This is a genomic window from Streptomyces sp. NPDC059832 (genome assembly GCF_042731715.1).
GTDB lineage: Bacteria > Actinomycetota > Actinomycetes > Streptomycetales > Streptomycetaceae > Streptomyces.
Genome location: NZ_JBHWIY010000018.1, coordinates 38,590 through 153,932, shown reverse-complemented (window position 1 = coordinate 153,932; position 115,343 = coordinate 38,590). Strand labels below are relative to the sequence as shown.

The following is a 115,343-nucleotide window of genomic DNA, read 5'->3' as shown; positions in this document are numbered from 1 at the left end:
GCGCGTGAGCTGGTGCGGCGTGGGGTGGGTCCGGAGTCGTTGGTGGGTCTGGCGCTGCCGCGTTCGGCGGAGCTGGTGGTGGGGATGTTGGGTATTTTGAAGTCCGGTGCGGGATATCTGCCGATTGATCCCCGGTATCCCAGCAGGCGGTTGGACTTCGTGCTTTCGGAGGCTCGTCCGCAGTGGCTGCTCACCGACGCGGTGACCGCTGATGTCCTGCCCGAGGGGGAGACGCCGCGGCTGTTCGTCGACGACCTCGATCTGGTGGCCGGCGACGGCTGCGATCTGACGGACGCGGAGCGCTCGGGCGCGCTGCGGCCCGACAACGTCGCGTACGTGATGTACACCTCGGGCTCCACCGGCGTCCCCAAGGGCGTGACCATCACCCACGCCAACCTCGTCAACGGTGTCTCCCGGCTGGCGGAGGTCGTCGAGGTCGCGCCCGGCTCACGGATGCTCTGCGCCACCTCGATCAACTTCGACGTCTCCGTCTTCGAGGTGTTCAGCGCGCTGACCGTCGGCGCGAGTGTCGACGTGGTGGAGGACGTGCTGGAACTGGCCAAGCGCGACGGCTGGACCGGTGGTTCGCTCCAGGCCGTGCCCTCGGTGTTCGCCGAGATCCTCGACCAGGTGACCGGCCGGATGAGCGTGGACACCGTCGTCCTCGGCGGTGACGCACTGCCCGCAGCGCTGCTGGAGAAGGTCCGCGCAGCCATCCCTGACGTGCGCCTCATGCAGGCCTACGGCCAGACGGAGGACTTCTACGCCACGACGTACCACATCCCCGACGACTGGAACGGCACCGGCAACGTCCCGATCGGCCGGCCGCTGGGCAATATGCGCACCTACGTCCTGGGTCCTGGTTTGGCTCCGGTTCCGGTGGGTGTGGTGGGCGAGTTGTACGTGGGGGGCGCGGTGGGCCGTGGGTATCACGGCCGTCCGGGGCTGACGGCCGAGCGGTTCGTGGCCGATCCGTTCGGGCCCGCGGGCGAGCGCATGTACCGCACCGGCGACCTGGTCCGATGGACCGCCGACGGCCAGCTCGAATACCTCGGCCGCGGGGACTCACAGATGAAGATCCGCGGATTCCGTGTCGAGCCCGCCGAGATCGAGGCGGCGCTCGTCGCTCACCCGGGCGTCGATCAGGCCGTGATCGTGGTCCGCGACGGCCGGGGTGCGGGCAGTAAGCAGCTCGTGGGTTACGTCGTGCCGACGTATCGCGTCGATTCCGGCGATCCGGACCTGCGTGCGGGTGTGGATGTGGCCGAGGTGCGGAGGTTCGTGGGCGCGCGGTTGCCCGAGTACATGGTGCCGTCGGTGTTGGTCGTGCTGGACCGGATGCCGCTGGATCTGAACGGCAAGGTGGACCGTTCGGCGTTGCCTGCTCCGGAGTTCTCCGCGGGGGAGTACCGGGTGCCGCGTACGCCGCAGGAGGAGATCCTCGCCTCGGTGTACGCGGAGGTGCTGGGCCTGGACCGGGTGGGCGTCGACGACGACTTCTTCGCGGTCGGCGGCGACAGCATCCGTTCGATCCAGGTGGTCGCGCGGGCTCGGGCGCGTGGTGTCGAGATCAGCCCCCGGCAGGTCTTCGAGTCCCGCACCGTGGCCGAACTCGCCGTCAAGGCCCGGCAGGACACGGCTGCCGTACTGGAGGAGCTGGCGGGCGGCGGCGTCGGCCGGCTGCCGCTGCCTCCGGCCGCCGCCTACCTCCTGGAGGCGGGCGGTGACATCGACAGGTTCTCGATGTCGACGCTGCTCGACCTGCCCGATGAGATCGACGCGGACGGGCTGACCGCGACCCTGCGCGCGATACTGGACCGGCACGACGTGCTGCGCTCGCGCCTGGTCGCCGAGAACGGCGTGCACGGCCTGGTGGTCACTTTGCCGGGTGCGGTGCCGGTCGAGGGGTTGATACGCCGGGTCGGCTGCGCAGGCCACTGGGAATCGAGGGAGTGGCGTGAGTCGGCCGCCGCCGAACTGAGCGCCGCAATGGGAAGGCTGGACCCGGTCGCCGGTGTCATGGCGCAGTTCGTCTGGTTCGACGCAGGCTCCTCGGTGTCCGGGCGGCTGTTGCTGGTTCTGCATCATCTCGTGGTCGACGGGGTTTCCTGGCGGATCCTGCTGCCGGACCTGGCGGCGGCGTGGGCACGGGTCCGCGAGGGCGAGCCTGCGGAGCTGCCGCAGGTGGCGACCTCGGTGCGCCGCTGGACCCACGCCTTGGTGGAGGAGGCCGCGACGGACCGCCGAACTGCCGAACTGTCGCTGTGGCAAAGGGTGCTGGAAGGACCGGACCCGGTGCTCGGCACCCGGCGGCCGGACCCGGCAGTGGACACGATGGCGACCGTCGACACGGTGCGCGTCGAGCTTCCCGCCGAGGTGACGGAAGGGCTGCTGATCCGGATTCCGGCGGTCTTCCGGGGCGGGGTCAACGACGGCCTGCTCGCCGCGCTCGCGCTCGCCGTGACCAAGTGGCGGTCGAGCAGGGGGAGTTCGCTGCTGGTGAGGCTGGAAGGGCACGGTCGTGAGGAGCCGGTGGTGCCTGGTGCGGATCTGTCGCGCACGGTGGGCTGGTTCACCAGCATGTTCCCGGTCCGGCTCGACATCGCCGGGTTCGACCTGGACGACGCCCTCGCGGGCGGGGACGCGGCGGGCGGGCTGGTCAAGGCCGTCAAGGAGCAGCTCCTGGCGATCCCCGACAAGGGCCTGGGATACGGGCTGCTGCGGTACCTCAACGACCGCACGGCCCCCGCGCTCGCCGCGTACCCCGAGCCACAGATCGGCTTCAACTACCTGGGCCGCTTCTCCGTCACGGACATGCCGGACGAGCTGCGCGGCCTGGGCTTCACCCAGGCCCTGGACGTCGACGACGCGGACGCCGTGCTCGACGCGGACATGCCCGTCCTGTCGGCGCTGGAGGTCAACTCCTACGTCACCGACACCGCGCGCGGCCCCCGCCTGGACGCCACGTTCGCGTTCCCGACCGGGATCCTTGCCAAGGACGACGTACGGGAGCTGGCGGAGCTGTGGCGGGCCGCGCTCACCGCGCTGGCCGACCACGCGGCCAAGCCCGACGCGGGCGGCCTCACCCCCTCCGACCTTCCACTGCTCTCCGCCGACCAGGGGCAGATCCAGGAATGGGAGCGGGCCTGTCCAGGCCTGACGGGAGCCTGGCCGCTGACGCCCCTCCAGGCCGGTCTGCTCTTCCACAGCAGGTTCACCGACGCGCCGGTCGACGCCTACCAGGTGCAGATGGTGTTCCACCTCTCCGGGCAGGTCGACCCGGAACGGATGCGCACCGCCGGCCAGGCGCTGCTGGACCGGCACACCAACCTGCGCTCCGCGTTCCTCCCCGACGCGGGCGGATGGGTCCAGCTGGTGCTGGACGGGGTCGAGCTGCCGTGGCGCGACATCGACCTGCGCACGCTGCCCGAGGGCGAACGCGCCGACGCCCTCGAACGGCTGCTGGCCGAGGACCATCACGCGCGCTTCGACCCGGCGTCCCCGCCGCTGCTGCGCCTCGCGCTCGTCCACCTCGACGACGACACCTCGGAGCTGGTCCTCACCGCTCACCACGTGCTGTTCGACGGCTGGTCCATTCCGCTGCTGCTCCAGGACCTGCTGCGGCTGTACGGCTCCGGTGGCGACCCCGCGGCGCTGCCGACGGTCCGCGGCTACCAGGAGTTCCTGGCGTGGCTGGCCGAGCAGGACCAGGAGGCCGCCGCCCGCGCCTGGGCCGACGAACTCGACGGCGTCGACGAACCCACCCTGCTCGCCCCCGGCGCGGCCGAATGGGACGGCGCGGGCACCGAGCGCGTCGAGGTCGAGCTGAGCGTGGAAGAGACCCGCGAACTGACCCGCCGGGCAGGTGAGTTGGGCGTGACGCTCAATACCGTGGTTCAGGGTGCCTGGTCGCTCCTGCTCGGCCAGATGACGGGACGTCAGGATGTGGTGTTCGGTGCGACGGTCTCCGGCCGCCCCGCCGCCCTCCGCGACGTGGACGCCATGGTCGGCATGTTCATCAACACCCTGCCCGTCCGGGCACGACTCGCCCCCGCCGACACCCTGGCCGGCCTGCTGACGACCCTTCAGGGCCACCAGGCGGCGCTGCTGGACCACCACCACTACGGGCTGGCCGAGATCCAGCACTCCACCGGGCTCCAGACGCTCTTCGACACCCTCGTCGTCTACGAGTCCTATCCGATGGACCAGTCCGGGCTGACGGAGGCGAACGCCTGGGCCGGGATCACCTGCACCGGCATCCGACCGTACGCGGGCAGCACGCACTATCCGCTGGCCGTGATCGCGGTGGCAACCGCGCAGCTCCAGCTGTCCCTCGAATACCGGCAGGACCTGTTCGCGCGCGACGCAATGGAAGGCCTGGGCGCCCGGCTGCTGAGGATCCTGCGGGAGCTCTTGACCGACCCCGGCCGCAGGATCGCGGCGATCGACACGCTGGAGCCGGACGACCGTGCGCGGCTGGAGGCGTTCAACGACACCGCGGCCGAGATCCCCGACAAGACGGTCCACCGGCTCGTCGAGCGGCAGGCTGCCGCGACTCCCGAGGCCGTCGCCGTGCGGTGCGGCGAAGTCGCGCTGACATACCGAGAGTTGGGCGAGAGGGCCGGTCGGCTGGCGGTCGAGCTGAGGCGCCACGGAGCCGGACCCGAGACCCTCGTCGGGCTCGCGCTGCCACGCTCGGCCGACCTGGTGGTGGCGATGCTCGGCATCCTCAAGGCCGGTGCGGCCTATCTGCCGATCGACCCCAAGTACTCCAGCGACCGCCTGGTGTTCATGCTGGAGGATGCCCGCCCCGTCCTCCTGCTCACCGACCGGGCGACCGGCCCCGTGTTGCCCGCCACCGACGTGCCCCGGCTCCACCTGGAGGATGTCGACCTGGGCACGCAGGCGGACCGCGGCGTGCTGCCGACGGATCTGCGGCCGGACAACCTGGCGTACGTGATGTACACCTCGGGCTCCACCGGCACCCCGAAGGGCGCGGCGCTCACGCACGCCAACATCGTCAACCCGGTGACCCGGCTGGCCGAGATCCTCGGTTCGGGGCCCACGTCACGGATGCTGGGCGCGGCGTCCATCAACTTCGACATCTCGGTTTTCGAGTACTTCCTCACCTTGATCACCGGCGGCTGTGTCGAGGTGGTCCGCGACGTCCTCGTCCTCGGCGAGGGGGGCGACTGGGAGGGGCGCGTGGTGCACACGGTCCCCTCGGCGCTGGGCGAGGTCCTCGGCCGGTGCACCGGCGAACTGCGTCTCGACACCGTGGTGCTGGCCGGAGAGGCGTTCCCGCCCGAGCTGCTGCACAGGATCCGTGCCGTGATGCCCGGCACCCGCGTCATCAACGGCTACGGGCAGGCCGAGGACTTCTACGCCATGACATTCGCCGTCCCCGACACCTGGGACGGCGAGGGCGGCATGCCCATCGGGGCGCCGCTGAGCAATATGCGGGTGTACGTCCTGGACGGGGCGCTGAACCCGGTGCCGCCGGGCGCGGTCGGTGAACTGTACGTCGCCGGCCGGGTGGGCCGGGGCTACTACGGGCGGCCCGGCCTGACCGCCGAGCGGTTCGTGGCCGACCCGTTCGGTCCCGCGGGTGAGCGGATGTACCGCACCGGCGACCTCGCCCGGCGCACTGCGGAAGGCCACCTGGAGTTCGCCGGGCGCAACGACTCCCAGGTCAAGGTGCGGGGCTTCCGCGTCGAACCGCAGGAGATCGAGGCCGCGATCACGGAGTATCCGGAGGTGGAGCGGGCGGTGGTGATCGCCCGGGACGGCCGGGGCTCCAGCAAGCAGCTCGTCGCGTACGCGGTCCGGGCCGAGGGTGCCGAAGGGCCGGACGTACGGGAGGTGCGCAAGTTCCTGGCGGAGCGGCTGCCGGACTACATGGTCCCGGCCGCGATCGTGCCCATGGACCGGCTGCCGCTGACGCCCAACGGCAAGCTCGACCGGGCCGCCCTGCCCGAACCCGAGTTCACCGGCGAGGCGTACCGGGCCCCGCGCACCGCGCACGAGGCGCGCCTGGCGGAGATCTTCGCCGAGGTGCTCGGTCTGGACCGGGTGGGCGTCGACGACAGCTTCTTCGCGCTCGGCGGGCACTCGCTGCTGGCGACGCAGCTGATCGGCCGCATCGAGGCGGCCTTCGGCGTCGGCTTCCCGATCCGGGTGGTGTTCGAGCACCCCACGGTCGCCGCGCTGGCCGACCAGCTGCGCACCGGCGCGGGAGCAAGTGTCGAGGACCCGTTCGCGCCGCTGCTGACGATCCGTTCCGGGGGCGAGGGGGAGCCACTCTGGTTCGTCCAGCCCGGGTTCGGACTCGGCTGGTCGTACCTCAATTTCGCCCCGCACGTGAGGGACCGGCCGGTGTACGCCTTCCAGGCGCCGGCCTTCAGCGGGGCTCCGTCGCCCCGGTCCGTGGAGGAGTTCGTGCACGACTGCGTGCGGCGCATCCAGGAGGTCCAGCCCGAAGGCCCGTACCACCTCTTCGGCTGGTCGTTCGGCGGGACCGCCGCGCACGCGATGGCCGCTGAACTGGAGCGGCGCGGTCACGATATAGGGCTGCTGGGGCTGCTGGACTGCGCGCCGAGCACTTATTTCCACGAGGCCGAGGTGCCCCCGCCGCACGACGTCGAGAGCGTACTGGGCGAGTACGTCGGCAGCATGGTCGCCCCGGACGAAGTTCGCGACGTCGTGCGCAAGGCCGCGGTCGCGTGGATCAACCACATGGAGATTCTCCAGGGCTTCACCTCGCCCGTCTACTCGGGGGACGCCCTGTTCTTCAAGGCGACGCGCAGCCAGGACGGCCGGTACGCCGGGGACGACGGGAACTGGAAGCAGTACGTCACCGGGACCGTCGAGGCGTACGACATCGAGGCCGACCACGAGGGCATGTGCGACGCGGCCCCGGCCGCCGAGATCAGCAGGATCGTCAACCGGAAGCTCGGCGCCGCATGACGAACGCGCTGCCGGAGGGGATTGCCCTCCGGCAGCGCGTTCGCGTCCGGCTACCAGGTGACGGGAAGCTCGACGAGGCCGAAGACGCCCTCGTCGTCACTCCTGTACTTCAGTTCGCCGAACGGCACGGCCAGTTCCATGCCGGGGACGCGGGCACACAGCGAGTCGAAGATCACCTGGAACTCCAGCCTCGCGAGGCTCTGCCCCAGGCACTGGTGCGCGCCGAAGCCGAAGGCCAGATGGCTGCGGGCCGGGCGGTCGATGTCGAACACGTCCGGGTCCGGGAATGCCGCCGGATCGTGGTCGGCCGCGTTGGTCAGCGCCACCAGGCCCTCGCCCGCGTGGATCACCTTCCCACCGACCTCGACGTCCTCGGTCGCGACCCGGGTCATCGTCAGCTCGGCGATGGTGAAGCAGCGCAGCATCTCCTCCACCGCCTGCGGGGTCAGCGAGGGGTCGGCGGCGACCCGCGCGCGCTGCTCGGGATGGCGCAGCAGTGCCATCGTGCCGAGCGAGATCATGCCGGTCATGTTCTCCGACCCGCCGATGAACAGCAGCAGCGCCAGTCCCGTCAGCCAGGTGCGGTCGTAGGTGCCGCTCTCCTTGTTCTTGGCGATCTGCCTGCTGAGCAGGTCGTCGCCCGGCTCGGTCTCCTTCTTCTCGATCAGGTCCATCAGGTACCCGCTGAGCGCCCCGAACGCCTCGTCCCGGTCGGACTCCGAGGTGAGACCGCTGATCAGCAGGGAGTTGGTGGACAGGAACCACGCGTGGTCCGCGCGGGGAATGCCGAGCTGCTCGAACATCACCAGCGCGGGCACCGGCACGGCGAACTCCGCCACCAGGTCGACGGGGCGCGGGCCCCTGAGGATCGCGTCCAGCCGCTCGTCGACGATGCGCTGGACCCGGGGCCGCAGGTCCCGGGTCCGTTTCGCGGTGTACTCGCTGATCACCTTGCGGCGGGCCTCGCCGTGCGTCGGCGGATCCATATGGATCAGCAGTTGGATGGGCTGCTCGCTGGGCCTCTCGGAGGTGAAGAACGGGTATCCCGGGAGCCGGACGTCCGAGCTGAACCGGGGGTCGGTGAGCACGGCGCGGATGTCCTCGTAGCGGGTGAGAACCCACGCCTCGTCCTTGTTCGGCAGGCGGAGCCTGGAGACCGGCTCCTTCTCCCGCAACTCGGCGTACTCGGGGGGTGGGGAGAAAGGACAGGTACGGGGGATGGGCAGCGTCCTGTCGGCCGGTGCGGCCCGGTCGGGCGCGGATTGTTCGGTCACGGTTGGGTGCTCCATTCGTCGGACGTGCGCGGGCGACGCGGCCAGGTTGCCGCGCCGCCCGTGACTCGCCGTGCGTCATCGCGTTCCGTCGTCGTCCGCGACGAGGGTGATGGCGCCCATCGGGCACAGGCCGGCCGCCCGCCGGGTTGCCGCCGTGGGGGCGACCCGGGGCGGCGCGGGATCGAGCAGCGTCACCTTTCCGTCGTCGTCCTGGTCGAACACCTCGGGAGCGGTCAGCGCGCACACTCCGGTGCCCATGCAGCGCTCCCGGTCCACCCGCAGCTCCATCGGGTCAGGCCCGGTCCCACGTCACGGGAAGGCGGTCGACGCCGAAGACATCGGAGTTGAACCGCAGCGGGATGTCGTCGGGGTCGATGTCCAGGCGCAGTGTCGGGAACCGTGCGAACAGCGAGGGCAGCGTGACGCGCATCTCGACGCGCGCCAGATCCTTGCCCATGCACAGGTGGACGCCGCGGCCGAAGGCGACGTGCCCCGCGGCCTGCCGGTGCAGGTCGAAGGCGTTGGGGTCGGGGAACTTCTTCGGGTCGCGGTTGGCCGCCTGGTTCGACAGGGCGATGCTGTCACCGGCCTTGATCAGCTGTCCGCCGAGTTCGACGTCCTCCAGGGCCGCCCGCGCCCCGGTGTGGGTGATGGTCAGATAGCGCAGCAGTTCCTCGACGGTCCGGTCGGTGAGGGCCGGATCGGAGCGGAAGGCGGCGAGCTGCTCAGGGTTGCGCAGCAGCACCCATGTGCCCAGCGCGATCATGTTGGCGGTGGTCTCGAAACCCGCGCCCAGCATCAGGGCCGCGATGTTGGCGATCTCCTCGTCCGTCAGGTCGGTCTCGGTGAGTTCGCTCATCAGGTCGTCGCAGGGGTTGGTGCGTTTGGCCACGACCAGTCCGGTCAGGTACTCCTGGATGGCAACGAGGCAGGCCCACTGTTCCTCGGTGGGCAGGTCGTTGTCGTTCACGCCGATCGCGTTGCTCTGGAACGCCTCGCGGTCCGCATAGGGAACGCCCAGCAGTTCGCAGATCACCAGCGCCGGGATGGGCAGGGCGTACGCCTCCACCAGGTCGACCGACGGGCCGTGCTCCTCCATGGCGTCCAGGTATCCGTCGGTGATCTCCTGGATGCGGCCCTGCAGTTTGTCCATCTGGCGGCTGCTGAACCGGGGCTTGAGCAGGGTGCGGTAGCGGCCGGACTCCGGCAGGTCCATCCCGCCGAACATCCCCGGCGGGGCGGGCGGCAGCATCCCCTTGGTGCCCGCCCCGTGCAGCGGGGAGTGGATGAGTTCGAACCGCGCGCTGAAGCGGTTGTCCTCCAGCACCGCGCGGACCAGCTCGTGACTGGTCACCAGCCAGCCCCTGTGCCCGTCGGGGAAGAACATCGGGACCACGGGCTGCTCCTCGCGCAGCTGCGCCAGCTCCTCGGGCGGATCGAAGGGGCAGCCCGAGGGCCGCTTGACCGGCAGTTCCGGCAGTTCAGTGGCAGGGCGGGACATGAGCTTCCTTTCCTCGGATGATCGCGGGGAGACCGGGCGTCCCCGCCGCCGTGGCCGCTCCACCCGGCCTGCTCCCGGTCGTCGCGGGCCGGGTCGCGGTGGAGGCATCCCGCGCCACGCCGACCCTGCGCTTCGGCCGGCCCGCCTCGGGCGCTGCGGGAGCAGTTCGGAGACCGCCGCCGGCGGCCGACGGGTTCCGGTCCGCGAACGTCCGGATCGGCGAAAAACGCGTGCTTACCGCCGAACGCTACAACGTGGTCCGGTGAATTGCTATCGTCTTCCCGGCGCCTCGGTCCTATGGGAAAGTCTGCTGTCCCGTCGACAGGACGAGCGCGGCGCGCGCTGATTTCCACCGTCCAGCCACAAACTGGAGCGCAAAGGAGTCAAGCAATTGAAAGGAAAAACTGAGCGACGCCCGACTCACCCCAGGACGGCGTCGCGGCGGCGTTACCTGATGTGTCGTCCCACGTATTTCGACGTCACTTATTCGATCAACGTGTGGATGGATCCGGCCCGGCCCACCTCGGCGCAGACCGCCCAGGAGCAGTGGAAGCGGCTGCACGACACGTTCAGCACCCTCGGCCACGACGTGGAGCTGATCGAACCGGTGCCGGGCCTGCCCGACATGGTCTTCTCCGCGAACGGCGCCATAGTTGTGGACGGCAGCGTGCTCGTCGCGCGGTTCCGCAACCGGCAGCGGGCCGACGAGGCGGAGGCCTACCTCGACTGGTTCCGCGCCGCGGGCTGGTCCCAGGTGCGACAGGCCGAGTACATCAACGAGGGGGAGGGTGATTTCCTCTTCACCGGTACGGAGATTCTGGCCGGCAGCGGATTTCGCAGCGACCAGCGGGCGCACCACGAAGTGCGTGATTTCTTCGACCGCCCCGTAATGTCCCTCACGCTTATCGACCCGCGATTCTACCATCTCGACACGGCGCTCTCCGTGCTCGGCCACGGTGAAATCATGTACTACCCCGATGCTTTTTCGGAGGAGAGCAGGTCTGTTCTTTCCGAGCGATTCCCGGACGCCATTCTGGCCGACGAGGCGGACGCCCTCGTCTTCGGTCTGAACGCGGTGTCGGACGGAAAGAACGTGATTCTCCCGCAGCGGGCCACCGGGCTCGCCGACCAGTTGCGCGACCGCGGCTACACGCCGGTCGGCGCCGACCTCACGGAGCTCCTCAAGGCCGGTGGCAGCGTCAAGTGCTGCACCCTCGAACTGCGCGAGTGATCAAGCCCGCGCGGTCCGGGGGCGGGCCGGAAGCGGGTACGCGCTATGGCGTCCCGTCGCCGGGACAACCGGTCCGGTCCGGCTCCGTGCGGTTCCGGCAAGGCCGTCGACGCAAGACGCGAGAAGGAGTAGCCACGCATGATCCCGCTGCCGACCGCGCACTCCCGCAGCATCGCGGCGGGTTTCACCCTGGACCCCGGACTGGTGGGCGCGGTGCGGGCACTGGCCGAGGAACGGGACGTGACGGCGGCCGCGGTGCTGGGTTCGGCCCTGGAGGTGCTCCGGCTCCACCTGGGCGGTGACGCCAGGGCGGAGCTGCGGGCCAACCCGCCCTTCGGGGAACTCCTCGCGGCGGTACGGGACGGGGGCCCCGAAGCTGGAGGCCTGATCGGGCCAGGCGGGGCAGCCCGGGGCGGTCTGTCGCTCACCGTCGCCCCGGACGCGTCCGGCCGGGAACTGGCCGGCGAGATCGAGTGCGCCGCGGGCCTGTTCGCACCGACGGCGGAGGAGGGGCTGGCGGACCGGTTCGTGCGGCTGTTGCGGCAGTTGGTGGCGGACCCCGCCCTGCCGGTGGCCGCGGTCGACGTGCTGCATCCGGCCGAGCACTACCGGTTGCTGGAGGAACTGGTGGGTACAGTAGTCAAGTTGCCCCCGCTGACACTTCCCGACCTGGTGTGGCGCCAGGTACGCGCGACCCCGGACGCGGTGGCCGTCCTGGACGCGCACCATAGTGTGACGTACCGTCAACTTCACTGCGAGTCCGACCGGTTGGCTGCCCGGCTGAACGGGTACGGCCTCGGACCGGAGTCGCTCGTGGGGCTGGCGCTGCCGCGCTCGGCGGACCTGGTGGTGGCCCTGCTGGGTATCCTGAAGTCCGGCGCCGGATACCTGCCGATCGATCCCCGCTACCCCAGCTGTCGGCTGGAGTTCCTGCTCTCCGACGCCGCCCCCGACCTGCTGCTCACCGACACCGGGACGGCGCGGAGGCTGCCCGACCACCAAATCCCCTGCCACTACGTGGACGCCTCCGGCCCCGACGGCGGCGATCCGGATCGGGAGCCGGGTTGCGAACGGGTGCGGTCGCCCCTGCTCCCCGACCACCTGGCGTATCTGATGTACACCTCGGGCTCGACGGGTACCCCGAAAGGCGTGGCGATCACCCACGCCAACGTGGTCAACGGCGTCTCCCGGCTGGCCGCCGCCGTCGGCCTGGGCCCCGGGGCGCGCGTCCTGGCGGGCACGTCCGTCAACTTCGACGTGTCGGTCTTCGAGGTGTTCGCCGCGCTGAGCACCGGCGCCGTGGTCGACGTCGTGCGCGACGTCCTGGCGCTCGGCGAACTGGGCGGCTGGACCGGCAGCGTCGTGCACACCGTGCCCTCGGTGTTCGCCGAGATGCTCGACCGGCTCGCGGGCCGCGTCGACGTGAACGTACTGATGTTCGCGGGCGAGGCGCTGACCGGTGCGCTGGTGAGCCAGGTCCACCGGGCGCTGCCCGGCACGTCGGTGGTCAACGCCTACGGGCAGACGGAGAGCTTCTACGCCACCGCCTACACCGTTCCCCGCGGCGACGCGGGCCCAGGGGCCGTCCCGATCGGCCGCCCCCTGGGCAACATGCGCGCCTACGTGCTCGGCCCCGGACTCACCCCCGTACTGCCCGGCGTGGCCGGGGAGTTGTACGTCGGCGGGGCGATCGGCCGCGGCTACCACGCCCGGCCGGGGCTGACCGCCGAACGGTTCGTCGCCGACCCGTTCGATCTGCCAGGACGGCGCATGTACCGCACGGGCGACCTGGCCCGCTGGAACGCCGAAGGACAACTGGAGCACCTGGGGCGCGCGGACACCCAGATGAAGGTGCGCGGGATCCGCATCGAGCCCGCGGAGATCGAAGCGGTCCTGGCCGGCCACCCCGGCATCGCCCACGCCGCGATAGCCGTGCACCCCGGGCCGGGATCCGGCGGCGGCCGTATCGTCGCCTACGTCGTTCCGGCCGCAGCGGGCGCCACCGGGGAAGGCCCCTACTTGGCGGCCACGTCCCAACTGGTCTCCGGAGACCCCGACTTCGCCCTCGCGCCGAGGAAACTGCGGCGGTTCGTCGCCGACCGGCTCCCCGACTTCATGATTCCCTCCACGTTCGTCGTACTGGACAGGCTTCCGCTGGGGCCCAACGGGAAGCTGGACCGGCGGCAACTCCCCGAGCCCCGGCGCGGCGGTTGAGCACGGCCGCGCGTCGTCGGCGACCCGGACACGGATGCGCCCCGGTATCCGGGGCAGTGCCCTCATCAGGCGATCTTCGGTGCGACTCTCATGCCGAAGTACACATAGGGCGTACGGTCGGGAAGCGTCCCGAACACCAGCGGCAGCCAGGGCGCGCTCACCGGGCCGATCCCCGGCATGGCGAGCACCGCGTCGTCCACCGCCACCAGGTCGGACTCGATCGGCGGCGAGTACTGGGCCACCCCGCCGGTCAGTTCGAGACGCACCTGCGGCACCCCGTCGCGCTCGCCGACCGTGATGCGCACGCCCTCACGCTCGTACGTGCCCGTGAGCGCGCCCAGGTCGACCGTCGGCGACTGTGCCGGAGGCGCGAACACGTCCGGCAGGCGCACTCCGGCCAGCTCGCCCAGCAACTCCTGGAACAAGTCGACAAAGAAGCTGGTGGCGCTGCCGCCGTTGGTCAGCAGCGCGGCGACGACACCGCTCCCGGGCACGACCCGCAGGTACGAGAACTGCCCGACCACCGCGCCGTCGTGGCCGTATCCGGCGACACCGTCCCAGTCGTACAGCGCCCATCCGTGGCCCCAGCCGTCCGCCATGAACGACCACGGATCCCGGCAGTCCGCCACGCGCCGGCGCATCGTCGCCGCTGACCGTTCCGACAGCACCCGCGTACCGTCCGCGGCCAGGCCGCCGTCGAGGTGCATCCGCGCGAAGCGCACCACATCGGCGGCGGTCACCAGGACCCGACCGTACGGTCCGGCCGATCGAGGCAGTATGTCCCACATGGGTGCTGGCTCGGGCTCGTCCTCCAGCTCGCCGACGTGGCTCATCGCCACCCGGAACCGCAGCGCCTCCTCGGGCAGCGTCATCGAGTGCTCCAGGCCCAGCGGTGTCAGCAGCCGGTCGCGCAGCGCGTCGTCCCAGGTCTGACCGGTCACCACCTCCACGATCCGGCCCAGAATCGCGTACCCGGTGCTGCAGTAGGACACGATGGTCCCCGGCGGGCAGTCCTGGCCCACGCCGGAACACGCCTCCACATACAGGGCCAGGCAGTCGTCACCGCGACCGGTGTCGTGGGTGAACTCCCCGCCGATCCCGCTGGTGTGGCTCAGCAGCTGCCCGACCGTCACCGTCCTGGTGACCTCGTCGTCGGCGACCGAGAAGTCCGGCAGCACGTCCACGACCCGGGTGTCGAGCCGCAGTTGTCCGGAGTCGACGAGCTGCATCACCAGCGTCGCCGTATACACCTTCGCGATCGAGCCGGACTGGAACACCGAGTCCGTGGTCACCTGCACCCCGGTGCTCCGGTGCAGTACCCCGCTCACCAACTCGTGGATCTCCCCGTCCACCAGCACCGCCAGGGCCGCGCCAGGTACGTGGTACTGGTCGCGCAGCCGGTCGAGGCGGCACTGCCAGCGGGCACGGTCGAAGCCACGGCGCACTCCCTCTTCAGTATTGATCTTCGCGGTGGACACGGCGTAGGTCTCCCTTCGTGGGCGGAACTCTGGAATCCCGTTGGAACGCGAGCCGTGCGAGGCGGCCGAAGACGCCGGAGGGACGGAGGGCGCTGCGCGACCGCGGGGTGCCCCGGGGCGGAGAACTCCGCCCCGGGGCGGTCCGGGCTGCGGGGGATTCAGTCCGGGCTCGGGTTACCGCGTCTCGCGGTTGAAGAGCGACTTCGACCAGTAGTAGCCGAGTACGGCCAGGCCCACGCACCAGACCACGGTGAGCCACCCGTTGTGGCCGATCTCGCTGCCCAGCAGCAGGCCGCGCAGGGTCTCGATGGCGGGCGTGAACGGCTGGTACTCGGCGACCGGCTGGAACCAGCCCGGCATCGCGTCGACCGGTACGAAGGCGCTGGAGATGAAGGGCAGGATGACCAGCGGCACCGCGTTGTTCCCGGCCGCCTCACCGTTGGGGCTGGCCATGCCGACGGCGATCGCCATCCAGGTGAACGCCAGCGCGACCAGCGCGAGCAGCAGGAACGCCGCCAGCCACTCCAGGACCGTCGCGTCCACCGAGCGGAAGCCGATGGCCACCGCGACGGCGCCTACCAGGGTCACGCTGATGACCGATCGCAGCACGCTGCCCGCGACGTGCCCGATCAGCACCGACCCGCGGTGGATCGCCATCGTGCGGAAGCGGGCCATGATGCCCTCGGTCATGTCGTCGGCCACGGACACCGAGGTCCCGACGAGGGTGGTGCCGATGGTCATCATCAAGATGCCGGGGGCGATGTAGGCGATGTACTCGGAGCGGTCCGCGCCGCCGCCGCCGATGCCGGCGCTCATCACGTCGCCGAAGACATAGACGAACAGCAGCAGCATGATGAGCGGTGTCAGCACCACGTTCAGGGTCAGTGCCGGATAGCGTCGCGCGTGCAGCAGGTTGCGGCGCACCATCGTGGTCGAGTCGCGCAGGGCGAGGGACAGGGAGCTCATCGGACGGCCTCCTTCTTGGGCTGGTTGAGACCACCGGTCAGCGCGAAGAACACATCGTCGAGATCCGGGGTGTGCACGGTCAGCTCGTCCGCCTCGATGCCCGCGGCGTCCAGCCAGTCGAGGATCGAGCGCAGCTCCCGCTGGCCGCCGTTGCTGGGGATCCTCAACGTGAGCGCCTCGTCGTCCCTGCTGACCTCGCGCAGCGCGAAGCCGGAGGAGTCCAGCCAGTCGAGGATCGAGCGCAGCTCGCGCCGGGTGCCGTCGCTGGAGGCCTGGCGCGCCAGCGCCTCGTCGTCGGTGGTGGCTTCGTTGAGGGCGGAGACCGCTGACCGGTAGGCGACGGGATCGGCGAACCGCAGCCGCACGTGACCGCCTGGAATGAGCCGCTTCAGCTCCTCGGCGGTTCCTTCGGCGGCGATCTTGCCGTCGCTCAGCACGGCGATGCGGTCGGCGAGCTCGTCGGCCTCCTCCAGGTACTGGGTGGTGAGGAACACGGTGACACCGCCGGAGACCAACTCGCGGATGATCTGCCAGGTGTTGTGGCGGCTGCGCGGATCGAGGCCGGTCGTCGGCTCGTCGAGGAAGATGATGCGCGGGCTGCCGACGAGTGTCATCGCGATGTCCAGGCGGCGCTTCATGCCGCCGGAGTAGGTGGAGGCGGGCTTCTTCGCCGCGTCCGTCAGATGAAACCGCTCCAGCAGCTCCGCCACGGTGCGCCGTCCCTCGCTGCGCGGGAGGTGGTGCAGGTCCGCCATGAGGAGCATGTTCTCCTCGCCGGTGATCAGGCCGTCGACGGCGGAGAACTGCCCGGTGACGCCGATCGAGGCGCGTACGCCCTGCGGGTCGGTTGCCAGGTCGTGCCCACCGACGTACAACTCGTCGGCCTGGCACGTGATGAGCGTCGAGAGGATCTTGACCGTGGTGGTCTTGCCCGCACCGTTCGGCCCGAGCAGCGAGAAGATGGTGCCGGACGGCACCGTCAGGTCGATGCCGTCGAGGACCGCCTTCTCCCCGTAGGACTTTCGCAGCCCCTTGGCCGCGATGGCGAGTGATTGCGATGCCGTGATCGTCATGGAGCAGAGGTTGCGGTACGCCGCATTCAGCGGGGTTTCACGGTGGCTTCACCCCCTTGAAACCCTCGCTGAAACGGTCACCGAAGCCCCTCCGAGCAGGCTTTCCGCCCCTGCGGGACGTTCCCGCCCCGCTGCCTCAGCCGCTTCCCGAAACCAGTGCGCGCGCGGCCTCGCGCAGCTCGTCGCGCCCCAGCGCGGCGTACTGGGACACCGCGTCCGCGTAGGCCGCCGCGTCCGCGGCCTCGGCCGCCCGCCGCGCCCGTACCGCCGACATCGTCGGCTGGAACTCGCGCAGCACCCGCAGCCGCTCGGCCAGCGCGACCAGCCGTACCGCCGACGCGTCCCCGGACGCGAGCCCCGCAATCCCCAGCGCGTGCAGTACCGTCCCGAACAGCGGCAGCTCCCTGGGCGTGCGCGGCGGCCCGGACAGCAGCGTCAGCAGCCGCTGGTGCAGCCGGTCGACAGCCTCCGCCACCAGGTCGAGCCGGTCGGCGTGCGCGTGCGCCGTCACCGCCGCTGACTGGATCTCCAGCGCCCAGGGGTCCAGCCACGGGTCGCCGCTGTGTGCGGAGTCCGTGTCGGGCATCCGCTCCACGGCGCTGCGCCACAGGTCGAGGCCCTTCTCCGTGCGTCCTCGGGCGAGCGCGATCTCGGCGCGCCCGCCCAGGTCGGAAATGTGGGAGGCGTCACCGGGCCGCGTGCTGTCGCCCTCCGCCTGCCGCAGCCAGTACTCCGCCTCGTCCAGGTCGCCCCGCTGCAGGCAGGCCAGCACCAGGCCCCGGCGGATGCCGATCGAGTCGTGCTCGTCGTCGAGCCGCGGCAGCGCCTCGAGCGCCGCCTTCAGATGCCCGTACGCGGCGTCGCCCTGCTCCGTCTGCAAGCACATGTCGCTCACCCGGGCGTGCACCATGACCTGCATCGACGGGTTGGTGACCGCCGCCAGCGCGGCGATCATCCGACGGGCCGAGGCGAGCGCGCGGTCGATGTCGTGCTCGTACTCCCAGACGTAGGTGGCGACGCACTCGGCGATCCCGGCGACCAGCGGAAACCGGCTGTCGCACAACCGCTGCAGCACCTCGTATCCGGGCGGAACCATCTCGGGGATCGCGCTCAGCACGAGCGCGGTGGCCCGCAGCAGTGTGTCCGGCGGCGCGGGAGGCAGCCGCCGCAGCGTCACCAGCTGCCGCACCACGGTCACGTGCGGGCGGTAGCCCATGAACAGGCTCGCCGTGCACAACACGGCGGCGACGCGGGTGACTTCGACGTAACTGGGCTCGGGGTCGTAGTGCGAGAGCGGCGGCCCGGTGTCGGCGGCGAGCACGGCCAGCCTCGGGTAGTTGGAGTCGGTCGACCACAGCGCGGCGAGCACCGCGGTCAGCGCGGCGATGGAAGGACCGTCCGCGCGGGCCAGCGCGTGCCGCAGCGCCAGGACGAGGTTGTCCTGCTCGGCGCGGATCAACTCCCAGGCCGCCAGGAGGTCCGACCCGAACAGCACGTCGTGGTAAGCGACCCCGAAGCCCCGCGCCCAGTCCAGGAACCGGTCGACGGCCGACTCCTCCTCGCCCGCCTCCGCACGCCGGGCGGCGCTGAACTCCCGTACGGTCTCCAGCATGCGGCACCGGACGCCCACCGGCGCGTCCACCACCGTGACCAGCGACTGGCCGGCCAGCTGCTCCAGCATGAACAGGGCGTCCTCGCCCAGCACGTGCTCCGCCGCCTCCCCGGAGAAGCCGCCGGGGAACACCGACAGCGTGCGCAGCGCCGCCCGTGCGTCCTCGGTGAGCAGGTTCCAGCTCCACTCCACGACCGCGTGCAGCGTGCGATGGCGCTCCGGCACGTCCCGCGCACCGCCGCGCAGCAGCGCGAACCGGTCGCCGATGCGCCGGGCGATCTCCGGCACCGACATCACCCGCACCCGTGCCGCGGCCAGCTCCACGGCCAGCGGCAGCCCGTCCAGGTGTCCGCACAGCTCCGCCACCGCGTCCGGCGGCAGCTTCACCCCGGGCCGGGCGGCCCGCGCCCGCTGCGTGAACAGCTCGACGGATGTCGCCGGGCCCAGCTCCGGCAGCGCGTACACGGCCTCCGACGTCAGGCCCAGCGGTGCCCGGCTGGTGGCCAGCACCCGCAGGTCCTTCGATGACGACACCAGGGCCTGTACGAGGTCGGCGGCGCCGCGGATGACGTGCTCGCAATTGTCCAGCACCAGCAGCGCCGGTCCCGAGCCCAGCACCCCCAGGATCCCGGACACCAAGTCGGCCGAGACGTGGCTGCTCACCCCGGTGTGCCTGTTCTCGCCCGCTCCGAGCGCGGACGCGACCTGCGCGGCCACGTCCCCGTCGGCCGTGACGCCGACGAGTGGCACGAAGTGCACGACGCGCTGTTCGGTGCGGCGGCTGACGCTGTACGCGAGCCGGGTCTTGCCGAGCCCTCCGGGGCCGACGACGGTCACCGCCCGCGACGCGCGCAGCAGCCCTTCGACCGCGGCGATGTCCTCGTCGCGCCCGAGCAGCGGGTTCGGTTCGTGCGGCACCCCGTGTCTGACCACGGGCGCCCCGCCGTGCAGCAGCTCCTGCTGCACGGCCCTGAGCGCGGCGCCGGGGTCCGTACCGAGCTCCTCGCGCAGCTCGCGCCGGTAGGCCTCGTACCGTGTCAGCGCGGCGGACGGGCCCGCCCCGGCCGCCTCGCCGCGCAGCAGTTCGGCGAGGACCTCCTCGTCACGGGGGTGCTCCGAAGCGGCCACGGCCAGCGGCCCGGCCGCTTCCGCGTGGCGGCCCAGGCGCGCGAGCGCGAGGCCCTGCGCCCGGACGAGTGCGCCGCGTACGGGGGCCCGTTCGGCGCGCAACGCGGCGAGGGGGCCGCCCCCCACGTCGGGGGAGCCGTCCCACAGGGCGAGCCCGGCCTCGGCGGAGGCCAGCGACCCCGTGTGGTCCCCGACCCTGGCTCGCTCGGCGCCGGCGGCGGCGTGCAGCAGGAGCGCGGAGGCGTCGACCTGTTTCTCGTCGAGGGCGAGCCGGTAGCCGCTCGGGATGCTGGCCACGACGTCGGCGCCGAGCTGCGTGCGGGCCCGGGACACCAGGACCTGAACCGCCTTGCCGGGCCGCTCGGGAAGTTCGTCGGGCCACAGCCCGGCCACGAGCCGGTCGGTGCTGCACCCCCTGCGCAGGTCCTCCGCGAGCAGGGCGAGGAGGTCGCGGATCCGCGGGGCCGTGACTTCCTGCCCGCAGTAGGCGACACGCGACAACAAGGTCAGATCGGTGCTCACCCGAGCAGATTATCCAAGAGGTCAACCGCGCCCGCACGCGTGCAATTGATCGAGCCACTCGGCCCGAAACCCGCACCGACACGGCCCCGGATGCCCCGAGTCACACCATGCCTACGTCACTTTCACGGTCGAGTCGGAGGACGGGGCCGGCCCCGACGTCGCGGTCGCTCGGCGCCCGAAGTGGTCGATCCATTTCTGGAGGATCTCCGGGGAGCGGGGCGAGTGGGGGGGCGTGCCAGGGGACGGGCACGGTGAGGGTGGCGAGTTGCTGCTCCAGGTGGTCGGCCAGGTGGGCGCGGCCGGTGTCCCTGAGGTGCTGGGCGTACGGGCCGGGCTGGTTGTAGTAGATGGGCCCGGTCTGGAGGTTGGCCTGCATGGGGTCGGGCAGGCAGCCTGGCCGGCCGGCGTACTCGTGCCACCACTCGGTGAGATGGGAACGCATCCGCGTGGCGAGTTCCGGCTCCTCATCGATGAGGTTGCGGGTGAGGTAGGGGTCCTCGGCGAGGTGGAAGAGCTGTTCCCACTCGGTGCGGAAGGTGCCCGGGTGGTAGGTGCGGATGTACAGATGGTCGCGCGTACGGACCGCCCGCTGGTAGGTCATGGCACCGTGTCCGAGGACCAGGTACTCGCGGGACTCGATCTGTTCGCCGCGCAGGGCGGCGGCGAAGGAGGTGCCCTGCCAGCCGGCGGGTTTGTCCAGGCCGACGAGTTCCGCGAGGGTCGGAGCCAGGTCGATGTTGTAGAGAAGCGCGTCGTTGTGGCGGGCCTCGGCGGGCAGTTCGTCGGTGAGGCCGGGCCAGTAGACGACGAGGGGGAGCCGGTGCACGGGTTCGCCGGCCATGCCGTGCTCGGCGTACATGCCCAGCTCGCCGAAGGACTCTCCGTGGTCGGCGCTGACGATCACGGCGGTGTCGTCGGCGATGCCCAGCTCCTCCAGGGTGTCCATGAGCAGCCCGAAGTAGTGGTCCCAGTAGCTGATGGCCCCGTCGAAGCCGTTGATCAGGTGCTCGAAGTCGGCCCGTGAGGCCACCGCGTCGGGCATGTTGTGGGGCACGGGGGAACCGCCGCCGGGGTTCTTCAGCGAGTGGTGGAGGTCCAGGGCGCTGCGCGGTCCGTAGATCTCGGCGTGTGCGGCGATGGTCTCCTCGTCGGGCCACGCCTGCACGGGCCCGGAGGCGGCCATCATCTCGGTCCACTCGGCAGGCTGGGTGTAGTTGGTGTGCGGCTCCCAGGAGGTGAGGTGGAGGTACCAGTTCTCCTCGTCCTTGTGCCGCTGCAGCCAGTCGACGGCAGCACGGTTGATGTCGGGGGCCTCCTCGTCGCCCCAGTTGGCGCTCGCGCGGATCGACTCGCGGAAGTTCCCGTGGAAGAAGTACGCGCGGTGCCGTTCGGCGAAGACGGAGATCGAGGCGGTGTAGTGGTCGCCCCAGCCGAGCCACTGGCCGAGCAGCGGCCGGTCCGGCTCGGGGCCGTGCCCCGCTTCGAGGCGGAACTGGGCGTCGGCGCCGTAGTGGCCGATCACTCCGTTGGTGATGTCGAACTGACCGCTCGTCAGCGCTGCCCGGGAGGGCAGGCAGGGTGAGTCGGAGCAGTAGTAGCGGTCGAAGACGACCGACTTGTCGGCGAGCCGCTGGAGGTTCGGAGTGGTCGGACGGTGATAGCCGTAGGGGGTGGTGTGGTCGGCGCGGAGGGTGTCCACGTCCACGTAGATGATGCGCAAGGCGAACTCCGATGGGACAGGGCCTCCCGGGCGGCGGCCCGGGATGGCGAAGGGGTGGAGGATCGGCGGGCCGGCCGCCGCCGGACGGCATCGGCACGGGAGAGGGGCCGTCCTTGCAGGCAGCGGTGGTCGATGCCGGCGTCAGGGGCTCCGCACACAGCGGAACCCCATGTTTCCGCCCGAGGACGCGACGTCGTTGGCCGTCCGGGCGGCGACGCGATAGCGGTTGCAGTACGACACGTGGCACATGTGGGAGCCGCCCCGCATGGCCTTCGAGGCACCCGTCGCGGGCCCCTGCGGGTCCATGGCCGGCACAGAGGTGTCGTGGCTGGTGGACCACCAGTCGGAGCACCACTCCCACACGTTCCCGGCCATGTTGTACAGGCGGTAGCCGTTGGGCTCGAAGGCGTCCACCGGGCAGGTGCCGCGGTAGCCGTCGGCCGCGGTGTTCCTGGACGGGAACTGCCCGCGCCAGATGTTGCAGCGGAACGTGCCGTTCGGGTCCAGTTCGTCTCCCCAGGGGTAACGGCGCTGCTCCAGCCCGCCGCGCGCGGCGTACTCCCATTCCGCTTCGGTGGGCAGCCCGTCCCGCGTGCTCCCCGGCCGCCGCCCCGTACCGGACGACCGCACACAGGAGATCCTCGACGCTGCGTCAACAGCCTTCGCGCGGCACGGTTACCGGGCCGCCAGTCTGCGCTCAATCGCCTCCGACATCGGCCTGAACCACAGCACCCTGCTGTACTGCTTCGGCTCCAAGGAAACCCTCCTCGAAGCGATCCTCAACCGCCGTGACCGTGACGCCGACACGGCCTACATGACTCCCGTCACCGCCTACGACAAGGTCGCCAACGTCTACCGCAGAGCCGTGTACAACGAAGCGGTCCCCGACCGCGTACGGCTCTACTCCGCCCTGCTGTGTGAGGCCATCGACCCCGGGCATCCCGCACATGCCCACTTCGCTCGCCGCTACGCCCGCGTCCTCGACACGCTCACCGACGAACTCCGCTCACTGCAGACCCAGAGGCTGATCCGGCCGGACCTGGATCCCCGGGCCGAGGCCGCCTGGTTCACCGCCCTGTGGGACGGACTGCAACTCCATGCCCCCTACGAAGGCGAACTCCATATCCCCGAGAGGCTGTTGCACGCGATCGACGGGCTCTTCGCCGACAGCGTCCCCCTTGAACGCCGCGCACAGTTGCTGACCACCGTCGCCTGAGTGGGATCGAGGACGGGAATCGGAGCGTCAGCCGCCGCACAATTCCCGGCCGTACTGTTCTGGTCCGTGGCTCACGCCGTGATCACAACGGTGGGTCCATGCGGCGGGTGGCGGCCGTACACACCGACACCACGCCGATGCCTCGCTGAAGCCGAGGGGGCCGTGATCGCATCCGGACGCGGAACGTACGATCGCCGGACAGGCGGGCCTGGGAGGGCGCAGTGGGACATTTCGAGGGCTTCGACATGGCCGGGTTCTGGGACGATTCGGCGTACGCGCTGGCGGAGTACGTGGAGGAGGCCCCACCCACCCGCGAGTCGATCGCGTCGGTGGAGCAGGAGCTCGGCGGATACCGTCTGCCCGACTCCTACATCGCGCTGATGACAGCGCACAACGGCGGCATCCCGAACCTGGACCACTTTCCCATGACCGAGCCGACCTCCTGGGCCGACGACCACATCGTGATCACCGGCATCAGGGGCGTCGGACGGACAAGGCCGCAATCGCTCGGCGGCGAGTACGGCAGTCGGTTCTGGATCGACATGTGGGAGTACCCCGAGATCGGTGTCTACTTCGCCGACACGCCATCGGCGGGCCACGACATGCTCGCCCTCGACTACCGCGCGTGCGGCAAGGGCGGCGAACCGACCGTGGTGCACGTCGACCAGGAGGACGACTTCGCGATCACCCTGGTCGCGGAGAACTTCGAGGCCTTCGTCACGGGTCTGGTCGACGAGTCCGTCTACGACACCTCGGAGCAGGACCGGATCGACGCCCTGGCCACGGTGCGCGAGGGGAGCTTCTCCCCGGTGCTGCTGCGTGCATTCCGCGAGGTCGCCGACGTTCTGCCGGACGCGGAGCGGCGCATGCGGATACTCGGGGAGGCCGTCGTGCAGGACAAGGGGTTCTTCTCTCTGCACGCCGATGCGCGCTCCACGCTGATGTACGACTACCTGTTCTGGTTGTTCACCAGCTTCAACCAGGTCGGATCCTTCGAGCGATACGTCAGGACCCCTCCGCAGTGCGAGCGCTCCTACGCGCTGCCGGACTACGAACTCATGATCGTCTTCGGTCTCGTGGCCGAACCCTACGACTTCTGCACCGGCGGATACGCCCCCGGCTTCCTCGAAGACTGGTGGAACTCCCGTGTCGCCTCGGGTCTCATCTCCGAGACCGCCGACGGCTATCGGATGACGGATGCCGCTGTTGGCGCGCTGCTCGACGAACTCGCCGGCGTGGTCCGCGACCGGTAGCCGCGCTCGCCGGGCGACGGCGTGCCCGGACGATGGGACCGCACCGGCTCGGGATTCGCAGCTGCGGCGGTCAGTTCCCTTCGAAGACGGATCGGGTGCTGGTGACGACGGCGCATTTGCCGGCCGCCCAGCGCAGTGCCATCGCGTGGTCCTGGGCGGAGAAGTCGGCCACCGCGTCGGCCACCACGAACGCCTGGATGTCCTGCATCCAGGCGTCGCACGCGGTCATCAGGACGCCGATGTGGGCGTAGACGCCGGTGATGACGATCTGGTCGCGGCCCTGCTCGCGCAGCCTCTCCAGGAGATCGGTGCGGACGAAGCCGCTGTACTTCCACTTGGTGAGCACCGTGTCACCCTCGTCGGGTGCGACGGCATCCGCGATGGCGGCGGCGTTCGGGTCGGCCGGGAGGCCCGGACCCCAGAAGTCCTGTTGCAGACCGCGTTCGTCCGCACTCTGGCCGCCGGGCTGCGCGGTATAGAGCACCGGTACGCCGATACGCGTCGCCTCCTTCTTCAACTCTGCAACATGCGACAGAAGTTCGGGAATCGGCGAAGCCCGGCGGTCGTAGGCCGACAGGAAGTAGTTCTGCAGATCGTGGACGAGGAGCACCGCGCGCGCGGGGTCGACGGTCCACTCGACCCGGTTGGCGGGCAGCTCATCGGCGGTCGGCATGGGGTACGGGGCAATGGCGGGCAGGGCCATGGTGCTGGGATTCCGTTCGGAGTCGAGGGGAGGCCGGGCAGGGGCGGCGGGCCCGGCAGGGTTCAGGCGTTCGGGGCGGCGGATGCGCTGCGGGCCGCGGCGGTCCGCAGGTCCTGCTTGGAGATCTTCCCGACACCGGTCTGCGGGAACGCGTCCACGAACTCGACCCGGTCCGGCACCTTGTACGCCGCCAGGCCCCGCTCCCGTACGAACCGTTTGATGGCCACCGGCTTCAGCGGACCCGCGGCCGGGCGCAGGATCACGTACGCGCGGATGCGTTCGCCCAGGTACGGGTCGGGCTCGGCCACCACATTGGCGTCGTGCACGGACGGGTGGGCGAGGATGTGGTTCTCCACCTCCTCCGCGGCGATCTTCTCGCCGCCCCGGTTGATCTGGTCCTTGGCGCGTCCCTCGACGACGATGTGCCCGCTCCCGGTGACCCGCACGACGTCGCCCGTGCGGTAGAAGCCGTCCTCGGTGAATGAGCGGGCGTTGTGTTCCGGTGCCCGCCAGTAGCCGCGGATCGTGTAGGGCCCCCGGGTCAGCAGATGGCCCGTTTCGCCCGGTGCGACCTCGCGGTCCTCGTCGTCGACGACCAGAATCTCGTCGTCCGGCGAGATGGGCCGCCCCTGGGTGGTGACGATCACCTCGTCCGGGTCGTCCAGCCGGGTGTAGTTGACCAGTCCCTCGGCCATCCCGAAGACCTGTTGCAGGGTGCAGCCGAGCGCCGGCCCGACCCGCCGCGCCGCCTCCTCGCTGAACTTGGCGCCACCCACCAGCAGGACGTCGAGGCTGCCGAGGTCGTGCGTAGCGGCGGTCGCCGCCTGGGTCCACAACAGGGCCAGCGGCGGGACCAGCCCGGTGAGGGTGACCCCCTCCCGCTCGATCAGCGGGAAGGCCACCTCGGGCGAGGGCTGCGGGCACAGCACCACGCGTCCGCCGGCGTGGAGTGTGCCGAGCGAGCCGGGGGAGGAGAGCGGGAAGTTGTGGGCGGCGGGCAGCACGCAGAGATACACGCTGTTCTCGTCGACCCCGCAGATGTCGTTGGATCCGCGCAGCGAGTAGATGTAGTCGTCGTGGGTGCGCGGAATGAGTTTCGGTATGCCGGTGCTGCCGCCGGAGAGCTGGAGGAAGGCCAGGTCGTCCGGGCGCGGAGCGGCGTGGCTCACCGGATCCTCCGCCACGTCGGACAGCGCCTCGAATTCGCCCGGGTCCCCGGCGGCGACGAACACATGCCGCAGGGTGCGCGCTCCGGCGCGGGTCCTCGCCGCCAGCTCACGGTAGTCGTAGCCGCCGTGTTCCGCCGCGATGACGTACGCGACCGCCTCGGTGAACTCGCAGAAGTACGCGATCTCCGTCTCGCGGTGGGCCGGCAGCGCGAAGACGGGCAGCGCGCCGATCCGGAACAGTGCGAAGACGACCTCGAAGAACTCCGCGATATTGGGCAGTTGCACCACCACACGGTCGCCCCTGGTGATGTTCCGGGCGAGGAAGCCCGCGGCCAGCCGGTCGGCGCGCCGGTCCAGTTCCGCGTAGCTCCACCGGCTTTCCGCGACGGGATCGACCACGGCGATCCGGTCCGGGTGCGCCTCGGCGCGCTCCCGGAGCATGGAGCCGAACGTCTCTCCGCGCCACCAGCCCGCAGCCCGGTACCGTTCGGCGAAATCGGACGGCCAGGTGGGCGCGTCGTCGAGGCTCACAGCTCGGCTCCCAGGGCGCCGAGGAACGTGCGGAACTTGGCTGCCGTCTCGGCGGTCTCCGCCTCGGGCTCGGACGCCGCCACGATGCCGGCTCCCGCATAGAGGCGCAGCGTGCGCTGCTCGGCCTCGGCGCAGCGGATCGTGACGACCCACTCACCGTCACCGAAGGCGTCGCCCCAGCCCACCACCCCGGTGAAGAACCCGCGGTCGAACGGCTCGGTCTCCGCGATGACCTGACGTGCTGTCGCGGTGGGGGTGCCGCACACGGCGGGAGTCGGATGCAGGGCATGGGCGAGAGCCAGGGCCGAGGTGTCGGGGGAGGCGAGCGTGCCGGTCACCGTGGTGGACAGGTGCCACATGGTGGCGGTGCGGATCAGTGTCGGCCGGGCCGGGACGGTCAGCTCCGTGCAGTGCGGGGCCAGGGCCTGGTGGACGGCATCCACGACGACGGCGTGCTCGTGCAGGTCCTTCACGGACTCCAGCAGCGCGGCGGCACGGCGGACGTCCTCGGCGAGGTCGGTGCTGCGCGGGGTGGACCCGGCGAGCGGATTGGCGACCACCTGCTGCCCCTGCCGGGAGACCAGCAGTTCCGGGCTGGCGCCGATGAGGGTACGGCCGACCCCGGTCGGCAGCGCGAAGGTATGGCCGACGGGGTCGCGGCGGGCCAGGCGCTGGAGCATTGTGGGCAGGTCGAGAGGGACGGGGGAGGTGAGTTCGAGGGTGCGGGCGAGCACCACCTTGCTGAACTCGCCGCGCCACATGCGCTCCACGGCCGAGGCCACGCCCGCTCCGTAGACCTCGGGGTCGGGAACCGGGCGCATTCCCCAGTCCGCCGAGCCGGACACACCGACGGGCAGGGCGATCAGTGGGTCGGAGGCGAGCGGCGGCGCGACGCGCAGTGCTGCCGGCACGCTCAGGGCGGCCGGTGCCTCGTGGTCGAACGGGATGGCGCCGATGACCACGGGCGATGGCTGTCCGGCTGCGCCGGCTTCGGCCAGGGTGGCTCTCACCCGTTCGTCCAAGGGCCGCTCGTCGTGCGGCACAGGGCGTGCCGTACCGTGTGCCAGCAGGGTGCGGCCAGGGGTGGCGAGGAAGCGGTCCCCCGGTGTGTAGGCGTCCAGCAGCGAGGTGGCCGCGCCTACGGCCGGGTGGGTCGGATCAGCCGGGGGTACGTGCGTGGCGACCTGGGGTGCCGTCGACACGGGGGCTCCATTCTCGATGGTTCCGTCAGCGGGTGCGGTGGATGAGGTGGGATGGATGAGGCGTAGGGAAGAAGCGAGGACCGTTCAGCGCAGGGTGGCGCCGCCGTCGACGTACAGCTCCTGCAGAGTGATGTGGCGGGCGCGGTCGGAGGCGAGGAAGGCGACAGCCTCGGCGATGTCCTCGGGGGCGGCGATGCGGCCCAGCGGTATGCCGGTGCGGTAGGTCGCCGGGTCCCCGTCGATGACACGCTGCCCGGCGCCGGAGCCGGTCCACAGCGCGCGTTGCATCGCCGTGTCGGTGGAGCCGGGTGCGACGACGTTGCAACGCACGCCGCTGCGGGCGAGTTCGAGGCCCAGACACTTGGTGAACATGGCGGCCGCCGCTTTCGACGCGGCGTAGGCGGCCATGCCGGTGCGAGGAACACCGGCGGCGTTGGAACCTACGGTGATGACGCAGCCGTTGCCCCGGCCGGCCATCAGTGGTGCGAGGGTCTGCGAGACGTGGAAGACACCGCTGGTGTTCACCGCGAAGGTGTCCGACCAGTCCTGCGCGGAGAGTTCGGTGGCGGGGCCGGTGCGAAGGATGCCCGCGACGTTCACGAGGACGTCGACGGGGCCGAGTTCGCGCTCGGCACGTGCCACGGTGCGCTCCACCGAGGGCCGGTCGGTGACGTCCATGACGTACGGCTCCAGGCGACCCACCGAGCAGTCGCTGCCCGGGGTCTTCCCCTGTCGCCGATTCCACTGTGCGGCCAGGGCGTCGATGCCGTCCCGCGCGCGGTCGGTGGCGGCGACCCGGGCGCCGAGGGTGGCGAACAGCTCGGCGACAGCCGCCCCGATGCCTTGTGCGGCACCGGTCACCAGGACAGTGCGGCCGTCGAACTCGCCGCTTCTGCCCGGTATGTGCTCAGGCATGAGCAACCTCCTGTGGGAAAGTTAGGTAAGGGTAACCTAACTTATATTCGCCGGAGAGGTGCCTCGATGGAGCCGCGCGGCGGTGGACGGGCGGTCGTGCGGGCGGAGTTGGGGCGGGAGCGTCGCGCGGTGCCGGGTCCGCGTTCATGTACTCAGCGTCAATAAATTAGGTTAGCCTTGCCTTAGTTCGAGTTGTCCCGGCGCTGCCGCCGGTTCCTCCCGTTCTTCCCCGCACGCCATGACCGGGCGTACGTCACCCCTTGTCGTGACGTCGTGACCACCACCGCCGACGCGTCGACCGCGCCGTCGGCGTCCATCCCCGCAGGAGCAATCCGATGCATCAGACCTTGTCGCCCGAACGCGTCCGAGCGGACGTCGCGGAACTGCTCGACTGCGACCCCGCCGAGATCGCGCCCGATGAAAACCTGGTCGACCTGGGACTGGACTCGGTGCGGATCATGGCCCTGGTCGGGCGCTGGCGTGCCGCCGGGGCGGTCACACTGGAGTTCCCCGACCTGGCCGAGCAGCCCGAACTGGCCCACTGGACAACGCTGCTGACGGGAAACGCCGCATGAGCCGCATCGACCACCGGCACCGGCACCTGGACCGGATCGCGGAAGTCCGGGCGGGTCGCCACGCCGAGAAGGTGGGCTACCCGATCGGTATCCGGGCGACCGAAGTCGTACGCGTGGTCGCGGTCGGCGCCGGCCTGCTGCGGGTGACCCTGGGCGGGGCGGGTACCGAGGGGTTCGAGGCCCACTCGCCGGATGAACACGTGAAACTGATCTTCCCGGATCCGGACGGCACACGGCGGCTGCCCGAGCCGAACGGGGCGATGCTGCGCTGGCCGCGGCCGGCGCTCATCTCGCGGGAGTACACCGTGCGCCGTTACGACCCGGTCGCGGGCGAGATCGACATCGACATCGCCGAGCACGAGGGTGGCCTCGCGTCGGACTGGGCGCGTGCGGCCCGGCCCGGCGACATCATGCATGTCGCGGGGCCGCCCGGTGGACTGATCGTCCCGCACACCTACGACCGGTACCTGCTCGCGGGCGACATCACGGCCCTGCCCGCGATCGCGCGTTGGCTGGAGGAACTGCCCAGGAGCGCGAAGGGCTGGGCGTTCGTCGAAGTCGTCGACGCCGCACAGGAGATCGAGCTGTCCGCGCCCGACGGCGTCGAAGTGCGCTGGCTGCACCGCGGCGATCTGCCGGCGGGAACCGGCGACGCGCTGGCACGGGCCGTGACCGCCGTGACCGTGCCCGAGGGGGAACGCGTGTACGTGTGGATCGCGGGTGAGGCGGGCCAGATCAAGCCGCTGCGCCGCTGGGCCCGCGACGAGCTGCGGCTGGACAGCGCCGATCACGACATCACCGGCTACTGGAAGCGCGGCGTCGCCGACTTCGACGAGGACGACCACTGACCGGCCGGCCGGACCGGGGCAGGCGTGACGCCGCTTCCTGGTCGTTGCGCCCAAAGGCCATCGAGCAAGACAAGTCCCACGCAACCAGCAAGGAGCACTACATGTCCATACGCAGATCGTCCGGCCTGGTCGGCGCCGTGTCACTGGCCCTCGTCCTGGTCGGGTGCGGGTCGTCGTCGGAGGGCGGGTCGGACGCCTCGGACCAGGGGAAGACCCGGGTGTTCGCCGCGGACAACGGCAAGATCACCATCCCCGCCGACCCGAAGCGGGTGGTGGCCACCGGCTATGCCGTGCCCGTCATGATCGAGGCCGACGCGCCACTGGTCGGAATCTCGTCGTGGAAGCGCGGCGAGCCGATGATGACCGAGGAAGACCTGGCCACGTACAAGAAGCTCACCAAGGTGGCGGGCGAGCAGGCCGCCGAGACCAACTACGAGGCCGTCGCCGAGGCCGATCCCGACCTGATCGTCATCGGTGTACCCGCCCCGGTGCTCGGCGACATCGACATCAAGCGGCTGGAGTCCATCGCCCCGGTCGTGGCGATCGGCCCGACCGTGCCCTCCGCATGGCGCGAGCTGTCCCACAAGCAGGCCGACGCCGCGGGCGCACTCAAGCAGTTCGACGCCGCGAAGAACACGTACGAGGCCAGGGCCGCAGAGCTGTCCAAGAAGTACAAGGACGTACTGCCCCGGCTCAAGCTGGGTCATGTCGGCGCGTACGGTGAGGTCGCCAAGGGCACCTTCCAGCGCGAGTTCAACGGTTCGTGGGGCACCAACATCGCCGAGGACCTCGGCGCGACGTACTACGGCAAGGTCAAGGAGCCCGGCCCCGGCTCGCGCGCGGTCAGCGAGTACCCGTCCGTCGAGGAGCTCCCGGCCGCGTTCGGTGAGGCCGACGTCATGACCTACTCGGTCAACGCCGACGGCAGCATCCCCAAGTCCGTCCAGTACGTCCTGGACTCGAAGCTCTGGAAGAACCTGCCCGCCGTCAAGGCAGGGAAGGCCTTCCCGTTCCGCTACACCGAGGCCGCGACCTACGGCGAGGCCGTTCAGACCCTGGACGCGATCGACAAGTCGCTCGCTCCGCTGCTGAACCGGTGACCGTTGCGGGCCGCGCCTACCGGACGGCGGGAACCGGGCGGGCCGGGCCACAGATCTGCCTGCTCGTCGGCGGACTGCTGCTGCTGGCAGTGATCGCCGTGCTCAGCATGGGCGTCGGGGCCCGCCACGTTCCGCCCGCCGAGGTCGTACGGGCATGGTTCGACCACCAGGGCACCGACGACCGGGTGATCGTGCGCGACATCCGGGCGCCGCGCGCGCTGCTGGCCATCGCGGTGGGCGCCGCGCTCGCGGTGGCCGGCGCACTGATCCAGACGCTGGCCCGCAACCCGCTGGCCGAGCCCGGCATCCTCGGGGTCACCGCGGGCGCCGGGTTCGCCGTCACCGTCGGCTCGGCGCTCGGGCCGGCCGCCGGGCAGGCGGGCGAACTCGGCTTCGCGATCGGCGGATCCGTACTCGCGGCGCTGCTGGTCGCCGCGGTCGGGCAGCGCTCACCGCTGCGTCTGGTGCTCACCGGCGTGGCCCTGACCGCGGTGCTGGGCGGCGTCGCGCTGGGGATGCGGCTGATGCTCCCGGACGTCTTCGACGCCTACCGGTTCTGGTCGGTCGGGTCGCTCGCGGCCCGCGAACAGGCACCGCTGGCGCTGCCGTTGACCGCGATCGCCGTGTCCTTGCTCGGCGCGCTGCTGCTGAGCCGGGCGCTCAACGCCCTGACGCTGGGCGAGAGCGTGGCGCAGACACTGGGTGCGGGCGTGGGCCGGGTACGGGCCGCCGCCCTGGTGCTGATCACCGTGCTCAGCGGGGCGGCGACGGCGGTGGCCGGGCCGATCCTGTTCGTCGGGCTGATCGTGCCGCACCTGGTACGCAAGCCGGCGGCGGGCTCGGTGCCATGGCTGATCCTCTACACGATGGTGCTGGGACCGATCCTGCTGCTGGTCGCCGACATCGGGTCGCGGGTACTGCTGCCCACCGGCGAGGTGCCGGTGGCCATCGTGACCGCGTTCCTCGGCGGCCCCACGCTGATCTGGGCCGTTCGCCGCTACGGGGCGGGATCGCTGTGACCGCACTCGGATGGAGAGTCGAACGCCGCACGATGCTGCTCGTGGCGGTGCTGGTGACCCTGATGCTGGGCCTGGCCCTGCTCGGGCTGTGCTACGGCACGTCATGGTCCTCCCCCGGCAGGGTGTTCGCCGTACTGACCGGGGCGGAGCACTCCGTGGTGATCCGGGACTGGCGGTTGCCGCGGGTACTGGCCGGGCTGGTCTTCGGCGCCGCGCTCGGCGTGGCGGGGGCGATCTTCCAGAACCTCACCCGCAACCCGATGGGCAGCCCGGACGTCATCGGCCTCGACGCGGGCGCCTACACCGGCGCCCTGATCGCCATCACCGTGCTGTCGGGCACGTCCGCCCAACTCGCCGTCGGTTCGGTGCTCGGCGGGCTGGTCGTCGCGGCAGCGATCTACCTGCTGTCCTTCGAACGGGGCTTCTCCGGGATGCGGTTGGTGGTCATCGGAATCGCGTTCAACGCGATGGTGACCGCGATCAACTCGTGGATCGTGCTGCGCGCCGAGCTGGAGGTGGCGATCACCGCCGTCGGCTGGAGCGCGGGCTCGCTCAACGGCGTGGGCTGGGCCGACCTGGGGATTCCGTTCTCGGTGATCGCCGTGCTGCTGATCCTGATGACCACCCGGGCGCACGCCATGCACCAGGCCTCGCTCGGCGACGCGATCTCGGTGACCACCGGGGTCGGGCTCGACCGGCTGCGGCTGCTGATGGTGCTGGTCGGCGTCGGTTGTACGGCCACCGTGACCGCCGTGGCCGGCCCGATCGCCTTCATCGCCCTGGCCGCCCCGCAGATCGGCCGCAGGCTCGCGGGCGCGGCCGGAGTACCACTGCTCCCGGCCGCGCTGACCGGAGCGGTGCTGCTCCAGGGCGCCGACCTGATCGCCCAGATGCTGCTGGCGCCCGTCGCGCTGCCCGTCGGCGTGGTGAGTACCGCGATCGGCGGTTGCTATCTGATCTGGCTGCTGACCAAGGAGGTGAGGCGCGCGTGACCGCACGCCTGAGGGCGCGGGAGATCACCCTGCGCTACGGAGACCGGATCGTGGCCACACGTCTGAGCCTCGACGTCCCCGACGGTGCTTTCACCGCCGTCGTGGGTCCCAACGGCTGTGGCAAGTCGACCCTGTTGAGCGCGCTGGTCCGGCTGCTGCGCCCGGACTCCGGGCACGTGGAACTCGACGGCCGCGAGGTCGGCGGCTACGCGACCAAGGCACTGGCCAAGAAACTCGGCTTCCTGCCGCAGGACCCGCTGGCACCCGACGACATCAAGGTCCGGCAGCTGGTGGGCCGGGGGCGGTTCCCGCACCAGTCGATGCTGGCGCTGTGGTCGAGAGACGACGGGACGGCCGTCGACGCGGCGATGGCCGCCGCAGGCGTCGAGGACCTGGCCGACCGGCCGGTGCAGGAGCTGTCCGGCGGACAGCGGCAGCGGGTGTGGATGGCCATGGTGCTCGCCCAGCAGACGCCCTACCTGCTGCTCGACGAACCGACGTCGTTCCTCGACATCACTCACCAGTACCAGCTGCTCGGCCTGCTGGCCAGGCTGCGCAACGAGGGCCGCACGGTGGTCGCGGTCCTGCACGACATCAATCAGGCATGCCGGTTCGCCGACCACCTGGTCGCCATGAAGGACGGCCGGGTGGTCGCCGAGGGCGACCCCGGGGACATCGTGGACGCCGCGCTGATCAAGGACGTGTTCGACCTGCCGAGCGTCATCGTCCCCGACCCGGTGACCGGCACACCGATGGTCGTTCCCACACTTCAAGGAGAGTAAGTTGAGCCCCGCAAGCGTGCCCTCGGACGGCCTCCTCGCACTGACCGGCGCCCAGTTGGGCATCTGGAACGCGCAGCGCCTCGAACCCGACTCGCCGTACTACGTGGTCGGCGACGTGGTGGAGATATCCGGCGGCGAACCGATCGACACGCACGCGCTGGCCGAGGCGGTCCGGGCGACCACCGAGGAGGCCGAGACCCTCCGGCTACGGGTGTACGACACCCCGGACGGGCCGCGCCAGGCGGTGAGCGGGGAGCCGGTCGGGCTGCCCGAGGTGGTCGACCTCAGCGGCGCGGCCGATCCCGTGGCCGCGGCCCAGGCGTTCGTCGACGCCGAGCGGGAGCGGACCGCCGAGGCATGCCGGGGAATGGTGGACCGGCCGTTGTACGCACGCACCGTCATCAAGCTGTCCGACCGCGAGGTCTGGTACACCCAGCTCGGCCACCACCTGGTCTTCGACGGCTACACCGCCGCGATGCTCGCCCGCCGCACCGCCGCCCGCTACACCGCCCTGGTCCGCGGGACCGAGGTGCCGCGCTCGACCTTCGGCGGCTTCGCCGACCTCGTCGCCGCCGACCGGGCCTACCGGGACGGCGACCGGTTCGCCGAGGACCGCGCGTACTGGGTCGAGCGGTTCACCCCGCTGCCCGACCTCGGAGACCTCGGCGATCCCGGCACCGCCGCCGGTTCGCCCGGCCACACCCTGACCGCCCGTGCCGTCGTCACGCCCGACGAGACGGCCCGGCTCCGCGCGTTCGCCGACCGGGAGGGCGTCACCTGGGGCGAGGCGCTGATCGCCGGCTACGCCGCCTTCCTGCACCGCATGCTGGGCCGCACCGACGTGGTGTTCGCGCTGCCGCTGATGTGCCGGGCGGGCTCGACCGAGCTGCGCACCCCCTCCATGGCGGTCAATGTGCTGCCGCTGCGGGTGACCGTGCGCGGCGGGGACGGGCTCGGGGAGCTGAGCCGGCGGGTCGCCTCCGCCATGCGGGAGATGCGTGAACACCAGCGGTACCGGGGCGAGGACCTGCCGCGGGACCTCGCGGTGCCCGGCGCGGGCGCGCTGCTCCACGGGCGCGGCATCAACCTCAAGGCGTTCGACCTGACGATCGACTTCGCCGGGGCCGGCGGGGTGATGCGCAACGTCGCGGGCGGTCCGCCGGAGGACATGGGCCTGAGCGTCCTGCCGACCCGTGACGACGGGCTGCTGCTCGGCTTCGAGGTCGACGCCCGGTCCAAGGACCAGGCCGCGGTCGACAGCCTGCTCTCGGGGCTGCGCACACTGCTGTCCGGGCTGACCGACGGCCTGCCCGTCGGGCGCATCGCGCTGACCGGCGACGCGGACGGGCTGCCGGCCGACTGGTGCCCGCCCGCGCTGCCCGGTACGCCGGTGGACGTGCCGACCGCGTTCGACACGATGGTCGCCGCCGGTCCCCGGCGTACGGCCCTGGTGAGCGGTGACGACCGGCTGTCCGCGGCGGACCTGGCGGGCCGGGTGCACCGGCTGGCCCGCGCACTGCGGGCCCGCGGGATCGGGGCCGACGACGTCGTGGCGCTCGCGCTGCCGCGCTCGGCCGACTCGGTGGTCGCCCTGCTGGCGGTGCTGGACGCCGGCGCCGCGTTCCTGCCCCTGGACGCCGCGTATCCGCCCGAGCGGCTGCGCGTGCTGATCGACGACACCCGGCCCGCGCTGGTACTCACCGCCGGCGCGGTCGACGGGCTGCCGTGGAGCACCCTGCTCGGCGAGGCCGCCGGGCTGTCCGACGCACCCCTGACGGCCCATGAGCTCTCCGCGCCCCGGCACCCCGAGCACCTCGCCTACGTCATCCACACCTCCGGGTCGACCGGACGCCCCAAGGGCGTGCTCGGCCGGGTCGGCGGCCTGGCCGCGCTGCTGCACCACCAGCGGTCGACGGTCGTCGCCGAGGCCGAGCGGGCCGCGGGCGGACGGCTGCGCGCCGCCCACACCTACTCGTTCGCCTTCGACTCCGCCTTCGACCACCTGGTGTGGCTGCTGTGCGGGCACGAACTGCACGTCTACGACACCGACACCGCCCGCGACGCCGACGCCCTGCTCGCCGCGTACGCCCGCGACGGCATCGACATCGTGGACACCACCCCGTCGATGGCCTCGCCACTGGTCGACGCCGGCCTGCTGGACCTGCGGCCGACGCTGCTGGTCCTCGGCGGAGAGGCCACCCCGCCCGCGCTGTGGCGGCGGGTCGCCGGGTCCGGGACCACCGCGCGCAACATGTACGGGCCGACCGAGGCGACCGTGGACAGCACCACCGCGCGCATCGACGGCGACGAGCCGACGATCGGCCACCCGCTCGCGGGCACCCGGATCCGTGTGCTGGACAGCGCGCTTCACCCGGTGCCGCACGGCACGGTGGGCGAGCTGCACCTGGCCGGGCCGCACCTGGCCCGCGGCTACCTCGGCAGGCCCGGGGCGACCGCCGAGCGCTTCGTCGCCGACCCGTTCGGCGCGCCGGGTGAGCGGATGTACCGCACCGGCGACCTGGCCCGCTGGGTGCCCGGCCGGGGCCTGGAGTACCGGGGCCGGGGCGACGGACAGATCAAGATCCGCGGCCACCGGGTGGAGACCGGCGAGGTCGAGGCGGCGCTCGCCGCGGTGCCCGGGGTCACCGCGGCGGCCGCCGCGGTGCGGTCGTCCCGGCTGGTCGGCTACGTCGTGTCCGCCTCGGTCACCGGGGACGGGGCGCGTGCCCACCTGGCCGAGCGGCTGCCCGAGCACATGGTGCCCTCGACGGTGGTGGTGCTGCCCCGGCTGCCGGTCACACCCAACGGCAAGCTCGATCACGCCGCCCTGCCCGCGCCCGCGCTGCCCGGCGGCGGGGGCCGGGAGCCGAGCACCGAGCGGGAGCGGCTGCTGTGCGCGGTCCTTGCCGAGGCGCTCGATGCCGAACGGGTCGGCGTGGACGACGACTTCTACGCCCTCGGCGGGGACAGCATCACCGCGATCACCGTCAGCAGCAGACTGCGGGCGGCGGGCCTCGGACTGCGGCCACGGGACCTGCTGGCACGCCGCAGCTTCGCCGCTCTGGCAGCCTCCGCCGACCTGTTGGAGGAGGCTCCCGGCCCGGTGGACGACCCGATCGGGCCCGTGCCCGCTCCGCCGATCGCGCGCGGTCTGCTCGACCCGCACCCGAACGTGGACGTCGTCGCCGGATACGCGCAGTGGACCGCCCTGCGGGTCGACGAACTCGACCACGACGACCTGGTCACGGGCGTGCAGGCCGTGCTCGATCACCACGACGCACTGCGGCTGCGGGCAGGCGACGGCCTGGAGATCCTGCCCCGCGGCATGGTGCGGGCCGTCGTGGACGAGGTCCACGGCGAGGACGTGACCACCCTGGCCCGGCGGCTGGCCGAAGAACTCGACCCGCGGTCGGGCGACCTGCTGCGGGCAGCCCTGCTCCGTACCGGCGGCGACACGCCGGACCGGCTGGTCGTCGTCGTGCACCACCTCGCCATGGACGGCGTGTCCTGGCGCATCCTGCTGCCCGACCTGCACACGGCCTGCACGGGCGGCACCCTCGATCCGGTCGGGGCGTCCTGGCGGCGGCACGCCCTGCTCCTCGCCGGCCAGGGGGAATCCGGCGCGCGGCGCGGCGAACTCGATCACTGGCGGACCGCGCTCGGCTCCGCGTCCCGGCTGGGCGCCCGGCCGCTGGACCGGACGCGGGACACGGTGTCGACCGCGCACCGTTCGGTCACCGTGGCCTCGGCCGAGGCCACCGAGGCGCTGCTGACCACTCTGCCCGCGGCGTACCGCGCCGGTGTCGACGAGGTGCTGCTGGCCGCGCTCGTGCTCGCCCTGCGGGGCTGGGGCCTGCGCGGCGACGCGCTGACCGTTTCGATGGAGGGCCACGGCCGCGAACACCTCGACCTGTCCCGCACCATCGGCTGGTTCACCAGCGAGTACCCGGTGCGTGTGCCCGCTTCCGACGACGTGGGGCAGGCGCTCCGCGCCGCCAAGGAGGCCCGGCGCGGAGTCCCCGACGGCGGTGTCGGCCATGGCGTCCTGCGCTACCTCGACCCGGAGGCCGGCAGCGAGCTCGCGGCCACCCCGCCACCGGACGTGCTGCTCAACTACCTGGGCAGGTTCACCCCGTTGACCGGAACCGGATGGCACCTGCCGGAGCACGACGCCTTCTCGGTGACCGAGCCCGAAGCCAAGGCCCTGGAACAGGTGCTGGCCCTCAACTGCTTCGTCCACGAGGGGGACGAGCCACGGCTCGCCGTCGAGTGGACCGCCGCGACCGGGGTGCTCGGCACCGACGCCGTGGGGGCCCTCCAGCAGACCTGGGCCGCGGCTCTGGACGCGTTGGCCGCGCACGCGCTCCACACCCCGGGCGGGCTCACCCCGTCGGACCTGCCGCTGGTCGACCTCGACCAGGCCGCCATCGACGCCCTCGAACGCACCGGCCGTGTCGCCGACGTACTGCCCGCCACACCCCTGCAGGTCGGGCTGTCCTTCCACACCCTGGTCCGCGACGACCACGACACCGACGTCTACGTCGTCCAGGCCGTGACGACCCTGGCCGGCGAGCTGGAACCGGACCGGATGGCCGAGGCCGCACGCGAACTGCTGCGCCGCCACCCCGCTCTGCGCGTGTACCTCGGCACGGCCGGGGACGACGTGGTGCAGGTGATCCCCACCGACGTCGCCCTGGACTGGCGCGAGGACGACCGGTTCCCCGAAGCGGCCCGCGCCGATCTGGAGCGCCCCTTCGACCCGGCCCGGCCGCCGCTGATCCGCTTCCTGCTGTCCCGTGTCGGGCCCGCCGAGCACAAGCTGGTGATCACCAACCATCACGCCCTGCTCGACGGCTGGTCGATGCCGCTGGTCGGCCGCACCCTGCTCGCCATCTACGCCGAGCTGAGCGGCGGCCCCGCCGCACCAGCCGCCCCGCCGCTGTCGGAGTACTTCCGGTGGCTGGCGGGCCGGGACCGGCAGGCGTCGCTCGCCGTGTGGCGGGACGCGCTGGCCGGCGTCGACGACGCGACGCGGCTGGCACCCGCGAGCACCGGGGCCGACGTCGAACGCCCCGGCCGCGAGACCGTCGCGCTGGGCCGCGAGTTCAGTGACCGGCTGCGCGCGTTCGCCCGCGAGCGGGGCGTCACCCTGACGACCGTGTTCCAGACGGCGTGGGGGCTGCTGCTGGGCCGGCTCACCGGGCGTCGCGACGTCGTGTTCGGCTGCCCGGTGTCCGGGCGGCCCGCCGAGGTGGACGGCGTCGAGTCGATGATCGGCCAACTCGGCACCACGGTCCCGGTACGCGTCAGGCACACCCAGGACCGGACCGCGCTGGACCTCATGGCACAGGTGCACGCCGAGAGCGTCGTACTGGCCGAGCACCATCACGTCGGCCTGCCCGAGATCCAGCGGGCGGTGGGCATCGGCGAGCTGTTCGACACGATGCTGGTCATGGAGAACTTCCCGCTCTCCAGCCGCAGGCGCACTCCGCTCGCCCCCGGGCTCGACCTGGCCGGGGTGGACATCACCGACGCCACGCACTACGCGCTGACCGTCATCGTGATCCCGGACGAGGAGATCACGATCGGCCTCGGCTACCAGCCACGCGCCTTCGCCGGGGCGACCGTGCGCGACTACGGCCGCTGGCTCCACAACCTCCTGCGAGAGATCGTCGACGACCCGTCACGGCCCGCGATCCGGCTGCCCGCGCTGGATGCCGACGAGCGGGCGCGGATGCTGCGTACCGGCACCGAAGCCGTCCCCACCAGGGCCCGCGGCCACTGGCTGGAGGAGTTCGACGCCTGGGTGAGCCGCAAGCCCGACGCCGAGGCCCTGGTCTGCCGTGACCGCAGCCTCAGCTACGCCGACCTGGACCGGCAGGCCAACCGGCTCGCCCACGCGCTGATCGAGCGCGGGGTACGACCGCAGGACCCGGTCGCGGTCCTGCTCGGCCGCGACGTCGAGATGACCGTGGCACTGTTCGGCGTGGCCAAGGCGGGCGCCGTGTACGTACCGATGGACGTGAGCTACCCGCGCGAGCGGCTGGCCTACATGTTCGACGACATCGCCCCGGCCGCCGCCGTGACGACCGGCGCCGAACCGCCCGTCGACCGCGGCATCCCGATCCTGCGGCTGGACGACCCGGCCACACTCGCGTCCGCACCGGACACCGACCCGGCCGAGGCACGCGCCCGGCTCACCGAGGACGCGCTCGCCTACGTCATCTACACCTCCGGAACCACCGGGCGGCCCAAGGGCGTAGGCGTGACCCACCGGGGTGTGCCCGACCTGATCGCGCTTCAGGAGGAGGTCGTCGGGGTCACCGAGCACGACCGGTACCTGCACTTCGCGTCGACCGGCTTCGACGTCGCGTTCTGGCAGACCATGGTGCCGCTGCTCTCCGGAGGCACGTCCGTGATCGCGCCCGAGGAAGTGCGCGTCCCCGGCGACGAACTGCTCGACTACATCGTCGAGCACCGGGTGACCGGCGTGAACCTGCTTCCCTCGTTCCTGGCCGCGATGCCCGACGACCGCACCGTCGACCCCGACGTGTTCTTCGTCGTCGGCGCCGAGCGCCTCGACCCCGAGCTGGCGCGACGCTGGGGCCGGGGCCGCCGGGCGCTGTTCAACGCCTATGGGCCGACCGAGGTCACGATCAACTCCACTACCTGGCACTACGACCCGGACGACACCGGGCCGCTGCCGATCGGCCGCCCCGACCCCAATGTCCGCGCCTACGTCCTCGACGGCGGACTCCAGCCGGTCGGCGTCGGCGTGACGGGCGAGCTGTACCTCGGCGGGCCGAGCCTGGCCCGCGGCTACCTCGGCCGACCCGCCCTGACCGCCGCCGCCTTCGTGGCCGACCCGTTCGGCCCGCCGGGCGAACGGATGTACCGCACGGGCGACCTGGTGCGATGGCGGCCGGACGGACAGCTGGTGTTCCTCGGCCGCGCCGACCACCAGGTCAAGGTCCGCGGCTTCCGCGTCGAGCCGGGCGAGATCGAGTCCGCTCTGACCGGCCACCCCGACGTGCGCGCCTGCGCCGTGATCATGCGGGAGGGCAGGCTCGTCGGCTACGTCATCCCGACCGACGACGCCGACCTGGACACGGCACTGGTACGTGCGTACCTGGCCGAGGAACTGCCCGACCACATGGTGCCGACGGCGCTCGTCCCGATCGACCGGCTGCCGCTGAGCCCCAGCGGCAAGCTCGACTCCGCCGCGCTGCCGGCCCCCGGGACCACGGCCGCCGCACGGCGCGAACCCGCCACCGAGGCGGAGGCGGTGCTGCTCGGCGTGTTCAGGGACGTCCTGGGCACCGACGACATCGGCCCCGACGACAACTTCTTCGACATCGGCGGCGACAGCATCGTGTCGCTGCAACTGGTCTCGCGGGTCCGGCGCCAGGGACTCGGCCTGACCCCGAAGGACGTGTTCGAGGGGGAGACGGTCGCAGGCATCGCGGCGCGGGCCCGCGCCCTCGACGGCGGTGCGGCCCCCGCGGTCGGGGACGCGCCGCTGACCCCGGTCATGCGGGACCTGCTGCGCCGCTCCGGGGCGGCCGCCGACGGATTCTGCCAGTGGGTGGAGATCTGCGTCCCGCCCGGCGGCGACGAGACGACCTGGCAGGCCGTGCTCGACGATCTGCTGGCCCGACACGACGTGCTGCGGGCCCACCTGGCCGGCGACATGCTGCACATCCCGCCGGTCGGCGCGGTGACCGGCGCCGAGGTGCTGACCTGCGTACGGACGGCGGACGGCCTGCGGGCCACGGTCGACTCCGGGATCGCGGCCGCCCGGGAGTCGATGGACCCGCGCACCGGTCCTGTGCTGCGCGTGCTGTGGGTCGACGCGGGACCGGACCGGCCGGGCCGACTCGCCCTCGTCGCTCACCACCTGGTCGTCGACGGTGTGTCCTGGCGCGTCCTGCTGGACGACCTGGAACACGCGCACTCCGGCGGATCGCTGACCCGGCACGGCCAGTCGTTCCTCGGCTGGGCGCGTTCGCTGCGCGAGGCCGACCGGCGGGCCGAACTGCCGCACTGGCAGCGGATGAGCGCCACGCCGGCCCTCACCCGCCCGCTCGACCCCGCCCGGGACACCGTGGCCACCGCGACGCACCACGAGATCGCGCTCGACGCCGAGTCGACCCGCGCCCTGATCACGACCCTGCCGGCCGTCTACCGCACCACCCCGGACGCCGTGCTTCTGACGGCGCTCGCTCAGGCCGTACGGGCCTGGCGCGGGACGCCGGAGGTGCTGGTCGCGCTGGAGAGCCACGGCCGTCCGCGGGAGGTCGACCTGTCCCAGACCGTCGGCTGGTTCACCGCCGTCCATCCCGTACGGCTCGACGCGGGCGACGACGTAAGGGCGGTCAGGGAGCGGCTGCGCGCCCGGGGCGACGGCCTCGGCTACGGCATTCTCACCACGGCGGGCCTCCTGGACCCCGTGGAACCGGAGATCGCCTGGAACTACCTCGGCCAGTACCCCGGAGCCCCGGACCGGGAGACGCCGTGGCAGGCGCCCCCGGACGCCGACCCGCTCGGTTCGGGCGGCTCCGACGCGATGCCCCTGCAGTACGGCCTGATGGTCAACGCCCTCGTGCGCGACGACGCGCTCGGGGTCCGGATCACCTGGCCGTCCGCGCTGTTCACCGCCGCCGAGGTCGAGGAGCTGGCCGAGAACCTGCGGACCGCGCTCCTGCGGATCGCCGCCGCACCGGAGATCGGGGCACTCGACCGGGACCGCCCGGTCGCCGACGTACAGCCGCTCACCCCGTTGCAGGAGGTGATGCTGCGGCACTCGCGTACCGAGCGCCCCGACCCGTACACCGTGCAGTCGGCGTTCTCCCTCGCCGGCCGGCTCGACACCGACGCCCTGCGGGCCGCGGGCGACGACCTGGTGGCCCGTCACCCGAACCTGGGCGCCGTGTTCCCCGCCTCCCTGGCGGTGATCCCCACGTCGCCCCGGCCGGACTTCCGCGTCTGCGACGGACCGGCCGAGGAGGTGCTGGCGGCCGACCTCGCCGAGCCGTTCGATCTCGCCCGGGGCCCGCTCCTCCGCCTCACCGTGATCCGGCGCGGCCCCGAGCGCGCCGACCTGGTCCTGACCAGCCACCACGTGCTCTCCGACGGCTGGTCGGCCCCGCGCATCCTCACCGAGCTGCTGGCCCTCTACACGGCGAGGGTGCGCGGCAAGGCTCCGGACCTGCCGGTCCCCGTGCCGTTCGCCGACTACCTGAGCTGGTGCGCCGAGCACGAGCCCGACCTCGGCGCCTGGGCGGCCGAGCTCGACGGCCTGCCCGAGGGCGACTACCTGGGCGGCGGCGAACCCGGTCCCGCGTGGCAGGAACCCGAGGTCATCGAGTTCGACGCGGCGCTGGTGGCCGGCCTCACGCGCCTCGCCGCCCGGCGCGGTCTGACCCGGAACACGCTGGTGCAGGGCGCGTGGGCGGTGCTGCTCGCGCGGCGTTCCGGTCATGCCGACGTCTGCTTCGGCGCGATGGTCTCCTGCCGGCCCCCGGAGCTGGAGGGCGTCGAGGAGATCATCGGGCTGCTGGCCAACACCGTGCCGGTCCGGGCACGGCTCGACGGCACGCTCGCCGACACCCTCGGCGAACTGCAGTCCCGGCAGCGGGCGCTGGTCGAGCACCATCACGTGGCCCTGTCCGACCTGGAGCGGCTGACCGGGCGGCGCAGGCTGTTCGACAGCCTGGTGGTGTTCGAGAACTACCCGGTCGACCCGGACCGCCTCCGCGAACCCGCCCCCGGGCTCACGGTCGTCGGAACCCGCTTCCGGGAGGCCACGCACCACCCCGCGACCCTGACCGTCATGCCGGACGGCGACGGGTGGACCGGCGTGCTCGCCCACCGGGCCGGCACGGACGTCGACGGGCTCGCCGGGGAACTGCTCGACCTGCTCCGCACCCTGGACAAGCACCTCGACAACGACGTGCGCGACCTCCTGGAGGGCCGATGAGCCGGAACACCGCGCCGCCGGCCGAACGCGTGGACAAGCAGTTGCTGAGGACCGCGTTCATTCTGGTGCTCGGCACCTTCATGGCCACCCTGGACGCCACGATCGTCAGTGTCGGCATCGACAGCCTGACCCACGAGTTCGGCGCCTCCGTCGCCGAGATCCAGTGGGTCACCACGGCCTACCTGCTGGCCGTCGTCGCCGCCGTGCCCGCGTCCGGTTGGCTGGCCGACCGGTTCGGCGGCCGGCGGACGTGGCTCGTCGCCGTGGGCGTGTTCCTGCTCGGCTCGGTGCTGTGCGCGTCCGCCCGGTCGGTGACCGGCCTGATCGTGTTCCGGGTGATCCAGGGCCTCGGCGGCGGGCTGCTGCCCGCGACCGGGCAGGCGCTGCTGGCCCGAATCGCGGGCCCCGGCCGCACCGGGCGGGTGATCAGCGTCGTCGCGGTGGTCCCACTGCTGTCACCGGTGCTCGGCCCGCTGGCCGGCGGCTCCATCCTCGCGGTCGCGCCATGGCCGTGGCTGTTCCTGGTCAACCTGCCGATCGGCGCGGTCGCGGTCCTGCTCGCCCGCCGCCACGTGCCCGCGGTGCCGCCGTCGACCCGGCGGACGGCATTCGATCTGCGAGGAGCCCTGCTGCTGTCGCCCGGCCTGGCCGCGCTGGTGTACGGACTGACCGAGGTGGCCCACGGCCGCACCCTCCCGGCCGCGGTCGGCGTGTCCGCGGGACTGGCGATGCTGGCCGGCTTCACCGTGCACGGGCTGCGGACCCGCCGCACACCGCTGGTCGATCCCCGGCTGTTCGCCCGGCCGCCCTTCGGGGCCGCCGCCGTCGCGCTGCTCGTCCTGGGCGCCTCGGTGTTCGGCACGATGTTCCTGCTGCCGCTGTACTTCCAGACCGGCCGCGGAATGTCGGCGTGGGGGGCCGGACTCCTCCTGGCCCCCCAGGGGCTCGGTGCGGCGGCCGGGTCGGCACTGGTCAGCCGCACCATCGACGGAGTCGCACCGCGGACCCTCGTGGTCACCGGCATCGTGCTGATCCTCGCGGGTACGGTTCCGTTCACCCAGCTCGGCCACGGGGTACCGGACGCGGTGATCGCCCTGGCCCTCGCGGTCCGCGGCGTCGGGATGGCCATGGTCGGCGCGCCCGTGATGAACATCGTCTACAGCCGCATCGAACCCGAACACCTCCCGCGCGCGTCCGGAGCGCTCAACCTGCTCAACACCGTGGGCGGTTCGGTCGGCACCGCTGCCCTCGCCGTGGTCCTGCAGAACCGGCTGTCCACCCGCGGCCCGGACATCTCCGGGGCGTTCGGCGACACCTTCTGGTGGGTGCTCGGCTTCTGTCTGATCGCCGCCGCCGGAGCCACGAGGCTGCCCCGGACCGAGGTCGCGAAGTCATGACGTGACCGTCGACCGCTGACCGGTGGTCATGGGAACGCGCGGCTCTGATAGGTTCCGGGCCTTGATCCGCCGGATCAGTCGATCCTGTCAGTGGTACTGGGGAGGGGGCTCCGTGGGCCGGGTGCCGTCATGGTTGCGCAAGCCGCTGTTCATAGGGGTGCCGCTCGTGCTGGTGGCCACCGGGGCGGTGTTCCTCCTCGGTGCCGACCGGTCGGACAGCAGTGGTCATGCGGCGGCGAACCGGGCGCAGTTGAAGCGAGCCTGTGCGGGACTGCTGCCGTACGAGGAGCTGCGGGGTCTCGTGCCCGACGACGTGGCCGGCGCGGTCGGTCAGTACGGCACCATGCTCCGGCCCGATGAGGACAGCCGCTCCCTGGTGAACTGCTCTGTCACCTGGCCGGGGTATGGCTCGGTGCGGGTGCGGGCCGTCGCGCTCATCTCCCGGATGCCGATGACGGTGCGGGCCGAGGACATCCTGCCCGGCGGTGACGACGAGGGGTACGAGGCGCCCGGAGTCACCGGCAGGGCGGGCAAGGACGGGCGCGCATGGGTCGTCGCCGAGTGCCCCGGCGGGCTGGAGGGGCGGGTCCGTGAGGTCTCCGGGATGTATGTGACGGCCGATGTCGATCTGCCCGTTCCCGGCAAGGGGGAGTCGGTCGAGCACCTCGCCGACTTCCGTACCGCCGTCCAGGTCGCCAACGGGATCACTGCCGCTCAGAAGTGCGGTGGCCCGCCGCTGAGGACGCCCACCCGGGTCGTCGACACGTACGAGGCCCATGTCACCACGGACGCGGACGGCGGCAACATGGAGGTCGTGGGGATCGACGAGCCGGGCCTGGGCGTGAAGAAGTGCCGGGGGCTCGGCGAGCGCGCGGGCTTTCCCGGCAAGTGGACCGCCAGTGGCGATCTGCAGGACTCACGGCTGCTGAGCGTCTGCGACGCCACCATCCTGGACCGCAAGGACCCGGCGGACACCGATCCCACACCGCCCGACGGCGAGGTCGTCGATGTCTCGGCGGCGAGTTGGGCCGGGCCGCTCGGTGAGTCCGCCAACGGCCAGTACTACCGTACCGGCGACAGCTTCGGCTTCCGCGAAGGAGAGCGGACGAAGGTCATCCCCGACTCGGAGCCGCACGAACTCGCCCTGTGGGCACGGTCGGAGTGCGCCGCGGGCACCACGTACCACCGGGTCACCGTCCGCACGGAGACCTCCAGCCTCGATTCGCGCACGCTCAGTGAGGCGGAGCGGACGACGTTCTCCGAGGACGTCCGCAAGCTGATGGACAGCTATCTCGCCGACCCCGGCGGCTGGCCCGAGCAGCAGCGGTGCCATGACGCCGAGATCCTCGGAGAGGTGGAGGGATGGCGGTGAGGCGGATCGTCCTCCGGGCGGTCGCGGCCCTGTTCGCCGCGGCCCTCGCCGTCGCCGGGTACCTCCTGGTGCACGGCGACTTCCAGCGCTGGAGCGACGAGTCGGCACTCGACGGAGCCTGCGACGGCCTGCTCGACCGGAACGCGGTGCGCGGCGTCCTCGGGCCGGGGGCCGTCGAGGTCGAGCACGAAACAGGCGGTACGGGCCTGGTGGGCTGCGAGGTGCACGTCCAGGACGGCGGCACCGCCGAGATCCGTGTCCTCGACACCGCACACGTCGGACGGCGCTCGGACTCCCTCTACACGGGTTCGCCGAGTGCGCTCGCCGTACCGGTCGGCCACGGTTGGACGGGACTCTTCGGGGCAGCCCCGGACCCCTTCGGGGCGAGGGACCCCTTCAGGGCCGAGGAGGACGAGAAGGTGACCACGAGCCTGGTCCTCGAATGCGCCGGGGAAGCCGGTGCCAAGGGCCTGTCCGTCACCGTCGAGACCACCCTCGACACGTCCCTGGACGACCCGGCTGCGCGACCGGAGTTCGCCAGGATCGCCACCTCCACCGCGGCCAGGGCCTCGAAGGCCAGGCACTGCGGAGCCAGGCTCGGAAAGCCCGTCAGCAGCCTGGACCTGCCGGTGCACGAGGACGAGTACGAGCCGCTCGGCACAGCCGACGGAACCTGCTCCGGCATCCCCGCCGCACGCGGCGTGACGATCGCCACCGAGACCGCCCGCGGGGGAGCACCGCACGAGACGTGCCGGCTCGGTGACGCCGAGCGCAGGACACGCTACGTGATCGAGGCGGACTACGGCCCCTACGCGCAGGAGCGGTTGCGCCGCTACGAGGACGAGCCCTACGAGGACGCGCCGAACAGCGACACACCCGCGCACCACCGCGACCGTGACGGCCGGATGAGCTGGACGACGGCCAAGTGCGCGGGCGGCCGGGCCCTGTTCACCCTGCAGCCCTCGAACGAGAAGGGGGAGAGGCGCAAGTATCCGGGAGACAAAGCGGACCTTGCCTACGAACGTGCCGCACTTGAGGCATTCGCTCAGCGCTCGGCGAAAGCCCACGGATGCTCCGTCCCGGCCACTCCTTGACGCCGCCCCGAGCCTGAAGCCGTCGCCGGGACGGTGCGGGACGGGGACGAGCGGACTGCGGCGATGCCGTACAGCAGGTCCGCCCTGTCCCGGATCCCGTACCGCCTGGGTCGTCGCCTGTTCGGGTGGCGTGGCTGCCGTCCGTGACATCGCCGGGGAGACGGCGACCAGGGCGTGCACGGCGGCGCGGACCTGGTCGTCGACCACCTCGGGAGTGGAGGTGTCGAGCTTGCCGTCGAGGTGCAGGAATGCCAGGCCGTGGACGAGGGCCCACACCGTGGTCGACAGCGCGTCCGGATCGGCGCCGGGGAAGGCGCCGCGGACGATGCCGTGGACGTATGCGGAGATGGCGGCGGTCGCGACGCTCCTTGTTCATGAGCGCGAACACCGCCGACATGCAGCCGCCGACCGACTCGCCGGTCACGGCCACGCGGGAGGTGTCCAGGCCGTGCTCCGCGCCGTGTTCCAGGACCCATTGGCCGACGGCGTAGTTCTGCTCGACCTGGGTGGGGTACTTCGCCTCCGGCGCGCGGTCGTAGACGGGAAAGACCCCGGCCGCGCCGGCGCCGACGGTCAGTTCGCGGAAGAGGCGGTCGTGCGTCCTGTCGTCGCCGAAGACCCACCCGGCGCCGTGGATGAAGAACACGACGGGCAGCGGTCCGGTGGCTCCCCGGGGCCGGATGAGGCGGGTGCGGACCGTGCCCCACCGGCCCGCGTCCACGTTGACCCACTCCTCGTCGACATCGGGCCGGGGCACGCTCGGGTCGCTCTGCAGGCCGAGAAGGATCTCACGGCCCTTCTCGGGCGGGACCTCGTAGATCCGCGGGTGCGGATCGGTCGCCTCGGCCAACTCCTTCGCGGCGGGTTCGAGACAAGGGGTGATCGGCGGAGGAAGCTCGGTCATGTTCACTCCCTGTCACGAGCACACGCGTGCTCTGTTCTCGCGGCTTCACCAGACGCCGTACAGCAGAGAGGACCCGCGTACGACGCCACACCACGAGAGCCGCCTCGACGCCACGGCCTCCACGGCGGGGGCGGAGCGTATCCGTCAGCCGCCGAGCGCATGCACCTCACTCAGGATGGCGCGCATCTGCGGTCCCGACTTCTGGGCGTAGTCGCTGCCCGTGTATCCCCACCAGTCCCAGCAGCCCTGGGGATTGCCGCGCAGGAGGCTGATGTCGGTCTGCGGATAGAGGATCACCAGGTTGTTGGTGTCGGCGTACTCGTTGAGATGGGACTCGCGGGCGAACCGGTCACCCACGAACTTGTTGTCGCTCATACAGCCGTGCAGGGCGACGACCAGCTTGCACGCCGCCCCCGCCGCGCAGGAGTCCGGCGTGTAGAGGAAGCTGCTGCTTCCCATGCTGTACCACTGGGCCAGACCCCCTGGCACATACCGGTTCTGGTCGTGCCGGCTGACGGTGCCCGACTGGGCGGCGGCCGGTGCGTTCACCTGCCCCAGCCAGTGACCGAGCATCTCCCCCTGCGGATCGTTTCCGCAGTTGATCAGGAACGGGTAGAACGTGGTGCCACAGCTCAGCGGGGCGTTCGGAGTGGGCCAGCCGTGCCCTGCCGGATCGGTGTCGTGGTACGCGGTCCGGGCCCCGAAGTCCCGGTAGAGCTGCACTCCTTCGTCGCTCACCGATGTCCGGACGAGGGGATCCTTGGTGCCGTGGTACGTGTAGACGGGCTTGCCTGCCAGGTTCGACACGGGGTCGATCCGTCCCTCGGCCGACCAGCGGCGGGCGATCTGTTCGATGCCTTCCGGATCGGTCGAGATCAGCCCCGTACCGCAGGCGATCAGGCCGACGACGATGCCGCCCTTGCCGCAGTAGTACGGACCCGCGGCGACGATGCCCGCGCCCTTGAAGGTGCCCGAGTAGGCGACCTGGAGCTGCGAGGCCATGAAACCGCCGGAAGAGATGCCGGTGACGTAGGTGTCGGTGATGTTGAGCCGGGGGAGGCCCGGTTCGCCCGCGTGGGCGGGGGCGGTGAGCCCCAGGGCCGCGGCCAGGGCGGCCGCCAGGGTGACAGCGGCGGACCGCAGGGAACTGAGCTTCATCGTGCGCTCTCCTTCACTGGTGTCCGTCCGGGGAAAGGGGGGCGGGAGCCGGGTCCACGGAGGAAGACGGACGGGGCCATGGTTGGCCGTGCACCGCCCCGCGGGAAATGGAGGTGAGCCACGTCGTCCACGGCGATGAGTGGAGATTCTCTCCGTCGCCCGGTGTGCACGGCGGCAGCGGTGCGGTATCACTGGCCGGGTGATGACAAAGCCGGAGACCACCGGTGCTCTGCTGCGCCTGCTGCGCGAGGAGGCCGACGAGACGGAGTTCCGCGCCGTGGCAGCGGCACCGCAACTCGTCGACGACGCCCTGGAGATACGTTCCAGGCTCGCGGCCCACCGCCGCCGGGAGGCCGCGCTCGCCGCGCTCTACGAGACCGCCGGTGACCTCGCCTCGCTGCGCGATCTGGAGGACGTCCTGCAGGCCATCGTCAGCCGAGCCCGCACCCTCGTCGGCACCGACGTCGCGTATCTGCTGCTCTCCGACCCGGAGGAGGGCGACACGTATGTACGCGTCACCGACGGCATCACGACGGACGGGTTCAAGACCGGCCGGCTCGCCGCCGGCACCGGTCTCGGTGGACTGGTCGCCGCGACCGCCGTGCCGTACCACACCGCCGACTACCCCAACGACGCCCGCTTCGCGCACACCCCGTACGTGGACGGAGTCATCGGCGCGGAGGGGCTGGTGGCCATCCAGGGCGTACCGCTGAAGTTCGGCGATCAGGTGTACGGGGTGCTGTTCGCCGCCAACCGCCGGGTGCGGCCCTTCTCACCGGACGAGGTCGACCTGCTCATCTCGCTCGCCAATCACGCCGCCCTCGCCATCGAGAACGCCACCCTCTTCGAAGAGGTCCGCAAGACCGCCGCCGTCCACGAGCGGCTCACCGCCGTCGCGCTCGACGGCGGCGGTCCGACGGGGCTGGCCTCGGAGCTCGCCGATGTACTGCGCGGCAGCGTCCTCGTGCTCGACGCGCAGGACCGGCCGCTCGCCTCGGCGGGCGACGCGCCGCCCGAACCCGCCGACCTCGTACGGGAGATGGCGCAGGCTCGGGCCCGCCGCTGCTCCGCGACGCGCGGAACCGTCTGTGTCACCCCGATCGTCGCCGCCGACGAACACCTCGGCACGCTGCTGCTCGTACGCGGCGGACTGGACGCCTCCGACCTCCACGCCCTGGAACGGGCCGCCCAGGCGGCCGCCCTCATGCTTCTCGGTGAACGTACGGTCGCGGAGGCCGAGCGCCGGCTGCGCGGCGAGATCCTCGAAGACCTGCTGGGCGCTCCGCACCGTGACCCCGAAGGGCTGCGGCGCCGGGCCGCGTTGGTCGGCCTGGACCTGGAGCGCGACCACGTGGTGCTGGTGGCCCGGGGCGGTGACAACGCCAGACGGCGCCGCATCACGGAACTGGCGGGCGGCCATGCCGCCCGGCTCGGCGGCATCGCGGGGGAGTACGGCGGCAACACGGTCGTCGTCCTGCCCGCCGCCGACGACCCCGGCGGTGCTGCCCGCACCTTCGCCGAACTGCTGACCGACGGGACCGGACACCCTGTCACGGTCGGCGCGGAGCCCGCGGCACCCGGCGCGGCGGCCGTAGTCGAGGCGCACCGCGACGCCGCCCGCTGCCTGGACGCGCTGGTCGCGCTGGACCGTGTCGGCGAGGGCGCCTGCCGAGACGATCTCGGCATCCACGGCATCCTGCTGGGTGCGGCGGGCCGCGACGAACTGGACCGCTTCGTCCGCCGCACGATCGGTCCGCTGCTGGCGCACGACGAGACCCGCGGCAGCGAACTGGTGCGCACTGCGCTCACCTACTTCGCCTGCGACGGCAACCTGAGCCGTACCGCCGCCGCCCTCTACGTCCATGTCAACACGCTCTACCAGCGCATCGACCGGATCTCGGCGCTACTGGGCCCGCTGTGGCGGCACGGCGACCACGCGCTCCAGGTCCACCTGGCCCTCACCATGCGGCGAACGGCGGGATAGGGCTCCGCCGGCTCGTGCGACGCCGTGCGGATTCAAGGCCGGCTCGGCTGGACGGCGCCCCTGCCGGGCGCGGCCGGCGCTCGGCTCGGGACGCCGCACGTCGTGCGGGGACGAGCCGTCCACCTGCTGATGTCGGCCCGTCCGTTGCCGGGCGCCGGCCCGCCGACGAAGCCGAACCGAGGCACAGGCCGGGTAAGTCGCCGGGCAGGCCCTAAGCCTTGCGGGCGACGGCGCACCACATGGGCAGGGTGTCGTCCGAGGTGTCGGACGGTCCGGGACGCCAGCGGGTCAGGGTGACAACGCCCGGTTCCAGGATCTCCAGGCCGTCGCAGAATCGTTGCACCTCGTCGCGGGTGCGCGGGGTGGCGGAGGCGTGGCTGGCGGCGCGCTCGTTGTAGATCCGCATGGATTCGGCGACCTCGGGGGCGGTGACGTCGACGGCCGGATGGGACAGGACGAGGTGACTGCCCGGGGCGAGGCGGTCCAGCAGCCGGCGGGTGACGTCCCACGGATCCTCGGTGTCCTTGATGTACTGCAGGATCGCCACCAGCATGAGGCCGACCGGCTGGTCCAGATCCAGGGTGTGGGAGGCCGCGTCGAGAATCGCGTCCACGTCCCGCGCATCGGCCTGCACATAGTCGGTCTGTCCCTCGGGGCCGCTGACCAGCAGCGCACGCGCGTGGGAGAGGACGATCGGATCGTTGTCGACGTAGACGACACGCGATTCGGGAGCGGCCCGCTGGGCCACCTCGTGGGTGTTCTCCGCGGCGGGAATGCCCGTACCGATGTCGAGGAACTGACGGACCCCGGTCGCCGCGAGGTGACGTACGGCGCGGCCGAGGAAGGCCCGGTTGGCCCGGACCGACGGCACGATCGTCGGGTTCGCCCGAGCAGCGAGCTCGGCCGCCTCCTGATCCACCGGATAGTGGTCCTTGCCGCCCAGCCAGACGTTGTAGACGCGGGCGGGGTGCGCGTTCGTGGGATGTGTCGTGGACAGCGCGTAGTCGTTCATCGTGTGTCACCTCGTGCGGCATGAAAGGCCAGGTCGGGCCAAGGTTTCGGCAACGGTACCCCGGTGATCCGCACCGCACCCCCGATCGGCGGAAGTTGCTCGGCGGGCGTTCGGTCCACCGGGCTCAGAGCCCGGTGACCTTGGCACTTGCCGACAGTTCGTAGACCAGGGTGACCGTACGGCGGCCGCCGGGCGGGAGGGCGACGTCCCAGCGGGCGATCCCCTCGGCGTCGACCGCGTCGGGTGCCGGGAAACACGCATCCTTGCGCAGGCGGGTCTCCACCGCAGAGACCTCGGAGACCGGGATCCGCTCCCGAAGGACGACCACCCGCTCGCCGAGTTCCCCGGGGGCGGAGAACCGGGACAGGTGCAGCCGGACCGTGCGGGTGACCACGGTCCGCTGGGTGAGGGCGGCGGAGTCGCGGGACTCCTCGGCCTGCCGGATCACCCTGTAGTCGTCGCAGCTGCCGAAAGCCAGCTCGACGGGGGCACCGGGGGCGGTGAAGTCCAGGGTGCCGCGGCCACTGAAACCGCTGCCGCGGACCAGGTCCACGGGCCCGGCGAGCAGCGCGTGGCCGGAGAGATTGCCGAACCGCACCACCTGGGTGACCAGCGGGGACAACTCCGGTGAGCAGGCGTACTCACTGGGCGCGGCCGTGGTGAATGCGGAGAGCGGCACCCGGTGGGCGCGGCCGTCACCGGGCACCGAGACCGGCGCGGGGGATCTCAACACCCGCGCCTCGCCGCCGTCGTCCACCCCCGGCAGGCCGAGCACCGGAGCCGGCCCGAGGGTCCCGATCTCCTCCTCGCGCAGCTCGACGTCGACGGCGCGGCGCTCCGCAGCGGAGCGGTCCATGAGCGTCAGCCGGTCCTCGCTCAGCAGTGGCGGATCGGTGGCCAGTGCCGAGCGGGCCGTCGACAGTGTCAGCCGTACGTCCGACCAGTCCTCACCGGTGCGCTGCCAGACCATCGCGTCGGTCTCCAGCGTCAGGGAGTCCCCGTCGAGCACGGCCCGGTAGGCGGGCCGCCACAGCGCACAAGGGGTGAGGTGGCTCAGGCGCAGCCCGACCGGCCCGGCGGCCGAGGCCTCCACGGTCAATTCGATATGGCCGACCAGCTCGGCGGGCTCGTCCTCGGAGAGCTGCACGGCCCGCTCGGCTTCCCCGAGTTCGACAGCGAGGGCGGCCAGCCGGGCCTCCACGGTGCGGAGTTGCTCACCGTGCGCGTCGCGCTCCTCGTCCACCCGGTCCAGTTCCCGGGCCCAGCGGGACCGCTCGGTCTCCCCGGAGCCGGCGCCCTCGCCGATCTCCCGCAGCAGATCGGCGGCGAGGCGGCCGAGCAGGTCGAGGCGGGCATGCAGCCGGTCGCGGCTCCGGCCCAGGGTCAGTTGCTCCTCTTCGAGGAGGTGTACGCGGTGGCGCAGGGCGGAGTCGCCGTCGTTGGGCGGCAGCGGCCCGCGCGGCGTCCAGCTGCGGACGATCCGCACGTCGAGCACGCTCGCGGGGTGATCGGCGGTCAGCTCGGCATGGAGGGTCCGGTCGACGGCCAGCGCGCTGACCGGCCCGAGACGCAGCCGCTGGACCCCGGCCTCCAGATCGAGCAGGGCGGCTCGCTCGATGTGGGCGCGGTCCTCCAGGCACGTGACGGCGGTGACGGGGAGGGCGATCGGCTTCGGGGCCGTGGACATGGGGTGTCAGCTCCTGCGGTTGCCGCCGACCAGGGCCTTGCCGGTCGGGATGCGGATCTCGTAGCCGCCGTCCAGGGCGGCAGTGGCGCCTGCGGGCAGGTCCAGTCGCCAGAGGCGGGTGCCCGGCGCATGCCGATCGGGCCCCGTGCCCTCCTCGGGTGCCGTCCAGTCGGCCCGTTCCTCGATCCGGGCGTCCGGTTCGAAGGTGACCGGCACCCTCTCGCGGACTTCCACGGTGACGGGCCTCGCGAGCCCGTTGGCCAGCTCCACGTGGACGCGGTGGTCGAGCACGGTGGTGTTGCCGCGCAGGCCCGAGGTCGACTCGTGCAGGTTCGTACGGCGGGTGACCCGGATGCCCTCGGCCGGCCCGAGCCCCACCCGGCGGACACCGCCGGGGGCAAGCGTGGGCAGCGCGGCGGTCAGCAGGAAGTCGTCATCGACGGTGACCTCCACCGGACCAGCCAGCAGTGCCTGGTCGGTGGCGTTGGAGAGCACCAACGTCGCGTACACCGTCTGCTCCACGGACGGTACGCAGAGGTACTCGGTACGCAGGCCGACCGGGATCTCGCCGACGGTGACGGTGTGCCAGGTGCCGTCCGACGGAATGTCGGCGCGGGCGGTGGCATCGAAGCGGTGGTCGAAGGAACCCGCCGACTCGCGGGGCCGCACGGCCTGTCCGGGCAGCGGCAGCGCGGCCACCGCTTCGGCGCGGCGGCGGTACTCGACCGCCACCGGGTCGAAGGGGGAGCCGGGAAACAGCCGGCCTCGGCGACCGCCCTGCTCGTCGGGGCCGCACAGGACAAGGGCGGCGTAGTCGAGCTCGGTGCCGCTCGGCTGCGGCGGACCGGCCACCGGCGCCGGCGGGGGTGGCGGCACAGCCCGGCCGGGAGCCGCGGGCGCCATGGGGGCGGGGGCCGCCGCGAACGGCAGGCCCCGGGTACGCGGGCCCTGGCCCGGTCGCGGACCGCCCGGCTGCGCGAGGGCGGGCATCCCGCCGCCGAAGGCCTCCGGGGGAGCGCCGTAACCGCCGCCGGGCGCCGGGGCCGCGGCCGGCGGGCCGCCGTAGCCCTGCGGTGCAGGTGGCGGGGGCGGCGGCGGTGGCGGAACGGGATCGGACGCGTAGCCGCCCGCGGAACCCGTGGCCCCCGGCCCGGCCACGGCAGCCGCGGGCAGGGCGGTCGGGGCCGGGCCAGGGCCCGCGGCGTCGTACCCGGAGAACAGGTCGACGAGCCCGGCCGGGGGCTCGCGCCAGCCGGAAGGCGCGGGGGCGGGCTGACTGCGTCCGATCCGGATCGAGCGGAGCCTCGGCAGGTCGGTGCGGCGCCGGAGGTCGGCGGTGGCCAGGGCGATGCGTACGCCGGTCCAGTCCTCGCCGGTCCGCTGGGCGACCGAGGCGCGCAGCACCAGACGGCCGCCGCCGTCGCCCTGACGGTGGGTCAGGCGATAGGCCGGCACCCAGACGGCGCCCGGAACCCCGTACTCCAGCTCCACCTCCACCTCCGCGTCACCGGAGCCGTCGAGGGCCAGGACCGCGCAGACCGTGGTCTCCAGGTGCGCTGACGGTGCGTCGGTGGAGGCGCGGGCGAGCCTGTCGGCGGCGACGGTGAACTCGTGCTCGACGTTGCGCAGCGCCTCCTCCAGCTCGACGAGGCGGTTGTGCAGTTTCGCCAGCCGCTCGTCGACGAAGTCGGCGAGCTCCAGCCACGCGTCGACCGGGGTACGGCGGTGCGGGTCCTCGCGTCTGCGGGGAGGCGGGACCGGGTGGAGGGCCTTGATCTCCTCGATCAGGCCCAGCTGCCGGTCCCGGCGTCCCTGCGCCGCCGCGTGCTCGTCGCCCAGCCGCTCGACCTCGCGCCGCAACTCGTCGGGCGTGCCCGTGCCGAGCGGCTCGGCCTCGACTTCCACCCGGGCCTCGGTGACGCGCACCCCCGGGGTGCCCAGGACACGGGCCCTCAACGAGCCCGGGTCCAGCGAGCGCGGCAATCCCGTCACCCGCACCCGGCCGTCGGACGCCACGCTGCCCCGGGCCAGACGCTGGCAGACCGCGCCCTGCGCGTACACCACGACCGAATCGAGGGTCGACCCCCACCTCCGTGCCGACTCAGCCGTCATGTGCTCCGCCCCCCGTCGCGTACATGCTGGGCGAAGCTTACGCCCGGCCGGTCCGTGCGTCCGCGTCGAATCAGGCAGCCGGTATCTCCGTCACCGCGGAGGCGTCCTTCGTGTACGGCTGCTTCAGCGGATCGCGCGGCGTCCACCGGGCTGGAACAGCGGGTGAGCGAGCGCTTCGGACAGGAACGTTCCCCGGTGAGTGCTGACCTGGTCCCGGTGCGTCACCTGCGATGTGCGCAGGCCGTGCCGCTCGGCCGCCTTGTCGGCATGGGCTCCACTTCCGGGAGCAGCCGCAGGAGCTGCTCGACCAGCTCCTCGGAGGGCATTCCTTGCATGTCCGTACTCTTCCTGCCGCCGACAGCCCCAGCGCTCTGACGAAACACAGCGAACGGCATCTGTCGCGCCGAGGTGTGGTTGGCTACGCCGTATGGGTCTCACGCGAGTTCTCCCCGGGTGCACACCTGCGGGGGCGGCGAGCTGTTGCGGCGAGGATGCCGGGCGGTGTCCCGCTGTCCGACCGGGGGGTGAGGCATGAGTGTCCGTGGTGCGTGGTCGGAGTCCGGCTCCGTCCCGGCGGCGAAGGCGGTGCCCCCCTTGGACCCCGAGCTGAGCCTTGCGCTGGCCACCTTGGGCAAGGAGGCCGGGGAGCCGCTCACCCCGGGCAATCTGGAGGCCCGACAGGAACGGGATGCCGCGACCCGGCCCAGGCCGACGGCCGAGGAGCTTCGCGCCGACGGCCGTTTCGAGGTGGCGGAGCTCCGGGTGCCGGGGCCGCCGGACGGGCCGGACGTCACGCTCGTCAGCGCACGGCCGTCCGGGCTCGTCGGGCCGCTGCCGCTGCTGTACTACATGCACGGGGGCGCGATGGTCATGGGCAACGCGTGGTCCGTGCTTCCGCGGATTCTTCGCGAGTGGGCCCTCCCGCTGGGACTGGCCGTCATCTCCGTCGAGTACCGGTTGGCGCCGCGGGCGCAGTACCCGGAACCTCTGGAGGACTGCTACGCCGGACTCGTCTGGGCGGCCGGGCACGCGGCCGAACTGGACATCGACGCGGACCGCATCGTCATCGGAGGGAAGAGCGCCGGCGGCGGGCTCGCCGCGGCCCTGGCCCTGCTGGCCCGTGACCGCGGCGGCCCCCGGGCACTGGGGCAACTGCTGCTGTGCCCGATGCTCGACGACCGCGGCAGCACCTTCTCCAGTCATCAGATGACGGGCCTCGGCGGGTGGGACCTCACTTCCGGCGCGACCGTGTGGAAGGCGCTGCTGGGCGACCGCCACGGTGCCGAGGACCTGCCGCCCTACGCGGCCCCCTCCCGCGCCACGGACCTGTCCGGACTTCCCCCGGCCTATGTCGAGGTCGGATCGGCCGAGATGTTCCGGGACGAGGACGTGGCCTACGCGAACGCGATCTGGCAGGCCGGCGGCCAGGCCGAACTGCATGTGTGGCCCGGTGCCTCCCACGGCTTCGACGGCCTGGCACCCCGGGCGGCCCTCAGCCGGGACGCACGCGACGCCCGTTCCCGCTGGCTCCGGCGCCTCCTCGCGCAGTCCGGCACGGGGAACCGGCCCGGCGCAGGGGCCGGCGGACGGCAGACGTAGAGGATCGCTCCCGCCCCGGCGCGACGATGCCCGATTCGTCCGTCGACCCTACGGTGGAGGCATGGCGGTGATCAACGGTTGGCGGCCGGGAACAGAGGCCCGGCTCCGCGCGGTGGACGCGGGGGGCGCGGCCGTGCTGTTCGTGCTGTCGGTCGTGGCCGCCTCGCTCGATCCGCACAAGCACCAGTTCCTGTTGCGCTGGCCCGCGGTGCTGGTGGCGGCCGTCGGCTGCTGCGCACTGCTGCGGCGGCGTCGCCACCCGTTCGGCGTACTGGCCGTCACCATTGGCTGCGGGGTGACCTTTCAGCTGCTCGGAGTTCGGGACAGCCCGCTGGTGGTGAGCCCGGTTCTGGTGGCCGTCTACACCGTGGCCGTGGGTACCGACCGGCGTACCGCCTGGACCTCGGCAGCTGTCTCGGCCGGCGTCCTGGTGAGCACCGCCGCGATGTTCACCCCGCAGTCGTTGCTGGCACCGGACACGGTCGCGATGCTGGCCTGGACGGCCCTGCCGGCCGCGGTCGGGGACGGGGTGCGCTCACGCCGTGCCTATGTGGTGGCCGTGGAGGAACGGGCGGAGCACGCGGAGCGCACCCGCGAGCAGGAGGCGCGGCAGCGAGTGGCGGCCGAACGGGTCCGGATCGCGCGCGAACTGCACGACATCGTCGCGCATCACATCGCCTTGATCAACGCGCAGGCGGGCGTGGCCGTCCATCTGGTGGACCAACGGCCGGAACAGATCCTCACCGCGCTGGAGGACATCCGGGACACCAGCCGCTCCGCGCTGGACGAACTGCGGGTGACCGTGGGCCTGCTCCGGCAGTCCGACGACCCGGTGGCGCCGCGTGATCCGATGCCGGGCCTGGCGCAGGTGCCGGCCCTGCTGGCGTCGTTCGAACGCGCCGGACTGGCCGTGAGCCACTCCCGGTGCGGCGACACCGAACCACTGGATCCGGCGGTCGACCTGGCCGCGTACCGCATCGTGCAGGAGTCCCTGACCAATGTGCGCAAACACGCCGGAGCCGATCACGCCCGGCTGTGCCTCCACTACCACCGGGAGCGGCTTACGATCACCGTCGAGGACGACGGGTCCGCCGGACCGCGCCGTTCTCACCCGGGGGCCGGTCACGGGCTGATCGGCATGCGTGAGCGGGCTGCCACGATCGGGGGCAGGCTGCACGCCGGACCACGCCCCGAGGGCGGATTCACCGTGACGGCAGAACTGCCGCTGCGCCCCGGCCCGGCACGGGATCGGAGAGACGGGCATGACGATTCGCGTACTCCTTGCCGATGACCAGGCCCTGCTGCGGGGCACCTTCAGAATGCTGTTCGACGCCACGGACGACATGGAGACCGTTGCCGAGGCCTCCAACGGGCGCGAGGCGGTCGAGCTGGCCGGCACACAGCATCCGGATGTGGTCCTGATGGACATCCGTATGCCGGAGGTGGACGGCCTGGAGGCGACCCGGCTCATCAGCGAGTCCGAGGACCTCGCAGGCGTGAAGGTGCTCATCCTGACCACTTTCGAGGACGACGAGCACGTCGCCGAGGCGCTGCGTGCGGGCGCGAGCGGCTTTCTCGGCAAGGGTGCGCGACCCGAGGAGCTTCTCGATGCCGTGCGCACGGTCGCGGGCGGCGAGGCGCTGCTGTCCCCGACGGCGACGCGGGCGTTGATCACCCGGTTCCTGGCCCAGCCGGATCCCTGCCCGGTGGCCGTGCACGAGCGGCTGGAGTGCTTGACGCCGAGGGAGCGCGACGTCACGGCCCTTGCCGCCCTGGGCCTGTCCAATGATGAGATCGCCGATCGCCTGTTCGTCAGCCCGCTGACCGCCAAGACCCACGTCAACCGGGCGATGACCAAGCTGGCGGCGCGTGACCGTGCCCAGCTCGTGGTCGTCGCCTATCAGTGCGGGCTGGTCAGTCCGGCGGCCGAGCCGGATGGCCCGGAAGCGCCCGCGTAGCCGTCGGCACGGCGTTCCGCGGTCGGCCCCGGCAGTAGTCCGGCGTACCGGATACCGCAGTCGTGGTAGGCGGGAATCACTGTGTGGGGACGATGTGCCGGGGGCCCTCGCCGGGCGATGGTGGAACCACGAACGGAGGTTTCGCCATGATCGAAGCCCAGTGCCTGACCAAGACGTCCGGCGAGAAGCCGGTTCCCGCACACCTGACCCTGCTGCGCGACGCCCTCGCCTGCGGGCAGGGCCAGAGCATGAGGGCGGGCGTGGCCACCCGGGCCGAACGCAGCCACGCGTGCTCCCGTCGCAGCGGGTCGGACCGCGCCGCCCCGACGATGCAGATCACACTGGCCCAATGGGTCAGCAGGACCACGTCGTCCATCAAGTGAGCCGTGCCTCGGTGAAGGGACCCGACGAGGCTCCCCGCGGGTCCGGGCCGCCCGCCCATGCCGGCCATGGGCGGGCCGCATCCGGATCAGCCGGCGTCGAGGACGCGCCAGTCGCGCGTACCGATGTCGGCGGGTGTGCCGTCGAGGATCCTGGCGGTGCGCGTCGCCGGTTCGAGGGCGACGGTCGCGAGGCTCGCCCAGCGCTGGCCGAGCGGCTTGTCCGGATCGGGCAGGCAGGTCACCGGCGGTTCGCCGTCGCCTGTCACGAGCTGGTCCGCGAGCTCGTCGAGCGTGGTCGGCGGCTCTGCGCGCGCGAGACGTGCGCGGACGAAGTCGTAGCGCTCGCCCGAGTCGGGCTGGTAGAGCCAGGTCTTCTCGTCCGCGGCGGGAGCCGGCGTCAGGAAGTGGTTGGTGCGCACGAGCGTGTCGTGCTCGGGCTGCATCGAGAACACACCGACCGGGCTCAGATCGAGGAGGACCGCGTCCGTCTCGTCGAAGAGGGCGAACGAACCGGACGAAGCGAGGGGCACGCCGCGGACGATCTCGACGGCCTCGGCGACGCTGCCCGCCTCTTCGAGGACGATCGCCGCGAGCACATGCACGGGGATGCCGCCGACACCGTCGCGGACGTGCCCGAGGATGTTGAAGTGCAGGGCGAGTCCGGCACTGTTGACGCCGATCTTGCCGAGGATGCCGTCCTCGGTGATGCCGACGAAGTCGTGCCGGCCGCCACGCACCTCCGACGTGTGCCACCGGGCGCTGAGCTCGACGTGCCAGTCCCAGGTCTGGACGCCGAAGGTGCGTGGCGCCGAACCGCCGGCGCCGGTGACGCGGCGCACGATCGTGGTGCATTCGCCGGGCGGCACGGTGGCGCTGCGCGCCAGGATCTCGGTGCGCGCGTTGAGGGCGCCGATGCGCCACGGCTCGGTGCCGGAACCGTGGGCGATGCCCTCGATCTCGGCGCGCGCTCCCGGGCGGAACCGCCCGATGGCGTCGAGGGCGCGCTCGGCGTCCTCGCGTACCCGGGCGGGGGAGATGGAGCCGAGGGCGAAGAGCCGGTCGTACGCGTCGATCGTGGCGGGGATGCCGTCGCGCAGTTGCTCGCCGCGGGCGATGCCGCGGGCGTGCGGGTCGGTGCCGGCGGCCTTGACGTGGCGGCGGTGTTCGGGACGGGGGATCGACGGCGTGGTCACGAGCGTCCTTTCGCGGTGTTCGTATGGAGCTGTACGGCGCCGCCGACGACGGTCGCGAGTACGGCGTTGCCGGGCTGTGCTTCGGGGTCGAGGTCGAGCGGGTTGGCCGCGAACACGGTGAGGTCGGCGAGGCAACCGGGCGCGATCCGTCCGAGTTCGGCGGACGCCCCGGCGGCGTACGCGGCTGCGGCGGTCATGCCGGTGTACGCCTCGCGCGCGGAGACCGCCTGGCCGGGCTGCACGGGCGCCGCGTGGGACTCCTCGACCGGGCGGCGCAACTGGCAGTCGGCCAGGCCGATGCGGGGATCGCCGGGGCCGATGGGCCAGTCGGAGCCGAGCGCCACGACGGCGCCGTGGTCCAGGAGGTCGCGGGTACGCCAGCCGTGGGCGACGCGGTCGGGCCCGATGCGCCGCGACCAGTTGTCGGTGCCGTCGGCGCGCGTGTGCCGGGTCGCGTGCGCGGGCTGGAGGCTTGCCACGACGTCGAGTTCGGCGAACCTGCCCAACAGGTCGTCCGGGATGGATTCGATGTGCTCGATGCGGTGCGGGGCACGGGCGGCCGGGCCGGCCTCCTCGATGACGTCGAGGGCGAACCGGACGGCCCGGTCGCCGATCGCGTGGGTGGCGGTCGGGATGCCGCGCTCCGCGAAGAAGCGCATCGCGGCGCGGTACGCCTCGATGTCGCGCCAGAGCGGCTCGCGGTTCTCGCCGTGGATGTCCGGGCGGTCGAACCACGCCGTGCCGTTGTCCGCCGTGCCGTCGAGCATGAACTTCGCACCCTCGACGTGCCAGCGCCGCCCGCGCCGGCCCTGGAGATCGGCGACGTGCTGCCAGGTCTCCGGCGGGGAGTCGGCCGGCACCAGCGGCGAGCAGCGGATGCGCAGCGGCAGGTCCCCGTGTTCCTCGATGTGCCGGTACACCTCTTCGGAGGGGTCGGAGAAGTCGAGCGCGTGCAGGCCGGTGAGTCCGCCGCGCGCGAGCTGTTCGAGCTGGTGGCGTACGTACTTGGCGGCCGTGTCCACGGACACTTCGGGATAGTGGTCGAACACCAGGTCCATCGCCTGGAGTTCGACCACGAAGCCGGTCGGTCGGCCGTCCGCGCCGACCTCGATCGACGAGGCGTCGGTGAACGTCTCCTGGCCGGTCAGACCGACGAGTTCCACGCCCCGGGGGCTCACGACGAGAGCGTGCGCGTCGCGGGTCATCAGCGAGATCGGCCTGCCGGGGAAGCGCTCGGCGAACACGGTGCCGGCCGGGTCGCCGTCGAAGACGTTCACATCGAGGTCGAATCCGGTGATCCACTCGTCCGTCGCCCGTGCGTCCGCCACCTCGGCCAGACAGCTGAACACCTGCTCCAGGGTCGACGCGCCGGACAGGTCCACGCCGCTGCCGATCGAGATCGACCCCCACACGGGGTGGGCGTGGACATCGGTGAGACCGGGCAGGACCGTGGCGCCCGGGAACTCGTGGACGGCCGTGCCGGGGCCCCGCAGCGGTTCGAGGTCCGACGCGTCGCCGACGGCGATGACGCGGCCGCCGGTGATCGCGACCGCGTTCCCGTCGGGGGCGACGGCCTTTCCGGCCAGATGTTCGATGTGGTGGGCGAGCACTATGACGTCGGCTTGCACAGGATTTCCTTCTGGTCTTGCGGAGTTCGGTGTCTTGCCGCGTTCGATGCGCGGATCGATGTACGGGGCGGTTCCTTCGCGCGCACGGCACGTGGCACGACGCCGTGCGCGCAGGATCGCCCGAAGGGCACGCGTCAGTCGCGCGGGATGCTCCGAAGGGCGCGGGTCATCGCCCAGTAGACGGCGGCGGCGGCGGTCATGCCGGACGGAATCGCCATGTCGATGTCGTCCAGGGCCTTGGCGATCGGGCCGACCCAGAAGCTGGTGTTCACCCACAGCGCGGAGGTGAGGCCGCCGACGACGACGGCGAGGAATCCGGCCCAGTGGACGCCGCGGTGGTACCAGAACGGGCCGCCGCGCCGCTGTTCGAGGAGGTCGGGCCCGTTGTAGCGGTTGCGCCGCAGGATCAGGTCGGTCACGGCCACCGCCATGGCCGGGCCGGTCACGACGACCACGAGCTGGAGCATGGTGTTGACGCTGGTCAGGAAGTCGAAGACGAGGATCGCGTACAGCGTCATGATCGTGCCCAGCACCCCGATGATCAGGACGGCAGGGATGCGCGCGAGACGGACGCCGACCGACTGGATGGACAGGCTGGCGCTGTAGGCCGTCATACCGTTGTTCGTCATGGTGTTGACGACGACCGCGATGACGAAGACCGGGATGAACCAGCCCGGCAGGATGCTCTCCAGCGCGGCCTCCGGGTCGCTCATGTCGAGGCTGGTGGCCGCGAGCGCGCCGACCATGGTGAAGACGGTGCTCGGCAGGTACGCACCGAGCGCCGTCCACCCCGCGATGGCGACCGGGCTGCTGTCGCGGGGCAGGTAGCGGGCGAGGTCCGGGCTGTTGCTGTACGAGAGCGGAGTGGAGGCGATGATGGTGAATCCCGTGCCGAGCGCCACGGCGAGCGCGGTCCCCCTGAGCGGTTCGGCCGGGGCGTAGGACCAGTCGGTTCCGGCGAGCACGTATGCCGTGACGACGATGAACACCACGGTCAGGAGAACGCTGAGGGCGGTGTAGAGGCGGACGATCGTCGCGTATCCGAAGATCGCGATCAGCAGCGTTCCTCCGGCGATGAGGCAGATGACGGCCGCGTCGACAGCCGAGTTGTCCGGCAGGCCGAACCGGCCCGCCAGACCGATTCCGGCGACCGAGGCGGCCGACCAGTTCAGGGCGAGGTAGGCGGCGGCTATGAGCCAGCCGGTCAGGACGAGCACGATCTTGTTGCCCACGACGCCGTACATCGCGCGCGAGATGACCGACCCGCTCGTGCCGGCGACCGGACCGCTCGCGGCGACGACGCCCGTACAGATCCACAGCAGGTTCCCGGCGAGGATCACGCCGAGGGCCTGCGGGAGCGTGAGGCCCATGAGGATCAGCGTGGCGCCGACGACGAAGCTCAGATAGCTCACGTTCGGCGCCGCCCAGACCGCGAACAGCTGACGCGGCCGCCCGCCGCGCTCGTTGGCCGGGACCAGGCCGATCCCCCTTGTCTCCACATGCCCCGTGCGCTCGGGGCCGTGTTCGTCGAGGGGGCTCGCGGAGGAGCCGGGGTTCGTCGTCGTCATCGGGGCCTCTCGGGTCCGCCGGCCGCTGGGCCCCTATTGGGCAAATGGCCAACTGCGTGTTGGGCACACATCCAATAGCGTGTCCCCCATGACGTCAAGACCTCAGCCGACACGGACCCGGAAGCTGCCCGGCGAGCGCCGCGCGGAAATCGTGCAGACCGCAGCGGGCGTCGCCCTGGAGGAGGGGCTGGAACGCATCACGCTCCGACGTGTCGCCGACGAACTGGGCGTCCGCCCCGGGCTCATCGGCCACTACTTCCCGGCCGCTGACAACCTCGTGAGCGAGGCGTTCTCCCACGCCGCGACGGAGGAACGCGAATCGCTCCTGCCCCGCGAGGAGCAGGTGCTTCCCGCGGACGTGCGGCTCGGGCGCTTCCTCGTGCGTCTCGGCGACGGCGAGTACCAAGACCTCAGCCGGCTGTGGCTCAACGCGCGGCACCTCAGCAGGTTCAAGCCGGGGCTGCGCGCGGCGGTGCGCACGCAGGAGTCCGTGACGCGCACCGCCCTCGCGGATCTCATCGAGGAAGGGCGCTGCGCCGGGGCCTTCACGACCGACGACTCGCTCGGAGCGGCCCTGCACATCCTGGTCACCGTCGACGGCCTCGGCGCGTACGCCAACGACGACACGCAGGTGGACCACCCGGTGCTGGAGGACATGGCCATCGCCACGGCCGAACGTCTGCTCGGCCTCGCCCGAGGTACCCTCCGTGACCGGGCCTGACACACCCGGACCCGGCGGGCCCGGCCATCGTCCCCGGCACGAGGTGCCGATCCGGAGGCATCAGACCCTCCCGGACGGTGACGAGGAGCGGGACGGTGCGTGCCGAGCACGGGCCTGCCGCCGGCGCGGAACGCTTCGGCGTCCGAGCGGAAGCCCGGATCGACGGCCCACCTCGGAGCGGAAACGGGTGGTATACACCGTATATGCCTCGATTCGCAGTCCACTCCCCGTGGTGACCGGGAGCGGTTGGCGGCGTTCGGCGGCCCATCTGGGGCGTGCGCTCTCCCCGTGTGGCGCGCTCGCCCTGCACAGCGTGGACGGTGCCTTCTCCTTCGCCCTGCGTGCCGCGCTGGCCATGGCGCTGCCGGCACTGCCGATGGCACTGGCCGGGCGGGCCGATCAGGCCGTGTACGCCATGCTCGGATCCTTCACCACCACGTTCGGCCGCAACCTGCCCTACGCACGTCGGGCCCGCGTCCTCGCGCTGGTCGCGGTGGCCATGTCCGCGGGTGTGGGCTGCGGTTCGGCGCTTGCCGCGTGGGCCCATCCGCGGGACGGCGGGGCGGGCGCCGCCGTGGTGGTCGCGGCGATGGCCGTGGTGGCCGGTGCCGCGAAGCTCGCCTGCGACGCGGCACGCCTGAGCGGGCTCGGCGCCGTGCTGCTGCTCTTCTCCTTCGCCGTGGCGGCCAACGGTTCACCGGCCCCCGCCGACCTCCTTCCCCGGACCGCCCTGGCCGCATCGGGCGCGGCCGTCGCCTGGGTACTGGCCGTGTCGGGCTGGTTCGTGCACCCGGACCGTCCGCAGCGTCTCGCCGTCGCCGCGGCGCTCCGCGAGGTCGCGGAACTGCTGGAGGCAGCCGGCGCGGGGAACGGACGCGGTCCTGCCAGGCACCGGGCGACCGCCGCCGTTCTGCAGGCGTACCGGACCCTCGGCGTGCTGCCACCGACAGCCGCCGAGCCGGGCGACCGGGGCGGCACATGCGTGTACCTGACCGACCTTGCCTGGTCGCTGCTCATCGGTTCCGCCCGCCGGCCACCGGACGCTCCCGCCGGCCGGGCGCGGCACCTGCGCCGCCAGGCCCGTCTGCTGGTGAGCCGCCGCCTCCGGGACCCGCGGCTGCTGCCCGAACTGTCGCCCCCGTCCGTGGCCGCCCGGAGCGGCGTGGTCCCCGGGGCCGGCCCCGAGCCGGACCGGACCGGTCCGGCCACCCGGCGCGCCGCCGAGGTGCGCGCCGCGGAGCTGGTGACGGGGCGGCTCCACGGCAGCCGCGGCCACCCGTCGGTGCTGCTCGTTCCCGCCCTGCGGATGACCCTCGGCACCGCGCTGGCAGGATGGACGGCCCTCCTGCTGGGCCTCGGCCACGGATACTGGGCGGCGATCTCCGCCGCCGCGGTGCTGCACTCCGTCAACGTCCGTACGGCGGCCCAGCGGGCGGTGCAGCGCACTCTGGGCACGGTGGCCGGACTGGTGCCGGCTCTCGGCGTGCTGGCCGTACACCCCGATCCCCTGGTGCTCGTCCTCGTGATCGTGTTGCTGGAGTTCCTGCTGGAGTACGTCGTGGCCCGCAACTACGGCCTCGGCGTCGTCTTCCTCACCCCGCTGGCGCTGCTGCTGACCGACCTGGCCGCTCCCTCGCCCGCCGGGGCCCTCGTCCTGGACCGGGCGCTGGGCAGTGTCGTCGGGATCGTCATCGCGCTGGGCTGTGCGCTCGTGGTGGTGCATGACCGCGCGGCGGTCCGGGCGGAACGCGCGCTGGCCGCGTGCACGGAGGCGGCCGAGCACGCGGAGCACGCGTTGGACCACGGTCCGGAGCCGTCGTTCCCCGTCGTCCAGACGCATCTGGCGGCAGCCGTGGTGGAGTTGCGTGAGGCCGACGACGCCGCGGCGGGCGAGCTCTGGCCCGCGGAGATCGATCCCGCCGAACTCGCCGCCGCGGAGCAGCGGGCCCACCTTCTCCTGGAGCGGTTCGCCCGGTGACGGTGACCGCGATCGTGCCGCCGTGCGCGGCGCCGCCCGTCCGGACGCCGCTCAGGCCGCGGGGTCGATGGTGACCTTTACGTGCTTCATGATCGGCTGGTCGCTCTGGGTGCTGTAGTCGCCGAGCGCGCAGAGCACGTTCATCTCCGGCATGTACCCGGCCGCACAGCCGCGGGGGATGTCGTAGGGGATCGCGAGATAGCCGTTGAGGGACCGTCGGCTGCCGTCCTTGGCGGTGCTCGTGATGTCGACGGGGCCGAGGTCGGCGATACCGCGTTCACGCATGTCGGCCCGGTTCATGAAGACGAGGGCGCGCAGGTTCTTGATGCCGCGGTAGCGGTCGTTGTCGGAGTAGATGGTGGTGTTCCACTGGTCGTGGGACCGCATGGTGCCCAGCGCCAGGGTGCCGGGGGCGGGGACGACGTCGGGCAGCACGGCGGTGGAGAACTCGGCGCGCCCCGACGGGGTGAGAAAGACCAGTTCACGGGCGGGCTGCTTGATGCGGAAGCCCAGCGGCAGCCGCACCCGGCGGTTGAAGTCCTCGAAACCGTCGAGGACCCGGGCCATGGTGTCGCGGATCCGGTCGTAGTCCTCGATGTACCACTGCCAGGGCGTGTTGCTGTCGGGCAGGGCGGCGCGGGCCATGCCGGCGACGATGGCCGGCTCGGACAGCAGGTGCGAGGAGGCGGGGCGCTTCATGCCGACGGACAGATGGACCATGCTCATCGAGTCCTCGACGGAGGTGCTCTGGACGCCCTTGCGCTGATGGTCCTTCTCGGTACGGCCGAGGCACGGCAGGATGAGGGCCCGGCGGCCGTGGACGAGATGGCTCCGGTTGAGCTTGGTGCTCACCTGGACGGTGAGTTCACAGCTGCGCAGCGCCGCGTAGGTGGCCGGGGTGTCGGGCGCCGCGAGGGCGAAGTTGCCGCCCATGCCGACGAACACCTTCACGTCGCCGCGTTGCATCGCCCTGATCGTGCTGACGGTGTCCAGGCCGTGCTCGCGGGGCGGCTGGATCTCGCAGACCTCGGCGAGGCGGTCCAGGAACGCGTCGCCGGGGCGGTGATCGATGCCGCAGGTGCGGTTGCCCTGGACGTTGCTGTGTCCCCGCACGGGGGAGGGGCCCGCCCCTTCCCGGCCCAGATTGCCGCGGAGCAGAAGCAGGTTGACGATCTCCCGTACGGTGTCGACGCCGTGTTCGTGCTGGGTGAGCCCCAGGCACCAGCTGACGATGGAGCGGTCGGCTTCGCCGTACACACGCGCCGCCTTGAGAATGTCGGCGCGGCTCAGCCCGGACTGGGTCTCGATCTCCTCCCACGCCGTGGCCTCGCACAGCGCGCGGTACTCCTCGAAGCCCGCGGTATGGCGGTCGATGAACTCCCGGTCCAGCGCCCTGGGATCGGATTCGGACTGCTCCAGGATCGCCTTGGCCATGCCGCGCAGCAGTGCCATGTCGCCGCCGATGCGCGGTTGCAGGTTGAGGGTGCTGGTCCGGGTCGTCTTGAACAGGGCCATGTCCATGAAGTCGTGGGGGACGATGGTGCGGGTGGCCGCTGCCTCGACGAGCGGGTTGATGTGCACGATCTGGGCGCCGCGGTGGTACGCCTCGGCGAGCGCGGTGAGCATCCGGGGCGCGTTGGAAGCGGCGTTGACCCCCAGGATGAACAGCGCGTCGGCGGACTCCCAGTCCTTGAGGTCGACGGTCCCCTTGTCGGTGCCCAGGGATGCCTGGAGGGCGCGACCGCTGGCCTCGTGACACATGTTGGAGCAGTCCGGCAGGTTGTTCGTGCCCAGTTCGCGGGCCATCAACTGGTAGAGGAAGGTGGCCTCGTTGCCGAGCCGGCCGGAGGTGTAGAACGACGCCTGATCGGGGTCGTCGAGCTCGCGCAGAGCGCGGCCGACCACCTCGAACGCGTCCTTCCAGCTGATCGGGACATAGTGGTCCGACTCGGGGTCGTAGACCATCGGTTCGGTCAGCCGGCCCTGGTTCTCCAGGTCGTAGTCGCTCCACCCGGACAGCTCGGTCACCGAGTGGGCGGCGAAGAACTCGCGCCCGACCCGCTTGCGGGTCATCTCCCAGGTGACGTGCTTGATCCCGTTCTCGCAGATGTCCAGGTGCAGGCCCTTGGTGTCGTCCGGCCACGCGCATCCGGGGCAGTCGAACCCGCTGTTCTCGTGGTTCATCCGCATGATGGCCCGCGGACCGTCGACCAGAGCGCCCTCGCGCACCAGGAAACGGCTCACACTCTTCGCCGCGCCCCAGCCCGCGGCGGGGTGATGGTAGGGACGGTACTCCGGATCGCCCTCGGGGCCGGGACCGACCGCGGGTTCCAGGGGCTGCTGCTCGTCATGGTCGGTGCTCAAGGACTTCAACCCTTCCGCCATCGGGGCGCGAGGTGAAAACGATCCCGAGGTGAAAACGATCCCGAGGTGAGAAATGATCCTTTTGGGCAGGCTATGCATGCGGATCCACCCGCGCCACCCGGCTTCCACCGGTGCGGTACGCGGAGCACGGCCCCCCGGGGAGCCCCGCGCGGGGCGCGCCCGCCGCCCGCACCGGGCTGCATCCCGGGGCGGGCGCGGATAGCGTGGGGCGTACTTTTTGTCCGCCCGGTGTCTCATGGGCGGCATCCCGGCCGGGGCACGGTGATCCACCGAGCCATCGAGGTGGTCACCCTTGACGTCCATGAACCGTTGGCCGACGCTCTCCGCCGTGCCCCGACTCGTCGGAGCGGTGATCGCCGGCATGGTGGTCGGCGTGGTCGTCGCCGTGCCGGCCAACGGGCCGTTGGGAATTCTCGCCGGAATCGCCGCTGCGGAGACGCTCTTCGTGCTGACGGGGTGGATCGTGCTGTGGCCCATGGACGCGGCGACCACCCATCGCAACGTCCGGCGCGAGCAGTTCCGGCCCGTCGTCGAAGAACTCGTCGTCGTCGCGGCCTCCCTGTGCGGACTCGTCGGCATCGTGGTGATGCTCCTGGCCGGCCATTCGGACCTGAGCCATGCCGCCGCCGCGACGGCGCTCTGCGGCGTGTTCATGGCCTGGGCGTCGCTCCACCTGATGTACGCCACCCGCTACGCGTACCTCTACTACCTGCCGGCCGAGGGCGGGATCGACTTCAATTCCCCGGACCGGCCGAGGTACGTCGACTTCCTCTACTTCAGTTACAACCTCGGGATGACCTACCAGGTCTCCGACACCGGCGTCTCCAGTTCCACGATCCGCGCGGTCGTCCTCCGGCACTGCCTGCTGTCCTACGTGTTCGGCGCCAGCATCCTGGCCACCACGATCAACCTCGTCGTCGGAATCGTCACCAGCTGATATGGCAGCTGCCCCGTACGGTCACGCCGGCAAGGCACCGGCCCCGGGCCGACGCGCGGGTGACGGGCGGCGGCACCCACGGCCGGGGCCGTCCGGGGTGCCGCGCCCGGACACCGTCAGCGCAGCGTCTCCGGCAACTCCTCCCGGTGGACGATGCCCAGGCGCTGCGTGGCACGGGTCAGAGCCACGTACAGGTCACTGGCGCCGAACCCGGCGGGCTCCACGACCAGCACATGGTCGAATTCGAGCCCCTTGGCCTGCCGCGGGCCGAGCAGCACCACCGGCCGGGTCAGATCCGGCTCGGCACCGGCCGTGACTCCGTCCAGCGGAGCCGCGATCTCCTCGTGGAGCGCCCGCGGCGCGATCACCGCGAGGCGTCCCTCCCCGGGCATCAGCTCCGCGACCGCCTGCGCCACCGCACCCGCCAGGTCCTCCCCGGCGTCCCGCGTCCACGGCACCTCGCCGGTGGACCGCACCGAACCGGGCGGCTCGAAGGAAGGGTCCTCGGCCCGTACGACCCGGGCGGCCAGCTCCATGATCTCCGCGGGCGTGCGGTAGTTGACCTGGAGCCGGACGTGCTCGAAGCGGTCACCGACGTACGGCTCCAGGATCTTCTCCCACGAGCCGACACCGGCCTCCTCGGAGGTCTGCGCCGGGTCTCCGACCAGGGTCATCGAGCGGGTCGGCGAACGGCGCATCAGCAGCCGCCACGCCATCGGCGACAACTCCTGCGCCTCGTCGACGATGATGTGCCCGAACGTCCAGCACCGGTCCGCGGCGGCGCGCTCGGCCGCACTGCGGTGATCGGCCTCCTCCTGCCGCTCCGCCATCCGTTCGGCATCGACGATGTCGTGGGCGGCGAGGACCTCGGACTCCTCGTCCTCGAACTCGTACGTCTGCGAGCCCCTCGAAAGCTCCAGCACGCCCTGCGCGTACGCGATCCGCTCCTGGCGCTCGGCCTCGGCCGCCGCCCGCTCGGCACTGTCGTCGACCCCGAGGAGTTCCGCCGCCTCGTCGAGCAGGGGAACATCGGCGGGGGTCCACGTCCCGTCGCCGGGCGCGCGCCGGATGGCTTCGGCTTCCTCGTCCGTCATGTGCACGGGGTCGGCCAGATACTCGGTGAGGAACCCCTCCGGGGTGAGGACCGGCCACAGCTCCTCGATGGCGGCGTGCACCTCCTGCTCGGCCGCGACGCTCTTGCCGAGCTGGGCGATGTCGTCGGGGCCGAGCAGGTTGGGACCGCCGTACGGGTCTGCGCCGAGCCGCTCGGTGAGCTGCGCGGTGAGGGCGTCGATGATCCGGAAGGCGAAGTACGGACGGGCGAGATTGTGCGGCAGGCGGGTGCCGCGGGCCGCCTCCCGGGCCTTGTGGGCGATCTCTCGGTCGAGCACGAGGTCCCCGTCGTCGTGCGGGACGACCAGGGGCGCGCCGGGTTCGGGCAGCCGCTGCCGGTCGCGGACGGCGAGGGCGAGCGCCTCCGCCATCCGCGCACCGCCCTTGACGGCGGCGGCGCGGGGCGTGTCGGTGCCGTCGGCGTGGACCCCGGGGAAGAGTTCGGCCTGCGTGGCGAGCAGGACACCGGTCTCGCCGAGCGCGGGCAGTACCTCGCCGATGTAGTGCAGGAAGGCGGGGTTGGGGCCCACGATCAGGACGGCGCGCCTGGCGAGCAGTTCACGGTGCTCGTACAGGAGGAAGGCCGCCCGGTGCAGCGCCACCGCTGTCTTGCCGGTCCCGGGGCCGCCCTCGACGACGAGGACCCCGCGGTGCGGGGCGCGGATGATGCGGTCCTGTTCCGCCTGGACGGTCCGCACGATGTCGCCCATGCGGCCGGTGCGGGCGGAGTTCAGGGCGGCGAGCAGTACGGCGTCGCCGCTCGGGTCCTCGAAGCCGGTGCGCTCCCGGTCCCGGAGGTCGAGGATCTCGTCGTGCAGCTCGGTGACGGCGCGGCCCTCGGTGGTGATGTGTCTGCGCCGGCGCAGACCCATGGGCGTGTGACCGGTGGCGAGGTAGAAGGGGCGGGCGACCGGCGCACGCCAGTCGATCAGCAGAGGCGTGTGCTCGGTGTCGTCCTCGCGGATTCCGATACGGCCGATGTGGTGCGCGGTGCCCTCGGAGAGATCGATGCGGCCGAAACACAAGGAGCCGTCCACCGCGTTCAGGGCAGCCAGCAGACCCGAGCGTTCGGCGACGAGCACATCGCGTTCGAGACGGGCCTGCAGGCCCGTACCGACCGGCGTCAGCGCGTTCTCGACGTCCTGCGCGGCGACTCCGCGCAGGACGTCGACACGGTCGTAGAGCCGGTCGACGAATTCCTGCTCCTTCTGCAATTCGGCGCTTTCCCGATTTGACAAAATGGCTCCCTGCCGGATACGGTGTTCATTAGTGGCCCTGTGGTGGGTTTTTTCTGTGTGAACACAGAACCACTCAATATACCCGGGAGAATCCCCGGCCCGCAATTGCGGGCCGGGGATTCTTCTCTGCTGCCGGTACCGCCGGCCCCGTATTCCGGGCGGCTCACGCCCGCAAGGGTTCTCACCCCGGCGTTGTTTCCGGTTTCGGTTCCTGTGGTCCTGGTTTCGGTTCGTGTGGTTCTGGTTTCAGTCGGCTCGGATCGCACGGTGCCCGCTGTCGTCGCCCCGGCCGCAGCCCTCGCCGACCGCCACACCGGCGGCGCGCGGACGGGCGATGCGGTCACACGCCCGCCGATGAGCGGTCCGGTCCACGGGCAGCCCGTAGACTCCGCGAATGGCGAAGTACTTCGACGTGCACCCCGAGAATCCTCAGCGGCGCACCATCAGCAGCGTGGCCGACAGCATCCGATCCGGCGCGCTCGTCGCGTACCCGACGGACTCCTGCTACGCACTGGGGTGCCGGCTGGGCAGCCGTGACGGCATCGGCCGGATCCGGTCGATCCGGCACCTCGACGACCGTCACCACTTCACGCTCGTGTGCCAGAACTTTGCCCAGCTCGGGCAGTTCGTGCACGTCGACAACGACGTGTTCCGGGCGATCAAGGCGGCGACGCCCGGCAGTTACACCTTCATCCTCCCCGCGACCAAAGAGGTGCCGCGCCAACTGCTGCACCCGAAGAAGAAGACGGTCGGAGTCCGGATCCCCGACCACGTGGTCGCTCAGGCGCTGCTCGCCGAACTCGGGGAACCGCTGCTCTCCAGCACCCTGCTCCTGCCCGACGAGGACGAGCCGCTGACACAGGGCTGGGAGATCAAGGAACGGCTCGACCACGTGGTGGACGCCGTCGTCGACTCGGGCGACTGCGGCACCGAGCCGACCACGGTCATCGACTTCTCCGGCGGCGAACCCGAGATCGTCCGCCGGGGAGCCGGTGACATCACGCGGTTCGAGTAGCCGCGCCGGGCAGTTGCCGCGCCGTCTTCCCGGACGCCTCGTCGAAGCGCTTCAGCACCGGGCGCGCCACGGCAGTCCTTCCTGCAGACACACAACGGGCAGGCGGCGTATGTGGCGTTCCTCGGGTTACGGCCTGTGCCTGGTGGTGACCTGGGCCCGCTACCTGTGCTGCTCCGCGCGCCGGCTGCCGGGGGTGTGATCGCGTCGCCGGGCGTGTGATCCTGCCGGATTCCTCCGGTGTGCGGCCGGGCGCATACTGGGAGGAGCCGCACGATTGGAGGACGCCATGATCGTCCTCGGTGTCATTCTGCTGGTCATCGGGCTGGTGGCCGGAATCTCGATCCTGTGGACCATCGGCGTCGCGCTCGTCGTGATCGGTGCCGTCCTGTGGATCCTGGGCGCCGTGGGGCACGCGGTGGGCGGCCGGCGCCACTACTGGTAGCGCCGTCGCACTGGCTGTCCGGGGTAGCGGGTCACAGCCCCGGGAACCGCCGCATGCGGACGTCGCAGTAGGTGCGCAGTTTGTCGACCAGGGCGTGGATGGCGGAGCGGGCGTAGTGGGAGGCGTCCCACCCCGCGTACAGGGGGACCGTGAGCGGGCCGTCCGGTGTGCGCACGATCAGTTCGGACAGGCCGAAGCGGGCGTCGTCGGTGACCAGGCAGATTCCGCGGCCCGCCGCGGCGAGGGCCTGGGCGAAGGGCGAGGAGCCGGTCTCGGACACCGCCGCGAAGGCCAGGCCGGCCCGGGACACCGGAGCGCTCACGGTCTCCTGAGCGCGCCGCCCGGCAGCGGCACCGGCGTCCGGCGGCACCGGCTGCCACGGAGGCGGAGTCACCGCTCCCGTCGCTGCGCCGCCGTGCAGGCGGAGCTAGCGCTCCCTCCGCTGCGCCGCCCGCCGCAACAGGCCGAGGAACTGCTCCCGTTCCTCGGGGGAGAACGGCGCCAGATGACCCAACGAGGCAGCGCGCTCGACTTCCGTGACTTCGTCGAGAATCTGCTGGCCACGGGCGACGCGGTCGACATCCGCGAACCGGTCGGTCCCGTGCTGGAGGCCGGGGCCATCACCCGGCGCGTCTACGAGACGAAGAGCCCCGCACCGCTGTTCAGCAACCTGACCGGCACCGAGGCGGGATTCCGCATCCTCGGCGCGTCCGCCGGCCTGAGCGGCGCAGGCGGGAACACCTACGGCCGGCTCGCGGCCCACTTCGGTCTGCCCGCCGACACCGCACCGCGTGATCCGGTGGAGAAGCTCATCGCGGCCATGCACGCGGAACCCGTCGCCCCGCGTGTGGTGGAGACCGGGCCCTGCGTCCTCACCGGCGACGACGTCGAATGGCTCCTGACCTGCGGGGGCCTGGGCGGCCTCGCCGGTTCGCTCGTCCTCGCCATGCTCGGCGACTTCAGGTTCAAGGGCGGGCTGTTCGTGCTCGGCACGGCGGCGTGGGGTGTCCTGTGGTCACTGTTCGCGCTGTCCCGGACGGTGCCGCTCTCGTTCGCCCTGATGGCGTGCACCGGGTTGATGAGCGCTTCGTTCGGCGTGCTGCAGACCACCTTGGTGCTGATGACGACCGCGCCGGAGGTGCGGGGGCGCGCCCTCGGCCTCCAGGAACTCGCCATCGGCGTGATGCCCTTCGCCTCGCTGGCGCTCGGCGCGGCGGCCCGGCTGCTGGGGGTCGGTACCACCGCGTTCCTCAGCGTGCTCCTGCTGGTCGTGGTTCTGCTGATGCTCGCGGCCCGGGTGCCCCAACTGCTCAGGTACAGCGGCGTGCACGTCCCGTAGCGCGGGGGTACCGGCCATGGGATGTGGACCCGGTCCAGGGCGACGTGGGCCCGGACCAGGAGCACGGCCGCGGCGGAACCTCTCCGCCGCGGCTGTACCCGTCGTCACCGACCGGGATCAGATCCGGAGCTCGCCGTCCCGCACCACCACTCGCCCGCCGGCGATCACCAGCTGCCGGCGCGGCGTGCGGACGAGAGCGTCCTGGACGTTCTCGGCGTCCAGCAGCACGACGTCCGCCCGCGCCCCCGCGACGATGTCGTGGGCGTCGCGGTGCACGAAGCCCGCCGCGCGCGTGGAGGCCAGCTCCACCGCGTAGGCGAGTTCCTCGTCGGTGCGCAGACCGTGGAGCCGGGCGAAGCCGAGCGCGACGCGCAGGAGGTCGCCGTCACCGTACGGCGACCACAGGTCCCGGATCCCGTCGGTGCCCAGACCGATCGGGACACCGCGGTCCCGCATCCCGCGCCACGGCAGCGGCGCGGTGCGGACGGGGGCCACGGTCGCCCAGGAGATACCGGCTTGCTCGCAGGCTTCGAGCAGGCTCTGCTGCCGGTTCGCCGGCAGCTCGCCCAGGGCGAAGCCGTGCGAGACCGTCACCTTGCCGTGCAGGCCCGTGCGCAGGGTGCGATCGATGATGAGCTCGATCTGGAAGGCGCCGAGATCCCCGCCGTCGTGCAGATGGATGTCGAGCCCGACACCCCGCCGCTCCGCGATGCCGAAGAGGCCGTCGAGCTGCGCCACGGGGTCGCGGTCGATCGAAGCCGGGTCGAGGCCGCCGATGGCGGTCGCGCCCGCCGCGGCCGCCTGATCGAGGAGTTCCAGCACACCGGGGCGGCGTATCACGCCGTCCTGCGGGAACGCGACGATCTCCACCTCGATCGCGCCGCCGAACGTGGCCACCGCCTCGCGGACCACCTCGATCCCGCGCAGCCCGACACCGAGGTCGACATCCACGTGACTGCGTACCGCCGTCGTGCCATGCCGGAGGAACTCGCCCAGCACGGCGGTGGTCGAGGACGGGCTGGGGATGCCGAGTTCGTCGCGCTCCGCGCGTTCGTGGGAGATGCGCCCCTGCGTCGTGGCCTCCCCGCCGTAGGAAACCCATGGCTGCCCCCACCAGCTCTTGTCGAGATGGGCGTGCGCGTTGATGAAGCCGGGCAGGGCGAGAAGCCCGCCGCCGTCGAGGCGGTCACCGTCGCCGGCCGCCGTTCCGGCGGGCACCACGGAGAGGATCTCGGCGCCGGACATCACGATGTCCACGGGCGCCGCACCCCAGGGGCGGACGTTCGTCAGTATCACATGAGCCATGAAGTAATGGTATACCAAATTCCCTGGTGTCGGTCGGTCGGATGGCGGAGTCCGGCACCGCGTCGACGTGCGAGGGCGAGCGGCAGTGTGGCGAGGGAGAGCGCGGCCGTGACCATGAGCGCCAGGGAGAACGAGGCCGCCGTGGCGAGGTAGCCGACGAGGAGGGCGCCCACTCCCGTTCCGGCGTCGAACCCGATGTTCCACACGGCGCTCGCGACACCGCTGGACCGACGGTCGACGGCGGCGAAGGCGTCCACCAGGGTCAGGTTCTGGAGTCCGCCGTAGCCGACCCCGACCAGGGCCGTCCCGGCCAGCAGGGGAACCATGCCCGTCGCCTCCGGCGAGGTCACCGCCGAGGCGGTCAGGGCGAGCCCCGCGGCCGTGACGATCACGAGCGGCCAGAGGAACGGCCGGGTGCCGTACCGGTCGGCCAGTGCCCCGAACCGCCAGCGGGAGACGGCCGCCGTCCCCGTCAGGAGCAGCAATCCGGCCAGGGTCGCGGTGGGGTCGCTGCTCATCTGCGGGGCGAAGGTGATCAGGGCGCCCCCGGCCGTCGTGACGCCGAGCAGGAGCAGCATCGGCCGGAGCAGTGGAAGGTACGCGGCGCGTCCGCCCGCCGTGCCGTCCCGGTGCGGTGGATCCTCGGCCCCGGCCGGGTGCCCGCTCAGCCGGCGGGCGAGCCGTAGTGCGGGCAGCACGCCGAGCAGGGGCAGCGCACCGATCGCGAACACGACCTCGAAGCCGAGGTTCTCCGCGGCCCAGGGCGCGGTCGAGACCAGGATGAACTGAGGCCCCGCGATCGCCAGACCGTATGCCCCGACCGCCTTCCCGCGCCGGGCCGGCTCGACGAGTTCGGCGACGGCGCTCGCGCCGCAGACCGTGAGCACGCCGAACCCGAGTCCGCGCACCGCGGCGAGGGCGAGCACCACGCCGAGGTCCGCCGTCAGCAGGTGCGGGAGTGCGGGAGCGCCGAGCAGGACCATCCCGCAGACCAGGGTGGTCCGCCAGCCGAGGCGGCGTATGGACGTCGGGACGAGGGTCTGGGCGAGCACGGTGCAGAGCATCAGGACAGCGTTGACCGAACCGGCGCCGGCCGCGTCGGCGCCGCCGTGCACGGCCCAGAGCGGCGCGGTGGGCAGCAGTACCGCGAATCCCGAGAATCCCGTGGCCGTCAGGAGCAGCAGCGCGGGCATGCCCGGTGCGTTCCAGACCGCTTCCCGCGCGGTGGTGTCCGCCGGAGCGTTCCTCACTGGCTCGTGCCTCCGTGTCGCGGTCGGCGGACCGGCTGTCGCGGCCGGTCGGCATGCGAGGGAGGGCCGCGCCGAGGCAGCCCACCGTGCACGAATGGTATACCGAATGCAGTGGAACTGTTAGCCTGGAGATATGGGCACAGAGAGTGATATGGGCGGGGTGGGCGAGTCACAGACGGTCACGGGGGAGGACCGCGAGTTCCTCCGTCGTTGCGTCGGCCTGGCGCGCGAGGCGCTCGCGGCCGGTGACGAGCCGTTCGGCTCGCTCCTCGTGGACGAACGCGGCACGGTCAGGTTCCACGACCGCAACAGGGTCAAGGACGGCGACGCGACCCGCCATCCGGAGTTCGAGATCGCGCGCTGGGCGGCCGGGAACCTGTCCCCGCAGGAGCGGCGGGCGAGCGTCGTCTACACATCGGGCGAGCACTGCCCGATGTGCAGTGCGGCCCACGCCTGGGTCGGCCTGGGCCGCATCGTGTACGCGTCGAGCGCCGAGCAACTGGTGGCGTGGCGCCGGAGTTGGGGCTTCGACGCGGGGCCGGTCGCGGCCCTCCCCATCCATGTCGTCGCTCCGGGCATCCCGGTGTCAGGCCCCGACCCGTCGCTCGCCGACGAAGTCCGCGCCCTGCATGCCCGGATGCTGGGCGTGGCCGCCGACGGCTAGGTCTTTCGTCCGGATCAGGCCTGCTGGTCGTCGCGGGCGGCGTTCTTCTCCTTGATGCGCACCGCTTCCTTCCGGACCTCCGCCTGGGTGGCGCGTTCCTGCTGGAGCCAGTCGGGGGCTTCCTGCTTCAGCGCGTCGATCTGCTCCGTCGTGAGGGCTTCGGTGATTCCGCCACGGGCGAGGCCCGAGATCGAGACACCCAGCTTCGCGGCGACCACCGGCCGGGGGTGCGGGCCGTTGCGTCGCAGTTCCTGCAGCCACTCGGGCGGGTCGGCCTGCAGTGCGTTGAGCTCGGTGCGCGAGACGACACCCTCCTGGAACTCGGCGGGGGTGGCCTCGAGGTACACACCCAGCTTCTTTGCCGCGGTCGCGGGCTTCATCGTCTGGGCGGTCTTGTGCGACGTCATGAGGACAAGGGTATCGAGCATGTGCGCTACCTCTGACCAGGGCCGGTAACCTGGCGGAGTGACAAGCTCGGAAGAAACCCCTTCGTTCCGGCTCGCGTACGTCCCGGGGGTGACACCCGGAAAGTGGGTGCGGATCTGGAACGAGCGGCTGCCCGACATCCCGCTGACCCTCGTGGGGGTGTCGGCCGCCGAGGCGCCCGACGTGCTGCGGGGCCGTGACGCCGACGCCGGTCTGGTGCGCCTGCCGATCGACCGGACGGCCCTCAGCGCCATCCCCCTCTACGCCGAGACAACCGTGGTCGTGGTGCCGAAGGACCACATCATGGCGACGGTCGACGAGGTCTCCGCCGCGGACCTGGCCGACGACATCGTGCTGCACCCCCTCGACGACACCCTCGACTGGGAGCAGCGCCCGGGGCGGCCCGCCGTCGAGCGCCCCGCCACCACCGCGGACGCCGTCGAGCTGGTGGCGGCGGGGGTGGGGCTGCTCGTCGTACCGCAGTCGCTCGCCCGCCTCCACCACCGCAAGGACCTCACGTACCGGCCGGTGTCGGACGCCCCCGAATCGCGCGTCGCGCTGTCCTGGCTGGAGGACGAGACCACCGATCTGGTGGAGGAGTTCATCGGGATCGTCCGGGGGAGGACCGTCAACAGCACGAGGGGCCGAGCGAGGCCCCAGGCGCAGCCGAAGGGCAAGCGCGCCGACTCGGACGGTGCGCGGCGCAAGCCCGCGACGGGCAGGGCGACCGGCGGATCCACCGGCAAGTCGGCCGGCAGATCGGGCGGGAAGAACCCGCGGAGCGGCTCCGGCGGCCCCAAGGCCGCCAAACGCGGCAAACCCCGTCGTCGGTCGTAGGGCGTATCCGCGAAGGGCCCCGCCCGGCCCGGACCCGTCTCAGCGCCCGCGCCGCACCTTCGGTTCCGGTACGAGGCGCACGACGCCGTTGAGCAGATGGTCGACCAGGTCGTGCGAGGGCTTGTCCGTGAGGTTGGTGAGCAGCCGGGCCAGGGTGTTGAGCAGGAACGGCGACCCCATGACATAACGGTTGAGGACCGGCTGGAAGCCGGAACGGCTGAAGACCAGATCGGCGGCCGTGTTGCCGAGGCGGTAGTAGCGCCCCCAGCGGCGGTTCATCTCGACGGGGTAGCCGTGCAGCACCTGCTCGCGCCGGGGGCCCCGGGGAAGGGCGAGGGCCAGCGTGGCGGTCTCGGCGGCGACCTCGCCGGCCTCCATGGCCTGGCCGATCCCCTCGCCGTTCCAGGGACTGATCATGCCCCCGGAGTCACCGACGAGCAGGAGCCCGCGGGTGTAGAGGGGATGGCGGTTGAAGCCCAGCGGAAGGGCCGCGCTGCGGATCGGGCCCTCCGCGTTCTCGTCGCGCAGTCCCCAGGCCTCGGGCGTACGGGCCAGCCACTCGTCCAGGGTGGCGCGCAGGTCCGCCTTTCCGTGCCGGCGGTGCGGCAGCGCTCCGAGACCGACGTTGACGCGGCCGTCGCCCATGGGGAAGATCCAGCCGTATCCGGGCAGGTAGTGATCGCTCCCGGGGAACCGGAGGTCGGCCCACAGCTCCAGATACTCCTCCGCGGAGCGCTCGGGGCTGCGGTAGTAGCGGCGGGCGGCCGTCGCGATCTGCCTGTTCCTGTCCCGCTGCAGACCCATGGCGAGGGCGAGGCGGGCGGAGGCGCCGTCGGCGGCGATCACGATCGGTGCGTGGAAGGTCAGGGGCTCCTTCTCCGTGGTCGTGGCGGTGACACCGGTGATGCGGCCGGCCCGGTCGGTCAGCGGCTCGGTCACCTTCACACCGCTGCGCAGCCGGGCTCCGGCGGCGACGGCGTGCCGGGCGAGGATGTCGTCGAAATCGTGCCGGCTGCGCGAGAGGCCGAAGTCCGGGTAGCGGCCGAGCGCGGGCCAGTCGATGTGCACCTGGTGGTCCCCGGCCACCCACCGCATACCGCGTGAGCGCGTCCATCCCGGAGCCTTGATGTCGACGCCCATCCTGATGAGTTGGTGCACCGCACGCGGAGTCAGGCCGTCCCCGCACACCTTCTCCCGGGGGAAGCGGGACTTCTCCAGCAGCAGGACATCGACACCCGCCCTGGCGAGGTGGAAGGCCGCGGCCGATCCCGCGGGCCCCGCCCCCACCACGATCACCTGGGCATCCTCGTCCGGGCCGTGGTCGGACCGGGCGTCCGACGGAGACCGGTCTGGCGTCGTTTCCCGCATCGGGAACCCCTTCCTGGAGCCGGTGCCGTACCGGGGACGGCAGCCATCCGCATCATCATCGATCAAGGACGGCCGGTGCGGAGCCCGGTCCGGAAATCCGGCACCTTCCTGAAGGGAGCCCAAGATGCGAAGTAGCTGAAACCATGACAATTTACCTTTGCTGGCCAGCTGCTCGGGTGAAAGGGACAGTCTGATGGAGCGTCGTCCGGCGAGTCGAAGACCCTTACACGATCCCGGCTTCCCCGAGGGCATGCCGGTGCCGCCGCACCGGCCGACGCCGTGTCACCCGGCCCCGCCGCACGCCGAGGCCCCGTCCCGTCCCGGCCCGCCCCTCCGCCGCACGAGTTCCGTCGCCCCTTCCCGTCAGCACCGTTCTGCCGCCGCAAGGAGTGCCGTATGAGCACCATGGACGTCCCCTCGGAAGCCGAGTCGGAGATCCCCGCACCGCGGCCACGGGCCGGGAAGGCCGCGGCGCCGGGGATGACCTGGATCACCCTGGCGCTGATGACCACCGCCTCGGTGGCCAGCCTGCGGTCCGCCCCGACGATGGCCGTGTACGGGCTGGCCTGCGTCTTCCTCTATGTCGTCCCGGCGATCGTGTTCCTGATGCCGACGGCGCTGGTCTCCGCCGAGCTGGCGTCGGGGTGGAACGGCGGTGTCTACCGCTGGGTGAGCGAGGGGCTGTCGAAGCCGCTCGGATTCCTCGCCGTGTGGTGCCAGTTCGCGATGACGATCTTCTACTACCCGAGCCTGCTCGCGTACGTCGCCGGCACCATCGCCTACGTCATCGATCCGAGGCTGGCCGGCAGCGGCCTGTACACCGCGATCGTGATCATGGTCCTGTACTGGACCGGGGTGTGGGTCTCCGCCCGGGGCACGAAGGCCGTCGCGGGGCTCTCGTCCTGGGGCCTGATCATCGGGACACTGATTCCGGGCACCGTCCTCGTGGTCCTCGGGCTCGTCTTCCTGGGCCAGGGCAACGGCTCCGCCGCTCCGATGACCGGCAGTCATCTGCTTCCCCAGTGGACGGGGCTCGCCAGCCTCGTCCTGATTGTCAACAACTTCCTCAGCTACTCCGGCATGGAGATGAACGCCGTCCATGTCTCGGCGCTGAAGAATCCCGCCAGGGAGTACCCGAGGTCGATGTTCCTCGCCATGGGACTGGTGCTGCTGATCTTCATCCTTCCGGCGCTGGCCATCAGCTGGGTCGTCCCGGCCGGGCAACTGAGCCTCACCGCCGGTGTGATGCAGGCGTTCGACGCGTTCTTCTCGCACTTCCACGTCGGCTGGCTCACCCCGGTCGTGGCCGTCGCCCTCGTCGCGGCGGCGCTCGGCGGCATGCTGACCTGGCTGGCGGGGCCGTCCAAGGGCCTCCTGCTGATCTCCCGGGAGGAGGGCTATCTGCCACCGTTCCTCCAGAAGCTCAACAAGAACGGCATCCAGCAGAACATCCTCGTCACCCAGGGCGTCGTGACCACCGCCATCGCCCTCATGTACGCGCTGATCCCCAATGTCTCCAGCGCCTACTGGATCTTCTCCGTGATCACCACACAGGTGTATCTCATCGTCTACCTGCTGATGTTCGCCGCCGCGATCCGGCTCCGCAGGACCCGGCCCGACCACCCGCGCGGCTACCGCGCCCCCGCCCTCGTACCCCTGTGCGTGCTCGGTCTGCTCGCCTCGCTCGCCGCCCTGGCCATCGGCTTCGTACCGTCCTCGCAGTTCGGCGGCGGCAGCGTCTGGACGTACATCGCGCTGGTCGGCGGCGGGCTCGTCGTGCTCGGCCTGCTCCTGCCGTACCTCTTCCTCAGGCTCCGGAAGCCCAGCTGGCGCACTCCCGCCGCGGGCCTCCCGGCCGGTCCGGAAGGCGCGGCGTCGGGCGGTGGCGCATGAGCCCGACGCGCATGGCCTCCGAGCACCGCTGGATCTACCTCGGCGCGATCGTGCTCCTGGTCGCCCTCGTCGTCATCGGCATCGTCCAGTACACGAGCGTCAGGGCCACCAACGAGTCCCGCAAGAAGGCCGACGCGCTCAGCGACCGGTTGGTGGAGGCCGGATATCCGGCACCCGACTCCGGCACCGTCCAGAGGCTGCTGGGCGCGGACGGCGGCATCGTGTGCGAGTCCCCCGACGACGCGCTCAGGACCGCCCTGTGGAAGATCCAGCTGTCCAACGGCTCGGGCGGGCCCGGACAGCGGCCCGTCATCGCCGACACCAGGACGGTCGGAGCCGAACGGATCGTCCTCCAGGTCTACTGCCCGGACCAGGCCGAAGCGTTCGACCGGACCGTGGACGAGCTCAGGACCGACAGCACGGTCCGGCGCTGAACCCGTACGCCCCGAAGGACCAGGAGAACCGGACCACCCGAGTCCGGACCCGACGACCGGGAGACAACGATGATCGAGCACGAACTGGCCGACCGGATCGCCGCCCTGATGCCGCGCGCCAAGGCGGATCTCACCGAGCTGGTCTCGATTCCGTCCGTCGCCGACCCCCGCCAGTACCCGCCCGAGGAATGCCGGAGAGCGGCCCAGTGGGTCGCCGACGCCTTCACCGGGGCGGGCCTGCACGATGTGCATCTCGCCGAGACGCCCGACGGCAGCGCCGCGGTGCTCGGCCACCGCCCGCCGCCGCCCGGAGCACCGACCGTGCTGCTCTACTGCCACTACGACGTCCAGCCGCCGCTCGACGACGCGGCCTGGACCTCGCCCCCCTTCACGCTCACCGAGCGCGACGGCCGCTGGTACGGACGCGGCACCGCGGACTGCAAGGGCAACATCGTCATGCACCTCACCGCTCTGCGGGCCCTCGGGGACGACCTGCCCGTCGGGCTCCGGTTCGTCGCCGAGGGCTCGGAGGAACAGGGCACCGGCGGCATGGAGGCGTACGTCGAGCAGCACCGCGAGGAGTTCCTGGCCGACGCCCTGCTGATCTGCGACACGGGCAACGCCGCCGTGGGGCAGCCGACCGTGACCACCTTCCTGCGGGGCCTCGCCGGTCTCGTGGTGACCGTGTCCACGCTCCGGGGAGAAGTGCACTCCGGAATGTTCGGCGGGCCGGCCCCGGACGCCCTCGCCGCCCTCGTCCAGCTCCTGTCCACCCTGCGCGACCAGGACGGCGGAACGCGCATCGACGGCCTCGACGCCTCCGGGACCTGGTCCGGGGCGCCGTACGACGAGGAGCAGTTCCGGCGCGACGCCGATGTGCTGGACGGGGTGTCGCTCACCGGTTCCGGTACGGTCTCCGACCGGCTCTGGGCCCGCCCCGCCGTCACCGTCCTGGGCATCGACTGCCCGCCGGTCGTCGGCTCCTCCGCCGCCGTCCAGGGCACCGCACGGGCCCGGGTGAGCCTGCGCGTACCCCCGGGAACGGACGCGGACGCCGCACTGCTGGCACTGACCGCCCATCTGGAGAAGGCCGCCCCCTGGGGCGCGCACGTCTCGGTCGAACCGGAAGGGACCGGGGCGCCGTTCCGGGCCGCCACCGACGGACCGGCCTACGCGACCCTGGGCCGGGCCATGGCGGACGTCTACGGCAAGCCGATGGCCGCCCTCGGCCAGGGCGGCTCCATCCCTCTGTGCAACGTCCTCACCGGCGCGTACCCCCGTGCCGAGATCATCCTGATGGGCGTGGAGGAACCGCAGTGCCTCATCCACGCCCCCAACGAGAGCGTCGACCCCACCGAGATCCAGCACATGGCCCAAGTCGAGGCCCTCTTCCTGAGCCGGTACGCCGCCGCCCGGCGGAGCTGAGCGCGCCGGGACCGGGAGAACCCGGTCACGACTCCAGATAGCGCAGGACCGCCAGCACCCGTCGGCTGTAGCCGGTGGCGCGCGGCAGATCGAGCTTCTCGAAGACCGCGTTGAGGTTCTTCTCGACCGAGCTGAGCGAGATGTGCAGCTGCTGCGCGATGGCCGCGTTGCTGCGGCCCTGCGCCAGCTCCTGCAGGACGCTGCGTTCCCGGGGAGTCAGCCGGGCCAACGGGTCGACGTGCGTGGTGCGGACCACCAACTGCCGTACGACCTCCGCGTCGATGGACGCGCCGCCCGCGTGGATCCGCTCCAGCGATTCCAGGAACTCGTCGACCTGCGCGACCCGGTCCTTGAGCAGATAGCCGACCCGCTCGGCGTTCTGGGACAGCAGCCGGACCGCGTAGTTGCGTTCCACGTGCTGGGAGAGCACCAGCACACCGACCAGGGGCCAGCGCTCGCGGATCTCCAGTGCGGCCCGCAGCCCCTCGTCGGTGTGGGTGGGAGGCATCCGGATGTCGACGACGACGAGGTCCGGCGGGTCCGCCTCGACCGCCCGGACGAGGGAGGTGCCGTCACCCACCGAGGCGAGGACCTCGTGCCCCTCCTCCGCGAGCAGCAGGGCGAGTCCCTCTCTGAGCAGGGTCGAGTCCTCGGCGAGCATTACGCGCACGGCAACTCCGCGGTGATCGTGGTGGGGCCCCCGCAGGGGCTGTCGATGTACAGCCGGCCGTCCAGCGCGTCCACCCGCCCGCGCAGCCCGGAGAGTCCGCCGCCCAGCGGATCCGCGCCCCCGGTGCCGTTGTCCTGGACGAACACGGACACCCGGCTCCCGTCGCCCCTGACGCCCACCCGGATACGGGTCGCCCGGGAGTGCTTGGCCGCGTTGGTCACGGCCTCGCAGACCACGAAGTAGGCGGCGGTCTCCACCGGCCGGGGCAGCGGCAGCGGCAGTGCGAACTCCATGTGCAGCGGAATGCCGCAGCGTTGGGCCACTCCGCCGAGAGCCTCTTCGAGCCCCAGGTCGTCGAGAGCCGACGGGTAGACGCGCCAGGCCACCTCGCGCAGTTCGGTGAGAACCTCCTGGGAGGCCTGGTGGGCCTGCCGAAGCAGCAACTCGGCCTGCTCGGGCGTCCGGTTGCGGCGGGCCCGGCCCAGCAGCATGGCCAGTGCCACGAGCCGCTGCTGCACGCCGTCGTGCAGATCGCGTTCGATGCGCCTGCGTTCCGCGTCGACCGCCCGGAGCACCGAGGCCCGGCTGGCGGCGAGTTCGGCGATGCGCCGCTCCAGCAACTCCCGTTCGGAGGGCCCGAAATGATCGCGTGCCAACCGGGTGTCGAGTGCGTTCAGCGAGAAGAGACCCTGGAGGTCGAGGAAGAGCAGGACACCGCCGAGTGCTGCCTGGGGCAGCAGGCCCTGCCAGTCGGTGGGGTCGCGGGCCACCCCCGCGGCCAGCAGTCCGGCCAGTACGGCCCCGTATCCCAGCAGCGCGAGCACCCCGGCGTACAGTGCCCCGGCGCCGGTGCGGGCGGCCAGATAGCGAAGGACGTCCCGGTCGGACGCGTGGTGGGCGGGGAACACATCGCCGAAGAAGACACTGCGCCGCAGCCGTTCCAGGCCGGTGAGCCCCCGCGCCCCGGCGCTCAGCAGGGCCAGAGCGCGCAGCCGGGTACGGGGCCACAGGACGAACGGCAGCGACAGGCCGCCCGGTACGGCGAAGTACAGCAGTCCGGTCAGGGCGGTGAAACAGCCGAGCAGTGCGCCCGCGGCTCTGCGGAGCCATGGACGAGGGTGCGCCACAGGGGCGCCCGTCTCGTCGCGCCGCAGGTCGGGCAGGTCTGGAAGACGGCCGGTCGTACCATCCGCGGAATCCCCCTGCACGGTTGCCGACTCCAGGCTCTCTCGTTCGGGCCATGCCGGGCTCGCGTGCCCCGGCACCGCCCCTCGCCGCGTTGTCGTCGGTCGCCATGACTCCGCCATGACGCCCTCCTCCGCCTTGCGATCCACAGCACCGGACCTCGCTCCCTGATCCGGCCTGATCCGAACGAGAGACCCTAGCCGCGCGGCATGCTCACGGCAAGATCCTTCCGGCCGGGCAGGGGCGACCGCGGGCGTGCGGGGCTTCGGCGTCGGGCTCACGGGACCCGGCGGTGTTGTGCCCGGCCACGGGGCCGCAGGCGCATGGCCACGTACCCGGCGAGGGCGACCAGGACCAGGACGAGAACGGCCTTGGACAGGACCCCGACGTAGGTCTCCACCAGATCCCACCGGTCGCCGAGCCAGTAACCGGCCATCACGAGCACCGAGTTCCACAGCAGGCTGCCCACGGCGGTCAGCGTCACGAAGAGCGGCAGCGACATGCGCTCCACACCGGCCGGCACGGAGATGAGACTGCGGAAGATCGGCACCATGCGGCCGAGGAGCACGGCCTTGGTGCCGTGCCGGGCGAACCACTGTTCCGTACGCTCCAGATCGGAACCCTTCACCAGCGGGAGCCTCGCCCAGATCGCATGCATGCGGTCGCGGCCGAAGAGCATTCCGATCCAGTACAGAACCACCGCGCCGACCACCGAACCCAGGGTGGTCCAGAAGAGTGCGGAGGCCAGACCGATGACACCCTGCCCCGCCGCGAACCCGGTCAGCGGGAGAATGACCTCGCTGGGCAGCGGCGGAAAGAGGTTCTCCAGGGCGATGGCGAGGCCGGCTCCCGGACCTCCCATGGTGTCGACGAGACCGGCCGCCCAGCCCGCCACACCGCCCGCGGGTTCCTGGGGGAGACCCAGAATGACGAAATCCATGAACTTACTCCTGGCCGTTGTGGTGAGGCGCGAGAAGTCCGCCGCGCCTCACCGGCAACGCTAGGAATCGACGACCGGAGCCGGTACGGGGATTGCCGTCGAACCGGCTACGGTTCTCCGCACCCGCCACCCTGCGGTTTTCCGTAATCCGGGTGCCGCGCCGACGGGATGGCCGGGTCCACCGGTCGTCTCACTTCTGCGCGAAGACGATCCACACCTGGCCCGGGGCGAAGGTCATCGGCTCGCCGTCCCGGGTGGTGAAGGAGGTTGTGGATCCGGCCGCGGGCCGTGACCAACGGACGTCGTACTCCTTGCCGTCGCGCAGCACCAGGGCGGAGCCGGAGCCCACGGTCTCGGTGTACGGGGACGTGCTGCCCCACCGGTCCCGGAACAGCGAGGGTCGCACGGTGACGTACTGCACCACCACATCGGCCGCGCCGAGCCGGGCGCCTTCGGCCGTACGGGCCGGTGTGCCGTCCATGGACACGAGCCATCGGTCCCGCTCGGCCGACCAGGTGAACGCGAAGCTCGCCGCCGGATAGCGGACCGTGCGACCGGCGACGCTCCTGCCGCCCGGCACGGCGGCGGAGAAACGCAGCCCGATGTCCGAGGCCGCGTTCGCGCCGGTGGTGGCGTGCGGTGTCCTGCCGGTGCGCAGATAGAGGTTGTGCGGTGCCGGGCGGCCGGTGTCGCGGAAGTAGGCGTCCGGATCCTTCTCGGGGGACACCGGGTCCAACGGGGCCGCCGCGATGGCCGGGAGGAGCTTGGACTGGGCCCCGGAGAAGGCGAGCGTCGGCCGGTCGAACTGGCGGAGCAGCTCCAGGTCCGACTCCCGGGCGCTGCGCACCGGGCCGACCACGGCCGGCAGCCTGGACGAATAGGCGGCCAGTATGCGGCTGAGACCGGCCTCGACCTGCTCCACGTAGATGATGTCCGCCTTGTCGAGCCCGGTCTGCGGGCGGGCGGGGCCGACGTTGTCGATCTTCACGGCGAGCACATGGGCACGCGATCCGTCGGACGTGGGCGTGACGGGGCCGCTCGGCGAGGAGGCCGTTCCCCCACCGCCGCCCTCGCAGCCGGCCAGCGCGGCGACGAGCAGCGCCAGCGCGACCGCTGACATTGCGGCCGGTCCCTTCGTCCGGGATGCGTGCATGGCGGCCGTCCCTTCCGCATCGGCCGACGCGACGCCTCCGGCCACTGCCGCTCGCCGCGACGGCTCCCCGCCCATCATCACGCAGAAGGAGGTTTCGCGGGTTCCCACGGACAGGGCGCGGCGCTGTCCCCGCTCCGGACCGCGGCGCGCCGGGACCCGGCGCTCAGTACGGCAGCGGGCGGCCGGACGGGGTCCTCAGATCGAGGGGCGGCGGCCGGGACGGCAGCTGCGGTCGTCGAACGATCCTGATGCGGCCCATTGCCACCACCCCCTGTCGGTCACCCGTCATATGCCCGGCGGACGACCCGTTCATGCGGCGCCTCCGCGAATCGTCCGGGCCACCGGCCGTAATCGGCCACGAGCCCCATCCCGCAGGCGACCCAAGGGATATGACGGATCGTCGGATCGGGCGGTGCCACCGCGTAACGGGAGGGAACGGGAAGGCGCCATCTTTCCGACGCACAGGGGACAGCGCGCACACGCGCTCGCTATCCTCCCGGCTATGAGCCATGAGCGTGGCACGGGTGGGGCACCCGGCGGGGTTCCGCGGAGTTCCGGGTGACCGAGGGCATGGGCCCCGCGCCGGATGCCCGCACCGCGGAGGTGTGGCGTGCCTTCGGCACCTGTTTGCGTCAGTGGCGCAGGCGTGCCGGGCTCACCCAGGCCCAGGTGGGCGCCCGCGTCGGATACGACCACACCGCGATCAGCAAACTGGAGCACGGCACCCGCCGGACACCGCTGCCGCTGGCCCGCAGGCTGGACGAGCTGATGTCGGCGGGCGGCGCGCTCCTCGCCGCCTGCGAGGCGGCGGAGGCCGCGGGCGCGGGCGGCACCGGCGAGGATGGTTCGGGTACGCGCCCCGCACCGGCCCCCGCACGGCAGGGGCCCCTGCCCGGGGAGCCCGCGGGAGGCACCCTGCTCGCGATGCTGCCGCCGGACACCGTCCTGCCCAGCCGCCTGCCCAGCTACGGGCTGATGTGTCCGGTGCACGGCCGTGACGGCTGCACCGTCCCCGTGCTCGCCGATGTCGTCGCCCTGCACTCGGCCTTCTGCTCGCTCGGCCCGGCCACCGTGGCGTGCCCGGCGCTGGACATCGACACGGTGCATGCCCTGACGGCGCTGCTCGCCGTCTGCCTGCGGGCCGACGAGGAACGCGCCTGGCCCGGAGCGACCGTCGTGGTCGAGCGCACCCTGCACGCGATGCTCCGCTGGATGGCCCTGCCCGCGGCCCCGTACCAACGCCAACTCGCCCCACTGGCGGCCGAGTACGCGCAGTCCGCCGGCTGCCTGCGACTGCTGTGGGGTCGCAACGCGACGGCGATGGCCTGGCTCGACCGGTCGCTGGTCTGGGCCGGACTGGCCGGTCATGTCGGAACGGAGGTGGCCGCGCTCAGCGACATGAGCACGCTGGCGCGGCTGGAGGGCGACGGCCCGTCCGCCCTCGCCTACGGAGGCGCGATCCGGCAGGCCGCCGCCGGCCGGTACTGGGCGGGTGCGATGAGCGATCTGTACCTGGCGCGCGGACACGCGGTACGGGGCGACGCGCGGCAGACCCTGGGCCACATCGACCGTGCCTGGTCGCAGCTGGACCGGGTCGGCGAGCAGGACGAGACGGAGGCGCCCTGGCTGTCCGTCGCCTCCGTGCGCCTGCGGGTGGAGTCCGGTGCCGCCGGGGCGCTGCGCGACCTCGCCGCGGCGACCGGGGACCGGCGACTTGCGCTGCGCGCGGTCGGGGCGGCCCGCACCGCGCTGGGTCTGCTCCCGCCCGGGATGCGTTCGGCGCGGATGCTGTTCCTGGTACGGATGGCGGACGCCCATGCCTGCGCCCAGGACCCGCAGGCGGCGATCGCCATCGCGGGTCCGGTCCTGGACACCACCGAGGTCACCGCGTCCACGCTGCTCGGCCAGGAACTGCGCGGCCTGCACAGCCGGTTGGCGGCCCGGCACGACAACCTCCCGGAGACCGACGACTTCACCCGCCGGCTGGCGGCCGTGGTCCGCTGAGACACCGGAGGCGGGACGTGTGTGCACACGTCCCGCCCCGGATGGCACACCGACGGAGGATCAGCCGGCGTTCAGCGTCACGTCGTCCACGACGAAGCTGGTCTGCAGATAGGCGTCCTCACTGCTGGTGAATCCGAGGGTGACCGTCTGGCCGGCGAAGGCGCCGACGTCGAAGGTCTTCTGGGCGTAGGAACCCGCGGCGTCCGCGTTGGAGTACGTCGCGAGTGTCTTGGTGCCCAGCTTCACGGTGAACGTGTCGTACGCGGTCGGGTCGCCCGCCGACTCGTCCGTGTCGGTGCGCAGATAGAACGACAGCTTGTACGTCGAGCAGCCCGACGGAATGGCCAGCGACTGCGAGGCCGTGTCCGAGTGCGTGGATCCCCAGCCCCCGAACCAGGCCGTGTACGCGCCCGTGTGGGCCGGTTTCTCCGACGTCCGGTTGTTGATCACGCCGTCCGTCTGGGTCCACGGTGCGACACCGTTCTCGAAGCCGCCGTTGACGACGACCTGCCGGGCCTGGCAGGTGCCGCCGCCACCGACGACGAGCGAGTACGTGGTGGTGTGGGTGGCCGTGCCGGTCCCGGTCACCGTGATGGTGTACGTGCCCGCCGCGGCCTGGGCCCCGGCGGCGACGGTCATCGTCGAGGAGGAGCCCGACTGCACGGACGCCGGGGCGAACGAGACGGTGACCCCGCTCGGCGCGCCGGAGGCCGTCAGCTTCACGGTCTGCGCGGAGCCGCTGGTGGTCGCGGTGGACACGCTCGCGGTGACCGAGCCGCCCGGCTGGACGTTGCCGGTGACCGGCTGCACCGAGACGGAGAAGTCGTCGGCGGGCGCGGTGGTGCCGACCGAGGTCTTCCACACGGTGTACGCGACGCCGTCGGCGCTGCGGTCGAGCGCGGTCGCGTTGATGTTGGCCGTGGTGTCACAGGACGAGTGGTAGCAGGGGTCGTAGGAACGGCCCGCCGTGCCGCCCCACTTGGCGGCCTGCGCCGAGGTCTTGGTGTCGCTGGCGCCGGTCGCGTAGCCCGAGGTGGGGATGCCGCCCTGCTGGAAGGAGTAGTCGTCCGACCGGCCCTGGCCCTCGACGTTCTCCTCCGGTGCGAGGTTCAGCGAGTCCCAGTACTCCTTCATCGGCGCCGAGGCGGCCGAGTTCACGTTGTTGATGAAGTAGCCGGCGTTGGTCGAGGCCACCATGTCGAAGTTGTAGTACGCCTTGATGGCGCTGCGCTGGGCCGCGCTGAGCTGGCCGACGTAGTGCTCGGAGCCCTGGAGGCCCTGCTCCTCGCCGTTCCACCAGGCGAAGCGGATGTGCTTCGTCATGGTGGGGTTCCGCTGGGCCAGCGCGAGGGCGTTCTCCAGCAGGGTGGCCGAGCCCGAGCCGTTGTCGTTGATGCCGGGGCCGGCCGAGACGCCGTCCAGGTGGGCGCCGAACATGATCGTCTGGTCGGCCGGGCCGCCCGGCCAGTCGGCGATGAGGTTGTTGCCCTGGTAGGTGCAGCTGGTGCAGGTCTGCTCGCTGACGGTGTAGCCGGCGGCCTGCAGCTTGCTCTTCACATAGGCGACGGAGGCCGTGTAACCGGCGCTGCCGGCCCGGCGGTTGCCGCTGTTCTGGGTGGCGATGGTGTTCAGCTGAGCGAGGTGCGCCTGCACGTTGGCGACGCTGATGTCCGGTGCGCCGCCGCCGGGATTGCCGCCCCCGTTGTCGACGGTCAGGGTGTACTGCGCGGTGTGGCTCTGGGTGCCGTCACCCTTCACCGTGAAGGTGTAGGCGCCGGGCGCGGCGTTCGAGGACGCCGACACGGTCATCGTCGAGGAGGCTCCGGCCTGCACCGACGACGGGCTGAAGGTCGCGGTGACACCGCTGGGCAGACCGCTCGCCGTCAGGCCGACCGCCTGCGCGCTCCCGGAGCTGACCGAGGTCCGCACCGTGGCCGTCACCGAACTGCCCGGCTTCACGGAGCCCGACGCCGGGTCCAGGGACATCGTGAAGTCGTTGTTGCCACTGGGCGTACAGGCGGGGTCGCCGCTCTGTGCGGGAACGCTGATGGCGTCCCAGGCGGCCTTGGTCCGGTCGAAGAGCACACAGCCCGGGTCGAGGTTCTTCGCGGCGGTCAGCGTGGCCGTGCGGTAGCGCTTGTAGGTCATCCCGCTCGTCTTGAGCAGCATGCCGCCGTAGAAGACCTTGCCCGCGCTCTGGATGCCGACACCGGTGACCGAGGAGCTGTTGCAGGTGGGGCTGGACGGCTTGCCGCCGCCGGGGTTCGAGCCCTCGGCCAGCAGATAGAACCAGTGGTTGAGCGGACCGGCCGCGGCGTGCTCCTCGGTGTTGGGTATCGAGGAGCTGTAGCAGTTCGGGTCGCCGATCTGCCCCGGGTTGTACATGATCCGGATCGGCCCGTTGCCGACCAGGTTGATCTTCTCGCCGACGGTGTAGTCGGGGTCGTCGTACGGCGCCGGCTCATTGGTGTACGCCTCGGTCAGGGCACCCATGATGTCGCCCGTGGCCTCACCGAGACCGGACTCGTTGTTGGCACCGCCGGGCGTGTACTGGTCGATGCCGTGGCCGAACTCGTGGCCCACCACGTCGATCGCGCCGATCCACTGGTTGGCGTTGTTGTGGCCGATGGAGACCGAGGAGCCGTCCCAGTAGGCGTTGACGTCGTTCAGCCCGACCTCGACCGGCCAGCTGCCGCCGTTGCCGTTGTGTCCGTTGCGGCCGAGCCAGTCCTTGAGCATGTTCCACTCGTGCTGCGCCGCCCACATGACGTCGACGCAGCCGGTTTCCTTGCTGGAGGCGTTTCCGGTGCCCCAGGAGTCACTGGACTTGCTGAAGACACTGCCCGTGCTGTAGTCGGCGCAGCTCAGGCCGGGCCGGTTCGGGTCGCGCAGCGAATAGCTGCTGCCGGACGCGGTGGTGTCGATGGCCAGCGGTGACGGGCCGTTCCACTGGCTGTTCCCGGTGCCCGCCTTGACGTCGTCGTAGCTGTCGAGCACCTTGCCGGTGCCCGCGTCGACGAAGACGTGCAGCCGGCTGGGGGACTTGGCGGTGCGCCCGGTGAGTACCGTCTCCCAGGCCAGCCGGGAGGACTTGTCCGTGGCACGGACCACGAGCCGGTGCGATTCCACCCGCTGCACCGTGCGGAGCTTCTTGCGGGCGGTGGTCTCGGCCGCCCCGGCGGAAATGGTCGGTGTGGTCGGCACGTTGATCCGGCGGGACACCGCGGACTGGGTGCCGCGGACCCGGCCCTCGGAGTCGGCCACCACGACGGCGTCCCCGCCGACGACCGGCAGCCCGCGGTAGGTGCGCTGGTACGCGACGGAGTACAGACCCTTGACCCAAGGGGTCACCATCTGTCTCTCGTACCGCTCTTCGGGCCCCTTCGCCAGGGTGTCGAGACCACTGGCGGCGGCCCGGTCGGCCGCCGACACGGCGGCCGAGAGCGCGCTCGGGGCGGGCGGGGATGGTTCGGCGGATGCAGACTGCCCGCCGGTGACGACCAGCATCCCGGCGAGGACGGCCAGGGTCGTCCCGGCCGTCATCGGTCTGAGTTTCATCGAGGCTCCTTGATTCGGGGGGCCTCGATCACGGGCAGCCGCGTACCATGACGCACTTGCCCCGGCCGTGGTCGGCCGCCCGCGCCCCCGGTGTCCGTGATCGAGCGACCGAACCCTCACACGTCGTCATGGACTCGTCAACGAACTGCGGGGGGTGCCGGGGGACTTGGCAAGTTTGGTCAAGCCGCGGTGGTGGGATCGCACAACACCGGTGGTGCGCGCGGTGGTCACTCCAGTCCGGAGATCGTGAACACCGTGCGCGCGTGCCTGCGGTCGATGCGGTCGGACAGCTGTCGCAGTGCCGTCACTCCGCATCGCAGCGTCCCGCGCTCCACGCAGCCGCGGGCATCCTCGTCCAGTCGGTGCCACAGAGCCGGATTCGCGAGGAACACCTCCGGGTCGACCTCGACCCGGCAGCCGTCGGTGTCACGGAGCACCAGGCGCTGGGCCACACCGTCCGACCAGCGCACCGACACGAGCCGGTCGGTGCGCACGGTCCGCTCGCGCAACAGGCCCCGGCAGGAGAGCCGGCCGACGCCCGCCCGGACCCGCGGTGGCACCAGGACCGCGCACAGCAGGGCGGCCAGCCCGGTCCACAACAGGGCGCGCGGCCCGCTGAGACGACCGGCCGCCGCGTCGACGGTCAGCAGCAGCCCGAGCAGCGCCACGGAGCAGTGGATCGCGAAACGCAGGTCGGCGGCCCAGCCGTGGTCATGGGTGGTCATGCCGGAGGGAGGCGGTCGCAAGCCGTGAGGGCCGGGAGTGCTCCGGGTGATGTGGCGTCGCATGGCAGTGACGCTAAGCGCGACCGCCGGTCCCGACGGCGTCCGTTGACGAAGCGCTGACGTCGGGGCGGAGGGTCCTGACGGTTGCTTGACACATGGGCCGCAGGCCGGGAACGGGGCTGTACAGAACGGGCGCCCGCCATTACCCTGCACGCATGGGAGAGTCTGACGGGAAGGCAGTTCTCACAATCAACGTACCAGCGACGGCGATTGATTGCAAGTCTGCCTGGTGGGCGGAGCTTCACCGCCTCGACGGAGCCGACTGCGGGATACGGACAGAAAGGCTCGGATCATGACCACGGAGACCCTTGCGGCAGCAGTGGCGGGCACCTGGCGGCTCGGCGACCTCACGGTCAACCGCATCGGATTCGGCGCCATGCGCCTGACGCAGCAGGGCGCGGCGTTCGACGACGACGCGGCCCCGAGCGACCGCGACCGGGCCATCGCCGTGCTGCGCCGCGCGGTGGAGCTCGGCGTCGACCACATCGACACGGCGGCCTTCTATTTCTCGTCGCTGCGCTCCGCGAACGAGCTGATCAACCGGGCACTGGGGCCCTACCCGGACGACCTGGTCATCACCACCAAGGTCGGGCCGGGCCGTGACCCCTCCGGTGACTGGCTGCCCTGGGCCCGGCCCGAACAGCTGCGGGGGCAGGTCGAGGAGAATCTCCGTCAGCTCGGCCGTGACCACCTGGACGTGGTGAACCTGCGCACCTACGGGCCCGCTCCGATCGCCGAGCACTTCGGCGTGCTGGCCGAGCTGTGCGGGAAGGGGCTCATTCGCCACCTCGGTCTCTCCAACGTCCGGCCGGCACAGCTCGCCGAGGCGCAGGCGATCGCACCCGTCGTCTGCGTGCAGAACCGGTTCGCGGTCGACTCGTCCCTTCCCGGCTCGTCGGAGCTGCTCCGGATCTGCGGCGAAGAGGGAATCGCCTTCGTGCCCTTCTTCTCCATCGCGGGAAAGGGGCGCGAGGCGGGACCCGTCGGGTCGGAACGACCGGAGATCCTCGCGGTGGCCCGCGCCCACGGGGTCTCGCCCGTTCAGGTCCGGCTGGCGTGGACGCTGCATCAGGGCTCCCATGTGCTGGCCATCCCGGGCACCGGGAATCCGGCCCATCTGGAGGCCAATGTGGCCGCCGGTGCGCTGCGGCTCACGCCGGAGGAACTGACCCTGCTGCAACAGGGCCTGTCAGCCGCCGTTGCTCCGCAGGTGCGGTGACGGAGTCAGTCCTCCTCGTCGCCCTCCTCATCGCCCCCCTCGTCCTGCGCCGGCTGCTCCGGTGCGGACGAGGGGGCGTTCGACTGCGGCCCGGTGGTCGCGGTCGGGCCGGAGTCGGGGGTGTCGGGTGAGCCGGAGTCCGGGGAGAACAGGGTCATCCCCAGGTACACGGCCGCGATGAAGGCGACCGTACCGGCGATGGCGCTCGCCACCCTGGGCCGGCGCCTGATCGCGTCCCGGGCGCCGGCACCCCGCCGGGCGGGTGCGGCCCGTTCCGCCGGGCGGCGTCTGCGGCCGCCGGACTGCGGCAGCCGATACGTCGTCATGCCCACGCCCTGCTCGGCGGAGCCGGCCGTCGGGGCGGGGCCGTACGCGGGTGCGGCTGCCGGGGGGCGCGGAGTGCCCGCCCCCGCGGGTGCGGAAACGTGTGGAGCGCCGGTCGCCGCGGGCGGGGCCGGGGCGTACATCGGCAGGGGCTCCGGCTGCCCACGCCAGGCATCGCCCTGGAACCACTCGGCGACCTGCTGGGCGCCGGGCCGGTCCTCGGGCTGCTTCGCGAGCAGCCCCAGCAGGTAGGAGTCGAAGGCCGGGGACAGGTCGACGCCCCGCTGTCTGAGCGGTACGGGCGGCGTATCGACATGTTGATAGAGCGTGGCGGTCGCCGTGTCCGAGCGGAACGGCGGATCTCCCAACAGGAGCTGGTAGATCACACAGCCGAGGGAGTACATGTCGGACGCCGCACCGGCCGTACGGCCCAGGGCACGCTCCGGGGCGAGGTAGAGACTGGTGCCGACTATCTGTCCCGTCGTGGTCAGCGCGGCGGACGGGTCGTCGACGAACTGGGCGATGCCGAAGTCGCCGATCTTGACGGACCCCTCGGCGTCCAGCATCAGGTTCCCGGGCTTGATGTCACGGTGCACGATGCCCTGGCGATGGGCGGCGGCGAGACCCGCGGCCGCCTGCCCGGCGATCCGGGCGACCTGCTCGGCGCCGAGCCGCTCCTCGGCCGCGAGGAGATCGCCCAGGCTCCTGCCCTCGACGAGCTCCATCACGAGGAAGAAGCGGTCCTCCCAGGCCCCGAAGTCGAACACGGCCACCAGATGAGGGTGGCTCAGGCGGGCCGCGGTCTGCGCCTCCAGCCGGAACCGGGCGGTGGCCGACTCGTCCGCGTGGCCGCCCAGCAGCAGCTTCACGGCGACCGCTCTGCCGAGCACTTCGTCCGCGGCACGCCACACCTCACCCATGCCGCCGCGGCCGATGGGGGAAATCAACCGGTACCGACCAGCTACCAGCACCTGTGCACCAATCTCGAATTGTGGGCCGCTTCTGCTGCCACGGCGGCGACCCGACCGGGATCGGGGCGAGGTGGGGGGCGCGCGGCAAGATCAGGATATCGGGCCGCCGGACCCCGTGGTCCCGTCGAGTGCCCCGCCGTCCCCGCCGGGCTCCGGCGGGTGGGGACGAACCGTGTGTTTTCCCGTCGGCCGCGCTCCTCTCACCAGGTGTCGGCGAACGGACGGCGACTGCCGGGCGGGGCGGCCGCGGCGGTGCCCTCCGGTTCGCGGCCGTCCAGCGCGGCGAGGATCCAGGCGCGCGAGTCCGCCGGGTCGATCACCGCGTCGATCTCCAGCGCCGCCGCGGCGTTGACCGCCTTGCCGCGCTCGTACAGCCCGGCCACCCGCTCCTGGAAGACCCGCTCGCGTTCCCCGGGGTCGTCGATCGCCGCCGGCTCCTTGCGGTAGCCGAGCCGTACCGCCCCCTCCAGTCCCATCCCGCCCGGCTCCCCGCTCGGCCAGGCCGCGGTGGTCAGTGGGGCGCGGGTGGAATTGCCCACCATGGCCATCGCGCCGAGACCGTACGCCTTGCGCGGGATCAGGGAGACGAGCGGGACGCGGAAATCAGCAGCGCGAACGCGTCGCACAGCGGGAGGAAGCGCGCCGCCTTGTCGGCCGCGTCCCGGTCGACGGCCCTTTTTCGTCCGGCACCCGGACGTACCGGCCGCCGCCGTGGTCGCCGTCGACGACCGGGAACGCGGGCAGCGGCCCCACGCCTACGTGCGCACCGTCCCTGGCTCCACGCTGACCGCCGCCGCCCTGTACGCCTGGGCGGCGGAGAGGATGGCCACGTACAAGGTCCCCGGGATCGAGCTGGTCGAAGCCTTCCCGATGACCGCCACCGGCAAGATCAGGAGGACGGATTTCGCCGAGCGGGCGCGGGCCGGGATCCTGCCTCCGGGAACAGCCAGTCGTACGCGGCCTGCGCCGTGAACTCGCCCTGCCCGCCCGGAAAGAGAAGACCGGCCGCCTCGAACGCCGGATCGCCGGCCGTCGCGGCCACATAGGGAATCGCGATGCAGCGCATGCCCGCCGCATGCGCCGCTGCCGCGCCCGGGGCGGAGTCCTCCAGCACCACACAGCGGGCCGGCGCCGCACCCAGGCGCCGGGCCGCCTCCAGGAACACATCCGGTTCCGGCTTGCCGTGCGCCACCTCTTCGGCGGAGACGTACGTGGTCAGACACGCGTCGAGTCCGGTGCCCGCCAGCACCGCCTCGATCGCCGCCCGCGACGAACCCGACGCGACCGCCATGGCGACGCCGTCCAGGCGCAGCCGTTCCACGAACTTCCGCATCTGGGGGAAGACTTCGGTCGACGTCCTGGCCAGTTCCAGATACAGGGCGTCCTGGCCCGCGACCAGTTCGCCGACGGGCGCCTGGATCCCGTACCTGTCGCGCAGGGCCGCCAGCGTCTCGTGGACGCCGATGCCGATGTACCCGAGGTGCTCGGCCCAGGTGAAGCCGGGCACGCCGTGCTCCGCCAGCAGGCGGCGCGCCGCCTCGTAGTAGTTGGGCTCGCTGTCCACCAGCGTGGCGTCGAGATCGAAGACGACGGCCGGCTCGGGGAGGTGCGGAGAACTCATGGTGTCCAGCATGCCAAGCCGGTGATCACTTCCGGCCACCCGCCGCCGTACGGCCCACCGATTCGACCAGCGGAAGCAGCCGGTGCGGCACCCGTTCCCGCAGCGCCACCTCGGTACGTGTCCTGACCACTCCGGGCAACTGGATCAGCCGCTGGATCACATCCTCCAGATGTCCGTTGTCACGGGCCACCACCCGCGCCAGCAGATCCCCGCCGCCCGTGGTCGAGAAGGCCTCGACGATCTCCGGCACCTCGGCGAGCGCCTCGCCGACGTCGTCGAGATGCCCCTGGGTGACCTCCAGATGGGCGAAGGCCAGCACCGGGTGGCCCAGCGCCGCGGGGGACAGGACCGGCCCGGTACCGGTGATCACACCGTCCCGCTCCAGCCGGTCGATCCGGGCCTGGAGGGTGCCCCGGGCGATGGAGAGGATGCGCGCGTACTCGCGGACGCTGGTACGCGGCTGCTCGATGAGCAGCCGGAGGATACGGGTGTCTAGGGCGTCCACCGCCATGGTCCGCTGGCCTCTTCCTGGTACGACGATCCGGGCTGCGACTGTACCAACGGCACAGCAAAGGCCCTGCCGGAGCGGTCCGGCCCGGAACTGACCGCGTGTCATACCCGTAGTCCTTGAGAGCTACGGAAAAGGTTCACACCCCGGTGGGACGCCGACTACAGGGCCCCGTCCATAGCTTCTGTACCGAAGCGCCGAAGCACCGAGGCGCTGAAGCCACCAGGTACGGAAGGAACAACCCGTCATGCCGTCCCATCCGCGCAGGTCCCGCCTGCGCCGCGGCCTGCTCGCCGCGCTGGTGTCCGCCTCGGTGGCCGTGCCGGTCTCGGGCGCGGCGGGCCCCGCGGCCGTACCGGCGCCCGCTCCGGCCGTCCGGGGCCCGCTGCGAACCGCCGCGCCCGAGGCCCTCGCCGGGCGGTATGCCGCGACACGGGCCGACATCGGCGCGGCCGAGCGGGCGGCGGCCCGTCACGGTGACCGCAGGCGTGCTGCCGCACTGCACACCATGGCCGCCCCCGACCGCCGATTCCTCGCCTTCGACGGCCGCGACGGCGGCCGCGGCGTCGAGGTCGTCGGCGATCTGTCGCACGCGGAACGGATCGCCGTACTGGTCCCCGGCGCGGGCATCGACATCGACCACTACTGGCGCCTGCGCAACGGCTCGCTCGCCCTGCGCAAGGAACTGGGCGAGCGGTCGGCGGTGGTCGCCTGGCTCGGATACCGGACGCCGGCGACGGTGAGCCCCACCTCGCTCACCGCGGGGCGGGCCGCCGAGGCCGCCCCCGAACTGGTGCGATTCTTACGGGAGTTGAAGCAGATCAAGCCTGCGGCCCGTACCACCGTCCTCTGCCACTCCTACGGCTCCGTCGTCTGCGCACGGGCCGCGCACGGACTGCGGGTCGCCGACATCGTCCTGTACGGCAGTCCGGGCACCGGCTACCGCAACGCCGCCGCCCTGCACACCCCGGCCACCGTCTGGGCGGGCCGCGCCGGCCACGACTGGATCGCGGACGTACCGCACGCGGAGCTCCGACTGCCCTTCGTGGACATCGGGTTCGGAACGGACCCGGTCTCGCCCGGGTTCGGTGCCGAGATCTTCGCGGCGGGCTCCGGCGGTCACAGCGACTACCTGAAGACCGGTTCCGAACCGCTGAGGAACATCGCCCGGATCGTGGCCGGCTCGGCCGGATCCGGCAGGACCCCGGGAGGGCACCATGCGTGATTTCACCCGTCGGATCGAATCCGCCACCCCAGCCGACCGCGACCGTGCCGTCGACGCACTGCGCGCCATCGCCATCCTCGGCGTCGTCCTCGGCCACTGGCTGGTGACCGCGCTGGTCGTCGACAGCGGCACCGTGCACGGAGCGAGCCCGCTCCAGTACCTGCCCGGCCTCACCCCGGTCTCCTGGCTGCTCCAGACCCTCGCGGTCTTCTTCCTGGTCGGTGGACTGGTCGGCGCGAGGAGTCATGCCGCCGCCCGCGCCCGGGGCGAGAGCTACGGCCGTTGGCTGCGCACGCGGATGAGCCGGCTGCTGCGCCCGATGGCCGTGGTGCCGGTCGTATGGACCGTGGCGGCGTGCACGATGCTCGCCTCCGGGGTGGACCAGGACACCGTGCGCGCCCTGTGCAAGCTGGTGTGGTCCCCGCTCTGGTTCATCGTGGTCTTCGCGGCGTTGACGGCGGCGACCCCGCTGGTGGCGAAACTGCATCCGCTGTGGCCGTTCGCCGTCGTGCTGGTCGTCGACCTCTACCGGTTCGGCCTGGACGCTCCCGGCGGATTCGCCTCGGTCAACGTGGCGGCGGGCTGGCTGGTGCCGTACTGCCTCGGCGCGGCCTGGTCCCGCGGCGAGCTGCTCAGCCGCCGGACCGGCTGGACGCTGCTGCTCGGCGGGGCCGCGGCCACCGCCGGACTGGTCCTGTGGGCCGGCTACCCCGCGGCCATGGTCGGAGTGCCCGGTGTGGAGATCTCCAACCTCGACCCGCCGACCCTCGTCGTGGTCACCTTCGGCCTCGCGCAGTGCGGGGCGGCGCTGCTGCTGCTCGGCCCGCTGCGCCGGCTGCTGCGACGCCCCGCACTGTGGGCGGTGGTGGCGACGGTGAACCTCTCGGCGATGACGGTGTTCCTGTGGCACCAGACCGCGATGATCGCGGTCACCGCGACCGGCCTGTCGGCGGGCGGGGCGCTGCCGGGCCTGCACACCGTGCCCGACGGACCCGGCTGGGTACTCGCCCGGCTGGCCTGGCTGCCGGTGTTCGCCGGGGCGTTGCTGATCTGCTGGCTGGCGTTCCGCGGATACGAGCAGCGGCGGTCACCGCGGACGAAGAACCTGGTCGTCCGCGAGGGGCGACCCGCCGGATCGATGGCGGCACGACGTGTCTAAGGTGCGAGCTGTGAACCGGGGGGACATGGTGAAGCGATCGGCGCGGGTACTGCGGGCATTGCCCCGTACCCTGCGCGAGGACCTGGCGACCTCGGCGGTCGACCCGAACGGGCAGTCGGGGCAGCCGCGTTGGCTGGAGTGGCGGCCGGTGATCATGGTTCCGCTGCTGATGTTCGCGGTGGGGGTGCTCATCGCGGGCAGCAACCAGTACGCCTTCGACTTCGGGATGGGCATTCAGCTCGGCATCCTCTTCGCCGGGGTCCAGTCGGCGGCGATCGTCGTCGCCCTGTACCGCCCGGTCCAGGCCTGGTGGGCGTCGATGCTCATCACGGTGCTGGTCACCCCGTTCGCCGCGAACTCCGGCTTCGGGTCGCGGCTCCCGTGGAACGGAGCGTTCCCCTGGAGCGGGGCCGGGATCGCGATGCAGGCCGGGGTGCTGTTCCTGGTCGCCCTGCGGATGCGCCCCCGGATCGCCGCCGAGACCCTGACGATCACCGTGCTCGCGGGGCTCCTCTGCGGAGCGAGCACCCCCTGGCGCAGCGCCAACGACATCCGCCTCGCCGTCGCCGTCCTCGTCATCACGGTGGTGATGGGAGTCGCGCTGCACGGCCTCGCGGTGGCCCGTACACAGCTGGTCGAGCAGGAGGAGCTCACCGCCGAGGAGCGTGCCAGACGCACCCTGCTGGAGGAGCGCAACCGCATCGCACGCGAGCTGCACGACGTGGTCGCCCACCACATGTCGGTCATCTCCATCCAGGCGCAGGTCGTCCCGCACCTGGTCGAGAACCCGTCCGACGAACTGAGGGAGAACGTCGAGGGCATCCGCAGGAACGCGGTCGACGCGCTCACCGAACTGCGCAGGGTGCTCGGCGTACTGCGCTCCGAGGACCCCCTGCCGCAGGCCGCGCGGCACGCCCCGCAGCCCACCCTGGAACGGCTCGACGAACTGATCGGCAACGCGCGCGGTGCCGGGCTCACGGTCACCGCCGCGACCACCGGGGAGCCGCGTCCGCTGTCGCCGGGCGTCGAGTTGTCGGCGTTCCGCATCGTGCAGGAGGCGCTCAGCAACGCGATGCGGCACGCGCCGGGTGCGCGGGTGCGGGTGGAGATCCGCCACCGGGCGGCCGGGGTCACGGTCCGGATCACCAACACTGCCCCGGACCGGGCCGCCCCGCCCACCCCGGGCGCCGGCCACGGCCTGCTCGGCATGCGCGAACGCACCGCGATGCTGGGAGGCGAACTCGCCACCGGAGCAACCCCCGACGGCGGGTACGAAGTCACTGCGATACTGCCCGCACCGCCCCTTGCGGAGCCCGCCGGTCCCGCCGCGCCCACACACCCTGCCGAGGACACCCGATGACGGCCATTCGCGTTCTGATCGCCGACGACCAGATGATGGTCCGGCAGGGCCTCACGGTGCTGCTGAACGCCGAACCCGGCATCGAGGTCGTCGGCCAGGCGGTGGACGGTGCCGACGCCGTGGAGATGGTGGCCGAACTCGCCCCGGACGTCGTGCTGATGGACATCCGCATGCCCCGGCTCGGCGGCATAGAGGCGACACGCGTCGTCACCGGGGCCGACGGCGCCACCGTCAAGGTGCTCGTCCTGACCACCTTCGATCTCGACGAGTACGTCTACGAGGCGCTGCGCGCGGGCGCGTCCGGGTTCCTCCTGAAGGACGCCTCGGCCGACGAACTCGCCCATGCGGTACGGGTGGTGGCGGAGGGCGAGGCCCTGCTCGCCCCGAACATCACCAAGCGGCTGATCGCCGAGTTCGCCCGGGTGAGTGCCGGTCCGCGCGCCCAGCTCAAGTCCCGCACCGGTGAACTGACCGAACGTGAGACCGAGGTGCTGGCCCTGATCGCGCAGGGTCTGTCCAACACCGAGATCGCCGAGCGTCTCGTGGTGGCCGAACAGACCGTGAAGTCCCATGTGGGCCGGATCCTTTCCAAGCTGGGACTGCGCGACCGGACCCAGGCCGCGGTCCACGCCTACGAGACGGGTCTGGTGCGCCCGGCCGGCTACTGAGCCCGTTCCGTCACCCACGTAACACCGCGTCCATGTCCGCCACTTGCCCCCCATACGACCGGGGACGGCCGGAGCGGTACGGCTCCGGCGCGTACAGAACCGAACCGACACCGACCGATCGGGCCGAGGCCCGCCCGGCGAGCCGCCGTGTCCCGAGACCGGGCAGCAAGCTGCCTCCTCCTCGCGGTCCGACCGATGCCGACCAACCGAAGGAACCGAAAAGTCCATGGGCTCCACCCTTGTCATCACCAATGACTTCCCGCCGCGCCAGGGCGGCATCGAGACCTTCGTGCACGCGATGGCCACCCGCGTCCCGGACGACGACGTGGTCGTCTACACCTCGCACGAGCCCGGTGACGCCGCCTACGACGCGAGCCTGCCGTTCCCTGTCGTACGGGATCCGAGCCGCATGCTGCTGCCGACCGGCCGGGTGACCCGCAGGGCCGTCGAGATCGCCGGGGCCCACGGCTGCGACCGGGTCTGGTTCGGCGCCGCCGCCCCGCTGGCCCTGATGGCGCCGGCCCTGCGGCGCAGCGGCGTACGGCGCATCGTGGCGACCACCCACGGCCACGAGATCTGGTGGGCGAGAACACCCGGCGCGCGCGGGCTCATGCGCCGGATAGGCGGCGGCGTCGACGTGGTCACCTACCTGGGCCAGTACACGCGCGCCCGGATCGAGCCCGCGCTCGGCCCGCGTGCGCGCATGAGCCGACTGGTTCCCGGGGTCGACGCCGAGGTGTACCGGCCCCGCGCCGGCGCCGGGCCCGACCCGCTTGCCGACCTCGCGCTGCACGGCAAGCGCGTCATCCTGTGCGTGGCCAGGCTCGTCCCCCGCAAGGGCCAGGACACCCTCATCCGGGCGCTGCCGCTGATCCGGAGCAGGGTGCCCGACGCCGTGCTGGTGGTGGTAGGCCAGGGGCCCGACGAGGCCCGGCTGCGCAAACTGGCGGCGCGGCACGCCGAGGGGGCCGTGCACTTCGCGGGCGGCGTCTCGCACACCGATACGCCGCCCTACTACGCCGCGGCGGACGTCTTCGCGATGCCCTGCCGCACCCGGCGCGCGGGGCTGGAGGCGGAGGGGCTCGGGATCGTCTTCCTGGAGGCGGCGGCGAGCGGTCTGCCGGTGGTCGTCGGCGACTCGGGTGGTGCTCCGGACACCGTCCTCGACGGCAGGACCGGCCGGGTCGTGGACGGCACCGACCCCGCGGCCGTCGCCGAGGCGCTGGCCGGGATACTCCTCGACCCCGACCGGGCCGCGATGGGCGCCGCGGGCCGTGAGTGGGTCCGGGAGTCCTGGTCCTGGGACGCCTCGGCCCGCCATCTGACACACCTTCTGACCCCCGTCGAGCAGGCGCGGGTGCCCCTGCCGGGCGAGGAGTAGGGAGCCGCCGCGGGGCGGTGCGGCGCACCGGTCTGCGGGGGAGGGCGAGGCTGTGTGGCCTCCTTGGAGCCTACGCCAGGCCAAATGTCAAGCAGCGACTTGCCGACACTTCCCGGCGACCCACCGCCACAGCGGGTGAGTAGACGTCAGAAGATCACTCGCAAGGGCTAATTGTCTGTCAATCTCCCAAGCTCAACGTAATTTTGACGGTCAGTCAGTTCTTCTTCGGGGCGCCGTGAAGGGGCTCCGTGTACCCGATCGGCCCATGAAAACGGGGATCCCGATTTGCTCGATATGACAGGAATGGGGGGTGTTAGTACGTTCGATCACGCACCGGCTGTCACAGCGGGACTGTCTCTGAAGTCCAAGAAGGAGAACAAGCGACATGATCATGACCCGTTCCCACGCGATCACCGCGGCCGTCGTGGCCGCCGCGGCACTGACCGCGACCGGCATCACCTACGCCTCCGCCGTCCCCGCCCCCCAGGAGGCCCCGGCCGCCGTCGTCGCCCAGGCCCCCATGGGCGGGGAGGGCGGCAACGCGGGCAAGGGCAACGAAGGCAACGAGCGACGGGGCAACGAGCGCGGGGGCAACGAGCGCGGGGGCAAGCGCCATCACGAGGAGGGCAGGATCCACATCAACGAGCGCGAATACTCCGGCCGCCCCGACGGCTGCATGACCGTCGTCAGCGGGCTGGGCGCCAAGAGCTTCAACATCCGCAACGAGAGCCGCAACGAAGTTGAGGTCTTCCGCGGAGCCGTATGCGACAACGGCGCCCCCATCGCCACCGTCGGCCCCCGCAGCTCCGCCAACAACGTCCGCCCGGGCAAGGACGAGGACTGCGATAAGGCGGATGGCGGCGTGAAGGTCAAGCACGGAGTCGTCGCCAGCTTCCGCGTCATCAAGCGCCACCACGACGAGAAGGGCGAGGGTGGCGAATTCGGCGACTACTAAAACCAGCGACCGCCTGATGCGCATGCCGGAGAACTCCGGCCCGCCGTAATCGGGCCGGGGCCCTCCGGTCAGGCGCACAACACAGAATCCCGGCCCGCCGTAATCGGGCCGGGATTCCAGTCTGGCCCCGGCCCGAGGATATCCCTTCCCGGAACATCCGGCTCGGAACCGCGGAGGTGCGTGGAAGCGCCGGCAAGGGCGGTGTACAGCCGTACGGGCATGGAACCGATCCACGCGCAGCACCTCAGCGAGCCCGAGCTTGTCGTCCTCGACATCACCGCAGCCGACGAAGCAACCGCCCACGAGATGCGCGCGCCTTCTACTGGCGAGAGCCAGCGAGAACCTTCACGGAAAGTGAGCCAGAACCGGAGTACCTGAACATGTCGATCTCCTGGGTGTACCGCGACGCCCCCGCGCTCGGGCTCGTTTCGTACAAGTGTGGGCGCGGCCGCAACGCCAAGATCCAGTTCAAGGCTTCCGAGGTGGCGGCCTGGGTTCGGCAGCAGAAGCTGCGGTGATCAGGTGGAGGTTCTGGGGCGGTGGCTGCCGTTCGCGTGCCGGTGTTGCGTGAGGTTGGTCCGTTGGCTCTGATGCGGCCGGGCAAGGTGAAGCCATTCTGGACCATTGGCCCAGGGGGTTGGGCTTCATTTGAACCACTAGCCCCCAAGGTGCTGAGATAGGGCTATCAATGGCGCTGCGGGTTCCCCCAGGGATCCCTGCGGCGCCTTTCTCATGTCTGCGCTGGTCTATGTGCGAAAGGGGCAGGGCAACTTGCTGAAGAGGGCGTTCGTCGCACACGATCCGGGGCGGATGCGGCTGCGGTTCGCGTCCCGGGCTGTGCTCGGCATTGGGCTCGCCGTCGCGTTGTGCGGGGCGGCCGGACACTCATTGGCAGCGGCCATCACTGGTGGCCTGGCCGCGCTGCTCGCACTGTTCACGGTGACCGACCCGACGGTGCGTGGGCAGGCGATCACGACCGCGTTTCTTCCCGTCGTCGGTCTCCCGGTGCTCACGCTCGCCGCCGTGCTGCACGATGTGCCCGTCGCGCGCGACCTGGCGTTCCTCGCCGTCGTGGGGGCGGGGGTGTACGCGCGGCGGTGGGGACCTCGCGGGCACTCGCTGGGCGTGTTCGGCTTTATGGCCTATTTCTCTGCCCAGTTCTTGCATACCGTCCCCGGCCAGCTGCCCGAGCTGTACGCGGCCGTGTTGCTGTCGCTCATCGCGTCGTCGGTGGTGCGGTTCGGGGCGTGGTGCTATGAGCGGCGGCTCGCGGTACCCGTGGCAGTCGCCCTCCCTGCCGGGGCAGCGGGGCTCAGCCGGATCACGACGCGGCAGGCCGTGCAAGCGACGTTGGGAGCGGGGTTCGCGCTCGCGATGGGGCAGGTGCTCTCCGATCAGCGTTGGTACTGGGCGGTCGGCGCCACCTGGTGGGTGTTCGTGGCCACGACCTCGCGAGGTGAGGCCGTCGTGCGCGGGTTCAGGCGTTTCCTGGGGACGGTGCTCGGGATCGGGTTGGGCTTTGCCGTGGCTGTGCCGCTGCACCATGAGCCGGTCATTGCCGCCGTGGTGGTGGCCATGAGCGTGTTCGGAATCTTCTATACCGCCGCTGTTTCCTATACCTGGATGATGCTGGCCGTGACCGTGATGGCGAGCATGCTGTACGGGCTACTCGGCGTGCTCGACGCGAGTCTGCTTGTGCTGCGGGTGGCTGAGACGGTGGTCGGGGCGCTCGGTGCCGCACTGGCGGTGCTGTTCGTTCTGCCGGTGACCACGCATTCGGTGACCGAGGCGTGGGTGGAGCGGGCGCTGCGGTGCGTGCACACGTGCACGGCGGAGGCCGCTGCCCGGCTCGCCGGGAGCGAGGACGCCGACCCACCCCGGCGCGTTGTCGAACTGGAGGCGATCCTCGGCCGGGTGCGCTTGTCGCTTGCGCCGCTGGTGCATCCGCTCAACCCGATGAAGGCCCGCAAGCGACGGGCGCAGCAGGTGCTCGCGCTGCTCGACGACTGCGCACGCGAGGTGCGCGGCCTGGCCTCCGTCGCTGCCGACCCGGAGGCCTCGCACGACATCCGGCTCGCCGCAGCCTGCTGGCGTGTGGAGGCTGCCGTCGAGGCCCTCACTGACGCGCCCACCGTCGGGCGGGACCTCCGACTCGACAACGCGACGACTACGGAGCCTGCGGGCGTCGAACCGGTGCTCGCCCACCTCCATGCGCTGGAGCGGGCCCTGCTTGAACTTGCCGTTCCGCTGCGGAGGTCTGGCCGAATTCCGGCCGGCGCCTGAGCCGTCGCGCGCGGCGAGATTGTCGAGCACCACCCGACCCGGCGCTGCTCCTCAGCCCCCGACATCCGGGTCGGGACGAGCGCGATGGCGTGATCGCCCTCCCGGTAGGCGGAGACCGTTCTGGTTCGCCGGGTGCCTGAGGACTTCGACCGCGCCGCGCGCGACGTTGTCGCACGCGCGACACTCTTCGCCACCCAACTCCTGCACGGCTGTGCAGCGCGTAGATCCGATACCCATGTCGAGCAGCCTCGCGGCCCTGCCGACGGAGGACGGCATGAGGTGGCGGTAGATGCGATATGCCACCTCGATGGACTTGTGGCCCATCCACTCCGCAACATCCGTGATCGGAATTCCCATGGCGAGGCAATTGGAACCGAAGAAGTGGCGCAGGCTGTACATGGTGTAGCCCGCAGTTATGCCGGCGGCAACGCAAAACCTTTTGCCATTTGTGGCGGAACGCATTTCCGCTGCAGTGCGGACTGCCGCCAACACCGGCCCCGCCACGACCGCCATTGGTCAGTAGGTATCCCTGTGCGTCCGCAGGATGTGTTTCCGTGTATTGCATCAGGTACGAGCGTGTCTTCGCGGGCATCGGCGCCTCGCGGAAGTCGCCCCAGTTCCGGTGTTTCAGTGGCGCCGGTACACGTTGGCGCCCATGGATCTGGCCGTTGATCCGGTAAACGTCCTTTGAGGCGATCCCGTTGACGTTCGTGGCGTGTGCCTCGCCATTCCGCGGACCGCGGCCCGACATCATCTCCATGACAAGGCGAAGGTCTGCGTCGTGTGCGTGGTGCCGGATGAGGCTGAGCTCCTCCAGCGTCGGGATCACGATGTCCTTGCGCTGATGGTCCGGGGGCGTAGCGTCCATGAAGGGGTCCAGCGTCAGGGCGCCTCGACATCGCGCAGAGTTGATGACCAGCCGCAGGACCTTGTACGCGTTCACCTGCGCGGCGCTGCCGATGTCGTCCCGCTCAGCCCGCTGCGTGCCCGCAAGGCCCGTGCCGGTCAGGTCCTCGCCCTGCTGGACGCCTGCGCGCGCGAGGTGCGCGGACTGGCCTCTGTCGCGGCCGACCCGGAGGCATCCCACGACGCCCGCCTCGCCGCCGCATGCCGGCGGGTCGAGGCATCCGTGGAGGCCCTGACGGCCCCCGACCCGCGGCACCGGGCGTGCGTACCCGGTGTCCCGCCGCACGCGGTCGCGGCCGAGCCCGCGCTCGCCCATCTGCACGGCCTGGAGCGGGCACTGGCCGAACTCGCCGCACCGCTGCCACAGCGATCCGCGTGCCCCGCTGATCACTGCGTGAAGCGCCCGCGCGGGCGGGCCCGGCAGCCGAGGCACTGGTCTGGACCTGGCGGGTGACTGCTACCGTCGCCCCGGAAGATCACGACGGTACGGACCGTCGTGGTCAGTCGGCGGAGAGGGGCAATGCGGTGACTGGCAGTGCGGTGGGCAGCGACGACGGTGCGGTGCGGGCATTCATCGGGTCGTTCACCTCGGCGGGCGGACGGGGAATCACCGTCGCCGCCGTGGACCAGGAGACCGGGGCGCTGACCGTCCTCGGCACCACGGACTGGGTCCCGGACCCCTCGTATCTCGCCCTGGGCCACGGACCGGGGCCGGGCGGCGGCGCGCTCTACGCGGTCAGCGAGACCGAGCACGGTGCGGCGGCCGCCCTGGACATCACCGGTGACGTGCCGCAGCCGGTCGGCGGGATCCGGCCGGTGGACGGCAGCGGCCCGACCCATCTCGCACTCGCGGGGGGTCATCTGCTCACCGCCAACTACGACTCGGGCAGCGTCAGCGTCCTGCCCGTGCGGGCGGACGGTTCCCTCGGCCCGGTCACCTCCGTGCTCCGGCACGAGGGCAGCGGTCCGAATGCCGACCGGCAGCGGGCCCCGCACGCCCACCAGGTGCTGCCGGACCCCTCGGGGAACTGGGTGCTCGGCGTGGACCTCGGGACGGACTCCGTACGGATCTGCGCGCTCGACACGACGACCGGAACACTGAAGCTGCACGGCGAGACGGCCCTGCGGCCGGGTACGGGCCCGCGCCATCTGGCGTTCCACCCCGCAGGCGGCCACGCCTACGTCCTGAACGAACTCGAACCGACCGTCACCACATGCAGGTGGAATGCCGCCGCGGGCGTCCTGGAACCGGTCGGGGAGACGTCCGTCCTGCCCGCGGAACCGGCGGAGGACAGTGACGCGGCGACCTACCCCTCCGAGGTCGTCGTCTCGCACGACGGACGGTTCCTCTGGACCGCCAACCGGGGGCACGACAGCATCTCGGTTCTCGCCCTCGACGCGACCGGCGAGAAGGCGACCCTGGTCACGACCGTGGACTGCGGCGGGCACTGGCCGCGCGATCTCGCACTCGACCCCACCGGCCGCCGGCTGTACGCGGCCAACGAGCGGTCCGGCGACGTCACCTGGTTCGACATCGACCCGGAGACCGGTACCCCGCGTCGCGCGGGCTCGCTGGACGCCCCTGCCGCGTCCTGCGTGATCTTCGCCTGACCTGGCACCGCGCGCACAGCACGATCGCCGTACGGGCCCGGAGAACCGGGCCCGTACGGCGATGGCGGACCAGCGGGCTGCCGGGCGCGCCCGGCACCGGGTCAGTGCGCCTGGGCACCCTGCGGCGCGACCGGAGTGATCCCGAGCGTCGTCATGTACATCGACAGCACGAGCTTGCCGATCGCCGGGTACGCGCCGAGCGGCTCGGCCGTCGCGCAGCCCGCCTCCTTCGCGGCGGCGTCCAGCAGCCCCTCGGCCACCTCCGGGCCGACGAGGTACGGAGCCAACGCGAGCTGCGCCGAGCCGGAGCTCGTGAGCTGCTCGGCGATCGACGCGACGGAACCCTCGACGTCGAGCGCCGCGGCCATCACCGGTACCGCGAGCCGGGCGGCCAGCAGCATGCCGGTGATCCCGGCGGCCTGCACGGCCTCGTCGCCCCCTACGGTGGCCAGCACGATGCCGTCGGCGGCCGTCGCCACCGTGAAGAGCCTGGCCCGGTCGGCGCGGGCCAGACCGGCCTCGGAGAGCCGTACGTGCAGCGCCTCGGCGAGCAGCGGGTGGGGGCCGAGCACATCGGTCAGCTCGACCTGCGTACCGCTGTCCATCACGGCCTGTCGTATCCGCCGGATCAGGGCACTGTCCGGCCCCGCGAGCAGCGGCACGACGACGGCGGACGGTCCCTCGGGCTCGGCGACCTCACGGCCCGCGGCCCGCGCCTGCTCGAAGCGCGCGACGCGCTCGGCGGCGCAGTGGGTGAGCACGGCGGAGAGCGAGGGGTACTCGGCGTCGTCGCCGTCGAGGTAGCCGATCCGGGCGTTGAGGCCGGGCAGCTCGGAACGGGCGATGCTGATCACCTCTTCGGCCAGGCTGCGCGTGGCCGAGGAGGGGGTACCGGGAAGGGCGAGAACGAGCGCGGCTGCGCCCTCGGGTGCGACCACGGGCTCCGGGCGGCGGTGCCGTCCGGACTGGCGAGGTCGCGGCATTCGTACAGGCAGGCCGGAAGCGGGCCCAGTGGGGGTGCTCATGGCGCCGCATGCTACTGGTTTTGGGTGCGGCTCTGTTCGGGGAGGGCCCAGACAGGCGTTATCTGTCCGCTTTTATCCGATGAGCGGCTTACCGGTCGACTGTCCCGCTCTGTCGCCGGCTACTCGGGCTCCTGCTCAGGTCCTTCACCAGGCACCCGGAGCAGCGTCGGGTGGCGGGGCAGCCGCAGATCCCCGGCCGCCAGCGCCTGGGCGATGGACAGTGCACCGGTCAACGGATCACCCGAACCGGGGACCGCCCGTGCGTGCGGAAGCAGTCGGGACAGCTCCTCGCGCAGCGGTACGAGCAGCGGATCGCCCATCCGGAACAGGCCACCCGTCAGCGCCACCTCGCACGGCTCGCCGTCGGCCCCCGCCTTCGGGCACACCGCAGCGGCCGCCTCCGCGACATGTACCGCGGCCTCGCGCAAAATCCCTGCGGCGACCGGATCGTGCGCCGCGCACGCGGCGACCTCGGGTGCGAACGAGGCCAGTACGGCGGGCCGGTCGGTACGCGGATAGAGCAGGCCGGGCAGCTCCGGCGCCGGCCCGAACACCGCCTCCAATCGGGACAGCAGAGCGGCGGATCCGCCGCGCCGCCCGTCATGGGCGCGCATGGCCGCATCGAGCCCGGCCCGGCCGATCCAGGCTCCGCCACCGCTGTCACCCAGCAGATGCCCCCAGCCGTCGGCCCGGCGCCAGCTGGTCAGATCCGTACCCAGCGCGATCATGCCCGTGCCGGCCGCGACGACCGCCCCCGGGCGCTGACCGACCGCCCCCGCGTACGCGGTCACCGCGTCGGCGGCCAGGGCCAGCCGCCGCACCCCGAGCGCGCCCTCCAGGGCCGACGGGAGCTCCGCGCGCAGCTGCCCGCCGAGGGTCGCCATTCCGGCGGCGCCGATCGCCACGGCGTCGATTCCCGAGCCGTCCTCGCCGCCGTACTGCTCCAGCAGCGTGCGGGCGGTGGGCAGCAGTTGTTCCAGCAGATGGCCCGCGTCGATCCCGGCCGGTCCGGTGCGCACCGGACCGCCGCAGACCGCCGTCGCCACCGGGGCGGACCCGCTGACGGTGCCCAGCGCCACGCGCAGCCCCGAACCCCCCGAGTCCACGCCGAGCACATACGGCCCCGATGCGGCGGCGGTGCTTTCCGGTGATCGCCGCGGTGCGCTCATAGGCCGGCTCCAGGGAGGAAGAGGAATGACGGCGGCAGCCTATCCCCAGTAACGCGGGCCGGGTTCGGGGGAGTGCGGGTTCGGGGTCGGGGGCGGACCGTGTACGCCGGTAGAGTGACGTTCCGTGGCACCACGACCGTTGAATGAAGTAGTCGAGCCCGGCTGGGCCGAGGCACTCGCCCCCGTGGCCGGACGCATCGCAGCGATGGGCGATTTCCTGCGCGCGGAGGTGGCGGCCGGACGCACCTACCTGCCGGCCGGAGCGAACGTTCTGCGCGCGTTCCAGCAGCCCTTCGACGACGTACGCGTCCTGATCGTCGGTCAGGACCCCTACCCGACGCCCGGAATGGCGATGGGGCTGAGCTTCTCCGTGGCCCCCGAAGTGCCTCAGGTACCCGGCAGCCTGGAGAACATCTTCCGGGAACTGCACACGGACCTGGGGCTCGCGCGTCCGTCGAACGGCGATCTGACGCCCTGGACGCGACAGGGCGTACTGCTGCTGAACAGGGCTCTCACCACGGCGCCCCGCAAACCGGGCGCGCACCGCGGCAAGGGCTGGGAGGAAGTCACCGAACAGGCCATCCGCGCCCTGGCCGCCCGCGGCAAGCCGCTGGTGTCCGTGCTGTGGGGGCGTGACGCCCGCAACCTGCGGCCGTTCCTCGACGGCTTCCCGGCGATCGAGTCCGCGCACCCCTCGCCCATGTCGGCGGACCGCGGCTTCTTCGGCTCGCGCCCGTTCAGCCGCACCAACGAACTCCTGCTGCGCCAGGGGGCCCAGGAAGTCGACTGGCGGCTGCCGTAGCGGAGGGGGGCGGGCGGTAGACAGGACCGAGGGGAAGCTTCGCGAACACAACGGAGAGAAGGAAGGGGGGGTC

At 71.8% G+C, this 115,343-nt stretch carries 85 protein-coding genes and 4 pseudogenes (1 of these 89 running past the window's edge); 47 read left to right on the top strand and 42 right to left on the bottom strand.

All coding sequences use genetic code 11. From position 1 onward, the window contains the following. Window positions 1-6,966, top strand: partial view of an amino acid adenylation domain-containing protein gene (locus tag ACFV8T_RS28440; RefSeq protein WP_385332830.1) — the 3' portion only. It extends 576 nt beyond the left edge of the window; only the last 6,966 of its 7,542 coding nucleotides appear in the window; its start codon lies beyond the left edge, outside the window; it ends in the stop codon at window positions 6,964-6,966. 50 nt (window positions 6,967-7,016) lie between these two features. On the opposite strand, the gene ACFV8T_RS28435 is transcribed toward ACFV8T_RS28440, so the two are convergent. From ACFV8T_RS28435 to ACFV8T_RS28425, 3 genes are all read right to left on the bottom strand, one after another. Continuing rightward, window positions 7,017-8,240, bottom strand: a complete 1,224-nt coding sequence (locus tag ACFV8T_RS28435) for a cytochrome P450 (RefSeq protein ID WP_385332827.1) — start codon at window positions 8,238-8,240, stop codon at window positions 7,017-7,019. Window positions 8,241-8,315: 75 nt separating this feature from the next. Next, entirely contained in the window at window positions 8,316-8,528 is a 213-nt protein-coding gene (locus ACFV8T_RS28430) for a ferredoxin (RefSeq protein WP_385332824.1), read from the bottom strand. 4 nt (window positions 8,529-8,532) lie between these two features. Continuing rightward, window positions 8,533-9,741, bottom strand: a complete 1,209-nt coding sequence (locus ACFV8T_RS28425; RefSeq protein ID WP_385332821.1) for a cytochrome P450 — start codon at window positions 9,739-9,741, stop codon at window positions 8,533-8,535. A gap of 17 nt (window positions 9,742-9,758) precedes the next feature. Between ACFV8T_RS28425 and ACFV8T_RS28420 the strand changes: the two genes are divergently transcribed. The 3 genes from ACFV8T_RS28420 (at window position 9,759) to ACFV8T_RS28410 (ending at window position 13,186) form a co-directional block, all read left to right on the top strand. After that, window positions 9,759-10,007 carry a hypothetical protein gene (locus ACFV8T_RS28420; RefSeq protein ID WP_385332819.1) on the top strand — a complete coding sequence of 83 codons (249 nt, stop codon included), beginning with the start codon at window positions 9,759-9,761 and terminating at the stop codon, window positions 10,005-10,007. Between the two features lie 125 nt (window positions 10,008-10,132). Beyond that, window positions 10,133-10,972, top strand: a complete 840-nt coding sequence (gene ddaH, locus ACFV8T_RS28415; protein WP_385332817.1) for a dimethylargininase — start codon at window positions 10,133-10,135, stop codon at window positions 10,970-10,972. Window positions 10,973-11,110: 138 nt separating this feature from the next. After that, entirely contained in the window at window positions 11,111-13,186 is a 2,076-nt protein-coding gene (locus tag ACFV8T_RS28410; RefSeq protein ID WP_385332814.1) for an amino acid adenylation domain-containing protein, read from the top strand. 65 nt (window positions 13,187-13,251) lie between these two features. On the opposite strand, the gene ACFV8T_RS28405 is transcribed toward ACFV8T_RS28410, so the two are convergent. The 6 genes and pseudogenes from ACFV8T_RS28405 to ACFV8T_RS28380 form a co-directional block, all read right to left on the bottom strand. Further along, a complete protein-coding gene (locus ACFV8T_RS28405; RefSeq protein ID WP_385332811.1) occupies window positions 13,252-14,664 on the bottom strand; it encodes a serine hydrolase domain-containing protein in 1,413 nt (470 codons plus the stop codon). A gap of 174 nt (window positions 14,665-14,838) precedes the next feature. Continuing rightward, window positions 14,839-15,630, bottom strand: a complete 792-nt coding sequence (locus ACFV8T_RS28400) for an ABC transporter permease (RefSeq protein ID WP_385332808.1) — start codon at window positions 15,628-15,630, stop codon at window positions 14,839-14,841. Continuing rightward, window positions 15,627-16,703, bottom strand: a complete 1,077-nt coding sequence (locus ACFV8T_RS28395) for an ATP-binding cassette domain-containing protein (protein WP_385332805.1) — start codon at window positions 16,701-16,703, stop codon at window positions 15,627-15,629. The genes ACFV8T_RS28400 and ACFV8T_RS28395 overlap by 4 nt, the downstream gene beginning before the upstream one ends. Window positions 16,704-16,839: 136 nt before the next feature. Continuing rightward, complete coding sequence (locus ACFV8T_RS28390; RefSeq protein WP_385332803.1) at window positions 16,840-19,965, bottom strand: ATP-binding protein; 3,126 nt, start codon at window positions 19,963-19,965, stop codon at window positions 16,840-16,842. A 100-nt stretch (window positions 19,966-20,065) separates the two neighbouring features. Next, window positions 20,066-21,685 carry a sulfatase gene (locus ACFV8T_RS28385; protein ID WP_385332800.1) on the bottom strand — a complete coding sequence of 540 codons (1,620 nt, stop codon included), beginning with the start codon at window positions 21,683-21,685 and terminating at the stop codon, window positions 20,066-20,068. 141 nt (window positions 21,686-21,826) lie between these two features. After that, window positions 21,827-22,267 (bottom strand): annotated as a pseudogene (locus ACFV8T_RS28380) (formylglycine-generating enzyme family protein); the annotation flags it as partial. 10 nt (window positions 22,268-22,277) lie between these two features. Here ACFV8T_RS28380 and ACFV8T_RS28375 point away from each other — a divergent pair. Then, window positions 22,278-22,901 (top strand): TetR/AcrR family transcriptional regulator, encoded by a 624-nt coding sequence (locus ACFV8T_RS28375; RefSeq protein WP_385332797.1) that lies wholly within the window; start codon window positions 22,278-22,280, stop codon window positions 22,899-22,901. 221 nt (window positions 22,902-23,122) lie between these two features. Then, window positions 23,123-24,154, top strand: a complete 1,032-nt coding sequence (locus ACFV8T_RS28370) for an SMI1/KNR4 family protein (protein WP_385332794.1) — start codon at window positions 23,123-23,125, stop codon at window positions 24,152-24,154. A 70-nt stretch (window positions 24,155-24,224) separates the two neighbouring features. Here the strand turns inward: ACFV8T_RS28370 and ACFV8T_RS28365 are convergent, their stop codons facing one another. The 4 genes from ACFV8T_RS28365 to ACFV8T_RS28350 all read right to left on the bottom strand — a co-directional run bounded on the left by ACFV8T_RS28365 (window position 24,225) and on the right by ACFV8T_RS28350 (window position 28,674). Further along, window positions 24,225-24,857, bottom strand: coding sequence for an isochorismatase family protein (locus ACFV8T_RS28365; protein WP_385332791.1), 633 nt, complete (start codon window positions 24,855-24,857; stop codon window positions 24,225-24,227). Between the two features lie 62 nt (window positions 24,858-24,919). Further along, on the bottom strand, window positions 24,920-26,557 hold the full coding sequence (locus tag ACFV8T_RS28360; RefSeq protein WP_385332790.1) for a (2,3-dihydroxybenzoyl)adenylate synthase: 1,638 nt from the start codon (window positions 26,555-26,557) through the stop codon (window positions 24,920-24,922). Then, the gene (dhbC, locus tag ACFV8T_RS28355; protein WP_385332787.1) at window positions 26,554-27,759 is read right to left on the bottom strand and encodes an isochorismate synthase DhbC; all 1,206 of its coding nucleotides are present in this window, start codon (window positions 27,757-27,759) and stop codon (window positions 26,554-26,556) included. The genes ACFV8T_RS28360 and dhbC overlap by 4 nt, the downstream gene beginning before the upstream one ends. A gap of 84 nt (window positions 27,760-27,843) precedes the next feature. Continuing rightward, the gene (locus tag ACFV8T_RS28350) at window positions 27,844-28,674 is read right to left on the bottom strand and encodes a 2,3-dihydro-2,3-dihydroxybenzoate dehydrogenase (protein ID WP_385332784.1); all 831 of its coding nucleotides are present in this window, start codon (window positions 28,672-28,674) and stop codon (window positions 27,844-27,846) included. Window positions 28,675-29,009: 335 nt separating this feature from the next. Here ACFV8T_RS28350 and ACFV8T_RS28345 point away from each other — a divergent pair, with 335 nt between their 5' ends. The 10 genes from ACFV8T_RS28345 (at window position 29,010) to ACFV8T_RS28300 (ending at window position 47,832) form a co-directional block, all read left to right on the top strand. Further along, window positions 29,010-29,249, top strand: coding sequence for a phosphopantetheine-binding protein (locus ACFV8T_RS28345; RefSeq protein ID WP_385332781.1), 240 nt, complete (start codon window positions 29,010-29,012; stop codon window positions 29,247-29,249). Beyond that, window positions 29,246-30,097 (top strand): siderophore-interacting protein, encoded by an 852-nt coding sequence (locus ACFV8T_RS28340; protein ID WP_385332779.1) that lies wholly within the window; start codon window positions 29,246-29,248, stop codon window positions 30,095-30,097. Before ACFV8T_RS28345 ends, ACFV8T_RS28340 begins: the two co-directional genes overlap by 4 nt. Before the next feature lie 101 nt (window positions 30,098-30,198). Further along, a complete protein-coding gene (locus ACFV8T_RS28335; RefSeq protein WP_385332777.1) occupies window positions 30,199-31,197 on the top strand; it encodes an ABC transporter substrate-binding protein in 999 nt (332 codons plus the stop codon). After that, complete coding sequence (locus ACFV8T_RS28330) at window positions 31,194-32,216, top strand: FecCD family ABC transporter permease (protein ID WP_385332774.1); 1,023 nt, start codon at window positions 31,194-31,196, stop codon at window positions 32,214-32,216. The genes ACFV8T_RS28335 and ACFV8T_RS28330 overlap by 4 nt, the downstream gene beginning before the upstream one ends. A gap of 32 nt (window positions 32,217-32,248) precedes the next feature. After that, complete coding sequence (locus ACFV8T_RS28325) at window positions 32,249-33,208, top strand: FecCD family ABC transporter permease (protein WP_385332860.1); 960 nt, start codon at window positions 32,249-32,251, stop codon at window positions 33,206-33,208. Beyond that, window positions 33,205-33,990 carry an ABC transporter ATP-binding protein gene (locus ACFV8T_RS28320; protein WP_385332772.1) on the top strand — a complete coding sequence of 262 codons (786 nt, stop codon included), beginning with the start codon at window positions 33,205-33,207 and terminating at the stop codon, window positions 33,988-33,990. The genes ACFV8T_RS28325 and ACFV8T_RS28320 overlap by 4 nt, the downstream gene beginning before the upstream one ends. A gap of 1 nt (window position 33,991) precedes the next feature. Then, entirely contained in the window at window positions 33,992-43,969 is a 9,978-nt protein-coding gene (locus ACFV8T_RS28315; RefSeq protein WP_385332769.1) for an amino acid adenylation domain-containing protein, read from the top strand. After that, window positions 43,966-45,366 carry a DHA2 family efflux MFS transporter permease subunit gene (locus ACFV8T_RS28310; RefSeq protein WP_385332766.1) on the top strand — a complete coding sequence of 467 codons (1,401 nt, stop codon included), beginning with the start codon at window positions 43,966-43,968 and terminating at the stop codon, window positions 45,364-45,366. The genes ACFV8T_RS28315 and ACFV8T_RS28310 overlap by 4 nt, the downstream gene beginning before the upstream one ends. Before the next feature lie 112 nt (window positions 45,367-45,478). After that, window positions 45,479-46,738, top strand: coding sequence for a hypothetical protein (locus ACFV8T_RS28305; protein WP_385332764.1), 1,260 nt, complete (start codon window positions 45,479-45,481; stop codon window positions 46,736-46,738). Continuing rightward, window positions 46,735-47,832 carry a hypothetical protein gene (locus tag ACFV8T_RS28300; protein ID WP_385332761.1) on the top strand — a complete coding sequence of 366 codons (1,098 nt, stop codon included), beginning with the start codon at window positions 46,735-46,737 and terminating at the stop codon, window positions 47,830-47,832. Before ACFV8T_RS28305 ends, ACFV8T_RS28300 begins: the two co-directional genes overlap by 4 nt. Window positions 47,833-47,958: 126 nt before the next feature. Here the strand turns inward: ACFV8T_RS28300 and ACFV8T_RS28295 are convergent. The 3 genes and pseudogenes from ACFV8T_RS28295 to ACFV8T_RS28285 all read right to left on the bottom strand — a co-directional run. Beyond that, a pseudogene (locus ACFV8T_RS28295) lies at window positions 47,959-48,201 on the bottom strand (WHG domain-containing protein); the annotation flags it as partial. Continuing rightward, window positions 48,194-48,736 (bottom strand): annotated as a pseudogene (locus tag ACFV8T_RS28290) (alpha/beta hydrolase); the annotation flags it as partial. The pseudogenes ACFV8T_RS28295 and ACFV8T_RS28290, both read right to left, overlap by 8 nt. A gap of 144 nt (window positions 48,737-48,880) precedes the next feature. Then, a complete protein-coding gene (locus ACFV8T_RS28285) occupies window positions 48,881-49,894 on the bottom strand; it encodes a hypothetical protein (protein WP_385332759.1) in 1,014 nt (337 codons plus the stop codon). Window positions 49,895-50,096: 202 nt separating this feature from the next. Between ACFV8T_RS28285 and ACFV8T_RS28280 the strand changes: the two genes are divergently transcribed. Then, on the top strand, window positions 50,097-51,878 hold the full coding sequence (locus ACFV8T_RS28280; protein WP_385332756.1) for a helix-turn-helix domain-containing protein: 1,782 nt from the start codon (window positions 50,097-50,099) through the stop codon (window positions 51,876-51,878). A 211-nt stretch (window positions 51,879-52,089) separates the two neighbouring features. On the opposite strand, the gene ACFV8T_RS28275 is transcribed toward ACFV8T_RS28280, so the two are convergent. From ACFV8T_RS28275 to ACFV8T_RS28265, 3 genes are all read right to left on the bottom strand, one after another. Beyond that, the gene (locus tag ACFV8T_RS28275; RefSeq protein ID WP_385332753.1) at window positions 52,090-52,890 is read right to left on the bottom strand and encodes an SAM-dependent methyltransferase; all 801 of its coding nucleotides are present in this window, start codon (window positions 52,888-52,890) and stop codon (window positions 52,090-52,092) included. A 124-nt stretch (window positions 52,891-53,014) separates the two neighbouring features. Beyond that, a complete protein-coding gene (locus ACFV8T_RS28270) occupies window positions 53,015-54,577 on the bottom strand; it encodes a DUF4139 domain-containing protein (RefSeq protein WP_385332750.1) in 1,563 nt (520 codons plus the stop codon). Window positions 54,578-54,583: 6 nt separating this feature from the next. Beyond that, window positions 54,584-56,689, bottom strand: coding sequence for a DUF4139 domain-containing protein (locus ACFV8T_RS28265; protein WP_385332747.1), 2,106 nt, complete (start codon window positions 56,687-56,689; stop codon window positions 54,584-54,586). A gap of 531 nt (window positions 56,690-57,220) precedes the next feature. On the opposite strand from ACFV8T_RS28265, the gene ACFV8T_RS28260 reads away from it, so the two are divergent. The 4 genes from ACFV8T_RS28260 (at window position 57,221) to ACFV8T_RS28245 (ending at window position 60,629) form a co-directional block, all read left to right on the top strand. After that, entirely contained in the window at window positions 57,221-58,288 is a 1,068-nt protein-coding gene (locus tag ACFV8T_RS28260; RefSeq protein WP_385332745.1) for an alpha/beta hydrolase, read from the top strand. 61 nt (window positions 58,289-58,349) lie between these two features. Then, entirely contained in the window at window positions 58,350-59,579 is a 1,230-nt protein-coding gene (locus tag ACFV8T_RS28255; protein WP_385332743.1) for a sensor histidine kinase, read from the top strand. Further along, window positions 59,551-60,246, top strand: a complete 696-nt coding sequence (locus tag ACFV8T_RS28250; RefSeq protein ID WP_385332740.1) for a response regulator — start codon at window positions 59,551-59,553, stop codon at window positions 60,244-60,246. Before ACFV8T_RS28255 ends, ACFV8T_RS28250 begins: the two co-directional genes overlap by 29 nt. A gap of 146 nt (window positions 60,247-60,392) precedes the next feature. Next, window positions 60,393-60,629: a hypothetical protein gene (locus ACFV8T_RS28245; RefSeq protein ID WP_385332737.1), complete on the top strand. Its 237-nt coding sequence runs from the start codon at window positions 60,393-60,395 to the stop codon at window positions 60,627-60,629. Window positions 60,630-60,715: 86 nt separating this feature from the next. Here the strand turns inward: ACFV8T_RS28245 and ACFV8T_RS28240 are convergent, their stop codons facing one another. The 3 genes from ACFV8T_RS28240 to ACFV8T_RS28230 form a co-directional block, all read right to left on the bottom strand. Continuing rightward, complete coding sequence (locus ACFV8T_RS28240) at window positions 60,716-61,822, bottom strand: C45 family autoproteolytic acyltransferase/hydolase (RefSeq protein WP_385332734.1); 1,107 nt, start codon at window positions 61,820-61,822, stop codon at window positions 60,716-60,718. Further along, the gene (locus tag ACFV8T_RS28235; protein ID WP_385332731.1) at window positions 61,819-63,450 is read right to left on the bottom strand and encodes an amidohydrolase; all 1,632 of its coding nucleotides are present in this window, start codon (window positions 63,448-63,450) and stop codon (window positions 61,819-61,821) included. Before ACFV8T_RS28235 ends, ACFV8T_RS28240 begins: the two co-directional genes overlap by 4 nt. Before the next feature lie 134 nt (window positions 63,451-63,584). Continuing rightward, window positions 63,585-65,018 (bottom strand): purine-cytosine permease family protein, encoded by a 1,434-nt coding sequence (locus tag ACFV8T_RS28230; protein WP_385332729.1) that lies wholly within the window; start codon window positions 65,016-65,018, stop codon window positions 63,585-63,587. Window positions 65,019-65,106: 88 nt separating this feature from the next. Here ACFV8T_RS28230 and ACFV8T_RS28225 point away from each other — a divergent pair, with 88 nt between their 5' ends. Beyond that, window positions 65,107-65,739, top strand: coding sequence for a TetR/AcrR family transcriptional regulator (locus ACFV8T_RS28225; protein ID WP_385332726.1), 633 nt, complete (start codon window positions 65,107-65,109; stop codon window positions 65,737-65,739). 232 nt (window positions 65,740-65,971) lie between these two features. Further along, complete coding sequence (locus ACFV8T_RS28220; protein ID WP_385332723.1) at window positions 65,972-67,717, top strand: FUSC family protein; 1,746 nt, start codon at window positions 65,972-65,974, stop codon at window positions 67,715-67,717. Between the two features lie 51 nt (window positions 67,718-67,768). On the opposite strand, the gene ACFV8T_RS28215 is transcribed toward ACFV8T_RS28220, so the two are convergent. Beyond that, window positions 67,769-70,102: an FdhF/YdeP family oxidoreductase gene (locus ACFV8T_RS28215; RefSeq protein WP_385332721.1), complete on the bottom strand. Its 2,334-nt coding sequence runs from the start codon at window positions 70,100-70,102 to the stop codon at window positions 67,769-67,771. A 301-nt stretch (window positions 70,103-70,403) separates the two neighbouring features. Between ACFV8T_RS28215 and ACFV8T_RS28210 the strand changes: the two genes are divergently transcribed. Beyond that, on the top strand, window positions 70,404-71,039 hold the full coding sequence (locus ACFV8T_RS28210; RefSeq protein WP_385332718.1) for a DUF1345 domain-containing protein: 636 nt from the start codon (window positions 70,404-70,406) through the stop codon (window positions 71,037-71,039). Between the two features lie 116 nt (window positions 71,040-71,155). Here the strand turns inward: ACFV8T_RS28210 and ACFV8T_RS28205 are convergent, their stop codons facing one another. Continuing rightward, complete coding sequence (locus tag ACFV8T_RS28205; protein ID WP_385332857.1) at window positions 71,156-73,366, bottom strand: HelD family protein; 2,211 nt, start codon at window positions 73,364-73,366, stop codon at window positions 71,156-71,158. A 418-nt stretch (window positions 73,367-73,784) separates the two neighbouring features. Between ACFV8T_RS28205 and ACFV8T_RS28200 the strand changes: the two genes are divergently transcribed. Further along, on the top strand, window positions 73,785-74,405 hold the full coding sequence (locus ACFV8T_RS28200; protein ID WP_385332716.1) for an L-threonylcarbamoyladenylate synthase: 621 nt from the start codon (window positions 73,785-73,787) through the stop codon (window positions 74,403-74,405). Between the two features lie 286 nt (window positions 74,406-74,691). Continuing rightward, window positions 74,692-74,847, top strand: coding sequence for a DUF6131 family protein (locus ACFV8T_RS28195; RefSeq protein WP_385332854.1), 156 nt, complete (start codon window positions 74,692-74,694; stop codon window positions 74,845-74,847). A 31-nt stretch (window positions 74,848-74,878) separates the two neighbouring features. On the opposite strand, the gene ACFV8T_RS28190 is transcribed toward ACFV8T_RS28195, so the two are convergent. After that, window positions 74,879-75,169, bottom strand: a complete 291-nt coding sequence (locus tag ACFV8T_RS28190; protein WP_385332713.1) for a LysR substrate-binding domain-containing protein — start codon at window positions 75,167-75,169, stop codon at window positions 74,879-74,881. A gap of 183 nt (window positions 75,170-75,352) precedes the next feature. Here ACFV8T_RS28190 and ACFV8T_RS28185 point away from each other — a divergent pair, with 183 nt between their 5' ends. Beyond that, complete coding sequence (locus ACFV8T_RS28185) at window positions 75,353-76,186, top strand: hypothetical protein (protein WP_385332711.1); 834 nt, start codon at window positions 75,353-75,355, stop codon at window positions 76,184-76,186. A gap of 117 nt (window positions 76,187-76,303) precedes the next feature. On the opposite strand, the gene ACFV8T_RS28180 is transcribed toward ACFV8T_RS28185, so the two are convergent. Further along, entirely contained in the window at window positions 76,304-77,491 is a 1,188-nt protein-coding gene (locus ACFV8T_RS28180) for an amidohydrolase (protein WP_385332708.1), read from the bottom strand. Beyond that, entirely contained in the window at window positions 77,479-78,741 is a 1,263-nt protein-coding gene (locus ACFV8T_RS28175) for an MFS transporter (protein ID WP_385332706.1), read from the bottom strand. The genes ACFV8T_RS28180 and ACFV8T_RS28175 overlap by 13 nt, the downstream gene beginning before the upstream one ends. Before the next feature lie 151 nt (window positions 78,742-78,892). Here ACFV8T_RS28175 and ACFV8T_RS28170 point away from each other — a divergent pair, with 151 nt between their 5' ends. After that, window positions 78,893-79,405: a nucleoside deaminase gene (locus ACFV8T_RS28170; protein WP_385332851.1), complete on the top strand. Its 513-nt coding sequence runs from the start codon at window positions 78,893-78,895 to the stop codon at window positions 79,403-79,405. Between the two features lie 14 nt (window positions 79,406-79,419). Here the strand turns inward: ACFV8T_RS28170 and ACFV8T_RS28165 are convergent, their stop codons facing one another. Further along, the gene (locus ACFV8T_RS28165) at window positions 79,420-79,812 is read right to left on the bottom strand and encodes a DUF5997 family protein (RefSeq protein WP_385332703.1); all 393 of its coding nucleotides are present in this window, start codon (window positions 79,810-79,812) and stop codon (window positions 79,420-79,422) included. A 58-nt stretch (window positions 79,813-79,870) separates the two neighbouring features. On the opposite strand from ACFV8T_RS28165, the gene ACFV8T_RS28160 reads away from it, so the two are divergent. After that, a complete protein-coding gene (locus ACFV8T_RS28160) occupies window positions 79,871-80,668 on the top strand; it encodes a LysR family substrate-binding domain-containing protein (RefSeq protein ID WP_385332700.1) in 798 nt (265 codons plus the stop codon). Between the two features lie 39 nt (window positions 80,669-80,707). Here the strand turns inward: ACFV8T_RS28160 and ACFV8T_RS28155 are convergent, their stop codons facing one another. Then, window positions 80,708-82,036: a geranylgeranyl reductase family protein gene (locus tag ACFV8T_RS28155; protein WP_385332697.1), complete on the bottom strand. Its 1,329-nt coding sequence runs from the start codon at window positions 82,034-82,036 to the stop codon at window positions 80,708-80,710. A 396-nt stretch (window positions 82,037-82,432) separates the two neighbouring features. Here ACFV8T_RS28155 and ACFV8T_RS28150 point away from each other — a divergent pair, with 396 nt between their 5' ends. The 3 genes from ACFV8T_RS28150 (at window position 82,433) to ACFV8T_RS28140 (ending at window position 85,788) form a co-directional block, all read left to right on the top strand. Further along, entirely contained in the window at window positions 82,433-83,929 is a 1,497-nt protein-coding gene (locus tag ACFV8T_RS28150) for an APC family permease (RefSeq protein WP_385332694.1), read from the top strand. Next, the gene (locus tag ACFV8T_RS28145) at window positions 83,926-84,363 is read left to right on the top strand and encodes a hypothetical protein (protein WP_385332691.1); all 438 of its coding nucleotides are present in this window, start codon (window positions 83,926-83,928) and stop codon (window positions 84,361-84,363) included. The genes ACFV8T_RS28150 and ACFV8T_RS28145 overlap by 4 nt, the downstream gene beginning before the upstream one ends. 69 nt (window positions 84,364-84,432) lie before the next feature. Beyond that, window positions 84,433-85,788: a dipeptidase gene (locus ACFV8T_RS28140; RefSeq protein ID WP_385332688.1), complete on the top strand. Its 1,356-nt coding sequence runs from the start codon at window positions 84,433-84,435 to the stop codon at window positions 85,786-85,788. Between the two features lie 25 nt (window positions 85,789-85,813). Here the strand turns inward: ACFV8T_RS28140 and ACFV8T_RS28135 are convergent, their stop codons facing one another. The 4 genes from ACFV8T_RS28135 to ACFV8T_RS28120 all read right to left on the bottom strand — a co-directional run bounded on the left by ACFV8T_RS28135 (window position 85,814) and on the right by ACFV8T_RS28120 (window position 89,703). After that, window positions 85,814-86,449 (bottom strand): response regulator, encoded by a 636-nt coding sequence (locus tag ACFV8T_RS28135; protein ID WP_385332848.1) that lies wholly within the window; start codon window positions 86,447-86,449, stop codon window positions 85,814-85,816. Then, window positions 86,449-87,666, bottom strand: a complete 1,218-nt coding sequence (locus ACFV8T_RS28130) for a sensor histidine kinase (RefSeq protein ID WP_385332686.1) — start codon at window positions 87,664-87,666, stop codon at window positions 86,449-86,451. Before ACFV8T_RS28130 ends, ACFV8T_RS28135 begins: the two co-directional genes overlap by 1 nt. Before the next feature lie 254 nt (window positions 87,667-87,920). Then, window positions 87,921-88,583: a DedA family protein gene (locus tag ACFV8T_RS28125; protein WP_385332683.1), complete on the bottom strand. Its 663-nt coding sequence runs from the start codon at window positions 88,581-88,583 to the stop codon at window positions 87,921-87,923. A 190-nt stretch (window positions 88,584-88,773) separates the two neighbouring features. Then, on the bottom strand, window positions 88,774-89,703 hold the full coding sequence (locus ACFV8T_RS28120; RefSeq protein WP_385332680.1) for a DUF3048 domain-containing protein: 930 nt from the start codon (window positions 89,701-89,703) through the stop codon (window positions 88,774-88,776). A 591-nt stretch (window positions 89,704-90,294) separates the two neighbouring features. On the opposite strand from ACFV8T_RS28120, the gene ACFV8T_RS28115 reads away from it, so the two are divergent. Beyond that, window positions 90,295-91,740 carry a helix-turn-helix domain-containing protein gene (locus ACFV8T_RS28115; protein WP_385332677.1) on the top strand — a complete coding sequence of 482 codons (1,446 nt, stop codon included), beginning with the start codon at window positions 90,295-90,297 and terminating at the stop codon, window positions 91,738-91,740. Between the two features lie 60 nt (window positions 91,741-91,800). Here ACFV8T_RS28115 and ACFV8T_RS28110 read toward each other — a convergent pair whose 3' ends face one another. Then, on the bottom strand, window positions 91,801-95,283 hold the full coding sequence (locus ACFV8T_RS28110; RefSeq protein ID WP_385332845.1) for a M28 family peptidase: 3,483 nt from the start codon (window positions 95,281-95,283) through the stop codon (window positions 91,801-91,803). 242 nt (window positions 95,284-95,525) lie between these two features. Next, window positions 95,526-96,023, bottom strand: a complete 498-nt coding sequence (locus ACFV8T_RS28105) for a hypothetical protein (protein WP_385332674.1) — start codon at window positions 96,021-96,023, stop codon at window positions 95,526-95,528. Window positions 96,024-96,375: 352 nt separating this feature from the next. On the opposite strand from ACFV8T_RS28105, the gene ACFV8T_RS28100 reads away from it, so the two are divergent. Continuing rightward, entirely contained in the window at window positions 96,376-97,302 is a 927-nt protein-coding gene (locus ACFV8T_RS28100) for an aldo/keto reductase (RefSeq protein ID WP_385332671.1), read from the top strand. Between the two features lie 5 nt (window positions 97,303-97,307). On the opposite strand, the gene ACFV8T_RS28095 is transcribed toward ACFV8T_RS28100, so the two are convergent. Next, complete coding sequence (locus ACFV8T_RS28095; protein WP_385332842.1) at window positions 97,308-98,546, bottom strand: serine/threonine-protein kinase; 1,239 nt, start codon at window positions 98,544-98,546, stop codon at window positions 97,308-97,310. Between the two features lie 251 nt (window positions 98,547-98,797). After that, window positions 98,798-99,223 (bottom strand): carboxyl transferase domain-containing protein, encoded by a 426-nt coding sequence (locus ACFV8T_RS28090; RefSeq protein ID WP_385332670.1) that lies wholly within the window; start codon window positions 99,221-99,223, stop codon window positions 98,798-98,800. On the opposite strand from ACFV8T_RS28090, the gene ACFV8T_RS28085 reads away from it, so the two are divergent. Continuing rightward, window positions 99,138-99,569 (top strand): hypothetical protein, encoded by a 432-nt coding sequence (locus tag ACFV8T_RS28085; protein ID WP_385332667.1) that lies wholly within the window; start codon window positions 99,138-99,140, stop codon window positions 99,567-99,569. The genes ACFV8T_RS28090 and ACFV8T_RS28085 overlap by 86 nt on opposite strands. Here ACFV8T_RS28085 and ACFV8T_RS28080 read toward each other — a convergent pair. Further along, complete coding sequence (locus ACFV8T_RS28080; RefSeq protein WP_385332664.1) at window positions 99,487-100,218, bottom strand: HAD family hydrolase; 732 nt, start codon at window positions 100,216-100,218, stop codon at window positions 99,487-99,489. The genes ACFV8T_RS28085 and ACFV8T_RS28080 overlap by 83 nt on opposite strands. Window positions 100,219-100,243: 25 nt before the next feature. Next, a complete protein-coding gene (locus ACFV8T_RS28075; protein WP_385332661.1) occupies window positions 100,244-100,729 on the bottom strand; it encodes an Lrp/AsnC family transcriptional regulator in 486 nt (161 codons plus the stop codon). Window positions 100,730-100,973: 244 nt separating this feature from the next. On the opposite strand from ACFV8T_RS28075, the gene ACFV8T_RS28070 reads away from it, so the two are divergent. From ACFV8T_RS28070 to ACFV8T_RS28030, 9 genes are all read left to right on the top strand, one after another. Then, complete coding sequence (locus tag ACFV8T_RS28070) at window positions 100,974-101,951, top strand: alpha/beta hydrolase (protein WP_385332658.1); 978 nt, start codon at window positions 100,974-100,976, stop codon at window positions 101,949-101,951. Continuing rightward, entirely contained in the window at window positions 101,944-103,110 is a 1,167-nt protein-coding gene (locus ACFV8T_RS28065; RefSeq protein ID WP_385332655.1) for an acyltransferase, read from the top strand. Before ACFV8T_RS28070 ends, ACFV8T_RS28065 begins: the two co-directional genes overlap by 8 nt. Before the next feature lie 10 nt (window positions 103,111-103,120). Next, on the top strand, window positions 103,121-104,470 hold the full coding sequence (locus ACFV8T_RS28060) for a sensor histidine kinase (protein ID WP_385332652.1): 1,350 nt from the start codon (window positions 103,121-103,123) through the stop codon (window positions 104,468-104,470). Further along, window positions 104,467-105,138: a response regulator gene (locus tag ACFV8T_RS28055; protein ID WP_385332649.1), complete on the top strand. Its 672-nt coding sequence runs from the start codon at window positions 104,467-104,469 to the stop codon at window positions 105,136-105,138. The genes ACFV8T_RS28060 and ACFV8T_RS28055 overlap by 4 nt, the downstream gene beginning before the upstream one ends. A gap of 226 nt (window positions 105,139-105,364) precedes the next feature. Next, a complete protein-coding gene (locus ACFV8T_RS28050; protein ID WP_385332647.1) occupies window positions 105,365-106,519 on the top strand; it encodes a glycosyltransferase family 4 protein in 1,155 nt (384 codons plus the stop codon). A 385-nt stretch (window positions 106,520-106,904) separates the two neighbouring features. Beyond that, window positions 106,905-107,474: a hypothetical protein gene (locus tag ACFV8T_RS28045; protein WP_385332645.1), complete on the top strand. Its 570-nt coding sequence runs from the start codon at window positions 106,905-106,907 to the stop codon at window positions 107,472-107,474. A gap of 219 nt (window positions 107,475-107,693) precedes the next feature. Beyond that, window positions 107,694-107,852, top strand: a complete 159-nt coding sequence (locus ACFV8T_RS28040) for a DUF6207 family protein (RefSeq protein ID WP_385332642.1) — start codon at window positions 107,694-107,696, stop codon at window positions 107,850-107,852. 2 nt (window positions 107,853-107,854) lie between these two features. Continuing rightward, window positions 107,855-107,992, top strand: coding sequence for a hypothetical protein (locus ACFV8T_RS28035; protein ID WP_385332639.1), 138 nt, complete (start codon window positions 107,855-107,857; stop codon window positions 107,990-107,992). Window positions 107,993-108,245: 253 nt separating this feature from the next. After that, window positions 108,246-109,757, top strand: coding sequence for an FUSC family protein (locus tag ACFV8T_RS28030; RefSeq protein WP_385332839.1), 1,512 nt, complete (start codon window positions 108,246-108,248; stop codon window positions 109,755-109,757). 51 nt (window positions 109,758-109,808) lie between these two features. On the opposite strand, the gene ACFV8T_RS28025 is transcribed toward ACFV8T_RS28030, so the two are convergent. Continuing rightward, a complete protein-coding gene (locus ACFV8T_RS28025; protein ID WP_385332636.1) occupies window positions 109,809-110,270 on the bottom strand; it encodes a tyrosine-type recombinase/integrase in 462 nt (153 codons plus the stop codon). 376 nt (window positions 110,271-110,646) lie between these two features. Here ACFV8T_RS28025 and ACFV8T_RS28020 point away from each other — a divergent pair. After that, a pseudogene (locus ACFV8T_RS28020) lies at window positions 110,647-111,061 on the top strand (FUSC family protein); the annotation flags it as partial. A 142-nt stretch (window positions 111,062-111,203) separates the two neighbouring features. Next, complete coding sequence (locus ACFV8T_RS28015; RefSeq protein ID WP_385332836.1) at window positions 111,204-112,274, top strand: lactonase family protein; 1,071 nt, start codon at window positions 111,204-111,206, stop codon at window positions 112,272-112,274. Window positions 112,275-112,375: 101 nt separating this feature from the next. Here ACFV8T_RS28015 and ACFV8T_RS28010 read toward each other — a convergent pair whose 3' ends face one another. Further along, the gene (locus tag ACFV8T_RS28010; protein ID WP_385332633.1) at window positions 112,376-113,299 is read right to left on the bottom strand and encodes a sirohydrochlorin chelatase; all 924 of its coding nucleotides are present in this window, start codon (window positions 113,297-113,299) and stop codon (window positions 112,376-112,378) included. A gap of 119 nt (window positions 113,300-113,418) precedes the next feature. After that, on the bottom strand, window positions 113,419-114,468 hold the full coding sequence (locus ACFV8T_RS28005; protein WP_385332630.1) for an N-acetylglucosamine kinase: 1,050 nt from the start codon (window positions 114,466-114,468) through the stop codon (window positions 113,419-113,421). 124 nt (window positions 114,469-114,592) lie between these two features. Here ACFV8T_RS28005 and ACFV8T_RS28000 point away from each other — a divergent pair, with 124 nt between their 5' ends. Beyond that, window positions 114,593-115,270, top strand: a complete 678-nt coding sequence (locus ACFV8T_RS28000; protein ID WP_385332627.1) for a uracil-DNA glycosylase — start codon at window positions 114,593-114,595, stop codon at window positions 115,268-115,270. The last annotated feature ends 73 nt before the right edge of the window (window positions 115,271-115,343 follow it).

Coding starts and splice junctions, on each gene's coding strand:
- ACFV8T_RS28430 (WP_385332824.1), bottom strand. CDS start 8,528: ATGGAGCTGCGGGTGGACCGGGAGCGCTGCATGGGCACCGGAGTGTGC.
- ACFV8T_RS28425 (WP_385332821.1), bottom strand. CDS start 9,741: ATGTCCCGCCCTGCCACTGAACTGCCGGAACTGCCGGTCAAGCGGCCC.
- ACFV8T_RS28420 (WP_385332819.1), top strand. CDS start 9,759: ATGATCGCGGGGAGACCGGGCGTCCCCGCCGCCGTGGCCGCTCCACCC.
- ACFV8T_RS28410 (WP_385332814.1), top strand. CDS start 11,111: ATGATCCCGCTGCCGACCGCGCACTCCCGCAGCATCGCGGCGGGTTTC.
- ACFV8T_RS28400 (WP_385332808.1), bottom strand. CDS start 15,630: ATGAGCTCCCTGTCCCTCGCCCTGCGCGACTCGACCACGATGGTGCGC.
- ACFV8T_RS28395 (WP_385332805.1), bottom strand. CDS start 16,703: ATGACGATCACGGCATCGCAATCACTCGCCATCGCGGCCAAGGGGCTG.
- ACFV8T_RS28365 (WP_385332791.1), bottom strand. CDS start 24,857: ATGGCCCTGCCCGCCATTGCCCCGTACCCCATGCCGACCGCCGATGAG.
- ACFV8T_RS28350 (WP_385332784.1), bottom strand. CDS start 28,674: ATGCCTGAGCACATACCGGGCAGAAGCGGCGAGTTCGACGGCCGCACT.
- ACFV8T_RS28345 (WP_385332781.1), top strand. CDS start 29,010: ATGCATCAGACCTTGTCGCCCGAACGCGTCCGAGCGGACGTCGCGGAA.
- ACFV8T_RS28340 (WP_385332779.1), top strand. CDS start 29,246: ATGAGCCGCATCGACCACCGGCACCGGCACCTGGACCGGATCGCGGAA.
- ACFV8T_RS28335 (WP_385332777.1), top strand. CDS start 30,199: ATGTCCATACGCAGATCGTCCGGCCTGGTCGGCGCCGTGTCACTGGCC.
- ACFV8T_RS28325 (WP_385332860.1), top strand. CDS start 32,249: ATGCTGCTCGTGGCGGTGCTGGTGACCCTGATGCTGGGCCTGGCCCTG.
- ACFV8T_RS28310 (WP_385332766.1), top strand. CDS start 43,966: ATGAGCCGGAACACCGCGCCGCCGGCCGAACGCGTGGACAAGCAGTTG.
- ACFV8T_RS28285 (WP_385332759.1), bottom strand. CDS start 49,894: ATGAAGCTCAGTTCCCTGCGGTCCGCCGCTGTCACCCTGGCGGCCGCC.
- ACFV8T_RS28280 (WP_385332756.1), top strand. CDS start 50,097: ATGACAAAGCCGGAGACCACCGGTGCTCTGCTGCGCCTGCTGCGCGAG.
- ACFV8T_RS28275 (WP_385332753.1), bottom strand. CDS start 52,890: ATGAACGACTACGCGCTGTCCACGACACATCCCACGAACGCGCACCCC.
- ACFV8T_RS28270 (WP_385332750.1), bottom strand. CDS start 54,577: ATGTCCACGGCCCCGAAGCCGATCGCCCTCCCCGTCACCGCCGTCACG.
- ACFV8T_RS28265 (WP_385332747.1), bottom strand. CDS start 56,689: ATGACGGCTGAGTCGGCACGGAGGTGGGGGTCGACCCTCGATTCGGTC.
- ACFV8T_RS28260 (WP_385332745.1), top strand. CDS start 57,221: ATGAGTGTCCGTGGTGCGTGGTCGGAGTCCGGCTCCGTCCCGGCGGCG.
- ACFV8T_RS28255 (WP_385332743.1), top strand. CDS start 58,350: ATGGCGGTGATCAACGGTTGGCGGCCGGGAACAGAGGCCCGGCTCCGC.
- ACFV8T_RS28250 (WP_385332740.1), top strand. CDS start 59,551: ATGACGATTCGCGTACTCCTTGCCGATGACCAGGCCCTGCTGCGGGGC.
- ACFV8T_RS28245 (WP_385332737.1), top strand. CDS start 60,393: ATGATCGAAGCCCAGTGCCTGACCAAGACGTCCGGCGAGAAGCCGGTT.
- ACFV8T_RS28230 (WP_385332729.1), bottom strand. CDS start 65,018: ATGACGACGACGAACCCCGGCTCCTCCGCGAGCCCCCTCGACGAACAC.
- ACFV8T_RS28225 (WP_385332726.1), top strand. CDS start 65,107: ATGACGTCAAGACCTCAGCCGACACGGACCCGGAAGCTGCCCGGCGAG.
- ACFV8T_RS28215 (WP_385332721.1), bottom strand. CDS start 70,102: ATGGCGGAAGGGTTGAAGTCCTTGAGCACCGACCATGACGAGCAGCAG.
- ACFV8T_RS28210 (WP_385332718.1), top strand. CDS start 70,404: ATGAACCGTTGGCCGACGCTCTCCGCCGTGCCCCGACTCGTCGGAGCG.
- ACFV8T_RS28200 (WP_385332716.1), top strand. CDS start 73,785: ATGGCGAAGTACTTCGACGTGCACCCCGAGAATCCTCAGCGGCGCACC.
- ACFV8T_RS28195 (WP_385332854.1), top strand. CDS start 74,692: ATGATCGTCCTCGGTGTCATTCTGCTGGTCATCGGGCTGGTGGCCGGA.
- ACFV8T_RS28185 (WP_385332711.1), top strand. CDS start 75,353: ATGACCCAACGAGGCAGCGCGCTCGACTTCCGTGACTTCGTCGAGAAT.
- ACFV8T_RS28180 (WP_385332708.1), bottom strand. CDS start 77,491: ATGGCTCATGTGATACTGACGAACGTCCGCCCCTGGGGTGCGGCGCCC.
- ACFV8T_RS28170 (WP_385332851.1), top strand. CDS start 78,893: ATGGGCGGGGTGGGCGAGTCACAGACGGTCACGGGGGAGGACCGCGAG.
- ACFV8T_RS28165 (WP_385332703.1), bottom strand. CDS start 79,812: ATGACGTCGCACAAGACCGCCCAGACGATGAAGCCCGCGACCGCGGCA.
- ACFV8T_RS28155 (WP_385332697.1), bottom strand. CDS start 82,036: ATGCGGGAAACGACGCCAGACCGGTCTCCGTCGGACGCCCGGTCCGAC.
- ACFV8T_RS28150 (WP_385332694.1), top strand. CDS start 82,433: ATGAGCACCATGGACGTCCCCTCGGAAGCCGAGTCGGAGATCCCCGCA.
- ACFV8T_RS28145 (WP_385332691.1), top strand. CDS start 83,926: ATGAGCCCGACGCGCATGGCCTCCGAGCACCGCTGGATCTACCTCGGC.
- ACFV8T_RS28140 (WP_385332688.1), top strand. CDS start 84,433: ATGATCGAGCACGAACTGGCCGACCGGATCGCCGCCCTGATGCCGCGC.
- ACFV8T_RS28135 (WP_385332848.1), bottom strand. CDS start 86,449: ATGCTCGCCGAGGACTCGACCCTGCTCAGAGAGGGACTCGCCCTGCTG.
- ACFV8T_RS28125 (WP_385332683.1), bottom strand. CDS start 88,583: ATGGATTTCGTCATTCTGGGTCTCCCCCAGGAACCCGCGGGCGGTGTG.
- ACFV8T_RS28120 (WP_385332680.1), bottom strand. CDS start 89,703: ATGTCAGCGGTCGCGCTGGCGCTGCTCGTCGCCGCGCTGGCCGGCTGC.
- ACFV8T_RS28110 (WP_385332845.1), bottom strand. CDS start 95,283: ATGACGGCCGGGACGACCCTGGCCGTCCTCGCCGGGATGCTGGTCGTC.
- ACFV8T_RS28105 (WP_385332674.1), bottom strand. CDS start 96,023: ATGACCACCCATGACCACGGCTGGGCCGCCGACCTGCGTTTCGCGATC.
- ACFV8T_RS28100 (WP_385332671.1), top strand. CDS start 96,376: ATGACCACGGAGACCCTTGCGGCAGCAGTGGCGGGCACCTGGCGGCTC.
- ACFV8T_RS28095 (WP_385332842.1), bottom strand. CDS start 98,546: ATGGGTGAGGTGTGGCGTGCCGCGGACGAAGTGCTCGGCAGAGCGGTC.
- ACFV8T_RS28085 (WP_385332667.1), top strand. CDS start 99,138: ATGGCCATCGCGCCGAGACCGTACGCCTTGCGCGGGATCAGGGAGACG.
- ACFV8T_RS28080 (WP_385332664.1), bottom strand. CDS start 100,218: ATGAGTTCTCCGCACCTCCCCGAGCCGGCCGTCGTCTTCGATCTCGAC.
- ACFV8T_RS28075 (WP_385332661.1), bottom strand. CDS start 100,729: ATGGCGGTGGACGCCCTAGACACCCGTATCCTCCGGCTGCTCATCGAG.
- ACFV8T_RS28070 (WP_385332658.1), top strand. CDS start 100,974: ATGCCGTCCCATCCGCGCAGGTCCCGCCTGCGCCGCGGCCTGCTCGCC.
- ACFV8T_RS28065 (WP_385332655.1), top strand. CDS start 101,944: ATGCGTGATTTCACCCGTCGGATCGAATCCGCCACCCCAGCCGACCGC.
- ACFV8T_RS28055 (WP_385332649.1), top strand. CDS start 104,467: ATGACGGCCATTCGCGTTCTGATCGCCGACGACCAGATGATGGTCCGG.
- ACFV8T_RS28050 (WP_385332647.1), top strand. CDS start 105,365: ATGGGCTCCACCCTTGTCATCACCAATGACTTCCCGCCGCGCCAGGGC.
- ACFV8T_RS28045 (WP_385332645.1), top strand. CDS start 106,905: ATGATCATGACCCGTTCCCACGCGATCACCGCGGCCGTCGTGGCCGCC.
- ACFV8T_RS28040 (WP_385332642.1), top strand. CDS start 107,694: ATGGAACCGATCCACGCGCAGCACCTCAGCGAGCCCGAGCTTGTCGTC.
- ACFV8T_RS28035 (WP_385332639.1), top strand. CDS start 107,855: ATGTCGATCTCCTGGGTGTACCGCGACGCCCCCGCGCTCGGGCTCGTT.
- ACFV8T_RS28025 (WP_385332636.1), bottom strand. CDS start 110,270: ATGGCGGTCGTGGCGGGGCCGGTGTTGGCGGCAGTCCGCACTGCAGCG.
- ACFV8T_RS28010 (WP_385332633.1), bottom strand. CDS start 113,299: ATGAGCACCCCCACTGGGCCCGCTTCCGGCCTGCCTGTACGAATGCCG.
- ACFV8T_RS28005 (WP_385332630.1), bottom strand. CDS start 114,468: ATGAGCGCACCGCGGCGATCACCGGAAAGCACCGCCGCCGCATCGGGG.